Consider the following 96922-nt stretch of genomic DNA (forward strand, 5'->3'; position numbering starts at 1 on the left):
CCAGCGCCCGCACCCGCTCGTCGAATTCGGCGTAGGTGAGCGCGCTGTCGCCGTCGATGAGCGCGGTCGCGTTGGGGGTGCGGGCGAGCTGGTCGGCGAACAGCATCGGCAGCGTGGCGTCGTCGAGCAGTTCGGGGACGTCGGTGGCGTTGCCCGCGGCCAGCGCGGTGCGCTCCTCGGCCAGCAGCACGTCGATCTCGCGGACGGGCGCGCTCGCGTCGGCGGCGAAGCGCGCCAGCAGCATCGACAGCCGCTGGCCGAGCGCGGTGGCGGTGGCGGCGTCGAAGACGTCGCGCAGGTACTTCACCGACACCTGCAGGCGCTCGCCCGCCACGACCTGCACGGTCAGCGGGTAGTGCGTGCCGTTGGCGGCGTCGAGTCCGGTGACCGCGGCGGCGCCGGTCGCCGCGGCGGCCAGGCCCTCCCGGTCGACCGGGAAGGACTCGAAGACCACCAGCGAGTCGAACAGGCCCTCGGTGCCGACGATCTCCTGGATCTCGCCGAGCCCGAGGTAGTGGTAGTCCAGCAGCGCGGCCTGGTCGTCCTGGAGCCTGCGCAGCAGCTGGGCGACGGTGTCGCCGGGCAGCAGCCGCACCCGCACCGGGATGGCGTTGAGGAACAGGCCGACCATCTGCTCGACGCCGTCGAGGGCGGCCGGCCGGCCGGAGACGGTCGCGCCGAACACGACGTCGTCGCGGTCGACCAGCCGCGCGATGAGCACGCCCCACGCGGCCTGCACGACCGTGTTGACCGTGACGCCGAGCTGGGCGGCCGTGGCCTCCAGCGCGGCGGTGTCGGCCTCGCCGAGGGCGAAACCCGTCTCCGCGGCGCCCGCCGAGATGACCCGGCCGGGGTCGGCGGGCGCGAGCGGGGTCGGCTCGGCCAGGCCGGTGAGCGCGGTGCGCCAGGCCTGGCGGGCCGCGTCGAGATCCTGTTCGGACAGCCAGCGCAGGTACTCGCGGTAGGGCGCGGGCCGGGGCAGCCGCCTGCCGCGACCGCCGACGGCGTAGGCGGTGAGCAGGTCCTGCAGCAGCAGCGGGGTGGACCAGCCGTCGATGAGGATGTGGTGGCTGGTCACCAGCAGGTGCGCGGTGGCCGCGGTGCGGATCAGGGTGAAGCGCAGCAGCGGCGCGGTGGCCATCGCGAAGTGGGTGGCCAGGTCGGCCTCGCGCAGCCGCGCGTATTCGGCCTCGGCGTCGGCGCGGTCGGTCAGGTCGACGACCTGCCACGGCACGGCGACCGGGTCCTGCACGACCTGGATCGGTGTGCCCGCGGCGTCGCTGGTGAACGCGACCCGCAGGTTGTCGTGGCGGTCGAGCACGGTCTGGGCGGCCCGGCGCAGCCGTTCGTCGTCGAGCGCGGGGTCCAGGTCGAGGACGAACTGGGTGATGTACGGGTCGACGGAGTTCTCGGCGAGCAGGGCGTGGAACAGCATGCCCGACTGCAGCGGGGTGACCGGCCAGACGTCGGCCAGGCCGGGGAACTCGCGGGTGAGCCGGACGATGTCGGCCTGGTGCAGCGAGACCAGCGGGAAGTCCGAGGGCGTGAAACCGCCCGCGCCGGGCTGCAATCCGTGCTCGGCGAGCCCGCCGAGCGCGCGGATCCAGTGCTCGGCGAAGGTCTTGACCGCCTCGCTGGTCAGCTGGCTCGCGGCGAAGTCGAAGCGGGCGAGCATGCCGCCCTCGGTGACCTCGACGGTGAGCACGAGCGACAGGTCGCCCGCCGGGGCGTCGGTGTGCACGCGCGCCGGGAGCAGGTCGCGGAAGCGCAGCGCGAACCGGCCGCGATCAAGGGCGCGGACGCCGTCGGTCGCGTCGGGGTCGAGGTAGCGCAGCACCGCGAAACCGGCGCCGAGGGCCGGGGTCGACCGGCGCAGTTCCTTGATCTGGGCCAGCGCCGCGCCCGCGGCGGCGCCCCCGACGAGGGCCTCGGGCAGGTCGATGTTGTCCAGCCGCAGCGCCAGCGGGAATTCGCCGGTGAAGCCGCCGACGACCTCGTCGGCGCCCGCGCGGCCGAGCGTCCGCTGGTCGGCGCGCAGCCGCACCACCGGTCCGGCGACCCGCACGGCGGCCTCGCCCGCGGCGGTCTGCATCGCCAGCGCGACGGCGGTGAGCAGGACCTCCTCGACGGTGGCGCGGTAGGCCTCGGCGACCGCGGCGACGGCCGCGGTGCCCTCGGCGGTGATGGCCAGCGAGACCCGGTTGCGCACGCGCAGATCCGCGGAGGTCTCCGCGGGCGACAGCGCGCGGGTGCGGATGGCGCGATGCCAGTACTCGCGGTCGGCCGCGGCCTTCGGGCTCTGCGGGTAGGCCGCCAGGGTGCGCACCAGGTCGCCGAGGCCGGCGTCGGGCCCGCCCGGGGCGGCGTGCCTGCCCCGGCTCCACGCCGAGGAGAGCTGATCGATGACCGCGCGCCAGGACAGGTCGTCCAGGACGAGCGCGTTGGCGACGACGACGAGCGTGCCCGCCTCGCCCTCGGCCCCGGTGAGCACGAAGTGGATGTTGCGTCCCTCGACCGGGTCGAGGGCGGCGATGGCGGCGGCGACCACGTCGTCGACGGCGAGCCCCGCCGCGCCGTCCTCGGCGTCGAGGCGGCGGAAGGCGCGCCCGATGCGTTCGGCGGTGGGCGGGATCAGCAGGGCGGCCCCGCGTTCGGTGCGTTCCAGCCGCACCCACAGCAGCGGGTGCTGGCGCATGACGGTGGCGACCGCGTCGGCGACGGCGTCGTCGAGGCAGCTCGCCGGGACCTCGAGCAGGACCGCGCGCGGCTCGACCGCGCTCTCGCCCGCCTCCAGCAGCTGGGCGGCCAGCGGGGTCAGCGGCAGCTCGACGGGTTCGTCGGACGGATCGATGCTGACCTCGGCGCGTTCGGCGAGGGCGGCGACGGTGCGGGCGTCGAACAGGTCGCGCGGGCGCAGCCGTACGCCGGCGTCGGCGGCCCGCGAGACCACCTGGATGGCGGTGATGCTGTCGCCGCCGAGCGCGAAGAAGTCGTCGTCGATGCCGAGACCGTCGCGGCCGAGGACCTCCGAGATCACCCTGGCCAGCACGCGTTCGGCGGTGCTGCGTGGGGCCCGGTGTTCGGCGCGGGTGGTCAGCGGGTCGGGCAGGGCCTTGCGGTCGAGCTTTCCGACCGGGGTGAGCGGCAGCTCGTCGAGGACGACGACGGCCGCGGGCACCATGTACTCCGGCAGGACCTGGGCGGCCAGCGCGGTGAGTTCGCCGGTGTCGATGCGCTCGCCGGGTTCGGCGAGCACGTAGGACACGAGCATGGTCGCCCCGGTGCCGGATTCGCGGCCGAGGGTGGTGGCGAAGGCTACGCCGGGCGCCGCGGCCAGGACGGCGTCGATCTCGCCGAGCTCGATCCGGAACCCGCGCACCTTGACCTGGAAGTCGTTGCGGCCCACGTATTCCAGGCGATCGCCGCGGCGGCGGACCAGGTCGCCGGTGCGGTAGACGCGGGCGCCCTCGGCGCCGTAGGGGTCGGCCACGAAGCGGGCGGCGCTGAGCGAGGGCCGGTCGTGGTAGCCGCGGGCGAGCTGGACACCGCCGAGGTAGAGCTCGCCGGTGACGCCCTCGGGCACGGGCCGCAGCCGCGCGTCGAGGACGTAGGCGTGCACGCCCGGGATCGGCGAGCCGATGCCGAGCGGGTCGCCCGGCCGCAGGACCGGGGTGATCGTGGTGACGATGGTCGTCTCGGTGGGGCCGTAGCCGATGTGGAACCGACGCTGCGGCAGGGTGTTCCAGCGCCGGACGAGCTCGGCCGGGACCGCCTCGCCGCCCACGCTGAGGACCTTCAGGTCCGGCACGGCCTCGGGGTCGAGCGTCGCGACGACGGCCGGGGTGAGGAAGGTGTGGGTCACCCCCGCCGACCGGATCAGGTCGGTCAGCTCGGTGCCGCCGACGGTGCCGGGCGGGGTGATGACCAGGGTGCCGCCCGCGCCGATGGCCATGAGCAGTTCCATCATGGAGGCGTCGAACGACGGGGAGGCGAAGGCCAGCGCGCGGGTGCTCGCCGAGATGCGGTAGGCCGCGATCTGGGCGGCGCTGTAGTTGGCGATGCCGGAGTTGCTGACGACCACGCCCTTGGGCAGGCCGGTCGAGCCGGAGGTGTAGATCACCCAGGCGGCGTTGGTGGTGCGGATCGGGGCGCGGAGTTCGTTCTCGGCCAGCGGCTTCGCCGCGCAGGTGCCGACCTCGGCGGCGAACTCGGGGTCGTCGAGCGCGACCCAGGCGCGGTCGCCCGCGAGTTCGGGCAGCGCGGCGAGGTCGGCCGACAGGGCGAGGCCGAACGCGGCCCCGGAGTCGGTGACCATGTGCGCGATGCGCTCGGCCGGGTAGTCGGGGTCGACCGGCACGATGACCGCGCCGGTCCGCGCGACCGCCCACAGAGCGAGCACGGATTCGGCCGAGCGGCGGATGGCGATGGCGACCGGCACCTCGGGCCCTGCGCCGCGGGCGAGCAGCGCGCGGGCCAGCTGGTTGGCGGCGGCGTCCAGCTCGGTGTAGCCGAAGCTGCGGTCGCCGTCGCGCAGCGCCTCACCGGCCGGGTTGGCGCGGACGGCGGCGTCCATGAGCTGGGCCAGGGTGCGCGGCGCGGCGGCGGGCCCGCCGTCGAAACCGAGCAGCGCCGCCCGTTCGGCGTCGTCGAGCAGTTCCAGGTCGCCGACGGCGGTCGCGGGTGCGGCGACCGCGGCGGCGAGCACGCGGATCAGGCGCCGCCCGAAGCCGGCGACGGTGTCGGCGTCGAACAGGTCGGTGGCGTAGGTGAATTCGGCCTGCATGCCGCCGTCGCCGGGCAGTTCGCGCAGCGTGAGCAGCAGGTCGAACTTGGCGTCGGCCGGGCGGGCGTCCAGGGCGCCGATCTCGAGCCCGGGCAGCGCGAAGGAGACCGGGGCGAGGTTCTCGAACGACAGCGCCACCTGGAACAGCGGGTGGCGGCCGGTCGAGCGGACCGGCGCGACCGCGTCGACCACCCGCTCGAACGGGATGTCGGCATGGGCGAAGGCCCGCAGGTCGGTGTCGCGAGTGGCGGCGACCAGGTCGCGGAAGGAGGTGTCCGCGCGGACCTCGGTGCGCAGCACCAGCGTGTTGACGAACATGCCGACGAGATCGTCGAGTTCGCGCTCGCCGCGGCCCGCGATGGGGGTGCCGATGGCCACGTCGGTGGTGTCGGCGAGGCGGGCGAGCAGGACCGCGAGCGCGGCCTGCACCACCATGAACAGGGTGGCGCCCTCGGCGCGCGCGAACCCGGTGAGGGCGGCGTGCAGGCCGGGTTCGACGGCGAACGCGGAGGTGGCGCCCGCGAAGGACTGCGCCGCCGGGCGCGGCCGGTCGGTGGGCAGCGCGATCTCCTCCGGGAGATCGGCCAGCTCGCGGGTCCAGTAGGCCAGCTGCCGGGCGGCCACGGATTCGGGGTCGTCCTCGGCGCCGAGGGCCGCCTGCTGCCACAGCGCGTAGTCGGCGTACTGCACGGGCAGCGGCTGCCACGCGGGCGGCTCGCCCGCGGTGCGGGCGGTGTAGGCCAGCACGAGGTCGCGGGTCAGCGGGCCCATGGACCAGCCGTCGGCGCTGATGTGGTGCACGACGAACACCAGCACGTGATCGGCGGCCTCGGCCGGGGCCGCCTGGGCCGCAGCGGAATTGGCGACGGCGAGCAGCCGGACCCGCACCGGCGGCGCGGCGGTGACGTCGAAGCCCTCCCCCGCGATGCGGGCGACGACGGCGGGCAGCTCTGCCTCGGTGACCGGTTCGGCGTCCAGGTCGACCGGGCCGGGCGGGGCGATCTCCTGCACCGGGCCGCGGGAGGTGTCGGGGTACCAGGTGCGCAGGATCTCGTGCCGGGCCAGCAGGTCGCCGACGGCGGCGCGCAGCGCGGGCACGTCCAGGTCGCCGGTTAGGCGGATGGCGGCCGGGATGTTGTAGACCGCGGCGTCGGTGTCGAGCTGGTTGAGCAGCCACATGCGCTGCTGCGCGGGCGAGAGCGGCAGGTCGCCGGACCGGTCGCCCGCGGTGAGCGGCGGCCGGGCGCCGCCCTCGGCGCGGCCGACGAGCAGCGCCAGCTCGCCGACCGTCGGCGCCTCGAACAGCAGGCGGACGCCGACCGAGCGGTGCAGCGCGGCGCCGATCCGGGCGGCGGCGCGGGTGGCGAGCAGGGAGTTGCCGCCGAGGGCGAAGAAGTCGTCGTCGACGCCGAGCCGGTCCACGCCGAGCAGGTCGGCGAAGACCCCGGCGACCAGCTGTTCGGTCGGGGTGACCGGGGCACGGTAGGCGGTGGCCTCGAACTCCGGCTCGGGCAGGGCCGCGCGGTCCAGCTTGCCGTTGACGGTGAGCGGCAGCGCGTCGAGGACGACGAACGCCTCGGGCACCAGATAGCCCGGCAGGGTGCCGCGCAGCGCCGACCTGACCCGCGCCACGTCGACGTCGCCGGGCGGCTCGGCGGGCACCAGGTACGCGACGAGCCGGTCGCCGAAGCGGGCGTCGTGCCGGGCCAGCACGGCCGCCCGGCCCACCTCGGGCAGCGCGACGAGCGCGGCCTCGACCTCGCCGGGTTCGACGCGGAAGCCGCGGATCTTGACCTGGAAGTCGCTGCGGCCCTGGTAGATCAGCTCGCCCTCGGCCGTGCGCGACACCAGGTCGCCGGTGCGGTACATGCGCGCGCCGGGCCGGAACGGGTCGGCGAGGAACCGCTCGGCGGTCAGCGCGGGACGGCCGAGGTAGCCGCGGGCCAGCTGTACCCCGGCCAGGTAGAGCTCACCGCGCACGCCGGGCGGCACCGGGCGCAGCCGGGTGTCCAGAACGTAGACGCGGCAGTTCCATTCGGGCGCGCCGATGGGCACGGTCGCGACGTCGGCCTCGGTGACCCGGTGGTCGGTGACGGAGACCGCGGCCTCGGTCGGGCCGTAGAGGTTGTCGATCCGCGCGCCGGGCAGCACGCGGAGCAGGCGCTGGGCCACCGCGCCGGGCAGGGCCTCGCCGATGCTCAGGATCCGTTGCGGCACCGAGGTGTCCGGGGTCAGCTCCCACTGCGCGGCGAGGGCCTCGAGCAGCGAGGGCACCGCCATGAGGGTGGTGACCTTGGTGAAGGCCATGAGGGTCGCCAGGTAGACCGGGTCGCGGTGGCCGTCGGGCACCGCGATCACCAGGCGGCCGCCGCAGGCGAGGGCGGACCAGAACTCCCACACCGACAGGTCGAAGGTGGCCGGGGTCTTCAGCAGGACGGTGTCGGTGGCGTCCATGCCGAATTCGCCCTGCAGCCACTGCAACTGGTTGACCACGGCGGCGTGCGGCACGGCGACGCCCTTGGGCTTGCCGGTGGAACCGGAGGTGAAGATGACGTAGGCGGTGTTGTCCGGGCGCAGCGGGGCGACCCGGTCGGCGTCGGTGACGGGTGCGCCGTCGTAGCCGTCGAGTTCGGGCGCGTCCACCCGGACCAGCGGCGCGATCGCGGTGGTGAAGCCGCCGTCGGTCAGCACGCAGACCGGTGCCGCGGTGTCGAGGATGTAGTCGGTGCGCTCGGTGGCCTGGTCGGGATCGATGGGCACGTAGGCGCCGCCGGACAGGGTCACCGCGTACATGGCGACGACGAGGTCGATCGAGCGGGGCAGCGCGAGCGCGACCCGGTCCTCGGGCCCGACGCCGAGCGCGACGAGGTGGCGGGCGAGCCGGTTGACCCGGGCGGTGAGCTCGGCGTAGGTCAGCGCGGTGCGACCGCCGCCGGGCAGGTCGGCGACCAGCGCGACCGCCTCGGCCTCGCCGCGGCCGAACAGATCGGCCAGGGTGAGCCCCGGCGCCGCGAGATCGGCCGCGCCGCTGACGATCTCGGCGGCGCGTTCGGTGGGGGTGCGCAGGTCGATGTCGCCGACCGGGACCGCCGGGTCGGCGACCACGGCGGCCAGCAGCAGCGCGAGCCGGTCGGCGAACCCGGCGACGGTGGCGGCGTCGAAGAGGTCGGCGGCGTAGGTGAGGAAACCCTCGATGCCCGCGGGCGCGCCGTCGGCGTCGTACCCGTCGCCGACGATGAGGTGCAGGTCGAACTGGGACACGGCCAGGTCGGCGGCGACCGGCGCGATGCTCAGGCCCGGCAGTTCCAGGGCTGCGCGATCCACGTTCTGGAAGGACAGGCCGACCTGGAACAACGGGTGCCGGGCGGTGGAACGCGGCGGGTCGAGCACCTCGACGAGCTGCTCGAACGGGATGTCGGCGGCGGCGAAGGCGGCCAGGTCGCGCTCGCGCTGGGCGGCGAGCAGGCCGGTGAACCCCGAGTCGGGGTCGATCGCCGACCGCAGCACGACGGTGTTGACGAACATGCCGATGAGGTCGTCCAGGGACCGTTCGCCGCGGCCCGCGATCGGGGTGCCGACGGCGATGTCGCCGGTGCCCGACAGCCGCGCCAGCAGCACGGCGAGCGCGGTGTGCAGGGCCATGAAGACCGTGGCGCCGTTGGCGCGCGCGAGGTCGGCCAGCCCGGCGTGGGTGGCGGCGTCGATGCGCACGGGCACCCGGTCGCCGACGAGCGAGGCCACCGCGGGGCGGGGCCGGTCGGTGGGCAGTTCGAGCAGGTCGGGCAGGCCCGCGAGCGTGTCGCGCCAGTAGGCGAGCTGGCGGGCGCCGAGCGAGTCCGGGTCGTCCTCCGCGCCGAGCCGGTCGAGCTGCCACAGCGCGTAGTCGGCGTACTGCACCGGCAGCGGCTCCCAGCGGGGAGCGTAGCCCGCGGCACGGGCCAGGTAGGCGGTGGTGACGTCGCGGACCAACGGCGCCATGGACGAGGCGTCGGCGGCGATGTGGTGCACGACGACCGCGAGCACGTGTTCGGTCGGCGCGTCCGGCTCCGGCCCGGTGACGTCGAGCAGGCGGACCCGCAGCGGCACCTCGGTGGTGACGTCGAAGGCGGTGCCCGCCAGGGTGAGCACCTGGGCGGCCAGTTCGTCCGGGGCGGCGCGGCGCACGGCCAGATCCAGCTCGACGCTGTCGGGGGGCAGGATCAGCTGGCGCGGCCCGTCGCCGCCGTCGGGGTAGACCGTGCGCAGCACCTCGTGCCGTGCCACGACGTCGCCGAGGGCGGCGGCGAGCGCGGCGACGTCGAGGGCGCCGGTCAGCCGGAGCGCGAAGGGCAGGTTGTAGGCGGCGGCGCCGTCGCCCGCGGTCGCCGCGGCGCCCTGGTCGAACCGGTTGAGGAACCACATGCGCCGCTGGGCGGGCGAGAGCGGCAGCACCTCGGGGCGGGGGATGCCGCCGGGGCCGCTCGTGTCCTCGGCGTCGTCGGTGCCGAGCGCGGCGGCCAGGGCCGCGACGGTCGGCGACTCGAACAGCGTGCGCACCGCGACCCGCGTGCCGGTGGCCGCGCCGAGGCGGGCGGCCAGGCGGGTGGCGACCAGCGAGTTGCCGCCGAGGGCGAAGAAGTCGTCGTCGGCGCCGATGTCGGCGCGGCCGAGCACCTCCGCGAAGAGCCCGGCGACCAGCCGTTCGGCGTCGGTGGCGGGCGCGCGGAAGGCGCGGGTGGCGAAGCGCGGCGCGGGCAGGGCCTTGCGGTCGAGCTTGCCGGAGGCGTTGAGCGGCAGCGCGTCGAGCACGGTGATCGCGGCCGGGATCATGTACGCGGGCAGCGTCTTCGACACCGCCGCGGCGAGCCGCGCGGGATCCGCGTCGCGGCCCGGCGCCGGGACCACGTAGGCGACCAGCTGGTCGCCGAGGTCCGACGGCACGACCAGCGCGACCGCCTGGCTCACCGTCTCGTTGGCCAGCAGCGCGGTCTCGATCTCGCCGAGTTCGATGCGCTGGCCGCGGAACTTGACCTGGAAGTCGATGCGGCCCAGGTAGTCCAGGTGCTGCGGGGCCCCGCCGGAACCCTGCCGCCACACCACCAGGTCGCCGGTGCGGTACATCCGCTCCCCCGGCGCGAACGGGTCGGCGACGAACCGGTCCGCGGTCAGCGCGGGCCGGGCGACGTACCCGCGGGCCAGCTGCACGCCGGCCAGGTACAGCTCGCCCGCGACGCCGGGCGCGACCGGTCGCAGCCGCGAATCCAGCACGTAGACACGGGTGTTCCACTCGGGCAGGCCGATGGGCACGGTGCGTTCGCCGGGGCGGGCGGGCCAGTAGGTCACCGACACCGCGGCCTCGGTCGGGCCGTAGAGGTTGTGCAGGCGGGCCGGGCCGATGGCGGCCATGGCGTCGACGGTCTCCGGCGGCAGCGCCTCGCCGATGACGAACACGTCGCGCAGGCTGTCGAGCGCGCCGGGCGGGGTCTGGGCGGCGAAGACCGTCAGCATGGACGGGACGAAGTCGGTGACGGTGACCCGCTCCCGCCGCACGAGGTCGGCCAGGTAGGCCGGGTCCCGGTGGCCGTCGGGGGTGGCGAGCAGCAGTTTCGCGCCGACCCGCAGCGGCAGGAAGTAGCCCCACAGCGAGACGTCGAAGGTGGTGGCGGTCTTCTGCAGGTAGACGTCACCCAGGACGAGCGGGTAGCGCGCCAGCATCCACACCAGCTGGTTGTGGATCGCGGCGTGCGAGACGGCGACGCCCTTGGGCCTGCCGGTGGAGCCGGAGGTGAAGATGACGTAGGCCGGGTGCTGGGGACGCAACGGGCGCAGCAGTTCCCGCGCCAGCACCGGGTCGGCGGGCACGCCGCGCGTGTCGAGGTCGTCGAGCAGCAGCAGCGCGGTGCCCGCGGGCACCGGCACCTGATCCGCCGTGGTGCTCAGCACGCAGGCGGGCGCGGCGGTCTCCAGGATGTAGGCGATGCGCTCGGCCGGATGGTCGGGGTCGAGCGGCACGTAGGCGCCGCCCGCGGTGATCACCGCGTACATGCCGACGACCAGGTCGACCGACCGGCGCACGGCGAGGCCGACCAGCGATTCCGGGCCGACGCCCGCGCCGATGAGCAGCCGGGCCACGATGTTGACGCGCTCGTCGAACTCCCGGTAGGTCAGCTCCTCGCCCTCGTAGGACAGCGCGACCGCATCCGGATGCGACTGCACCGCACGGCGATACGCCTCCAGCATGGTCTCGTCGGCCACCTCGTGCGCGGTGTCGTTCCAGTCGACGAGCATCTCGGCGCGCTCGGCGTCGGTCAGCAGGTCGATGTCGCCCACCGGGGCCGCCGGATCGGCCGAGACCGCGGCCAGGATGCGGGTGAGGCGGGTCGCCATGGCCGCGATCGACGCCGGGGCGAACAGGTCGGTGGCGTAGGTGAACGAGGCCGCCATCGGACGGTCGGCCGCGCTGCCGGGCACCACGGTCAGCTGCAGGTCGAAACGCGCGACGGTGCCGTCGAACTCGACCGCCTCCGCGTCGAGTCCCGGTAGTCGCAGGCTGGGCAGGTCCAGGTTCTGGAAGAACAGCGCCACCTGGAACAGGGGGTGGTGCGCCTGGGAACGGACCGGGTCGAGCAGCTCGACCAGCCGCTCGAACGGCAGGTCGGCGTTGGCGAAGGCGGCCAGGTCGGCGCGCCGGGTGTCGGCGAGGAGTTCGGCGAAGCTCGCGGCGGGGTCCACCCGGGTGCGCAGCACCAGGGTGTTGACGAACATGCCGATGAGATCGTCGAGTTCGGCGGCGCCGCGGCCGGCCACGGGGGTGCCGATGGCGACGTCGTCGGTGTGGGCGAGCCCGGCGAGCAACACGGCGAAGGCCGCGTGGACCACCATGAACTCCGAGACACCCTGGCGCTTGGCCAGTTCCGCGACCGCGACGTGCACCTCGGCCGGGATCTCGAAGGCCAGCTCGGCACCGCGGCCGGTGAAGACGGCGGGGCGGGGCAGGTCGGTGGGCAGGTCGAGCCGGTCGGGCAGCCCCGCCAGGGTCTCGCGCCAGTGGGCGATCTGCGCGGCGGCCAGCGAGTCCGGGTCGTCCTCGGCGCCGAGCAGTTCGCGGTGCCAGAGGGTGTAGTCGGCGTACTGCACGGGCAGCGGCGGCCAGGTCGGCCGCGACCGGTTGCGCCGGGCCAGGTACGCGCCGAGCAGGTCGCGCAGCAGCGGCGCGATGGAGGCGCCGTCGGCGGTGATGTGGTGCAGGGCCACCGCGAGCACGTGTTCGCGCTCGCCGAGCTCCGCGACCGCCACCCGCAGCGGGACGGCGGCGGCGACATCGAAACCGGTGGCGGCGAATTCGGCCAGCCACATGGGCAGCTCGTCCTCGGTGAGGGTGTCGAAGAGCAGGTCGGGCACCGCGTCGGCGACCGGGAGGATCACCTGGTGACCCACCCCGTCGGCGGCCGGGTACCAGGTGCGCAGCGACTCGTGCCGGGTCACCAGGTCGGCCAGGGCCTTGTGCAGGGCGCGGATGTCGAACGGGCCGCGCAGCCGCAGCGCGAACGGGATGGTCTCGGCCGCGGAGGCGGGATCGAACTGGTTGAGGAACCACATCCGTTGCTGGGCGGGCGAGAGCGGGATGCGCTCCGGGCGCGGCCGGGCGGTGGGCGCGCTGTGGTCGCCGCGCCCGCGCAGCGGGGCCAGCCGCTGGGCCAGCCCGGCGACGGTCGGCGATTCGAAGACGTGACCGGCGGGCACGCGGGCCGAGAGTTCGGCGCCGAGGCGCGCGGCGGCCTGGGTGGCCAGCAGCGAGTTGCCGCCGAGGGCGAAGAAGTCGTCGTCGGCGCCGATCGGGTCGGCGGGCGACAGCAGCTCGGTGAAGATCTTGGCGACGAGTTCCTCGTCGGTGCCGCGCGGCGGGCGGAACTCCCTGGTGCGCAGGACCGGCGCGGGCAGCGCGGCCCGGTCCAGCTTGCCGACCGGGGTCAGCGGGATCTCGTCGAGCACGGTCAGCGCGGTCGGCACCATGTGCGAGGGCAGCCCGGCGCGGGCGTGGTCGAGCAGCGCGTCGACGTCGATCGTCGCGCCGTCGGCGGCGTGCACGTAGGCGGCCAGGATGGTGGCGCCGTCGGCCTGTTCGTGGCCGACGGTGACGGCGAAGTCGACGGTGTCGTGCGCGGCGAGCAGGGCGTCGATCTCGCCGAGCTCGATGCGGAAACCGCGGATCTTGACCTGGAAGTCGTTGCGGCCCAGGTACTCCACCACGCCGTCGGGCAACCGGCGGACCAGGTCGCCGGTGCGGTACATGCGCCCGCCCTCGGCGTCGGCCGGGTCCGCGACGAAGCGGCTCGCGGTGAGCCCGGACCGGGCGTGATAGCCGCGGGCCAGCGGCGGGCCCGCGATGTAGAGCTCGCCGGGCAGCCCGTCGGGCACCGGCTTGAGCCGTTCGTCGAGCACGTACTCGGTGACCCCGCGCAGCGCGGCGCCGATGGTGACGGGCTCACCGGGACGCAGCGGCGCGCTGATGTTGGTCATGATGGTGGTCTCGGTCGGCCCGTAGCCGTTGAAGAACTCGCGGCCGGAACCTGGTGTGGCCCAGCGCCGGACGAGTTCGGGCGGACACGCCTCGCCACCGGCGACCACGACGCGCAGCGTGTCGAGCCCGGCCGGATCGATCGAGGCGAGCGCGGCCGGGGTGATGAAGGCATGGGTGACCTGCTCGCGGCGCAGCAGCGCCGCCAGGTCGGCGCCGCCGTAGACGGAGGTGGCGACCACGACCATGGTCGAGCCCGCGCCGACGGCGAGCAGCAGCTCGAGCACCGCGGCGTCGAAGGACGGGGAGGCGAAGTGCAGGGTGCGGTCGCCGGGCGCGAGGTCGTAGCGGGCACGCTGCTCGGCGCTGAAGCCGGCGATGCCGCTGTGGGTGACCACCACGCCCTTGGGCAGGCCGGTGGACCCGGAGGTGTAGATGACGTAGGCCGGGTGGGTGGGGCGCAGCGGGCGGACGCGCTCGGCGAAGGAGACCGGCTCGCCCGGCTGCACCGCCAGCTCGGCCGCGAGCTCGGGGCCGTCGAGCGCCAGCCACGCGAAGTCGCCGGGCAGGTCGCCCTGGCTCGCGGTGACCGACAGGCCGCACACCGCGCCGGAATCGGCCAGCATGTGCGCGATCCGGGCGGCCGGGTAGCGCGGGTCGACGGGCAGGAACGCGGCGCCGGTCTTGGCGACGGCCCACACCGCGAGCACCGATTCCGGCGAGCGGGCGATACCGATCGCCACCACGTCCTCGGGGCCGACGCCGCGGGCGATGAGCGCCCGGGCCAGCCGGTTGGCGCGGGCGTCGAGCTCGCTGTAGGTCAGCTGCGCGAGCCGCTCGTTCGCGTCCGCGTAGATCAGCGCGATGCCGTCCGGGTTGGCCTCGGCGGCCACCGCGAGCAGCTGCGGCAGGGTCTTGCTGCGCTGGCGTCCCCGCGTCGCGGCCGCCCGTCCCCCCCGGGTCACGGCCGCCCCATCCGATCGATGGTCGCACCCCGCCGCTGCCCGGTCCTCAACACCTCGTACGCCACCTATCCGTTGGAACCCACTACCACGTGCCGCGCCTGCGGCGACGCTGCGCTGCCGATCATCTCACCCAGCGCCACAATCGTCGCGCCCGTACCCGCGCCGGGATCGGCGACCGCGACCGCCGACTCGGTGAACACGTGCGAGACGTCCAGTTCGGCGTGGCTCGCGCCGTCCTGGTCGGCGCCGAGCACCATCGTCGCGCCCGCGATGCCCGCGGCCACGATCTCCAGGACCCCGACCGCCGAGTCCGGCCTGCCCGCCGCCGAGGTCCGCGACTCGAAGGTCAGGCCCGTGCGTTCGGCGACCCGCTCGGCGGCGCCCGCCAGCGCGTCGTAGCTGAGCAGCCGCCCGGCGCCCGCGAAGGCCGGATCGTCACCACGCAGGGCGCGGGTGCGGTGCGCGTACCCGATGGGCCGGGGCGATGCGGCGGCGACCTCGGCCCGCAGGTCCGGGTCGTCCAGGTCGAGCCACTCGATCTCGTCGTGCCTGCCGGACCAGCCGAGGGTCAGGCCGATCGCGACCGGGATCGCCTCGGCCGCCGGCGCGGCCACGGTCGTCACCGGCAGCACCGCGGCGCCCGCCTTGAGCACCGCCCAGGTCGCGATCGCCGCCTCGGGTCCGCGGTCCAGCCGCAGGGCGACCCCACCGCCGGGTCCGACGCCGCGGGCGATCAGCGCCCGCGCCAGCCGCGACGAGCGGGCGTCGTAGTCGTGATACGGCAGGTCGTCGTCGCCGAGGTCGAGGGCCGGGGCCTCCGGGTCCTCCTCGACCGCGGCGGCCAGCTCCTGCGCCAGCGCAGCCCCGTTGGCCGACGGCACCGAGACGAAACCGGCTGCCGCGGGCTGCCGTTCGCGTTCGCGGGCGTCGCGCAGGTCGATGTCGCCGACGCGGACCGACGGGTCGGCGGCGACGGTCGTGAGGATCTCGGTCAGCCCGCGCGCGAAGGCCGACACCGTCGGCTCCTCGAACAGGTCTGTCGCGTAGGTGAACACGGCGTCGATCGGTCCGGGCTCTCCCGATTCCCCGTGCTGGGGAACGATGTTGAGCTGCAGGTCGAACTTGGCCGGGCGGGCCGCCAGGTCGAGCGCCTCGAGCGTGAGGCCGGGCAGGCGCAGCACCGGGGTCTCGTTGTTGTGGAACGAGAGGACCACCTGGAACAGCGGGTTGTGCGAGACGGTGCCGGTCGGGGCGACTTCCTCCACGATCCGCTCGAACGGCAGGTCCGCGTGGGCGAACGCGGCGAGATCGGTCTCGCGGGCGGCGGCGACGAGGTCGGCGAAGCTGCGGTCGCCGGGCACCGCCGTGCGCAGGGTCAGCGTGTTGACGAACATGCCGACCAGATCGTCGAGTTCGGCCTCGCCGCGCCCGGCGATCGGGGTGCCGACGGCGATGTCGTCGCTGCCGGACACCCGCGCCAGCAGCACGGCGAGCGCGGCGTGCACGACCATGAACAGCGAGGCGTTGTGCGCGCGGGCGATCTCGATCAGGCCCGCGTGCACCTCGGCGGGCAGGCCGAAGGTGACGTCCGCGCCGCGCAGGGACGCCTGCGCGGGCCTCGGGTGATCGTGCGGCAGCGCCAGCGCGCCGGACAGGCCGTGCAGGGTGTTCCGCCAGAACGCGAGCTGCCGTGCGGCGGTGGAGTTCTCGTCGGACTCGTCGCCGAGCAGCTCGCGCTGCCACAGCGCGTAGTCGGCGTACTGCACCGGCAGCGGCGCCCAGTTGGGCGAACGCCCCTCGACCCGGGCATGGTAGGCGGTCACCAGGTCGCGGGCCAGCGGGGCCAGCGAGGCGCCGTCGGCGACGATGTGCTGGACGACCACGGCGAGCAGGTGCTCCTCCTCGGCCAGCGGGTCGTCGACGCCGGTGGTGGTGAACAGCCCGACCCGCAGCGGGGCGCGCTCGGTCACGTCGAAACCGCCCGCCAGCAGCCGCCCGACCCGCTCGCGGGGGTCGTCGCACTCCTGGATCGGCAGGCCGGCGGGCAGCACCGCGCTGACGGGCAGGATCTCCTGGTAGGGCAGATCGTCCGGCCCCGCGGGGAAGCGGGTGCGCAGCGCCTCGTGCCGTTCGAGCACGTCGGCCACGGCGTAGCGCAGGGCCGAGGTGTCCAGGGCGCCGGTCAGGCGCAGCACCAGCGGGATGTTGTAGGCCGGGGAGTCCGGGTCGATCCGGTTGAGCAGCCACATCCGCTGCTGCGCCGGCGAGAGCGGGATGACGCCGCGCTCGGCCGCCGGGGTCAGCGGCGGACGGGCCGCGGTCACCGCGCCGGGCCGCACCCGGGCGGCAAGGGCCGCCACCGTCGGCGCCTCGAACAGGTCGCGGACCACCAGGTCGGTGGCCAGCGCGGCGTCGATGCGGGCGATGGCGCGGGTGGCGAGCAGCGAGTTGCCGCCGCGATCGAAGAAGTCGTCGTCCAGGCCCACATCGACGGTGCCGAGCAGGGTTTCGAAGATGCTTGCGATGCTCTGCTCGATCGGCGTCGTCGGCGCGCGGTACGCCGTGGCCGCGGTGAACTCCGGGGCGGGCAGCGCGGCGCGGTCGAGCTTGCCGTTGGCGGTCAGCGGCAGCTCGGGCAGCACGACGATCGCGTCGGGGACCATGTAGCCGGTCAGGAAACCGGCGACCTCGGCGCGCAGGGCGACCGGGTCGAGCGCCACGTCCGCAGCCTCCGTGCCCACCGCGGCGGGGACGACGTACCCGATGAGCCGGTCGCCGGTGGCCTCCTCGGTGCGGACCACGACCGCGGCCTGGCCGACGCCGTCGATCGCGAGCAGCGCGGCCTCGATCTCGCCGGGCTCGATGCGGAAGCCGCGCAGCTGGACCTGTTGATCCCCGCGGCCGCCGTATTCCAGGGTCGGGGTGCCGCCGAAGCCGATCCAGCGGCCCAGGTCGCCGGATCGGTAGCGGCGGGCGCCGGGCGGGCCGAACGGGTCGGCGACGAATCGCGTCGCGGTGAGCCCCGGCTTGCCCAGATAGCCACGGCTGAGCTGGTTTCCGGCGATGTAGAACTCGCCGAGCACGCCGAAGGGCACCGGGCGAAGGCGGTCGTCGAGCACCGCGACGGCCAGCCCGGGCAACGCGCGCCCGACGATGCTCGCGGGCAGGTCGGCGGCGTGCGCGTCCAGGCCGAGGTAGGACACGTGCACCGTGGTCTCGGTGATGCCGTACATGTTCACCAGGCGCGGCGCGCCGGGACCGCTGCCGTAGCGGCCGTACCAGCGCTGGAGCTTGCGCGGATCGAGCGCCTCGCCACCGAAGACCACGTAGCGCAGGCCGAGCGGCGCGGCGCCCGCGGCCTGCGCGGTGCGGTCGGCCTCGTCGAGCTGGGCGAAGGCGCTGGGGGTCTGGCTGAGCACGGTGACCCGCTCCCGCGCAAGCAGCTCGCGGAACAGCTCCGGCGAGCGCGAGGTCGCGTGGTCGACGATGACCACCGAGCTGCCGCCCGCGAGCGCGCACCACAGCTCCCAGACCGAGAAGTCGAAGGCGAAGGAGTGGAACAGCGTCCACACGTCGGCCTCGTCGAAGTCGAACCGCACCTGGGTGTTGGCGAAGAGCTCCAGCACGTTGCGGTGCGTGACGGCCACGCCCTTGGGGAGCCCGGTCGAGCCCGAGGTGTAGATGACGTAGGCGAGGTGGTCGGGGCGCAACGGCGACACCCGCTCGGCGTCGGTGACCGGCCCCGCCGGGTACCCGGCCGGGTAGTCGACGTAGACCACCGGCAGGTTGCGCGCGGGCACGGCGGCGCGGTCCGCGGTCGTGGTGACCAGCACGGCGGGTCGCGCGTCGGCGAGCACGTACTCCAGGCGCTGGGTCGGGTAGCCGGTGTCGATCGGCAGGTAGCCCGCGCCGGTCAGCAGGACCGCCAGCAGGGCGACCGGCAGGTCGACCGTGCGCGGAACGGCAACGGCGACCAGCGATTCCGGCCCGACGCCCTCGGCGATCAGCGCACGGGCCAGCTTGCTCGACCGGCCGAGCAACTCCGCGAAGGTCAGCGCGTCCCGCTCGTCGCGCACCGCGACGGCGTCGGGGCGCAGCCGGGCCTGCGCTTGGATCAGGTCGGCCAGGGTGACCGGCGGCACCGGCGCGCCGGGCGAGGTGCCCTCGCGCAGGACGAGATCGCGCTCGCCCGGCGCGAAGAGGTCGATGTCGCCGACGGCCTGCGACGGATCGGCGACCACGCCGGCCAGCACGCGCAGCCAGCGGTCGGCGATGTCGGCGACGGTGGCGCGGTCGAACAGGTCGGTGGCGTAGACGAACGCGGCCGTCATGCCCTCGGGCGAGCCGTCGGGGCCGATGCGCTCGCCGAGTTCGACCTGGAGATCGAACTTGGCCAGCGGGACCGCGAAGTCGGCGGCCGACACCGAGAGGCCGGGCAGCGCGAGGTCGGTGCGGGCCAGGTTCTGGAAGGTCAGCATCACCTGGAACAGCGGGTGGCGCGCGGTGGAGCGCACCGGTTCCAGGATCTCGACGAGCCGCTCGAACGGCACGTCGGCGTGGGCGAAGGCGGCGAGGTCTCCCGCGCGGACCTGATCGAGCAGCCCGATGAACGGCGTCGCCGGGTGGACCTCGGTGCGCAGCACCAGGGTGTTGACGAACATGCCGACGAGCTCGTCGAGCGCCTGCTCGCCTCGCCCCGCGACCGGGGTGCCGACGGCGATGTCGCGGGTACCCGAGAGCCGGGCGAGCAGGACGGTCAGCGCGGCGTGCACGACCATGAACAGGGTCGCGTTGTGGTCGCGGGCCAGGACCGCCAGCGCCTCGTGCAGCGGCGCGGGCACCTCGACGGTGAGGGTGTCACCGGCCCGGGTGGCGACCGCGGGGCGCGGGCGATCGGCGGGCAGGTCGAGCTGTTCGGGCAGGCCCGACAGGGTGGCGCGCCAGAACTCGACCTGCGCGGTCAGCAGCGAGGCCGGATCGTCCTCGGCGCCGAGCAGTTCGCGCTGCCACAGGGTGTAGTCGGCGTACTGCACCGGCAGCGGCGCCCACTGCGGCGCGTCACCGGCGTGCCGCTCGGCGTAGGCGGTGAGCAGGTCGCGGGTCAGCGGGGCGAAGGAGAACCCGTCGAAGGCGATGTGGTGGACCACGCACACCAGCACGTGGTCTTCCTCGTCGAGGGCGAACACCCGCACCCGCACCGGCGGGGCGGCGGTGACGTCGAAGCCGGTCAGCGCGGTCGCGGCGATGGCGGCGGGCAGGTCATCGGGCGTGGTCGCCACGACCTCGAACTCGGGCAGCGCCCGGGGATCGCCGACGGGCAGGATCAGCTGGTGGCCGTCGCCGTCGGCGACGAGGTCGCCGCCGCCGTCGGACACCGGGTACACCGTGCGCAGCACCTCGTGCCGGGTCACCAGGTCGGCGACCGCCGCGCGCAGGGCGGGCAGGTCGAGCCGGCCGGTGAGCCGCACCGCGACGGGGATGTTGTCCACCGCCGAGGACGGATCGAAGCGGTTGAGGAACCACATGCGCTGCTGCGCGTAGGACAGCGGGATCCGCGCGGGCCGCGGCCGGGCCGACAGCGCGGTGCCCGGCACGCCGGTGCGGTGGGTCTCGGCGCGGGCGGCCAGGGCCGCCACGGTCGGCGCCTCGAACACCGCGGTCACCGGGACCCGGACCTCGAGCGCGGCCCCGATCCGCGCGACGGCCTGCGCGGCCAGCAGCGAATCGCCGCCGAGGGCGAAGAAGTCGTCGTCGGCGCCGATGCGGCCCGAGCCGTCGGTGAGGAGCGCCGCGAACACCTCGGCCACGACCTGCTCGGCGGGGGTCGCGGGCGCCCGGTAACCGCGGGCGGTGAACACCGGGGTCGGCAGCGCGGCGCGATCGAGCTTGCCGACCGGGGTCAGCGGCAGCGCGTCGAGCACCATGATCGACGCGGGGACCATGTACGCGGGCAGCGTCGCCGCGACGAAGTCGGCCAGCTCGCCGGTGTCGACGCCGCGCCCGACGCGCGGCAGCACGTACGACACGAGCGCGGTCGCGCCCGAGGGCAGCGACGTGCCGAGCGTGGCCGCGAAGTCGACGTCCGGGTGCGCGGTGAGCGCGTTGTCGATCTCGCCCAGCTCGATCCGGAACCCGCGCACCTTGACCTGGAAGTCGCTGCGGCCCAGGTACTCCAGGCTGTCGGCCGTGCCCGGCTGCGACTCCCGGCCGCCCTGCGGCGCCGCGCTGACCTTGCGGACCAGGTCACCGGTGCGGTAGATCCGCTCCCCCTCCGCGAAGGGGGAGGCGACGAATCGTTCCGCGGTCAGTCCCGGCCTGCCCAGATAGCCCTGCGCGAGCGCCGGGCCCGCGAGGTACAGCTCGCCGACCACGCCCGCGGGGACCGGGCGCAGCCGGGCGTCGAGCACGTACAGCCCGACGCCGGGGATGGCGGTGCCGAGCGTGATCGGGCCGCCGGGAATCAGCGGTGCGGTGCTGGTGGCGAGGATGGTGGCCTCGGTCGGGCCGTAGCCGTTGTGGAAGGCGCGGCCGGGCGCGGCCCAGCGGGCCACCAGTTCCGGGCCGAACTTGTCACCGGCGACGACGACCACGCGCAGATCCGGCAGCCCGGCCGGATCCACCGATTCCAGCGCGCCCGGGGTGATCAGCACATGGCTGACCCGCTCGCGGCGCAGCAGGTCCGACAGCTCGTAGCCGCCGAACACCGTCGGCGGCGAGATGACCAGCGTGGCGCCCGAGGCGAAGGCGAGCAGCAGTTCCAGGACCGAGACGTCGAAGTTGGGCGAGCAGACGTGCAGCACCCGCGAGTCGGGCCCGACGCCGTAGTGCTCGCGCTCGGCGGCGACCAGCCCGGCCAGGCCCGCGTGCGTGACGACGACGCCCTTGGGGCGGCCGGTCGAGCCCGAGGTGTAGATGACGTAGGCGGGGTGACGGTGCTCGACCTGGCGGATGCGGTCGGCGTAGCTGACCGCGTGCGCGGGCCGCGCGGCGACCCGCTCGGCCACCACCGGGTCGTTCAGCTCGATCCAGTACAGCCCCGTCCCGAGCGCGGCCCGGTGCGCCGCGGTGGTGAGGCCGAGGACCGCGCCGGAATCGCCGACGATGTGGGCGATGCGATCCGGCGGATAGGACGGGTCGACGGGCACATAGGCCGCGCCGGTCTTGGCCACCGCCCAGACGGCCAGCACGGACTCGATCGAGCGCGCGATGGCGATCGCGACCACGTCACCCGCGCCGATCCCCCGGTCGATCAGTTCCCGCGCCAGCCGGGACGACGCCTCGTCCAGCTCCCGGTAGGTGAGTTCGCGCAGCGCCCCGGACTCGGGATCACGGAAACTCACCGCGGTCGCCTCCGCCGAGGATTCGACTGCGGCAGTCAGCAATTGACCGAACAGCGCTCCACCGGCGGAGCGTCGTCGACCGGCACGCCCGGCCCGACGGGGGGATTCCATGGAACATTCACCTCTCGCATCCGGCGGGGCCGGCCTGTGGTGCAGCATATCCGCACCTCTGCGATCACGGGGGTGATACGCCTGCCCGATGACCGCCCCCGCGCGCGGTGATGCAACACGCAGAATGCAGGACTCGCGCGCGGGCGCGAAGCGGCGCCGCGCGTGTCACCCGACACACCGTCATGCCTCCGTCGGCCGTATCGAAACCGGTTGGTCTGTTGTTACCGGCCCGTCTCCAGCAGGCCGGCCAGCACCGGGCCGATCACCGCCAGCGCCTCCGGGGACGTCATGCCCTGGTGCGCCACCGCGACGGGATAGTCGGCGATCAACCCGCCCGCGTACGCCCGCCACGCCGAAGCCCCGCCGTGCGGCGCGGAGCCCGGGGTGGCGACGGTGGCGGTGAAGTAGGTCAGCGGGCCGTCGTAGACCCCCGGGGTGAGCCGGGCGGTGAGTTCCACCGTCCGCAGCGCGCCCCGGTAGATCCCGGCGAACCGTTCCGGGGTGAGCGGCGAGTCGCCCGCCAGGGCCCCGTGCAGGGCGCGCAGTTCGTCCGCGCCGAGGTCGTCGAGGTCCTCGGGCAGGCGGTCCGCGGGAATCCCCAGGTCCTGGAAGGCCTGGCGCAGCTCGGTGCGGAAGGCGGCGGGGTCGGCGCCGGGCACGCTGTCGAGCAGCACCAGCGCGCGCACCTGCTCCCCCGCCGCGCGCAGGCGGGTGGCCACCGCGTGGGCGAGCACGCCGCCCAGCGACCAGCCGAGCAGGTGGTACGGCCCGTGCGGCTGCACCGCGCGGATTTCGGCCACGTACCGGTCGACGAGTTCCTCCGGCGACGCGGGCGCGAAGTCCGGCTCGGTGAGCGCGGGCGACTGGATGCCCACGATGGGCCGCCCGGCCGGGACGTGCTCGGCCAGGCCCGCGTACACCCAGGCAAGGCCGGACATGGGATGCAGGCACAGCAGCGGTGCCTGCTCGCCCGCGGCGCGCAGCGGCAGCGCGACGCCGAGCGCGGCGTCGAGCTCACCGGCCGAGGTCCGGGTGCCCGCCTCGTCGAGGCGGCGGGCCAGCCCGGCGACGGTGGGGTCGCCGAAGAACGCCGCGACGGTGAATTCCGCCCCGGTCCGCGCCCGCAGCACGGAGACCACCTGAGTGGCCAGCAGCGAGTTGCCGCCCAGGGCGAAGAAGTCGTCGTCCAGGCCCGCCTGCTCGATACCGAGCGCCTCGGTGAACGCGGCGGCGACCGCGATCTCCGCCTCGGTCCGCGGCGCGCGGAAGGGCGCCTGCTCGAACACCGGCGCGGGCAGCGCCTTGCGGTCGAGCTTGCCGACCGGGGTGAGCGGCACCTCGTCGAGGACGACCACGGCCGCGGGCACCATGTGCGCGGGCAGGGAGCGCGCCCCGAACTCCGTGAGCGCGGCGGGCGTGACGGCGCGGCCCGGCACCGGAAGCACGTAGGACACCAGCGCGGTCGCCCCCGGCGCGGTCTCCGCGCCGACGGTGAGCACGAACTCCACGTCCGGGTGCTTGCCCAGCACCGCGTCGATCTCGCCGAGTTCGATGCGGAAGCCGCGGATCTTGACCTGGAAGTCGCTGCGGCCCACGTAGTCCAGCTGCCAGCGCGCGGTCGCCGCGGCGGCGTCGTTGCCCGCCCGGTGTTCGGGCGCGGCGAACCAGCGCACCACGTCGCCGGTGCGGTACATCCGCGAGCCCGGCGCGCCCCACGGGTCGGCGACGAAACGCTCCGCCGACAGGCCGGGCCGGTTGCGGTAGCCGCGGGCCAGGCCGCCGCCGGTGAGGTAGAGCTCGCCCGCCACGCCAGGCGGCACCGGCTGGAGGCGCTCGTCGAGCACCAGCGCCGACATGCCGTGCACCGGCGCGCCGATGGTGATCTGACGGCCGGGCAGCAGCTGGGCGAAGGTGCTGATGATGGTGGTCTCGGTCGGGCCGTAGGCGTTGAAGTAGCGCCTGCCCGGCGCCCACTTGGCCAGCAGCTCGGGGGTGGTCACGTCGCCGCCGACGGAGACCACCTCGATGTGGTCGAGCCCGGCCGGGTCGACCGTGCCGAGGACGGCCGGGGTGATGATCGTGTGGGTGACCCGTTCCTCGCGCAGCAGCGCGGCCAGGTCCTCGCCGCCGATGATCTCGGCGGGGACGATGACCAGCGTGGCCCCCGTGTAGAGGGCGACCACCCACTCCAGCACCGAGGGATCGAAGCTCGGCGAGCAGATGTGGGAGAACCGGTGGTGCGGTTGCAGGCCGTACAGGAACGAGGCGCAGTCGGCGAGCCCGACCACGCCCTGATGCGTCACTGTGACGCCCTTGGGCATGCCGGTCGACCCGGAGGTGTAGATGACGTAGGCCGGATGGTGCCGCCGCAACGGGCTGATCCGGTCGGCGTCGGTCACCGGGTCGGTGCCGTGCGCGCCGAGGAGCACGTCGGTCACCGGGTCGTCGAGGATCAGCCACTGCGCCTCGGCCGGAAGCTGTTCGGCGAAGGCGGCGCCGGTGATCCCGAGGACCGCGGCGGAGTCGGTGAGCATGTGGCGCACCCGGTCGGCCGGGTAGGACGGGTCGATCGGCACGTGCGCGCCGCCCGCCTTGGCCACCGCGAGGACCGCGAGCAGCATCTCGAACGAGCGCGGGAAGGCGATGGCCACCAGCTGCTCCGGGCCGACACCGCGGGCGATGAGCAGCCGGGCCAGCTGGTTGGCGCGGTCGTCGAGTTCGCCGTAGCTGATCGAGCGGCCCCGGTAGCGCACCGCGGTCCGGTCGCGGCCGAAGCGCAGGCCGCCCGCGAACAATTCGGGCAGCAGGCCGCCCGCCATGACGTCGTCGCCCAGCACGTGGGTGAGCCCGGCGTACTCGGCGCGCGAGAGCAGGGCCAGGTCCCCGACCGGGGTCTGCGGCGCGGCGACGATCCCGCGCAGCAGACGCAGGAAGCGCCGGCTGAACACCTCGACCGTGGCGTCGTCGAACAGGTCACGGGCGAAACCGAATTCGGCGTACATGCCGTCCGCGCCGAGTTCGCGCAGGGTCAGCGAGAGATCGAACTTGGCGGTGTCGATGTCGAATTCGACGCCGGAGACCCGGAGGCCGGGCAGCTCGAAGGAACTCTCGGGCAGGTTCTGCAGGGCGAGCGCGACCTGGAACAGCGGATTGCGCGCCGTGGAGCGCGCGGGCGCCACGATCTCGACCAGCCGCTCGAAGGGCACGTCGGCGTTGGCGAAGGCCGCCAGGTCGGTCTGCTTGATCCCGGCGAGGAGGTCGGTGAAGGTCGCGGCGCGGTCCACCTCGGTCCGCAGGACCAGGGTGTTGACGAACATGCCGACCAGGTCGTCGAGTTCGGCCTCGCCGCGCCCGGCGATGGGGGTGCCGACGGCGATGTCGGTGGTGCCCGAGAGGCGGGCCAGCAGCACCGCGAGGGCGGAGTGCATCACCATGAACAGCGTCGCGTTCTGCTCGCGCGCGAGCCGGCGCAGGTCCTCGGTGAGGCCCGCGTCGATCCGGAACTCGATCCGGCCGCCGCGGAAGGACTGGGTGGCCGGACGCGGCCGGTCGGCGGGCAGGTTGAGCTCGTCGGGCAGCCCGGCCAGGGTGCGCTTCCAGTAGGCGGTCTGGGCGGCGAGCACGCTGTCGGCGTCGTCCTCGGCGCCGAGCACCGCGCGCTGCCAGATGCTGAAGTCGGCGTACTGCACGGGCAGCGGCGCCCAGCCGGGGGCCTGCCCCGCCGTGCGCGCGGCGTAGGCGAGCACGACGTCGCGGGTGAGCGGGCCCATGGACCAGCCGTCGGCGGCGATGTGATGGGCCACGAACACGAGCACGTGCTCGACCGCCGGACTGTCGGTGACGCGCAGCAGCGCGGCCCGCACCGGCACGGCGGCGGTGACGTCGAAGCCCGCGCCGACCACGGCCCCGATGGCGGCGGGCAGCGCGGCGGCGACGACCGGCTGCGGGACCAGCCCGAGCGCGACCCGATCCGCCGGGACCACGACCTGGGCGGCGCCGCCGGGCACCGCCGGGTAGACGGTGCGCAGCACCTCGTGCCGCTCGATGACATCGCGCAGCGCCTGCCGCAACGCGGCCACGTCGAGGTCGCCGGTGAGCCGCACCGCGACCGGGATGTTGTAGGCGGCCAGCGAGGTGTCGAACTGGTTGACGAACCACATGCGCTGCTGGGCGGGCGAGAGCGGGATCCGCTCGGGCCGCGCCTGCGGGGTGAGCGGCACCCGGCCGCCCGCGCCCGCGTACTGCTCGACCTTCAGCGCCAGCGTCGCCACGGTGCTCGCCTCGAACAGCGCGCGCACCGGCACCCGGGTGTCGAAGGCCGCGCCGAGGCGGGCGGCGACCTGGGTGGCCAGCAGCGAGTTGCCGCCGAGGGCGAAGAAGTCGTCCTCGGCGCCGACGCGCTCCGCGCCGAGCACGTCGGTGAACACCCCGGCGACGATCTCCTCGATCGGGGTCGACGGCGCCCGGAAGGCCGTGGTCTCGAACTCCGGCTCCGGCAGGGCCTTGCGGTCCAGCTTGCCGTTGACGTTCAGCGGAAGGGCGTCGAGCACCACGAACGCGCCGGGCACCATGTAGGACGGCAACCCGGCCGACAGCGCCGACTTCACCCGCGCCACCTCGACATCCGCGCCGACCAGGTAGGCGACCAGGCGGTCACCGGTACGCGGGTCCGACTTGGCCAGCACCGCGGCCTGCGCGATCTCCGGCAGCGCCAGCAGCGCGGCCTCGATCTCGCCCAGCTCGATGCGGAAACCACGGATCTTGACCTGGAAGTCGGTGCGTCCGCGGTACTCCAGCTCGCCCGCGGCCGTCCAGGCGGCCAGGTCGCCCGTGCGGTACATGCGGGTGCCCGCCGGGCCGAACGGGTCGGCCACGAAGCGGTCGGCGGTGAGGTCCGCGCGGCCGAAGTAGCCGCGCGCGAGCTGGGCGCCCGCCAGGTACAGCTCGCCGGAGACGCCGTCGGGCACCGGGTGCAGGCGCGAATCCAGCACGTAGACCCGGCTGTTCCACTCGGGCGCGCCGATCGGCACGGAGCCGGTGTCGGCCGCGGTCACCGCGTGGTCGGTGATCGACACGGCGGCCTCGGTGGGGCCGTACAGGTTGTGCAGCGCGACCTCCGGGCAGCGGGCGCGCAGGCGCTGCGCCGTCCCGGCGGGCAGCGCCTCGCCGATGGCCAGGATCCGGCGCAGCCCGGCCAGGCCGGTCGCGGCGGTGGTCAGCAGCGCGTCGAGCATCGAGGGCACCGCGTGCAGCGTGGTGACGCCCTCGCGGGCCATGAGGTCGTCGAGGTAGGCGGGGTCGCGGTGGCCGTCGGCCGCGGCCACGACCAGGCGGCCGCCGCAGACCGCCGCCGACCAGAACTCCCACACCGACAGGTCGAAGGTCGCCGCGGTCTTGAGCAGCACCGCGTCGGCGGGGTCGAGGCCGAAAGCCGCGGTCTTCCAGAGCAACTGGTTGACCACCGCGCCGTGCGGCACCGCCACGCCCTTGGGGCGGCCGGTCGAGCCGGAGGTGAAGATGACGTAGGCGGTGTTGCCCGGCCGCAACGGCGCGACCCGCTCGCCCTCGGCGATCGGGCCGGCCGGGTACGCCGCCAGGTCGAGTTCCCCGAGCGGGATCACCGGCGCCGCGGCGGTTCCGAATCCGGTGGCGGCGTCGGTGAGCACGCAGACCGGTGCCGCGGTGCCGAGGATGTAGTCGGTGCGTTCGGCGGGCTGGTCGGGGTCGACGGGCACGTAGGCGCCGCCCGCCGCCGCGACCGCGTACATGGCGACGACCAGGTCCGTGGACCGGGGCAGGGCCAGCGCGACCCGGCTCTCCGGGCCGACGCCGAGCGAGATCAGGTGCCGGGCGAGGCGGTTCACCCGGGCGTCGAGCTCGCCGTAGGTGAGGGTGCCGTCCGGGGCGACGAGCGCGGTGCCCGTGGGGTGCGCGGCGGCCGAGGCGGCCAGCAGGGACGGCAGCGTCGCGGCCGGGTCGACCGGGTGCGCGGTGGCGTTGCGGCGGTCGAGCGCGGCGCGTTCCGGCGCGGCGAGCAGGTCGAGGTCGCCCACGATCGCGGTGGCGTCGGCGGCGACCGCGGCGAGCAGCCGCTCGAGCCGGGCGATGAACCCGGCGACGGTGTCGCGGTCGAACAGGTCGGTGGCGTAGGTGAGGAAGCCGCCGATGCCCGCGGGCGCGCCCGCGTCGTCGTAGCCGTCGGCGACGATCAGGTGCAGATCGAACTGGGAGACATCGGTTTCCGCGTCGACCCCGGCCACGGTGAGGCCCGGCAGCTCCAGGGCGCTGCGCGCCATGTTCTGGAACGACAGGCCGACCTGGAACAGCGGGTGGTGCGCGGTCGTGCGCGGTGGGCTCAGCACCTCGACGAGCCGTTCGAACGGGACGTCGGCGTGCGAGAACGCGGCCAGGTCGACCTCGCGCTGCCGCGCCAGCAGGTCGGCGAAGCGCTCCCCGCCGTCGAGGCGGGTGCGGAAGACGACGGTGTTGACGAACATGCCGATGAGGTCGTCGAGTTCGCGCTCGCCGCGCCCGGCCACGGGGGTGCCGATCGCGATGTCCCCGGCGCCCGAGAGCCGGGCGAGCAGGGCGGCGAAGGCGGTGTGCACCACCATGAACAGCGTGGCGTTGTGCTCGCGGGCCAGCTTCACCAGGCCCGCGTGGGTCGCGGCGTCGATCTCGACATCGATGCGCGCGCCCGCCAGCGAGGCGACGGCGGGCCGGGGGCGGTCGGTGGGCAGCTCGAGCAGGTCGGGCAGGTCGGCGAGGGCCTCGCGCCAGTAGCCGATCTGCTTGGCGGCCACCGATTCCGGGTCCGCCTCGTCGCCGAGGACCGCGCGCTGCCACAGGGCGTAGTCGGCGTACTGGATCCGCAGCGGCGCCCAGCCGGGTTCGCCGCCGGTGGAGCGGGCGGCGTAGGCGGTCATGATGTCGCGCACCAGCGGCCCCATGGAGGACCCGTCGGCGGCGATGTGGTGGGCGACGACGGCGAGCACGTGGTCGCGGCCGCCGTTCACGGCGAGCAGCCGGACCCGGATGGGCACGTCGCGGGTGACGTCGAACGGCGTCATGGCCAGCGCGTACACCGCGCCGGCGACCCCGTCCTCGGCGATCGGCTCGGCGCGCAGCCGGACGGGTTCGCCGACGGGCAGCACGACCTGGCTCGGCCCGTCCGCGGTCTCGGGGTAGATCGTGCGCAGGACCTCGTGGCGGGCCACCACGTCGTCGAACGCGGCGCTCAGCGCGGCCACGTCGAGGTCGCCGGTGAGCCGCAGCGCGAAGGGCAGGTTGTAGGCGGCCGACCCGGCGCTCGCGGCGCCGTCCCCGCTGTCCTCGAAGCGGTTGAGGAACCACATGCGCTGCTGGGCCAGCGACAGCGGAAGCCGCTGCGGCCGTTCGATGCTGCCCAGCTCGATGCCGCGGCCGTCGCGGATCCGCGACTCGATGGCCACGGCGAGCGCGGCGACGGTCGGGGTCTCGAACAGCACCCGCACGGGCACCCGGTCGCCGATCGCGGCGCCGAGCCGGGCCACGACCTGGGTGGCGACCAGCGAGTTGCCGCCGAGGGCGAAGAAGTCGTCGTCGGCGCCGACCCGGTCGATGCCGAGCACCTCCGCGAACACCCCCGCGACGATCTCCTCGACCGGGGTCGAGGGCGCGCGGAAGGTCCCGGTGCCGAACACCGGCTCCGGCAGGGCCTTGCGGTCGAGCTTGCCGCTGGGGTTCAGCGGGAACGCCGCCAGCGGCACGATCACCGAGGGGATCATGTAGGCGGGCAGCACGTCGGTGATCGCGGCGCGCAGCGCCTCGGGCGCGATCTCCGCGCCGGGGGTCGGCACGGCGTAGGCGACCAGCTGATCGCCCAGCGCGGAACCGGCCACGAGGGCGACGACCTGGCTGACCGACGGCTGGGCGAGCAGCGCGGTCTCGATCTCGCCGAGTTCGATGCGCTGGCCGCGGAACTTCACCTGGAAGTCGGTGCGGCCGATGTAGTCGAGGCGCGCGGGCAGCTCGTCCGCGCCGTCGCGCCACAGCACCAGGTCGCCGGTGCGGTACATGCGGGCGCCGTCACCGAAGGGGCTGGCCACGAAGCGATCCGCGGTCAGGTCGGGGCGGCGCACGTAGCCGCGGGCCAGCTGGTCTCCGGCCAGGTACAGCTCGCCGGGCACCCCGGCGGGCACGGGCCGCAGCCGCGCGTCGAGGACGTAGACCTCGACGTTCCACTGCGGCAGGCCGATCGGCACCGAGCCGCGTTCGTCGCCGCGGGCCTGCCAGTAGGTGACCGAGACCGCGGCCTCGGTCGGCCCGTAGAGGTTGTGCACGTTCGCCGAGGACACCCGGGCGAAGGCGGCCACCGTCTCCGGCGGCAGGGCCTCGCCGATGACGAACACCTCGCGCAGGCTGTCGAGCAGGCCGGGGGCCGCGTGCGCGGCGAAGACCGTCAGCATGGACGGCACGAAGTCGGTGACCGTGACCCGGTGCCGGGCGACGGCCTCGGCCACGTAGACCGGGTCGCGATGGCCGTCGTGGGTGGCCACGACCAGCTTCGCGCCGGTACGCAGCGGCATGAAATAGCCCCACAGCGAGACGTCGAAGGTGGTCGCGGTCTTCTGCAGGTAGACGTCGTCCGGCCCGAGCGGGTATTCGGCCAGCATCCAGGTGGTCTGGTTGTGGATGGCGCCGTGGGAGACCGCGACGCCCTTCGGCTTGCCGGTGGAGCCCGAGGTGAAGATGACGTAGGCCGGGTTCTCCGGGCGGACGGGCCGCAGCAGTTCGGTCGCCCGGACCGGGGTCTCGTCGTGCGCGCTCAGGTCGACCGTGTCGAGGAAGACCACGTCGATGCCCGCGGGCACCTCGACCGCGTCGGCCGTGGTGGTCAGCACGCAGGCGGGTCGGGCGGTGTCGAGGATGTGCGCGATGCGCTCGGCCGGGTGGTCGGGGTCGAGCGGCACGTAGGCGCCGCCGGCGGTGATCACCGCGTACATGCCGACGACGAGATCGAGCGAACGCCGGACGGCGAGGCCGACCAGCGATTCCGCGCCGACGCCGCGGGCGATGAGCAGCCGGGCCAGCCGGTTGACCCGCTGGTCGAACTCGCGGTAGGTGAGTTCGGCGCCCTCGTAGTGCACGGCCACGGCGTCGGGATGGTCGGCGACGGCGCGTCGGTAGGCGTCGAGCAGCAGCTCGGGGGCGAGCGGCTGGCGGGTGTCGTTCCAGCCGCGCAGGATGCGCGCGCGCTCCGTCTCCCCCAGCAGCTCGGCGGACCCGATCGCGGCCTGCGGCTCGGCCGCGACCGTCTCCAGCAGCCGGACCAGCCGCTCGGCGAACACGGCGACGGTGGCCTCGTCGAACAGCTCGGTCGCGTAGGTGAACATGGCGGTCAGGCCGTCGGTGCCGGGACCCTTGGGCGTGATCGAGAGCTGGAGGTCGAATTTGGCGAACGCGCCGTCGAGTTCGACGGTCTCGGCGGCCAGGCCGGGCAGCTCGACGCGCGGGGTGTCGAAGTTGTTGAAGAACAGCGCGACCTGGAACAGCGGGTGGTGCGCCTGGGTGCGGACCGGGTCGAGCACCTCGACGAGCCGTTCGAAGGGCAGCTCGCTGTGCGAGAAGGCGGCCAGGTCGGTTTCGCGCACCTGCTCGAGCAGGTCGGCGAACGAGGCCGCCGGGTCGATCTCGGTGCGCAGCACGAGGGTGTTGACGAACATGCCGACCAGGTCGTCGAGCGCGGCCTCGCCGCGCCCGGCCACCGGGGTGCCGATGACGATGTCGGCGGTGCCGGAGAGGCGGGCGAGCAGGGCGGCGAACGCGGCGTGCACCACCATGAACGGCGACGCGCCGCCCGCCTGGGCGAGGGCGTCTACGCGCGCGTGCAGCGCGGGGTCGAGGTCGAAGGTGAACACCGCGCCGCGACCCGAGGCGACGGTCGGGCGTGGCCGGTCGGCGGGCAGGTCGAGGCGGTCCGGGAGGCCGGCGAGGGTGTCGCGCCAGTAGCGGATCTGCGCGGCGGCCAGCGATTCCGGGTCGTGCTCGTCGCCGAGCAGCGCCCGCTGCCACAGCGTGTAGTCGGCGTACTGCACCGCCAGCGGCGGGTACTGCGGCGCGGCGCCCTCGCGCCGGGCGAGGTAGGCGGTGAGCAGGTCGCGCACGAACGGGGCGATGGAGGCGCCGTCGGCGGCGATGTGGTGGGCGACCACCGCGAGCACGTGCTCGTCGGGTCCCAGCTCGGCCAGCGCCACGCGCAGCGGAACCTGTTCGGCCACATCGAATCCGGCCGAGGCCAGGCCGGTGAGCCAGCCGGGGACGTCGTCCTCGCGCAGGGGCTGCGGCGCCAGGTCCGGCACCGCCCGCTCGGCGGGCAGGACCACCTGGTGGCCGGTGCCGTCGACCGCCGGGTACACCGTGCGCAGGGTCTCGTGGCGCTCGATGAGGTCGGCGAAGGCCGCGCGCAGGACCGCCGGGTCGAGCGGGCCGGTGAGCCGCAGCGCGAAGGGGATGTTGTTGGCCGCCGAGGCGGTGTCGAACTGGGAGAGGAACCACATGCGCTGCTGGGCAGGCGACAGCGGGACGCGCTCGGGCCGCGCCACCGCGGTCAGCGCGGGCCGGCCCGCGTCCTGCCCGGCCAGCGGGGCGAGCCCGGCGGCGAGTTCGGCGACGGTGGCGGCGGTGAACAGCAACCGCGCGGGCACCCGGGCGCCGATCTCGGCGCCGAGGCGGGCCGCGACGCGGGTGGCGATCAGCGAGTTGCCGCCGAGTTCGAAGAAGTCGTCGTCGGCGCCGATCGGCGCGTCGGGCTCGAGGAGTTCGGCGTAGACCGCGGCGACCAGTTCCTCGAAACGGCCCGCCGGGGCGCGGAATTCCTTGACCCGCAGCTGTGGCTTCGGCAGTGCGGCGCGGTCCAGCTTGCCGACGGGGGTGAGCGGAATGGTGTCGAGCACGGTGATCGACGGCGGCACCATGTGGGCGGGCAGGCTCTGCTCGGCGAACGCGGTCAGGGCGTCGACGTCGACCCGCGCGCCCGGCGCGGCGTGCACGTAGGCGGCCAGCATCGTCGCGCCCGTGTCGAGCCGGTGCCCGATCGTGACGGCGAAGTCGACGCTGTCGTGCGCGGCCAGCACGGCGTCGATCTCCCCGAGCTCGATCCGGAAACCACGGATCTTGACCTGGAAGTCGTTGCGGCCCAGGTACTCCATCTCGCCGGTGGCGAGGCGGCGGACCAGGTCGCCGGTCCGGTAGAGCCGGGACCCGTCCCCGGCGACGGGATCGGCGACGAACCGGGCGGCGGTCAGGGCGGGCCGGTCGTGGTAGCCGCGCGCCACCTGGGCGCCGCTGATGTACAGCTCACCGACCACCCCGTCGGGCACGACCGAAAGCCGTTCGTCCAGGACGTATTCGGTGATGCCCCGGGTCGGGGCGCCGATGGTCACCGGTTCGCCGGGCACCAGCGGATCGCTGATGTTGGTCATGATGGTGGTCTCGGTCGGCCCGTAGCCGTTGAAGAACTCGCGGCCGCCGACGGCCCAGCGCCGCACCAGTTCCGGCGGGCACGCCTCGCCGCCGGCGACGACGACGCGGAAGTCGTCGAGGCCTGCCGGGTCGACGGAGGCCAGCGCGGCGGGGGTGACGAAACCGTGGGTCACCCGTTCGCGCCGCAGGACCGCGGCCAGTTCGTCGCCGCCGAGCACCTCCGGCGAGACGATGACCATGGTGGCGCCGCCGCCGAGGGCGAGCAGCAGTTCCAGCACCGAGGCGTCGAAGGAGGGCGAGGCGAAGTGCAGGGTGCGCGACCGGGCGGTCACCCGGTAGCGCTCGCGCTGCTCGTCGCAGAACCCGGACAGGCCCGCCTGGGTCACCACGACGCCCTTGGGCTTGCCGGTCGAGCCGGAGGTGTAGATGACGTAGGCCGGGTGCTCGGCGCGCAGCGGCGCGGTCCGCTCGGCGCCGGTGACGGGCTCGACCGGGTACTCCTCGAGCTGCGCGGCGAACTCCGCGTCGTCGAGGACCAGCCACTGGACCCGGCCGGGCAGCTCGCCCGCGACCTCGGCGACGGTCAGGCCGAGGACCGCGCCCGAGTCGGCCACCATGTGCGCGACCCGGTCCGCCGGGTAGTTCGGGTCGACCGGCACGAAGCCCGCGCCGGTCTTGGCGACCGCCCACACCGCAAGCACCGACGCGATCGAGCGCGGGATGCCGACCGCGACCAGGTTCTCCGGGCCGACGCCGAGGTCGATGAGCAGCCGGGCCAGCCGGGTGGACTGCTCGTCCAGCTCGGCGTAGCCGAGGGTGGCGACGGTGCCGGTGCCGTCGGCGAAGACGAGCGCGGTGCCGCTCGGGTTGGCCTCCACGGCGGTGGCCATGAGCTGCGGCAGCGTGATCACCCGTGGGCGCCGGGTGCGGGTGGGCCGCTGGCGGACCGGGCGGGTCATGCCCGCGCTCCCGTGGTGCTCGCCGGCTTGCGCTGTTCCCCGACCACCCGAACCATGACCTCGTCTCGTCCTTCGCCTCGTAGCCGTGCACGCGGGCGGCGCACACGTTGTCGTTCATCGGCCCCGACCGGCCGGGCTGTTACTCCCCGGCCGCCGCGGCGGCGGTCATCGCAGGTCGTCGAGCGCGATGACCTCGGGCACCCAGCCGGGCGCCCCTGTCGCCGCGTCGTCCACGATCACCGCACGCAGATCCTCCAGTGGTTCGCCGCCGAGGTCCGCCAGGTTCGCGGCGGTGGCGAACAGGTGGGTCACCCAGTCCTCGGCGAGCCGGTCCGCCAAGGACAGGTTCGCGTCGGCCAGCACCACCGAGGCACCGGCCGCGCCCGCCACGAGCAGCTCGACCAGCGCGGCCCGTGACTCGGGCGCGCCCTCGTGCAGGGTGCGCGACTCGAAGGCCACCTCGGTCGCCGCGCCGACGGCGCTCACCAGCGCCGCGAGCTCGTCGTAGCCGAGGGTGACCGCGCCCGCGAAGGCGATGTCGCCGCCCTGCAGCGCGCTGGTGCGGTTGGCGTAGGTGACCGGCCGCGGTGACTGTTCGGCCACCTCGGCGGCGACCGCCGGGTCGTCGAGGACCAGCCAGTCGATGCCGGGCCCGGCGGCGGGCGCCGCGGCGAGGCCGACCTTGATGTCGAGCCCGGCGGGCAGCGCCGCGCCCGGCTCGGCCAGCGGGACGACGGCCGCGCCCGCCTTGAGCACCGCCCACGTCGCCACCGCCGCGTCGACCCCGCGATCCAGCCGCAGGGCGACGCCGGTGCGCGGGCCGCAGCCACGGCCGATCAGCACCCGGGCCAGCCGGGAGGACCGCGCGTCGAGCTCGGCGTAGGTCAGCGCCTCCTCGCCCCACACCAGGGCGGGGCCGTCGGGGTCGTCGTCGACGGCGGCGGTGAGCAGCTGCGGCAGCGCGGTGCCGCGCAGCGCGGACGAGGCGTTCGCCGCCGGAGCCGCCGTGGCCCGTTCGCGTTCGGCCGCGTCGAGGATGTCCACCGCGCCGACCGCGACCAGCGGATCGGCGGCGACGGCGGCCAGCACCCGCTGCAACCGGCGGCCGAAGGCGGCCATGGTCGCCTCGTCGAACACGTCGGTGGCGTAGGTGAGCACCGCGCCGAGGCCGGCGGGCGCGCCGTCGGCGCCCTCGCGCGGCTCGACCGTCACCTGCAGGTCGAACTTGGCGGTGACCAAGGCGTTGTCCATCCCGGACACGGTCAGGCCGGGGAGTTCCAGCGACGGCCGCTCGGTGTTCTGGAACGACAGCACCACCGAGAGCAGCGACTCGGCGTCGGTGCCCGCGGCCTCGACGACCTGCTCGAACGGGAGGTCGGCGTTGGCGAAGGCGGCCAGGTCGGTGTCGCGCGCCCGGTCGACGAGCACGTCGAAACTGGCCGCGGTGTCGACCTGGGTGCGCAGCGCGAGGGTGTTGACGAACATGCCGACCAGGTCGTCGAGCACGCGTTCGCCGCGGCCTGCGACGGGGGTGCCGACGGTGATGTCGCCGGTGCCGGTCAGGCGGCTCAGCAGCGCGGCGAGCGCGGCGTGCACCACCATGAACAGCGAGGCGTTGTGCCCCTTGGCGATCCGCAGCAGCCCGGCGTGGACGTCGGCGGGGACGACGAAACCGGTCTCCGCGCCCGCCCCGGTGCGGGTCGCCGGGCGCGGCCGGTCCACCGGCAGCGCCGCGGTGCCCGCCCCGGCGAGCCGCTCGCGCCAGAACGCCAGCTGGGCGGCCGCGGCCGACCCCGGATCGGTGACCTCGCCGAGCACCTCGCGCTGCCAGAGCGCGAAGTCGGAGTACTGCACCGGCAGCGGGGTCCACGCCGGCGCTGCGCCGTGGCAGCGGGCCGCGTAGGCGGTGATGAGGTCGCGGGCCAGCGGCGCCATGGAGACGCCGTCGGCGGAGATGTGGTGCACCACGACCACCAGATAGTGCTCGTCGCCGCCGTCGGTGAACAGCGTCGCCCGCACGGGAACCTGCGCGGTGGCGTCGAATCCGGCCGCCATGAGCTCGGCGGCCCGGTCGAGCGCGCCGTCGAGCGGCCGCACGGTCAGCCCGCCGGGCAGCGCCTCGGCGGCGGAGCCGACGCGCTGATACGGCAGGCCGCCGGGCCCGTCCACCGGGTAGCTGGTGCGCAGCGCCTCGTGGCGGTCGAGCACGTCGGTGACGGCCCGGCCGAGCGCCTCGACGTCGAGGGTGCCCTCGAGCCGCAGCGCGAGCGGGATGTTGTACGCCGGGGACTCCGGGTCGAGCTGGTTGAGCACCCACATGCGCTGCTGGGCCAGCGACAGCGGGATCCGCTCCGGCCGCGGCGCGGGCGCCAGCGGCGGGCGGCCCGCGGCCGCGCCGGTGACCACGGTGGCGGCCAGCGCCGCGACCGAGGACTGCTCGAACAGGTCACGCACGGTCAGCGACGCCGCCAGCGCCTCGTTGATCCGCGACACCGCGCGGGTGGCCAGCAGCGAGTTGCCGCCGAGGGTGAAGAAGTCGTCGTCGAGCCCGACCTCGGCGGCGCCGAGCAGACCCGAGAAGACCTCGGCGACAACGCGTTCGGCCTCGGTGACCGGGGCGCGGTACTCCCCCGCGCCGACCACGGCGGGCGCGGGCAGCGCCTTGCGGTCCAGCTTGCCGTTCGGGGTGAGCGGCAGCGCGTCGAGGACGACGAGCGCGTCGGGAACCATGTAGCCGGTGAGGAATTCGCCGACCTCGGTGCGCAGCGCGGCAGGGTCGAGGGCGGCGCCCGTCTCGGGCACCACGTAACCGAGCAGGCGGTCGACGCCGTCGTCGGTGCGCACCAGCACGACCGCCTGGCCGACGCCCGCGCAGCGCAGCAGCGCCGACTCGATCTCGCCGAGTTCGATGCGGAACCCGCGCAGCTGCACCTGCTGGTCGCTGCGGCCCGCGTACTCGAGGTTCGCGGTGCCGGAGCCGCGCGACCAGCGGCCGACGTCGCCGGAGCGGTACATGCGCGAGCCCGGCGCGCCGTACGGGTTCGCCACGAAGCGGGTCGCGGTGAGGCCCGGGCGGCCGAGGTAGCCGCGCGTGAGCTGGTCACCGTCGACGTAGATCTCCCCGGCCACGCCGACCGGGGTCGGCCGCAGGCGCTCGTCGAGCACCCGGGCGCCGAGGCCGGGCAGCGCCCGGCCGATGACCGAGGCGGGCTGGGCGGCCAGCCGCTCGTCCAGGGCGAGGAAGGACACGTGCACGGTGGTCTCGGTGATGCCGTACATGTTCACCAGGCGCGGGGCGTCGGCCGGGTGCCGGTCGTACCAGCGCCGCAGCTGCCGCAGGTCGAGCGCCTCGCCGCCGAAGACGACGTGCCGCAGCGCCAGTTCCGCGCCGTCGGCCGCCGCGCGGTCGGCCTCGGCGAGCTGGTAGAACGCCGACGGGGTCTGGTTGAGCACCGTGACGCCGTCGCGGATCAGCAAGGCGCGGAACAGCTCCGGCGACCGCGAGGTGAGGTGGTCGACGACCACGACCTCGCCGCCGGTCACCAGGGCGCACCACAGTTCCCACACCGAGAAGTCGAACGCGAAGGAGTGGAACAGCGTCCACACGTCGGATTCGCCGAAACCGAACAGCGGGGCGCTGTTGGCGAACAGCTCGGCCACCGTGCGGTGGGGCACGCCGACGCCCTTGGGGACGCCGGTGGAGCCGGAGGTGTAGATGACGTAGGCCAGGTGATCCGGGCGCAGCGGCGCGCGGCGGTCCGCGTCGGTGACGGGGGCGTCGTCGCCGGGACCGATCTCGTCGAGCAGCACCACCGGGATCTCCCCGGCGGGCACCGCGGCCAGCTCGCCGCCGGTGGTCAGCACCGCGGTCGGCGCGGCGTCGGCGAGCATGAACTCGAGCCGCTGCGCCGGGTAGGCGGTGTCGATCGGCAGGTACGCCGCGCCCGACAGCAGCACACCGAGCAGCGCGACCGGCAGCCGTTCGTCGCGCGGGACGGCCACGGCCACCAGGGATTCCGGGCCCGCGCCGTGGGCGATGAGGGCACGCGCGACGCCCGAGGCGCGCCGCAGCAGTTCGGCGTAGCTCAGGCGCGTGTCCCCGAACCGGACGGCGGGGGCGTGCGGGTGCCGCAGGACGCGGTCGGTGATCAGGTCGGGCAGGGTCGCCGAAGGCACGTCGGCGCCCGGTGTGGTCCAGGCCGCGAGGACCTCGGCGCGTTCGGCGGGGGCGAGCAGGTCGATGTCGCCGGTGACCACGTCCGGATCGGCGGCGATGGCGGCCAGGATCCGGCCGAAGCGCTCGCCGAAGCCGGACACCGTCGCCGCGTCGAACAGCGCGCCGTCGTAGCCGAAGGCCAGCGACAGCCCGGCCAGGGCACCGCTCCCGTCGAGGCGTTCGACGGCGCCGAGGGTGAGGTCGACCGGTGCCCGGTGCTGGGAGCCGTCGCCCAGCGCGAGGGCCGCGCGGAAGGGCGGCACGCCCGCGCTGACCCGGATGAGGTCGCGCACGTGCGCCAGCGGTCGCGCGCCGGTGTCGGCCGCGACGAAGCCCGCCGCGTCGGCGCGGTGCAGGCGCTCGAGGACGGCGGCGAAGGTGTCGCCGGGGGCCGACTCGGCGGTCACGACCACCGGTTCGGCCACGGCGGACTCCGGCGGGTACACCCCGACGGTGACCTCCCCGGTACCGGCCAGCCGGGCCAGCAGCGTGACGTAGGCGGCGTGCAGCACGGTGAACAGCGAGACGCCGCGCCGGGCCGCGAGACGATTGAGCGCGGCGTGGACGTCAGCGGGCACCTCGGTCCGCACCTCGGCGGGCACGTAGCTGTCCCCCGCGACGCGCGGCCGGTCGGTGGGCAGCTCCAGCTGATCCTGGGCGGCCACCGGCGCGCGCCACCACTCGGCGGGCGCCGCGGGAAGCTCCGCGTCGTCGGCGCCGGTGAAGCGGTCGATCAGCAGGCGCAGGATGTCGCTCAGCGCGCGGGCGGCGGTGTCGGAGACGGTGTCGCGGCGGTTCCACACCTTGACCCGCAGCCGCGCGCCGGATTCGACGACCACGGCCACCGGGTAGTGGGTGAAGGTCACCGAACGCACGCCGGCCACTTCCAGCCCGTCGATCGAGGAACCGGCCTCCTTCAGGCCCTCCTCGTCGATCGGGTAGGACTCGTAGGCCACCAGCGAGTCGAACAGGCCGCCGGTGCCCGCGGCGCTCTGGATCTCGGCCAGGCCCAGGTAGTGGTGGTCCATCAGCGCGGCCTGCTCGGACTGCAGGGTGCGCAGCAGGTCCCGCACCGAGGCGTGCGCGTCGAGGCGCACCCGCACCGGCAGGGTGTTGACGAACAGGCCGATGATGTCGTCGACGCCGTCCAGCTGCGGCGGGCGGCCTGCCACCACGGCGCCGAACACCACGTCGTCGCGGTCGGTCAGGGCCGCCACGATCAGGGCCCACGCCGCCTGGATCACCGTGTTGACGGTGACCTCGGACTCGGCGGCGAAGCCGGTCAGGGCCGCGGACTGCTCGGCGGAGAGCTCGAATTCGATCTCGCCGACCCCGGCCTCCGGCGCGGCCGGAGCCGCGAGCACCTCGGCGACCGCGGTCGGGCGGGCGCCGTCGAGGGCGGCCCGCCAGCGCTCCAGCGTGGCGTCGCGGTCCTGGCGATCCAGCCAGGCCAGGTAGTCACGGTAGGGGCGCACCCGCGGCAGCAGGGAGTCGTCGCCGTGCATGGCGTAGAGGACCAGCAGGTCCTTCATCAGCAGCGGCAGCGACCAGCCGTCGAAGAGCAGGTGGTGCGAGGTCAGCACGAGGCGGACGCCGCCGGAGACGGTGCGGTACACCGTGAATCGCACCAGCGGGGCCACCGCCGGATCGAAGCGGGTGCGCTGGTCCTCGGCGAGGAGCGCGGGCAGATCCGCCTCCGCCACGCCGTCGACGACCCGCCACGGCGCGGTGACGCCGTCGACGACGACCTGCACCGGGGTGCCGTCCGCGGCGGTGACGAAGGCCGAACGGATGCTCGAATTGCGTTCCAGCACACCCTGTGCCGCGCGGTGCAGCCGGTCGAGATCGACGTCGCCGCCGAGTTCGAGGGCGAACTGGGTGACGTAGTCGTCGGCGCCGCCCGCGGTCAGCTGGGTGTGGAACAGCAGGCCCGCCTGCAGCGGCGACAGCGGCAGCACGTCCGACAGCCCGGGGTACGCGGCCCGCCAGCGATCCAGCTCCGGCTGCGACACCCGCACCAGCGCGACGTCGGACGGGGTGAGGCCGCCGGCCGCCGGATCCGCCGTGTGCCGGGCGACGGCGGCCAGCGCCGCGACCCAGCCGTCGGCCAGTTCGCGCACCGCGTCCTCGCCGATGACGCCGGCGGCGTACTGGAACGACACCGACATGCGGGGTCCCGCCTCGCCGTCGGTGACGATCGCGTTGATGTCGACCACCATGCCCGCGGGCATGGCCGGGTCCTGTTCGGCGGTGATGTCGCCGAGCGCGTCCGTCGGCAGGAAGCCCGCGCCCGCGAAACCCTCGGCCTCGGCGTCCATGCTGACCCGGCCGAGGTAGTTGAAGCCGATCTGGGCGACCGGGCCGGTCAGCCCGCCCGCGGTGGCCGGGTTCAGGTGCCGCAGCAGGCCGAAGCCGATGCCCCGGTCCGGCACCGCGAGCAGCTGTTCCTTGACCGCCCGCAGCGCGGCGGCGGTCTCCGCGCCGCCGTCGAGCGCGGCGGCGGTGTCGACGGCGCCGAGGTCGAGCGCGATCGGGTACACGCTGGTGAACCAGCCGACCGTGCGGGTGAGGTCGGCGCCGGGCACCGTCGCCTCCTCGCGGCCGTGGCCCTCCATCCGGACGCGGGTGACCGGCGCGTCGACGCCGCGGCCCGCGCGCCAGGCCCGCACGGCCAGCGCCAGCGCGGCCAGCAGGCCGTCGTTCACGCCCGTGCGGTACAGCGCGGGCACCTCGGTGAGCAGGGCCTCGGTGACCGGGGCCGGCACCTCGACGCTGAACCGGCGCACCGTCGCGTAGGTGTCGAGCGCGGGATCGAGGGCGCGGCTGCCGAGCAGCGGGTCCTCGGTGCCGAGAACCGAACGCCAGTAACCGGTTTCGGCGGAACGCTCGGCCGCCGCCTCGGCCAGGCCGTGCGCCCAGCGGCGGAACGAGGTGCCCACCGGCGCCGGCTGCGGCCGCTGGCCGGCGGCCAGCTGCGCCCAGGCGGTGACCAGATCCGGGATGACGATGCGCCACGAGACGCCGTCGATCACCAGGTGATGCGCGGCGACGATCAGCACGTCGGCGGCGTCGGGCCTGCGCAGCCAGGTGAAGGCGAGCATCCGCCCGGCCGCGGGGTCGAGCCGGTCGAGCGCGGAATCCAGTGCGGCGCTGCCGATCCGGGTCAGCTCGGCGTCGTCCACGCCGGCCGGGACGGCGGTCTCGGCGAGCAGCGCCGCCACGTCGTAGCCCTCGGCGGGCGGGATGTCGAGCCGCCAGCCGCCCTCGGCCCGGACCACCCGCGAGCGCAGCACGTCGTGGTGGGTCAGCACAGCGGTGAGGGTGCCCAGGAGACCGTCGCGGTCGATGCCCTCGGGCAGGGCGAGGGTCATGTTCTGGGAGAAGCGGCCGAAGACGCCCTCGTCCAGGTACTGGGCGAGCACCGGGGTCGCGGGCGCGTCACCGACGCCGCCGCCGGGCAGCTCCTCGAGCCGCACGATCTCGGTCTCGTCGCCGACCACCGCGACCTTGGCCAGCGCGGCCACGGTGCGGTGCTCGAACACGTCCTGCGGGGTGAACGCGATGCCCGCGGCCCTGGCGCGCGCCACCAGCTGCATGGACAGGATGCTGTCGCCGCCGATGGCGAAGAAGGAGTCGTCGGCGCCGACCTCGGACAGCCCGAGCAGTCCGGCGAACAGCTCCGCCAGCGCGGTCTCCACGGGGCCCTGCGGCGCGCGCGAGGTGCCCGCGTCGAACACCGGCTCCGGCAGCGCCTTGCGGTCCAGCTTGCCGACCGGGGTCAGCGGGATCTTGTCCAGCACCATGATCGAGGCGGGGATCATGTACGCGGGCAGGGACTCCCGGAGGTGATCGGCCAGCGCGCCGACCTCGACGGTCGCGCCGGGCCGGGGCAGCACGTAGGCGACCAGGGCGGTCGCGCCCGAGGGCAGCGTCTTGCCGAGGGTCGCGGCGTAGTCGATGTCGGGATGCGCGGTGAGCGCGTTGTCGATCTCGCCCAGCTCGATCCGGAAGCCGCGGATCTTCACCTGGAAGTCCGAGCGGCCCATGTACTCGATGGCGCCGTCCCCGGATTCGCTGCGCCGCACCAGGTCTCCGGTGCGGTAGAGCCGCGCGTTCGGGTCACCGGCCTCGGCGCCGAACGGGCTGGCGACGAAGCGCTCGGCGGTCAGCCCGGGCCGGTTCAGGTACCCCTGCGCCAGCGCGGGGCCGGACAGGTACAGCTCGCCGATCACCCCGGCGGGCACCGGCCGCAGGCGCGAGTCGAGCACGAACGCGCCGACACCCGCGATGGCCGAACCGATGGTGATGGTGGCGGCCGGGTCCATGGGCGGGGTGCTGGTGGCGAGGATCGTCGCCTCGGTCGGGCCGTAGCCGTTGTAGAACCTGCGGTCGCCGGTCGCCCAGCGGCCGACGAGTTCGGGACCGAACTTGTCGCCGGCGACCACCACCGCGCCCAGCTCGTCGAGGCCGGCGGGGTCGACCGACTCGAGCGCGCCCGGGGTGATGAGCATGTGGGTGACCCGCTCGCGGCGCAGCAGCTCGGCCAGGTCGTCGCCGCCGAACACCGTCGGCGGCGAGACGACCAGCGTGGCGCCCGCGGAGAAGGCCAGCAGCAGCTCCAGCACCGACACGTCGAAGTTCGGCGAACAGACGTGCAGGACCCGCGAGCCCTCGGTGACCCCGTAGTGCTCGCGCTCGGCGGCCACGAGCCCGGCCAGGCCGGTGTGGGTGACCACGACGCCCTTGGGCTTGCCGGTGGAGCCGGAGGTGTAGATGACGTAGGCCGGGTGGCGCTCGTCCAGGGTGCGGACGCGGTCGGCGTAGGACACGGTGTGCGCGGGCTGCGCGGCGATCCGGTCCGCCTGCGCGGGGTCGTCGAGGACCAGCCAGGCGATCTCGGCGCCGAGGACGGGGCGGTGCGCCTCGAGGGTGAGGCCGAGGACCGCGCCGGAGTCGGTGACGATGTGGGCGATGCGGTCGGCCGGGTAGTTCGGGTCGACGGGCACGTAGGCCGCGCCGGTCTTGGCGACGGCCCAGACCGCGAGCACCGATTCGAGGCCGCGCGCGATGCCGATGGCGACGACGTCGCCGGGGCCGATGCCGCGGCCGATGAGCTCGCGGGCCAGCTGGGCCGAACGCTGATCCAGCTCCGAGTAGGTCAGCTGGCGCTGATCGGCGGGATCGCCGGTGGGGTTGAACCGGAGGGCGACCGCGTCGGCGGAGGACTCGACGGCGGCGGTCAGTAACTGCCCGAATGTGGGACTGCTCGACCGGCGACGGCGGGTACCGCGGGCAGAACGGCGGGCAGTTTCCATTGCGGTTTCATTCACCTCTCGTCGAGCCGAGGTACACCGGACATCCGGGTACAGGCAATCGAGTCATCATATCGAGCGCCGATGGCCCTCGATCCGGCCGTACAAGGGCCCGAGAGGTGTATCGGCTGGATAACGGTCCGTGTTGCCGATTCGGAACCGTCAGGTGACGGGGCTCACAGCCGAACGAGCCCCGTGGCGGGAGCGTCCCGCCTGCGCGCGATCAGTGCGCGCTCGGGCCCCACTCCATGGGCACCCCGCGGGAGGCCAGGTAGGGCAGGGGATCGATCTTGCCGCCACCCTGGTCCCAGATCTCCAGGTGCAGGTGGGGGCCGGTGGACTGGCCGCGGTTGCCGACCGAGGCGATGACGTCGCCCGCGTTCACGCGCTGGCCCGCCGAGACGTACATGTCGTTGACGTGGCCGTAGACGGCGGTGGTGCCGTCGTCCTGCAGCACGCGGACCCACAGCCCGAAGCCGGAGGCCGGGCCGGCCTCGACGACGGTGCCGGAGGCGACGGAGTGGATCGGGGCGCCGAGGGCGTCGGCGAAGTCGAGGCCGTAGTGCATGGCGCCCCAGCGGCTGCCGAAGCCCGAGCTGATGGCGCCCGCGACGGGGCGCACGGCCTGGGTGGGCGCGACCTGGTGCTGGATGCCCTCGATGAAGTCCTCGACCTGCGAGAGCGGGTTGGACAGCTCCGGCGGCAGGCCGCCGATACCGAACGGCGCGGCGACGGGAGCGGCGACCGGCGCGGCCACGGCGACCGTGTCGGCGGCGGGCGCGGCCTGCTCGGCAGGGGCCGAGATCTGCTTGGCGGCAGCCAGCGCGATGTCGACGGCCTCCTTCGCGGACTCCGGCGCGACCGATTCCTCGGTGGAGTCGTCGTGCGAGGGCAGCAGCGGCGAGGCGTAGGCGATGGCCGGGACGACCTGCGAACCGATGCCGACCAGGCCCGCGGTGGCGACCGCGGCGCTGGCGGCGACCTTCACGCGGTCGGTGCGGGACGGCTCGGCACGGTGCCGGTTCCGGCTTCCGATGCCACCGTCACCGAGGAGATCGGCGACGGAGATGGACTCGGGGCCTACACGGTGCTGCGACAAGGTTCGTCCTAGCGTCCGACAACAGGGAAAACGGAGGTCAGGGCCGCCAGGCGATCCTGTGAACCGATCCGCAGATAACGGTTCGGCATCCGTTGTGACGTGAACTCTACTCCGTCGTGACCATTTCGCAACCATTCGCGAAGATTCCCCGGTCAGGGCGCGGGTTCCAGTGTTACAGAAGACAGACTGGACCTCATGATTCTCGACGATCTGCGCGTACCGATCGTGGCCGCCCCGATGGCGGGCGGCCCCACCACCCCGGAACTCGTCGCCGCCGTCACCGGCGCGGGCGGATTCGGCCAGCTCGCCGCCGGCTACCTGGGCACCGACGCCCTCGCCGAGCGGATCACCGCGACCCGCGCCCTCACCCCGGGCCCGTTCGGGGTGAATCTCTTCGCCCCCGGCGCGCCCGCCGACCGCGCGGACTACGCCGACTACCTGGCCACCCTCGGCGCCCGCTTCCCTCTCGGCGAACCACGGCACGACACCGACGAGTGGGCGGAGAAGTTCGATCTGCTGGTGGCCGACCCCGTCGCGGTGGTCAGCGTCACCTTCGGCTGCCCGGACGCCGCGGAGGTCGCGCGACTGCACGCGGTCGGCACCGAGGTCTGGGTGACCGTGACCTCCCCCGCCGAGGCCGCGCTCGCCGTCGCCGCGGGCGCGGACGCCCTCATCGCCCAGGGCGCCGAGGCGGGCGGCCACCGGGCCGACTTCCGCGACGACCCGGCGAACGACCCGGTCGACCCGCTCGGCCTGCTGAGCCTGCTCCAGCTCCTGCCCGCGACGACCGACCGCCCCGTCGTCGCCGCGGGCGGGCTGATCACCGGCGCGGGCGTCGCCGCGGCGCTGGCCGCGGGCGCGGCCGCCGCCCAGCTCGGCACCGCCTTCCTGCGCTGCCCCGAGGCGGGCACCAACGCCGTGCACCGCGACGCCGTCGGCTCCGCCGAACCCACGATGCTCACGCGCGCGTTCACCGGACGCCGCGCCCGCGGAATCCGCAACCCCTTCCTCACCGACTTCACATCGCTCGCCCCGGCCGCCTACCCCGAGATCCACTACGCCACCGCGCCGTTGCGGGCCGCCGCGCGCGCGGACGGCAACTCCGCGGCAGTGAATCTGTGGGCGGGCCAGACGCACGCGCTGTCCACCGGGCAACCGGCGGGCGAACTGGTGGCGACCCTGTACGCGGAAGCGAAAGCCGCTCTCGGAAAAGCACTTTCATGAGAATTCAGGGTCGTTGACAAGGCCGCACGCCCTAGAATGAAAAGGGCATCGCATCCGCCGACCATCCACCGCAGGAGGAGAGCGCCATGTCCCTCGATGTTCCCGCCGCATTGCTCGAGCGCGCCGAACAGGGCGATATCGACGACGCCGAATTCGTCGAATGCGTCCGTACGTCACTCCCCTACGCCTGGGAGGTCGTGAGCCGCGTGGCCGGTGAACTGCGTTCGGGCGATGCGGAATTCGCCGACAACGTCGTGCCCCCGCCGGACGAGAAGGCCCGCGGCCAGCTGCTGCGCGCCCTCGCCTCCGACGCCATCCGCGGCGGACTCGAGCGGCACTTCGGCGTCAAGCTCGCCTTCCAGAACTGCCACCGCGTCGCGGCCTTCCCGCTCTCCGCGGTCGGCGGCGAGACCTACACCCGCTACATCAGCCCGCGCGCCCAGCTGCTCAACCAGAGCCCCGAGCTGCGCAACTGCTGAAATTCTGGCGGCCGGCGCCGCGGGGTTCGGCCTCGTGACCTCGCCGCCGAGGCGTGATACCGCGCCTTCGGCGTGACGTCTCACGCCTCGGCGGCGAGGCGGCCGAAACCGTGGTGGTACCGGAGCCTGTGTCGGACAACTGAATACACAATTGAATAGCGACAACTGCATATCGGACAACTGAATACACAACTGAACAACAACTGAATACGGCGGGCGTGGGGAATTCTCCCCACGCCCGCCGAAGTATCGACACCGGTCGAGGCCGACTTCACGCACCGCCCCGGGTTTCGGCCGCCTCGCCGCCGAGGACCGAGACGTCACGCCGAAGGCGAAGTATCGGTCCTCGGCGGCGAGGTCACGAGGCCGAAACCCCGCGGCGCCAGCCGCCGAAACTACAGCGTCGTGACGTCCAGCTCACCTTCGGCGAACTGCGCGCGCAGGCGCTTCTTGTCGAACTTGCCGACCGAGGTCTTGGGGACCTCGGGGATGAAGGTCCAGTGCTCGGGCAGCTGCCACTTGGCGAACTTGTCGGCGAGGAAGTCGCGCAGCTCGGTCGCTTCGGCGGTCGCGCCTTCGGCCAGCACGATGGCGACCAGGGGCCGCTCGTCCCACTTCTCGTCCGGCACACCGATGACCGCGGCCTCGGCGACGGCCGGGTGGCCCATGACCGCGTTCTCGAGGTCGACCGAGGAGATCCACTCGCCGCCGGACTTGATGACGTCCTTGGAGCGGTCGACCAGGGTCAGGTAACCGTTGGGGCTGATCTTGCCGACGTCGCCGGTGCGCAGCCAGCCGTCGTCGAACTTGTCCGGGTCGACGACGCCGCCCTCGGGCGAGTAGTAGGAGCCGGTGATCCAGGCGCCGCGCACCTCGAGCTCGCCCAGGGATTCGCCGTCGTTCGGCACGACCTTGCCCTGGTCGTCGACCAGGCGGGCCTCGACGTTGGCGGGGAAGCGGCCCTGGGTGTAGCGGTAGGCCCAGGCTTCCTCGCCTTCGGCGCCGTGCGGCGGGTGCGCGACCGACCCGAGCGGGGAGGTCTCGGTCATGCCCCACGCGTGCAGGATCCGCACGCCGTGCTTCTCCTCGAAGGCGCGCATCATCGACGGCGGCACCGCCGAGCCGCCGACGACGGCGGTGCGCAGGTAGGAGATGTCCTGCGGCGCGGCGGCCAGCGCGGCCAGCACGCCGCCCCAGATGGTGGGGACGGCGGCGGCGAAGGTCGGCTTGACCGCGGCCATCATCTCCAGCAGCGGGCCGGGCTGCAGGAAGCGGTCGGGCATCAGCACGTTCGCGCCCGACATCAGCGCCGCGTACGGCATGCCCCAGGCGTTGGCATGGAAGAGCGGCACGATGGCGAGCACGGTGTCGGACCCGTTGAAGCCCATGCCGTTCGGCGAACAGACCTGCATGGCGTGCAGCCAGTTCGAGCGGTGCGAGTACACGACGCCCTTCGGGTCGCCGGTGGTGCCGGAGGTGTAGCACATGGCGGCCGCGGAGCGCTCGTCCACGATCGGGAAGTCGTATTCGGCGGGCTGGGCGTCGAGCAGCTCGCGGTAGGAGTGGACCTGGACGCCCTCGGGCGCGGTCAGCGCGGCGGCGTCGCCGTTGGCGACGATGACGTGGCGCACCGTCTTCAGGTTGGGCAGGTACTGGGCGAACAGCGGCAGCAGCGTGCCGTCGACGATGACGACCTGGTCCTCGGCGTGGTTGGCCACGAAGACCAGCTGCTCCGGGAACAGCCGGATGTTCAGCGCGTGCAGCACCGCGCCCATCGCGGGCACCGCGATGTAGGCGACCATGTGCTCGTTGTTGTTCCACATGAAGGTGCCGACCCGGTCGCCCTCGCCGATCCCGAGCGCGCGCAGAGCGTTGGCGAGGCGGGCCGCGTCCTCGCCCACCTCGCGGAAGGTCATCGTCCGCAGGCCGTCGCCGGTCCAGGTGGACACGGTGGATTCACCCTGGAAACTCGCCGCGTACTTGAGCAGTGTGGCCAGCGACAGCTGATCGTCCTGCATGGTGCTCTGCATCGATGCTCCTTCGTTCGACCGCGGCGGGAGAGAGCCACGTCACAGCGGATGCTACCGAAAGGTAGGGGTGTGGTGGTGGCGTGTTCCGGCAAGATTCCGGTCGGTCGGCTCCGCCCCCGGCAGACTTCTGGAACAGGTGTCAGGACGGCGCGCGGCGCAGGGCGATCTCGGCCAGTTCGGTCCAGTCGGCCAGCACCTGCCTGCGCCGGGCGCGGTCGCGGCCGACCATCTCGTCGAGGGTGGCGCCGCGCACCAGGTTGACCGTCAGCCAGAAGGCGCGGTCCAGGTTCTCCCGGGTGATCGACGAATCCATCAGCGCCGCGCAGGTGTCGAGCAGCTCGTGGGTCAGCTCGTGCTGCACGCGCAGCATCTCGCGGCGCAGCGGGCGGTCGTTGGCGATGCCGACGTAGAGCTCCACCGAGGCGGTGCCGAGCTTGCCCGCGAAGGTCGCCGTCACCAGCTCGACCAGGATCGCGCCCGCCGCGTCGGCCGGGCTCAGCCCGCGCGCGCGGCGCTGCATGGACTCGCGCTGACGCTGGGTGAGGTGGCCGATGGTCTGCGCGAACAGCTCCTGCCGGGTGTGGAAGTGGTGCAGCTGGGCGCCGCGGGTCACGCCGGCGCGGGCGGTGATGTCGGCGATGGAGGCGCTGCCGTATCCGACCTCCGAGAGGCTGTCGATCGCGGCGTCCAGGAGCAGCGCCCGCGTCCGCAGACTCTTCTCCTGATGCTTGTTGGGTGGCAGCGCGGAAACCATCCGGCCAGTGTAGAGGGTGAAAATTACGTGCTGCCTTGCATGCAATTGGATGTCGGACGTACTGTGAAACGACCGAGCCCCCGACCCCGGAGTTGATCTCATGGCTGTGGACCGCATGCTGCCGAGTACCGAGGCACGCGACCTGATCGAGTTGACCCGGGAGATCGCCGACAAGGTCCTGGAACCGAAGGTTGCCGAGAGCGAGCACACCGGCGACTATCCCGAGGGGGTGTTCGCCGCGCTCGGCGCCGCCGGGCTGCTCAGCCTGCCCTACCCCGAGGAATTCGGTGGCGGCGGCCAGCCCTACGAGGTCTACCTGCAGGTGCTCGAGGAACTGGCGGCGCGCTGGTCCGCGGTCGCGGTGGCGGTCAGCGTCCACGGGCTGTCGTGCCATCCCCTGTTCACCTACGGCACCGACGAGCAGAAGCGGCGGTGGCTGGCCGACATGCTCTCGGGCGAGACCATCGGCGCCTACAGCCTTTCCGAGGCGCACGCCGGGTCCGACGCCGCCGCGCTGCGCTGCCGCGCCGTGCCCGTCGACGGCGGCTACCGGATCACCGGCACCAAGGCCTGGATCACCCACGGCGGCCGCGCCGACTTCTACACCCTGTTCGCGCGCACCGGCGAGGGCTCGCGCGGCATCTCCTGCTTCCTCGTCCCCGCAGGCACCGAGGGCCTCAGCTTCGGCAAGCCCGAGGAGAAGATGGGCCTGCGCGGCATCCCCACCACCACCGCCGCCTACGACGACGCCTTCCTGCCCGCCGAACGCCGCGTCGGCGACGAGGGCCAGGGCCTGTCCATCGCCTTCAGCGCGCTGGACGCGGGCCGCCTCGGCATCGCCGCCGTCGCCACCGGCCTCGCCCAGCGCGCGCTCGACGAGGCCGTCGCCTACGCCAAGGAGCGAGAGGCGTTCGGCCGCCGCATCATCGACCACCAGGGCCTCGGCTTCGTCCTGGCCGACATGGCCGCCGCCGTCGACTCCGCCCGCGCCACCTACCTCGACGCCGCCCGCCGCCGCGACGCCGGCCTGCCCTACTCGCGCCAGGCCAGCGTCGCCAAGCTGATCGCCACCGACGCGGCCATGAAGGTCACCACCGACGCCGTCCAGGTCTTCGGCGGCTACGGCTACACCCAGGACTTCCCCGTCGAGCGCTACATGCGCGAGGCCAAGGTCATGCAGATCTTCGAAGGCACCAACCAGATCCAGCGCCTGGTGATCTCCCGCCACCTCGCGGGCTGATCCCGCTACCCGGCAACGCGCAGGTCCCCCGCCTGGTCAGGATTCGGGCAATCGGCCAGTAAACTGGCGTCGACGTCCGGCCGACCTCGCGAGGAGGCGCGCGATGCTGTGGATTCTGATCCTGGTCCTTGTGGTCTGTGTCGGCGCCCTCCTGTACCTGCGGTGGGCGCAGAACAAGCGCACCGCCCAGGAACTGGCCGACGCGCAGGCCGCCGCGAGGCAGGTCATCGAACGGCTCGGCGGCCAGGTCTACTCCCTGTCCGCCACCGGCCCCGCCTCCCGCCAGGCCCTGGCCGACGCCAGCGAACGCTACAACGCCGCGGGCGGCCAGATCGACCGCGCCGCCACCCCCACCCAGGCGAACCTCGCCGAACAGACCGCCCTCGAGGGCCTCTACTACATCCGCGCCGCCCGCACCGCCATGAACATGGACCCCGGCCCCGACATCCCGCCCCTGTCCGGCCAGGACATCGCGGGCAAGGTCGAGGCCACCCGCGCCGTCGACTTCAACGGCCGCCGCCTCACCGCCTCCCCCGCCCCCTCCTCGGTCACCCCCAACTACTACCCCGGCGGCCGCGTCGCGGGCCGCCCCGTCCCCGCCGGCTGGTACTCCGAGCCCTGGTGGCGCCCCGCCCTCGTCGCCGGCGCCTGGGGCGTCGGCTCCGCCCTCCTGTTCACCAGCCTCTTCCAGGGCATGCCCGGCGTCGGCTACGACGCCGCGGGCTTCGAATCCGGCGCAGGCGAGGCCTACACCGACCCCGGCCCCCTCGACACCCCCGGCCTCGACCCCGGCACCGGCCTCGACCAGGGCTACGAGACCGGCACCGAAGGCGACTGGTCCGCCGACCCCGGCGGCTTCGACGGCTTCTGAACACTGTTGCGTGCCGCCACCCCCGACCCGGTAGACTCCCAACGTCCCACCACGGGACCCCCGCCTTCGTAGCTCAGGGGATAGAGCACCGCTCTCCTAAAGCGGGTGTCGCAGGTTCGAATCCTGCCGAGGGCACGTACAGCATCTACAACAGCCGCGCCCGGTCGATGACCGGGCGTTTCTGTTGTCGTGGTGATCGCGTCGCCGACAATCGTGGCCGCATGGGCGATAGCGGGAACGTGGTCGGCGGGCAGCGTGATGGTGATGGTGGCGCGGGCGGCGTTGTCGTGCAGCCGAATTGAGAGCTGGGTGATCTCGAACAGGCGCTGCAGCAACTTCTCGGGGGCAACGCTGAGGTTGAGCCGGAGATAGGGCAGGGCGTCCAGCAATGCGATGTCCGCGTCGGCGGGGCGGCAGGGCTCAGCCTGGTTGGCCGCGTTGAGTTGGTCGATGTCGCTGACGGCGGCCGTTTTCTCGGTCTCCAGTTCGTTGTAGGTGTTGCGGAGGGCCTTTGTGAACGGGTCATCGGGATCGCCGTCCTGTGCTTGGCGCAGAACGGAGTCCTGGCGACGCGTCAGGTTCTCCACGGTCCGTTGGAGCCGTTCGCGGTCGGTTTGTCGCTGCCTGGCGGCTCGGTCGTCGATCCCGGCGATGTCGGCGGCAAGCAGCTCGTGGCGGAGAATGCCGAAGACACGGTCTGCGTAGAACTGCGATACCGCATCGAGTACGGCGTCTTCGCGGATGTAGATCGTCTTGGGGTGACCGGCGTACTTGTCGGGTCGTCCCCGATTGTTCCCGCGCGGCCAGCATTGGTAGTAGAGATGCCCACGGCGCTCGGCACCGTTCATGCGCCGCGAGCATTCGCATTGAAGTCGGCCTCGGAATGCGTAGCTGTGAAGTGTCAGTGGGTGTGAATTCTTGCCGCTGCCGTCACGGGATCCCCGTCGGGCTTGGCGGCGGCCGATCAGTTCGTCGTACATCCACTTCGGGATCAGAGGTTCATGGACGGGTTCGGTCGACCACACCCATTTCATCGGATCGTTGACCTTGCCATGACGGGAGCGGGACGCGCGGCGATTGAACACCTGGAATCCGGTGTACTTCGGATTCGACAAGATCTCATACACGGCGGTCTTGCCCCACGCGCGACGTGCGCGACTCGCGACAGTCGGCTCCGGGGGCGGGTATTTGGTCGGGTCGGCATTGAGTCGTTCCGCGATGGTGTCGTAGCCCAGGCCCTCGTAGTAGCGCCACATCGCGATCTGGGTCACGGTCTCACCGCGAGCGCCATCCGGTTCGATTCGCGACTTGGTTTGTGCGCGAGCAGCTTTCGTTGGGTTGGGATGCCGAAAGATCTTCGCCTTGTACCCATAGGGTGGTTTGCCAATGTTCCATCCCTCTCGCACATGGGTGCACAGTCCGCCCCAGGACTGCTCGAGGGTGTTGAGGACTTCGTACTCGGCTACCGACTGATTGATGCGGCGCTGCAAGATCCGTTGCGCGCGACTGCCGCTGATCGTGATCGGCTCGTTGGACGCGAACAGCGGCACATCGACCCTCTCCAATTCCCGCTCGATCGACAGACCTTCGTAAGTGCGGCGAGCGACACGTGCGACGGATTCGCAGATTACGACGTCGAACCTGCGGTTGGGGTGCTTGGCTTCATCCAGTAGATCAGCGATGCCACCGTCGCGGGCAATCGGGATGTTGAACCGCTCGTAATCGGTTCCGTGTCCACGCTCCTCCAACTCCATTCGGCCGGACTCGACATCGTAGTAGTGCGCCACGATCACCCAGGATTCCGGGAGTGGGGTCTTGGAGTTGCCGAGCTGGCGAAGCATCGATTGCCGCGGGTCTTGCTGATCCTCGGTCGAGGTTCGGCCGAGGAAGGCTACTCGTACCTCATCCCGCAACAGCGCCACCGGCATGCCGAGCGGGGATACCGCATAGTCTGATAGCCCTGACGGCCCTGTAGCCGGTGCCGTTCCGGAGGGGAACGTTCGACGCGCCAGAGCCGGAGCGGGTGGATTGACCGTGATGTCATCCTCGTTCATGCGGCTTCTCCGTCCTCCAAGAATTGTTCACCAGCTTTTTCTCTGGTGGCCCATTCAAGTAATTCACGGATAATCTCGGCGAGTTCATCACGCAAACGGTTTGCTTCGGACCCTTGAATAGTGACAACCTGACCAGAAAATTGGCAGTGATGCCTATGTTTTTTCAATTTCTGATCATATATCCATGTCGAACCGGAATTCGATATTTGCGAAATGGGTCCGGGGTTATCGCCGTAATCACTGTCCGAGCAAGCTGAATTTCTGGCACGTTCCAATTCCTCGCCATAGTTAGCGCTGCGAAGATAGGTGTGGCGTGGCTTCGGCGCTTCGCCTAAGGGATGTCCCGTAAGTCGTTGAGCAGCAACAGATATCGTGTCGCAGGTGGTGATCTCAGCGTCTGACCCGGTGATGGTGGAGTTGTTCTCCGGGCTGCGGCCGGCCACGTTCGCTCGCCTGATCACCCGGTTGCGGCGCGAGGGTGCCGACCGGCCGTTGCGGGGCCGGCCGTGGGGGTTGTGTTTCGAGGACCGGGTGTTGCTGGTGGCCACGTATTGGCGGACGAATCTGACGATGCGGCAGCTCGCGGCGGTGTTCGGGGTGTCGAAGTCGGCCGCGGCCAGGGTGATCGAGGACCTGGGACCTGCGTTGGCGCTACGACCCCGCGCCCGCTTCGGTCGTGATGCGGTGTTGATCGTGGACGGCACCCTGGTCCCGACCCGTGATCACAAGGTCGCTGCCCAGAGTAAGAACTACCGGTACTCGACCAATCACCAGGTCGTGATCGACGCCGACACCGAACTCGTCGTCGCGCTCGGACGACCCCTGCCGGGGAACCGCAACGACTGCCGAGCCTGGACCGAGTCCGGTGCCGCTCATGCCTGCCGCAACGCAGTGGTGATCGCGGATGGCGGCTACCAGGGCACCGGTCTGATCATCCCGCACCGTCGGTCACCCGGTGTCGAGCTGCCGGAATGGAAACAGGCACACAACAAGTCACACCGCAAGGTCCGTGCTCGCGTCGAGCATGCCTTCGCCCGGATGAAGACCTGGAAGATCCTGCGGGACTGCCGGTTGCGCGGCGAGGGAGTTGCCGTCGCGATGGCCGGGGTAGCGACTCTTGCCAACCTCACCCACGCTCGCTGATTCCAGGCCGGTGGACCGAACACCGTCACCGCGTCAGACTTACGGGACATCCCTTAAAGAGACGGCCGCTCCTGCAAAACCGAGCATGACCGAGGCGGCGACCAGCAGAAGTGCCCCGCACGTTGCCGGACCGGTGACGGAACTGGTGGGTGGCGCGGGTCTGGTCGCCGCTGCGAGGGCAGTGGTTTGGGAACTCGCGGGCCTAGCCGACCCGATGACCGGGATCACAGTGCCTGACAGGCCGATCCCCACGCCCGCGTAAGTGCTTGAACCTTGCACGGTGGATATACCGGTCGCCGCGATCGCTGGCATGCTCTGCACCGCGTCGATTTGCCTGCAGTTCGGACACGAGTTGTCGTTGTTCATGTGCGTTCCCCACTATCCGGCTGTGTTTTCCTCTGGCACTGAACCGATTTCCGTCCAGCGGTGTCGCTGGACACGTTGGTGAAGCTCGCAGAATCCGGTCCGCGCGGAAACGCACCGGGCCGACCGTCGCACACATCATTGACGGCCACCCCGGGGTTGGTGTCAAGATTCCTCATCCTCGACGTACATCGAGGATGAGGAACTGTCTCGACCTCGGTGAATCGGCTGTAGGGCTGAAACGGCTTAGAGCGCCTGGGACGACCAGCGTTAGGACAACGGACGCGTGAATGGGCTGTGTGCGTCAGCGGAATTATCTGCTGTTGTGTCGCAAAGAGGGGGTCCGTCTGCAGTACGCAAAGTGTCCGGATCCTCAGTGACCACCGGCCGTCCTCGGACACGACGGCGAGATTGGACCGGGGTCCAGAACACCGAAGGGATGCTGTCAACGCCAAGTTATCCACAGGTAGCGCTCTCGCCGGACCTGCCGCGCAGTCGCCGAATCACCGGGACTTCTGCCGAAATCCGCAGCTCACCACGAATGCGGTTTGTTGTAGATGCTGTTCGAATCGCCTCGGGGGCACAACCGACAGCACCCCCTGCGCAAGTTGCTTGGCGAGGGGTGGTTTTCGACATTCGACAGGATCACAGTTTCGTGTCAGCCCGCGACCTCGAGAGATCGAGGGGCAGTTGACCTGGGTGGATGGATCTGTCACAGGCCGGGATTCGGGCGGTGTAATGCACGCAGGGCGGCTCCGAGTTCGAGGACTGCTTGGGGGTCGGTGAGGGAACGGCCGGTGACTTCCTCGATGCGGCGCAGGCGGTAGCGGACGGAGTTCGGGTGCAGGAAGAGTTTGCGGCCGGTGTCGGCGGCGGAGCCGTTTTCGGCATACCAGGTGCGGAGAGTTTGCAGTAGTCGTTCGCGTTCTTCATAGGGCAGGGCCAGAAGGGGACCGAGCGAAACTCGGGTCATCCGTTCGGCTTCGATCGGTGCTGCCGCGATCAGCATGGCGAGGGGGTCGTCGTCGAAGCGGGCCACGCCTCGGGGGCGGTCACGTAGACCGGTGAGGGCGAGCCGGGCGAAGTGCAGTGCCTGCGGTGTCTCGGGCAGGGCGTCGTAGGGCGGGCTGATGCCCACGCGGGCGTGATGGGCGCGAAACGCCTTCAGCGCCGATGGTTCTCGGGACTCGGGCAAGGCGATTACACCGATCTGTTGGTCGGGCAGCAATCGCCAAGCGGAGATGATTTGTGCTGCGCGTAAGGCTATTTCGATACCGGGTAGGGCCTCACGGCCGGTGGCGGGTGCTTCCGCGGCGACGACCACGTAGCGGCCGGCGGGTGGCAGGCCGAGGATCCGGGTTGCTTCGCCGAGGGTGGTCGGGTCGGCGATCATGCCGGTGAACAGGGCCTCGACCAGTACGGAGCGTTCGTGTTCGCGTTGCAGTACCAGTTCGGTGGTGGTTTCTCGGTAGGCGGCCGCGACCGCGACAGCGTATTCACCCGATAGTGCCCAGACCTCTGCGGCGAGGGCGACAAGCATCGCGTCGGTGACTTCGGGGTGGCGTCGTGAGGCGGAAACCAGTTCGGACCACAGGAATTCGAATCCGATGCGGAAGGCGTGCAAGGTTTCGGCCAGGGGCACACCTTGCTGTGCACGTAGTCGCCCGGTGTCCTTGGGCGGTTCCGGGTCCACCGGTGCGGTGGTGGTGAAGTGTCGCAGCATCAGAGTGAGATTGCGCGTGCAGGAGGTGCGAATGGTGTCGAAGGGCACCTGCGCCTCGTTGCGGTAGGTGTCGAGTTCGGCGAGGAAGCGCCGGGCCAACCGCAGTCCGAGGTCGTCGATGGTCTCGAGTAGGAGCGCGGCTACTTCGACGATTGCTTCCGGTGGCGTGGTGCGGGGCATTTCCGCAGGTTACCGGTTCGTGGTTGTTGCGGCGAACAGTTGGCGGACCGGTGATGTTGTCCCTGCATCCATGGGAGCGCGATCACATCGATGCGACGATTTCGGCGATGTTTTCGGCACTACCGGGAAGTTGACGATGCGCTCCTTGACCGTGAATCTGCTGCAGTCGGCCCTGCGCGTCCCGGACCGGGTCGCAGTGCGATCGGACGATACGGTCCTGACCTACGCGCAGCTCGAGGAGCGGACCGGGCGGGTCGCCACGATGCTGTGTGCCGAGGGCGTGACTCCAGGGTCTCGGGTGGCTCTGATGCTGCCCAACGTGCCGGAGTTCGTGGTTCTCTACTACGGGATCCTGCGCGCGGGATGCGTTGTGGTGCCGATGAACCCGTTGCTGAAGGCCCGTGAGGTCGCCTACTACCTGTCCGATTGCGGTGCACGAGTGCTGTTCGATTGGAGAGGCGGTCCAGGGGAGGGTCCGCAAGGGGCGGCGGCGAGCGGGACCATCGTTCGGACGATCGATCCGACGTCGTTTGCCGCCCTGCTAGCGCGGCACGCGCCACGCCATGACAGTCCAGAGGTGGAGCTGGATCAGGTGGCGGTGATCCTCTACACCTCGGGGACGACCGGCCAACCCAAGGGTGCGGCGTTGACGCTCGCCGGGCTCGCGCACAACGCCGAGGTGTATGCCTCGACCGTGCAGGAGCTCCACCACGATGATGTGATCCTGGGCTGTCTGCCGCTGTTCCACACCTTCGGGCAGACCTGCGCACTCAATGCCGCGATCTATAGCGGGGCCGCGCTGACGCTGGTTCCGCGCTTCGAGCCGGCCGCGGTATTCGAGGCGATCGCCCGCGACCGGGTCACTGTCTTCGCTGGTGTGCCGACCATGTACTCCGCGCTGCTGCGCGACGCGGGTGCGACGACAGCGGACGTCAGGTCGTTGCGGCGCTGTGTATCCGGTGGTGCGTCGCTTCCGGTGGAACTGCTCACCGCCTTCGAGAAGACCTTCGGCTGCGAGATCCTGGAGGGCTACGGTCTGTCGGAGACCAGCCCGGTGGTCACGTTCAACCACGCCGGGCGGCCGCGCAAACCCGGCTCGATCGGTGTGCCGATCCGTGACGTCGAGGTCGAGTTGGTCGATGTGATCGACGGGATCGGCGAGATCGCGGTCCGCGGCCCGAATGTCATGTCCGGCTACTGGAATCGGCCCGAGGCGACCGAGGCCGCGATTCCCGACGGCTGGTTCCGCACCGGCGACCTCGCCCGGCGCGACGACGACGGCTACTACTACATCGTCGACCGCAAGAAGGACATGATCATTCGCGGCGGGTACAACATCTACCCGCGCGAAATCGAGGAGCTGCTCTACGAACACCCCGATGTCGTGCAGGCCGCCGTCTTCGGCATCGCCGACGATCACTTGGGGGAGGAGATCGTCGCCGCCATCGTTCTGAGCGCGGAAGCGAACACCACCGCGGAGGAACTGCAGCGCTTCGTGCGCGAACGCATCGCTGCCTACAAATACCCCCGCCACGTGTGGCTGCTCGACGAACTGCCCACCGGCCCCAGCGGCAAGATCCTCAAACGCGCCATCACTCGGCCATGAAACACGCCGCCACTCTTCATATTTCATCCCTCGAAGTCGCAGGAGCATCTCCCATGTCCACCTTCACCAGCAGCGACGGCACCGTCATCCATGTCCGGGAATGGCTGCCGGCCGACCGGCAGCCGGTCGGGATCGTGCAGATCGCGCACGGGATGGGCGAATACGCCGCCCGCTACAGTCATCTCGCCGAGCGCCTCGCCGACGCCGGATACGCCGTCTACGCCCCGGACCATCGCGGGCACGGCCACAGCATCGCGGGCACGCCCGGTGACCTCGGCGAGAACGGATGGAACCTACTGGTCGAGGACCTTGTGACACTCACCAGGCTGCTGCGCGCCAAGCACACCGGGATTCCCGTCGTCCTGTTCGGACACAGCCTCGGATCCTTCGCGGTCCAGCAGTACATTCTCGAACACTCGGGCCTCGTCGACGATGTCGTGCTGTGCGGTACCACAGCGGTCGACCAGCTGTTCGCCATGATCGCCGAGGCAGATGGAGATCTGCTTGGGCTGTTCAATGCCCGCTTCCAGCCCACGCGCACGACTGCGGACTGGATCAGTCGTGACGAGGCGCAGGTCGATGCGTATGTGGCGCATCCGTGGTGCGGGTTCGATCTCGACCCGGCCAACATGACGCTATTGGCAACGGTTGCCGCCGAACGGCTTTCGAGGCCGACAACCGTTCCCGATGATCTGCCCGTCTACGTGATGGTGGGCGATCAGGACCCGCTCAACGACAATCTGCGGTTGAGCGACCTGCTGATCGACCGATATCGCGAGGCCGGGCTGACCGACATCACCTACCGTGTCTACCCGGGGGCTCGGCACGAGATCCTCAACGAGATCAACCGCGACGAGGTGGAAGCCGACCTGATCGCCTGGATCACCCGCGTACCGAGTTCGTAATCCTCAGTCGTCCTGAGTATTTCGGCGCGGTGTGGGCGGAAGCGGCTGGGCGAGGCGACTGTTCATCGCACTCGTCAGCTCGGTCAGGAAGTTCTCGAACTGCCGGAGCTGCTCGGGGGAGTGCCGGGCCATGACGTCGGCGACCTGCGCGCCGAGCGGGCGGAAGAACTCGTCGGCAAGCTCGTGCACCTCCGAACTGCCGCGCAAGGTGATGACGCGCCGGTCGTTGTGCTCGCGCGTGCGCATCACATGGCCGGCCTGTTCGAGCCGGTTCAACAGCGCGGTCGTGGCGGGCTGGGACAACGAGATGCGTTCGCTCAGGCGGGCGGGCGACAAGGCCGCGCCACGTTCTTCGGCACTGAGGATCTCGATGAGCGCTTCGGCATCGGTGGAATGCAGACCCAGCCACGCCGCGAACCGTCGGCTGAATTCCCGATAGTTCGCGCCGTAGGCGCGCAGACCCTCGGTCAGCTGATCCTGCTGAGCCCGCGCAACCGGGTGGTTCATCTGCCCCTGCCCACCTTTCTCGCACCGGAGCGACACCGGTGACACCGTTTGACAACCTACTCCGCTCGTATGTACTTTCACCATGGAATTATTCCATGATGGAAGTAGGTGCCAGTGGACGAGATGGAAACAGGGGAGCCGCAGCCGACGGCGAAGACACCACTGCTGCGCTGGCTCGGTTTGCTCGCCATCGCCCTTGGTGTCGCGCTGATCGTGGTCGACACGACGATCGTGAACGTGATCATCCCGTCGATCATCGAGGACCTGAACACGAGTTCCACTGAGGCGCAATGGATTCAGGAGTCCTACGCGATCGTTTTCGCGGCGCTGCTGCTGGTGGTCGGCCGCGTCGCCGACATCATCGGCGCGAGACGGGTATTCGTGGCCGGTGTGGTTGTCTTCGGCGTGACCAGCATCCTGGCGGGGCTCGCACCCGGTGGTGGACTGCTGGTCGTCGCGCGGTTCCTGCAGGGCTCGGGTGCGGCGATGATCCTGCCGACCTCGTTGGCGCTGCTCAATGTCACATTCACCGGTAAAGCCCGTGGTCAGGCGTTCGCCGTCTGGGGTTCAACGATCGGTGCGGCCGCCGCGCTGGGCCCGCTGCTGGGCGGCTGGCTCGCCGAGCATGTGTCGTGGCGCTGGGCTTTCGGCATCAATGTCCCGCTCGCCGTGGTGATCGTGATCGGTGTGATGGCGTGCATCGAGCGTTCGCCCCGGATGCCGGGACGGCTCGACGTCCTCGGTTCGGTGTTGTCGGTGCTGGGCCTGGGCCTGCTGGCCTTCGGTTTGGTCGAGGGCCGTGTCTACGGCTGGATCACCACCAATCACACGCTGGAGATCGGTGGCTTCACCTGGGACAGCGGCCCGTCGCCGGTGCTGGTCGCGCTCGTTCTGAGCGTGGTCGCGCTCGCCGGATTCCTCGGGCGGCAGGTGGCCCTGCGCCGGGCCGGCGACGCCGATAAGGCGCTGATGGATCTGAGCCTGTTCCGGCTGGCGTCGTTCCGCAACGGCAATATCGCCACACTGATCATTGGACTCGGCGAGTTCGGCATCGTCGCGGTGCTGCCGCTGTGGCTACAGTTCACCCTCGGCTACAGCGCGGTCCAGGCGGGTCTGGCGCTGGTGCCGATCGCCATCGGAAGCTTCATCGCCAGCGGAGCCAGCTTCGGCCTGGCCGACAAGAATGTCTCGCCGGTCAACCTGGTTCGCCTCGGCCTGGCGTTCGAGGTCATCGGCCTGGGTGCGCTGGCACTGTTCGCCTCACCGGACACCTCATGGTGGTCGCTGGCGCTGATCCTGTGCCTGTACGGCATCGGTGTCGGTTTCGCGACCGCTCAGGTCACCAATGTGGTGCTGGCCGATATCCCGGACAGCGACAACGGCCAGGCATCCGGCATCCAGAGCACGTTCCGCCAACTCGGCTCCGCGCTTGGGATCGCGGTCCTGACCACGGTCTTCTTCACCACGCTCGGATCTCAGGTCACCGGCCATCTCACTGCGGACGGCATACCTACCGTCCAAGCTGAACAGCACGCGCACGCGATCACCAACAGCGCGGGCGCGGCAATCGAAGGGTATGCGGCCCAACCGCAGACCGAGCCGATTGCGGCGGCGGGCCGTACCGCAATGACCGACGGTATCGAGCTGGGTGGCTATCTCGCAGCAGGATTCGTCCTGCTCGGCTTGATCGCTACCGCCCTGATCCCGAAATCGGCAGCGCGCGATAGACAGCCGAGTCAGGTATCAGCCGCGCAGATCTGACCGAAAACGATCTCCGGCCCGCCCAGCCACCGGGTGCGCCGGAGATCGTGAAGTCGCTGATTCTCTCAAGGGGCAGCTGGAGCCAGCAGCTACAACGACCGGCGATGAACCCGCCGAACAATCGGCATATCGGCGGAAATCCGCAGCTCACGGCGGGTTCGCGATGTTGTAGATGCTGTACGTGCCCCGCCGAGGGCACCACGTAGGCCCGGCTCATTCGCTGTTCGAAATTCTCGCCCACGCGGCTCGGACCGCAGACAGCGCGGTCTCAGCGCTGATCGTCAGCCGCGTCTGCCCGGCCAGTTGCGCGTTCCAGTCGTCCTCGTCCGGCGCTCGATCGAACAACTGTGGGGCAGGTAGCCGGTTGGTCGGGCCGTATCTCCGGTACAACGCGCCCGCACTGTCGTCGATCGCGCCGATGCGGTCCAGCGCCCACAGGTCCCATAGATCGCGCGAGGCGCGCCGGTCGTGCCATGTCACGGTCTTGCCCGCGACAAAAGCCGGCAGCGTGGGTACGAGAAGCTCGACCGGTGGCACGTCGGTGTAGCGCTGCTCGAGCTTGCGGAGCTCGGTCGGCCACACTGGTCTGCCACGTGCGGACAGCAACTGGATCTTGACCGAAACACCGGATGCGGAGCGTAGGTGGGCGGCACCGGTATCCGGGACGGCGCTCAACGACGGTGCCCATTCCAGCCGACCGTAGCTTCGCGCGACCGATCGTGGCAGAGCAGCGTCGAGTTCGGCTGCCAATACTGTCCGGTTGTCCAAGGCAACCAGATCGATATCTTCGCTGAGTCTGCCGCTTACCAGATGCGTACGGGCAAGGGCGGTTCCGCCGATGAAGTGCAGCCGTTCGCCGAACCTTCCACCGATTGCCGCCAGCAGATGGGAGATCAGATGGTCGCGATCGACCTGCTCCGGCGAAACACCGAATTGGACTGCGACACTGTCGTGTTCGTCGATTCTCATGCTGCCACCCAGCTCTGCACGAGCCGAAGGGACGCGCCCAGTCGCTGATCAGTAGCGAGCTGCGCGAGCCTCGCCGGATCACTCCGACGGTAGAGCGTCTCGATCGCCGGGCGGACCTCTGCCTCCGCATTTCCCAGCTCCGGACGCCGGGCCAGATCGAGCACGGTCTGCTCCGGGGTCGTTACCAGCGCAGGACCCAGCGACGTTTCGACACGCTCGGCGTCGAGCGTGTCGGTATCGCGGCGAACGAACCGGACTCGAGCCGAGCGATCGGTCAGTGCAATCGGCCGATGCTGGCGCGGAACGGCGACAATCGCGGTCGCCAGCGCACGCGGCACGGCTCCGAGGACTCGAGCCGCGCTGATTCCCATGACAATGGCGTGATCCGGCCCGTAAATCGATGCCGCGATACCTGCGGCGACGGCCTCCAGGGCAGGCAGCCAGGTCCGGCCGACCTGGTCCGGCGCGACGATCACGTAGTAGCCGTGAGCAACGCGATGCAGTACGCCCCGATCGACGAGCCGCGCGATCTCGGGACGCGGTTGCGCGTAAATGTCGGCCAAATCCTGCGGTCGAAGGGTTCGAAGTGGCGCTCGCCAGAGTTCGCCGGGCAGCACGGTGCTGCGATACTCCGCCATCAGCACCACACCTCCTGGTGAGAGTATGCATTTAGTTGGCTGTTACCCAACTGAATGCATACTATCGGATGAGCGACAGCCGTCACCCATGCCACCAACTGGGGCTTGTCTCCTGCCCCACACCGGTGGGTGCGTTGGGGTCGGGGCCACCAGGTGCTCGCCGAGCCGGTGTGCGAATGCGTAGCGGCGTTCGCGCCACAGGCGGGCCGCGGCGGACGAGTCGGTGAGGGCGTGCAGGCCCGCCCGCCACTGCCGGAAGGCCAGGTCGGCGTCGTCCTCGGACACCACGTCACGATGTTCGTCCGGGGCGGAATCCGTTCGGGGTGAACGGCTTTCGGTCTCGGTCACACGCCCGTCGTTCCGTCTATGCGCTCGCGGAGGAGGTCGGCGTGGCCGCAGTGGCGGGCGTATTCGGCGATCATGTGGGTGTAGATCCAGCGGAGGGTGACCTCGCCGTTCCGGAACGGGCTGGTGGCGTCGAGGGCTCGGGTGGCGCAGTTGCGGCGGGCGTGGGCGATCTCGTTCTGCCAGGTCGTGTGGGCCGATGCGTAGGTGGCGTCGGGGGTGAGGTCGAAGCCGCCGTCGTGGTCGGGGGTGCTGGTCGGCGAGGGGTGGATGGCGGGGGCGGGTTCGCCGGTGAGGACTCGGCGGAACCAGTTGCGTTCGACTTCGGCCATGTGCCGGAGCAGGCCGAGGAGGGTGAGGGACGAGGGCGGGACGGCGGGGGTGCGCAGCTGGGTGTCGTCGAGGCCCTCGCATTTGCGGGCGAGGGTGGCGCGGTAGAAGTCGAGCCAGGACTCGAGGGTGGTGCGCTCGTCGGCGTCGAGCGGGGGCATGGGGCGGTCGGTCGTCGTCACGGGCTCGATGGTGCCAAGAGGGTCGGACACGTCGGTGGCGGGATCGGGTCGTGCCGGGGTGGCCGGCACGACCCGGACCTCGCGTGCGGTCACGCGTCCGCGGCGGCGGGCTGCGCGACGGTGACGTGGCGGCGGCGGGTGGGCATCATGACGGTGGGGTGGGCGATGCTCCAGGCGGCGCTGCGGCAGATGAACTCCTTCAGGCGGACGGCGGCGCGGCCGGTCAGGGCGGAGGACTTGGGTTCGTCGGCGGGGGTGACCCACTGGATGACGGCGTCGCGGCGGCCGAGGCTGACGCACTGGGCGGTGTAGCCGATGGTGTTGCGGGGCAGGTCGCGGCCGGTGAGGCGGGCGGCGATCGCGTCGGCGGCCTGGTGGGCGGTGGGGACGCCGGAGGCGCAGGACATGCGCAGGGTCTCCCCGTCGGCGCCGGGGGCCTGGGCGGCGTCGCCGACGGCGTAGACGTCGGGGTGCGAGACCGAGCGCATGGTGTCGTCGACGACGATGCGGCCGGTCGCCGACACCTCGAGGGTGGTGGCGGCGGCGATCGGGTGCACCGCGAAACCCGCCGTCCACACGGTCAGCTGGGCGGCGATGGTGCGGCCGTCGGCGGTGTCGGCGCCGGTCGCGTCCACGCGGGCGATGTCGGTGTGCTCGTGGACGATGATGCCGAGCCGGTCGAAGGCGGCCCGCAGGTGGGTTCGCGCCTTCTCGCTCAGCCAGTCGCCGAGGCCGCCGCGCGCGGCGAGCGCGACGGTGAGATCGGGGCGGGCCTCGGCGATCTCGGTGACGGCCTCGATGCCGGTGAGCCCGCCGCCGACGACGAGGACGGTCGCGCCCGCGCCGAGGGCGGCCAGGTCGTCGCGCACGCGCAGCGCGGACTGCTTGCCCGCGATGAAGCGCGCGTGTTCGGCGACGCCGGGCACGCCGCTGTCGGCGGCGGTGCTGCCGAGCGCGTAGACCAGGGTGTCGTAGGCGATGTCGCGCGCGTCGTCGAGGTGGACGGTCTTGCGCTCGGCGTCGACGGAGCGCACCCGCGCGATCTCGACCCGCACGCCGGTGCCGGCGAACACGTCGGCCAGGAGGCGGGTCGGCAGGGTCTGGCCGACGGCCAGCTGATGCATACGGACGCGTTCGACGAAGGCGGGGTCGGCGTTGACGAGGGTGATGTCGACGTCGGCGGGATGCAGCTTCTTCGCCAGGCGGCCCGCGGCATTGGCTCCGGCGTAACCGGCGCCGAGGACGACGATGCGGTGCTTCATGGTCTCACTCCTGTCTGGGTGGTGTTCGCTCCCTGAACCGGGCAGCGGACGGAAACCTGACAGGTCCGTGGTGTGATCCGGGTCACCAACCGGCGAAGGCGGGGTCCGGGTGTTCGGCGGCGGCCCAGCGGCCGGTCGCGCGGGCCAGCTTGGCGGGGTTGGCCTGGGTGTGGACGGCGGCGATGCCGTCGGTGGTGATCTCGAGGGTGATGATGCCGACGATCCGCTCCCCGACCACGATCACCACGGCGGGGACGCCGTTGACCACCTCGGCGAACAGGTCGGCGCGGCCGCCGATGTCGGCCCACTTGCTCTCGCTCGGCTCGAACAGGCGGCGCAGGAATCGCGCCACGCGCAGCCTGCCGGTGATCGGCTCGGGCAGCGAGAACACCACGCCGCCGCCGTCGCCCGCGCTGACGACGTCGTCGGCGAGCAGCCGGACCAGCGAGTCGGTGTTGCCGCTCAGGGCGGCGGCCAGGAACTCCTCGACGACCTTGCGCGCGGCGGCCTCGTCGACCTCCACGCGGGTGCGGCCGTCGGCCAGGTGCTGCTTGGCGCGCCGGTAGATCTGGGCGGAGTTCGCCTCGGTCAGGTCGAGCAGGTCGGCGATCTCGGTGTGCGCGTAGCCGAACGCCTCGCGCAACACGTAGACGACGCGTTCCCGGGCGGTGAGCCGCTCCATCAGGGTGAGCATCGCGATCGAGACCGATTCGCGCTGCTCGACGGTGTCGGCGGGGCCGGCCATGCGGTCGCCGGCCAGGAGCGGCTCGGGCAGCCACTGGCCGACGTAGGTCTCGCGGCGGGCGCGCGCCGAGGTGAGCTGGTTGAGGCAGATGTTGGTCAGGACCTTCGTCAGCCATGCCTCGGGCGTCTCGACATAGCCGCGGTCGGCCGCGTGCCAGCGCACGAACGTGTCCTGGACGGCGTCCTCGGCGTCGCCGGCCGAACCGAGCAGGCGATACGCGATCGCCTCCAGCCGGGGCCGCGCGTCCTCGAACACCTGGACCTCGCGCACACCCGCCGACATGGGTCCGAAGTTATCGGCCCGCGCCCGCTTCCGCCAGGGCGCCGGGCTACTCCGCGCCCGGGGCGCGCTCGCCGATCTCCTCGGCGGCGCGCTGGAAGGCGTCGGCGGCGCGGGCGAAGTAGTCGAACAACAGCTCGCGTTGCGCGGGCGTGTAGCCGGCGATGATCTCGCCGATGCCGCGCCGGGCGGGCGCGAGGACCTCGTCGAGGTCGGCGGGCCGCGCGACCGGTTCGACGATGACCTTGCGCCGGTCGCCCGGGTCGGGCACGCGGCGGACGTAGCCGGCCCGCTCGAGACGGTCGACCAGCCGCGTGGCCGGGCCGGTGGTGAGTCCGGTGCGCGCGCCGAGCTCGCCGGGTGTCATCGGCCCGCCGAGTTCGAGGATGTTGAGCGCGTACAGGTCGGTGGCGCCGAGGCCAACGGCCTTAGCGCCCGCCTGGGCATGCAGCACCACCGAACTCAGGTACCGGCGGAAGGTCTCGCCAGGGTCGGTTCCATGCCGGCCCGTTGACACGGGGTCCATCTCGCTCATTATCTCTTCCTCAACGCAGCAACTTTTTCAACGCAGTGACTTCCTAAACGCAGACACATCGTGTGCGCAGAGAATAACACGAACGGGGAATCAGCAATGGACACCGACGCGAACGCCATCCGCGACCTCATCGACCGCAGCGCCGACGCGTGGGCCCGCGGCGACGGCACCGCCTACGGCGACTGCTTCACCGCCGACGCCTCCGACGTCACCTACGCGGGATCGCTCTACCGCGGCCGGGCGGAGATCGGGCGGGCGCACCAGGCGCTGTTCGACAGTTTCCTGAAGGGGACCCGCCTCACCGTCGAGATCGTGGAGATCCGCCGGTACGGCGATGCCGCGGTCGTGGTGACGCGGGGCGAGTCCGCCAAGGGGACGCCGCGCCGGCTGGGAAAGGTGGTCACCTACACGGTGATTCGCGAGGCCGACGGTCACTGGCGGATCGCGGCCGTGCAGAAGACGCGGCGCAACCGGCTGCTGGAGGCGGTCACGTTCGGTCTGCAGCCGGGGACCCGGCCCGCCGCGCGGTGACGGGAACCTCGTTGCGCCACCGCGGCCGGTGGCCGATCGTCACCCAGCGCAGCAGCCATTCGGCCGGGCCGTAGCGGAAGCGACGCAGCCAGAGCGCGCTGGCCGCGAGTTGCAGCAGGTAGACCACAAGGGCGAGCAGCAGCGTCTCCGGCGGGGACAGACGACCCGCCGCGCCGAGCCCGACGCCGGTGAAGATCAGCAGACCGATGGCGGACTGGCCGAGATAGTTGGTCAGCGCGATCCGCCCCGCAGGCGCCAGGGCCGAGCGGATCCAGGCCGTGCGGGGGTGATGCATGAGGCGCAGCAGCGTGGCGACGTAGGCGGCGGCGAGGGCGGGCGCGGTGGCGACGCTCACGGCGACGGTGAGGGTGTGCCCGTTGCCGCCGCCGAGGGTGTAGATCAGGCCGCCGGCGAGCCCGATCGGGAAGCCGATCCACTGGACGCGCCGCAGGATCGGTTCGTCGCCGCGGACCCGCGCGAGCAGCTGCCTGCGGCCTGCCACCATGCCGAGCAGGAACATGGCCAGCGCGGTCGGGCCCTGGAGCGAGACCGCCTGCAGGATCAGCAGCGGGAGCCCGTCGAGGTGTCCGGCGACGACGTCACCCCAGCCGCCGAGCATCGCCGCCGTCGACCGCCGGGCCTCGCGCAGCGCCTCGTCCGTCGAGGGCAGGACCGCGGACGGGTCGACGAACAGCCCGGCGAGCAGCATGCTCGCCAGGACGACGCCGTAGAGCGCGCCTGCCACCCGCAGCGCGGTGCTGTCCCGGCACCGGCGCATCCAGAACAGCACGAGGCAGGCCACGGCGTAGGTGGTCAGCACGTCGCCGCCGTAGAGGAACACGATGTGGGCGACGCCGAGCGCGAACAGTCCGGCGATCCGGCGCAGCATGCGCGGTTCGAAGGCGGCGCCCGCGGCCGCGGCGGATTCCATCTGGAGGGTGAAGCTGTAGCCGAACAGGAACGAGAACAGCACGTAGAACTTCATGTCGACGAAGACCGACGACAGGTCGCGCACGAGGTCGTCGAGCGGCGTGGCGTAGGCGGGGTCGGTCACCAGGTTGCCCGGATAGGCCGAGGCCATGAACGTGATGTTGACCAGGAAGATGCCGAGCAGGGCGAAGCCGCGCAGGGCGTCGACGTCGTGCACCCGCGCGCGGGGCCGGGCGTGGTGATCGGTCATGGGGCGCCTCTTCGTCGTCGTTAGTATCCCTGGGATAGTATCTCGAGGAAACCAATTCGGGCGATAGGATTCCGGACGCCCCAGCGACCGAGGAGGAACCCGCCGTGACCGCCGCCGAGCCGCCGCCCGCCGAGCTGAGCAGACTCTGGCGCCTGCCGGTCACGCCCCGGGTCGGCAGACCGGCGGAACTCGACGTCGACACGGTGGTCCGCGCCGCGGTCGACCTGGCCGACCGGCGCGGGCTCGGCGCGGTCACGCTGGCCGAGGTCGCCGCGACGCTCGGCTTCACGAAGATGGCGCTGTATCGCCACGTCGGCTCGAAGGGCGAGCTGTTCGAGCTCATGGCCGACCTCGCCCTCGGGCGCCCGCCCGCCGTCGACCGCGCGGACTGGCGGGCGGGCCTGCGCGCCTGGGCGCAGGCGCTGTGGACCGTCCACCGCGAGCACCCCTGGCTGCCGCAGCTCCCGGTCTCCGGCCCGCCCCGGGGACCGCACGCGATCGGCTGGATGGACGCCGGGCTGCGCGCGCTGGCGGGCACGGACCTGGACTGGGCCACCAAGGTCGGCGTCATCATGCTGCTGAACATGCATGTGCGGCAATCGAGTCTGCTCACCCAGCAGCTCGCCGACGCCAGGACGGGCACCGGGCTGGACGAGGCGGCGGTCAACCGGGACTACGCGATCGCCCTCGCCCGGCTCGTCGACCCGGCGACCTACCCGGAGGCGGCGGCCCTCTTCGCCGGCCCCCTGTTCCGCGACCCCGCCGACCCCGCCGACCTCCCGGATGACAGCGACTTCGCCTTCGGCCTCGAACTCCTGCTCAACGGCGTCGCCGCGGAGATCACCCGCTGACCGTCGCCGATATCCGGTTGCCCGGGGTCGGGTGCCGTGGCAGCATGCTAATGCGAAACTTGTCGCATTAACGGCTTACGACTTCGAGGAGTCCGCTTGCCCGAAACCCCCGCGCCCGCACCCACCGCCCCCTCCGTGCTGCACCCGATGCCGGGCCAGCCCCGCGTCGTGCTGCTGAAACCGCTGGTCACCTCGCCGCTCATCGAGGTCGGCGACTTCAGCTACTACGACGATCCCGACGACGCGACCGCGTTCGAGACGCGGAACGTGCTGTACCACTACGGCCCGGAGAAGCTGATCATCGGGAAGTTCTGCGCGCTGGCCACCGGCGTGCGGTTCATCATGAACGGCGCCAACCACCGCATGGACGGCCCCTCGACCTTCCCCTTCCCCTCCATGGGCGGCGCGTGGTCGGCGCACCTCGACCTGCTGATGGACCTGCCGAATCGCGGGGACACCGTGGTGGGCAACGACGTGTGGATCGGCAACGGCGCGACCGTGCTGCCGGGCGTCCGGATCGGGCACGGCGCCATCGTCGGCGCGGGCGCCGTGGTCACCGGGGACGTGCCCGACTACGGCATCGTCGGCGGCAACCCGGCGCGGCTCCTGCGCCGCCGCTACTCCGACGACGACGTCGCCCGCCTGCTGGCGATCGCCTGGTGGGACTGGCCGCTCGACCACCTCACCGCGCACGTGCGCACCATCATGAGCGGCGACCTCGCCGCGCTCGCCGCCGCGGCGCCGAACGCCCTGTGACGCAGGGGGTGCGGGCCACGGGCACCGGTCACTAGCATCGCGGGAGTGGGACTGGTCTTCGGGACGCGGGGGTCGGATTCGGCGTGGGTCGAGTCCGTGTGGACGTGCCGGAGCGAGCGGGTCTCGGAGATGACGTCGGTCGCGACGGAGTCGTGGGGGCTGGTGTTCTGGGAGGAGCGCGGCGTCGCGTGCGCCGCGATCACCGGGCCCGAACGCGGAACGAGTACCGCGCCGGTGCCGGAGGGCGCCGATTTCGTCGGGATCCAGTTCGCGGTCGGTACCTCGCTGCGGAGGGTCGCCGCGCCGACCCTCGTCGACGGCGGACTCGTGCTGCCGGACGTGACCGGGCGCGGCTTCTGGCTCGACGGCGCGCGGCGGGAGACCCCGGGGGCGGACGACGCCGAGGCGCTGGTCGAGCGGCTGGTGCGGGAGGGCGTCGTCGTGCGGGACGAGCTGGTCACCGAGGTGCTGCGCGGCGCCGAGCCCACGGTCACCGAGCGGACGCTCGAGCGGCGGTTCCGGTCCGCGACGGGACTCACCCAGGGCGCCGTCCGCCAGATCGGGCGGGCCCGCACCGCCGCGATCCTGCTGACGACGGGCGAGGCGCCCGCCGACGTCATCGACAAGCTCGGCTACTACGACGAGCCCCATCTGGCCCGCGCGCTGCGCCGGTTCGTCGGGCGGACGGCCGGGCAGCTGCGCGAGGGCACCGGCGGGGCGATCGCGCTCGACCCGGGTCAGCGCACGACGTCGTAGACCAGCTTGGTCACGCCGTTGCTGTAGGAGGCCGAATCCCGCAGGCGCAGCTGCTGCTTGTCGCGATCGGAGCGCGCGAACAGACTCTTGCCCGCGCCGAGCAGGACCGGGAAGACCAGCAGGTTGTACCGGTCGATCAGGTCGGCGTCGCCGAGGCCGCGCGCCAGTTCGGCGCTGCCGTGGATGTAGATCGCGCCGCCGTCGGCCCGCTTGAGCGCGGCCACGTCGTCGGCCGAGCGCAGCACGGTGATCGGGCCCCAGCCGTCGATCAGCTCGTCGTCCTTCAGGCTCGTGGACACCACGTACTTGGGCAGGTCCCGGTAGGCGAGGTGGTCCTCGGAGTCGCGCCAGATCGGGGCGAACGCCTCGTAACTGCGGCGGCCGAACATGAGCGCCGAGGTGTCGGCCAGCTCCTCGCCCTTGAGCGCGAACGCCTCGGGGACGAATTCGGTCTCCATCACCCAGCCGCCACTGCGGTGGCCCTCGACCTTGCCGCCGGGCGAGTCGACCACGCCGTCGAGGGACATGAAACCTGTGTAGACGAGTTCGCGTGCCACGGAAATCCTCCTGAGTTCGGGTGTCTGCGATCAGGCTAGGCGGGCGGGCCCGCCGCCGTCTTGGACGAAACCGACACCGCGTTCAGACCGCGATCACCGGCGGGTCGTCCGCGCGGCGGCGGTAGCGACCCGGGGCGATGCCGTACTCGCGCTTGAACGCCTTCGCGAACGCGAATTCCGAGGTGTAGCCGACCTTTCCGGCGATCACGTGCAACGGCGCGTCGGAGTCGCGGAGCAGGCGGGCGGCGGTGAGCAGGCGCCAGCGGGTCAGGTAGGCCAGCGGCGATTCGCCGATGGTGCCCGCGAAGCGCCGGGACAGCGTGGCGCGGGAGACCCCGGCCCGGCCCGCGAGATCGGGGACGGTCCACGGGTGGGCCGGGTCCTCGTGGACGGCGCGCAGCGCGGTGGCCACGGCCGGGTCGGCCAACGCCGCCGCCCAGCCCGTGCCGCGCGGGGACTGCCCGGCGAACCACGAACGCAGCAGGAACAGCAGCAGCGTATCGAGGAGGGCGGGGATGGCGGCATCGCTGCCCAGCTGCGGCGAACCCACCTCCGCGCTCAGCAGGTCGACCGCGCCGCGCAGCGAGGGACAGCCGCCGAGCCGGGCCGGGAGATGGACGAAGTCGGGCAGGTCGGCGAGGAGCGGATGGCTGCGCCGACGGCCGATCTCGTAGGCCCCGCAGAGCAGGACGCAGCGGACCCCGGGACCGGTGACCTCGCGCGGCTCGCCGGGCCGGGCGACCTCGGTGACCGGGGTGCCGAGGGCGTCGACCAGGTCGTGGTCGGCGCCGCGCGGCATGAACACGACGTCGCCGGCGGCCAGGGCGATCGGTTCGCCCTGCGGTGGCAGCAACCAGCACGAACCCTCCAGCACGACGTGGAAACCCGCGCCCGGCACGACCGGATAGCGGCGCCCCCACGGCGCGTGCCGGATGAACATCCCGGAGGTGGGGCTGCCGGTCCGGATCGCGGCGACGGTCTCGCTGAGCAGGTCCACACGCACAGCGTAGCGCGTCCCGGATGAGCGATTCGGATATCGAACTGCGCGATACAGCCATTCAACGGCTCACGTCCGCACCATAGCGTCGAAGACATGACCGCGCACGGCACACCGCTCGCCCTCGGCGTCCTCTCGGCCGCCACCCTCATGACCATCCTGGACGGCAGCATCGTCACCGTCGCGATGCCCGCCATCCAGCGCGACCTCGGGTTCTCCCCCACCGGCCTCAGCTGGACGGTGAACGCCTACCTCATCGCCTTCGGCGGCCTGCTCCTGCTGGCCGGACGCCTCGGCGACCTCATCGGCCGCCGGACCGTCTTCCTCACGGGCACCGCGGTGTTCACCGCCGCCTCGCTGCTCGCCGGGGCCGCGGCCACCCCGGCCCTTCTCGTCGCCGCCCGCTTCCTGCAGGGCGTGGGCAGCGCGCTGGCCTCGGCGGTGGTGCTCGGCATCCTCGTCACGCTGTTCACCGGGGCGCGGGAACGAGCCTTCGCCATCGGCGTCTTCAGCTTCACCGGCGCGGCGGGCGCCTCGCTCGGCCAGGTGCTGGGCGGCGTGCTGACCGACGCGCTGAACTGGCACTGGATCTTCCTGATCAACGTCCCCATCGGGCTGGCCACCCTCGCCCTCGCCCGCCGGGCACTGCCCCGCGACGAGGGCGTCGGGCTCGGCGCGGGCGCCGACGCGCTGGGCGCCGTGCTCGTGACCGGCGGACTGATGATCGGCATCTACACCGTGGTCGGCATCGAGCGGCACCACTGGTCGTCGGCGCACACCCTCGGCTTCGGCCTGCTCGCGGCGCTGCTGCTCGGCGCGTTCCTGCTGCGCCAGCGCACCGCGGCGACCCCGCTGCTGCCGCTGCGGATCTTCCACTCCCGCACCGTCTCCGGCGCCAACGCGGTCCAGATGCTCACCCTCGCCGCCATGTTCGCCTTCCAGATCCTGGTCGCGCTCTACACCCAGCAGGTCCTCGGCTACAGCGCCCTGCAGACCGGGCTGGCCATGCTGCCCGCGGCCGTATCGATCGGTGCGGTCTCGCTCTTCGCCTCCGCGCCGCTCAGCACGCGGTTCGGGGCGCGGGCGGTCCTGATCGCGGGGCTCGTCCTGCTGCTGGCGGGGATGCTGTGGCTCACCCGCCTGCCGACGCAGGCCGCCTACGTCACCGATCTGCTGCCGATGATGGTGCTGGTCGCCGGCGGCGGGCTGGTGTTGCCCTCGCTCACCACGCTCGGCATGTCCGGCGCGCGGGCCGAGGACGCCGGGCTCGCGTCCGGGCTGTTCAACACCACGCAGCAGGTGGGCATGGCGCTCGGCGTCGCGGTGCTGTCGACGCTGGCGGTCACCCGCACCGGCGCCCTGCTCGGCGCGGGCGTCACCCGCGCCGAGGCGGTGACCAGCGGGTACCGGCTGGCCTTCGGCGTCGCCGCCGGGCTGCTCGTGGCGGCGCTGACGGTCGCCGTCGTCGTCCTCGGCGGGCGCGGCACCGAGACCTCCGAGCCACCGGCCGTACCCGCGGCGGCCTGAACCGCGGCCCGGCGGCTCAGTCCCCGTGCCTGCGCTCGTACCGGGCGCGGGCACGGGAGTGCGCCTCGCGCAACAACTCCCGCACCGCCTGCTCGGTACGTGGTCCCGGATCGACCACGGCCAGCCAGGCGGCCGCGGCGTAGACGGGATGCGGCAGCACGACGTCCCGGGCCGACGGGTCGTCCGTGGCGTCGGCGCTCCACGCGGCGAAGGCATCCCGGCCCGCGGCGATGTTGACCCGGAAGGCGCCGGGGCGGTCGAGGCCGGAGGAGGGCTCGCCCGGATAGTCCTTGGTCACGACGGTGGCGAAGGGCTGCCCGGACGGCACGACGCCGTCCGGGGCGAAATAGAAGAAATGGTCGCCCCAGGCGATCTCGGGCGCCGCGCTGCCCGGCCCGGGCGCCAGGTGCAGCACGCCGGGCAGGCCGGTCAGGTACTCGAGGAGGTCGTCTACTGTCATGGTTCGAGCGTGACATCGAAGTGCTTATGTGGACTCGGGACGCGACGACGAGGGCATATGACGTGGTGAACCTACATTCCGGTCCGCTGCGGACGGCCGACGTCGCCCGGCGATCCGGGTACTCGGTGCAGCAGATCCGGAACCTGGAACGCGCGGGCGTGCTCCCACCCGCGACCCGGAGCCCGGGCGGTCACCGGGTCTACGGCGAGGTCCACGCGCACGCGGCCCTGGCCTATCGCGGGCTGGCGGCGGGGACGGGTCCGGCCGAGGCGCGGGCGATCCTGCGCGCCGTCCTGGAGGGTGACCTCGCCGGGGCCCTGTCCCGACTCGACGCCGCCCACGCGCACCTGCACGGCGAACGGGCCGACCTGGACCGCGCCGTGCGCGCGGCGTCCGCCATCACGGCCGAGCCGATCGGCGACGTGCGCGCCGACGATCTCCTGACCATCTCCGAACTCGCCGGCGCGCTCGGCGTCCGCGCCTCCACCCTGCGCCACTGGGACGCCACCGCTCTCGTCGTGCCCGACCGCGCGTCCGACGGCTCCCGCCGGTACACCCCCGCCCAGGTGCGGGACGCCCGCGTCGTCCACCAGCTCCGCCGCGCCGGCTACGGCATCGACCAGCTCCACCCCGTCCTCGCCGACCTGCGCGCCGCCGCCCGCACGGGCGACCTGCGCGCCGCCCTCGCCGCCCGCGCCGCGACCCTGACCGACCGCTCCCGCGCGCTGCTCGACGCCGCCGCGGCCCTGCACGCCGTGATCCGTTCCGGGTGACGCCGACCCCGCGCACGACGGTGCCCGGCCCGTCACGGGGCCGGGCGCCGGTCGCGGGTCAGGGGGTGACGATCGGGAAGTTCGGGTCGGGGGTGTCGAGGAGGGCGAGCAGGCGCTGGAGGACCGCCGGGTCGCCGGTGTGGTCGATGCCGTCGAGGCCCTCGCCTGCCAGCAGCCCGAGGAGCTGGAGCTTGGTCAAAGTGACGGTGAGGTCGACATCGGCGGGGCGGCGCGGGTTCTCGGTGCGGATGAGGGCGCCGTTGGACAGGGTCAGGCGCATCGTGGTGTCGAGGTCGGTGAAGCGCCAGTCGATGCGGAAGGAGTCGCCGGCCGCGCGCGGCCCGTTCACGCGGATCGCGACGGTGTCGAAGAGCTGGCCGATGGTGAGCTGGGTGGCCAGGCCGGTGGCGGTGTTGACCGGCGTCGGCACGATGCCGTTGCGCAGTTCGACGGCACCGGTGAGGTAGAAGCCGCGCCAGGTGGCGTTCTCGCTGCCGAAACCGAGCCGGGTGTAGACCTCGGCGAGGGCGTCCTTGGCGGTGGCGTTGTCGGGGTCGGCGAAGACGGCGTGCTTGAGCAGCTCGGCCGCGAAGCGCAGGTCGCCGTCGCGGCTGTAGGCGGCGGCCTTCTCGATGACGGCGTCGGCGCCGCCGATGGTCTCGACGTAGCGCGCGGCCAGTTCCTGGGGCGGATGCTGCCACAGCGAGCTCGGGTGACCGTCGAACCAGCCGAGATACCGCTGGTAGATCGCCTTCACGTTGTGGCTCACCGAGCCGTAGTAGCCGCGGGCGCTCCACGCGTCGGCGAGCCCGGGCACGAGCTCGATCTGCTCGGCGATCTCCGGGCCGGTCAGGCCCTGGTTGAGCAGGCGGAGGGTCTGGTCGTGCAGGTACATGTAGAGGTCGCGCTGGACCGACAGGAAGTCGGTGAGGTTCTCGGTCCCCCAGGTCGGCCAGTGGTGGGAGGCGAAGGCGACGTCGGAGTCGGCGGCGAAGAGCTCGATGGCCTCGTCGAGGTAGTGCGACCACGCCCGCGAATCGCGGACCACCGCGCCGCGCAGGGTCAGCAGGTTGTGCAGGTTGTGGGTGGCGTTCTCGGCCATGCACAGCGCCCGGTGCCGGGGGAAGTGGAAGTTCATCTCCGCGGGCGCCTCGGTGCCGGGCGTGACCTGGAAGACGATCGGCACGCCGTCCACGGTCTCGCGCTGACCGGTGTGGGTGATGTCGACCGTCGGGGCGATCAGGCCGATCGAACCCGCCGAGCCACGGATGCCGAGCCCGGTGCTGACCTGCCCCTCGGCGGAGATCGGCAGGGCGTAGCCGTACATGTAGGTGGCGCGCCGGGTCATCGCGTTGCCCGCGTAGACGTTCTCCGAGACCGCCTCGGCCAGAAAACCTTCCGGCGCCAGGATCGGGACGTCGCCGCGGCCGTCGGGCAGCACGCCCTCCACGCCGCCGAAGTGGTCGACGTGGGAATGGGTGTAGATGACCGCGGTCACCGGGCGGTCGCCGCGGTGCGCGCGGTACAGCGCCAGCCCGGCCGCGGCGGTCTCGGCCGAGATCAGCGGGTCGATGACGATGACGCCGGTGTCGCCCTCGACCAGCGTCATGTTGGACAGGTCGAAGCCGCGGATCTGGTAGATGCCCTCGGTGACCTCGAACAGGCCGTTGGTCAGACACAGCTGGGCCTGCCGGAACAGGCTCGGGTGCACGGTGTCGGGGCAGTCGCCGGACAGGTAGGTGTAGCCGGAGGTGTCGAAGACCGACTTGCCGTTCGCGTCCTTGATGACCAGCGGTTCCAGCGTCGCGATGAACCCGCGCGACGCGTTCTCGAAATCGGTTCGGTCGCCGTAATCCAGTGCCATGGTCGGAATCAGCTCCTCCGCTCGGATGCCTGCCCTTGCGGCCTCGATGCTCGGCGCGGGCGCCCGGCGGCGCCTCACCCGCTACGGGTGAATTCGGCCGGTGGGCACACCGGCGGGGCACGGTCGGGTCAGTGGCGGCCCGGCGGCTCGGGCAGGTCGGCGGTGGCCTCGGCGATCGTCGGGTAGACGCCGATCGGGGTGTCGCCGCTCTCGGCCGAGCCGAGCATCTCGGCGAACTGGGCGACCGAGCGGGCGATGCGGAAGTCGATCCGCCTGCGCGCCAGCTCGTTGCGCAGGTCGAGCAACGCCTCCGCGGCGGAGACGTCGATGGACGGTGAGGTCTCGGCGTCCAGGACGACCAGTCGGGTGGTGTCGGTGCACAGCTCGGCGATGCGGCTCTTCACGTAGTCGGCGTTGGCGAAGTACAGGCCGGACTCGACCCGCACGACCAGCAGGTCCGGCCTGCCCGACAGTTCCGGGTGCCGGGCCAGGTCGACCCAGAGCCGCCCCTGGCCGGCCAGCGCCGCCACGTGCGGCTGCGAGGACCGGTACACCAGCAGCACGATCGAGATGCCGACGCCGATGAGCAGCCCCGGCAGGGTGTCGAAGACCAGCACGCCCAGCATCGCGCTGACAGCGGCGATGAAGTCGACCCGCGCGGCGTGGCCGTAGATGCTGCCCAGCAGCTGGGTCCAGACCCGGTAGAGCCTGCGCAGGGCCGCGATGTCGACCAGTTCGACGACCGCGGCGATGACCACCGCGGCCAGCGTCGCCTCGGGCAGGTTCTCGAACAGGCCGGTCAGGAACAGCAGGGTCAGCACCGTGAGGACAGCGACCACCAGGCCGCTGACCTGGGTCTTCGCTCCCGCGCCGCCGTTGACCGCGGTCTTGGAGAGGCTGCCGTTGACCACCATGCCCGACGCGAGGCCCGACCCCAGGTTGGCCGCGCCGAGCCCCATCAGCTCGCGGTTGGCGTCGATGGAATACCCGGCCCGCGCCGCATAGGTCTTCGCCGCGCCGAGGCCCTCGGCGAACCCGATGAGCAGTACGCCCACCGCCGGGCCCGCCAGGTCGAGATAGTCGCCGAGGCCGACGCCGGAGGGCGGACCGAGGTGCGGCAGCCCGGCGTCGATATGCCCGACGATGGCGACGCCCTTGTCGTCGAGGGAGAAGACCTGCACCGCGACGATGCCGAACAGCACGGCCACCAGCGACCCCGGCACCACCGGCAGCCACCGCCGGAGCGCCAGCACGAGCGCGAGGCTGATCAGGCCGACGGCGAGCGTGCGGCCCTGGATGTCACCGAGTTTCGTGAGCACGCCCCACGCCTGCTCGAAGAAGTTGCCCGAGTCCTTGTGTACGCCGAGCAGTTTGGGCACCTGGCCGATGATGATCGTCAGCGCCAGACCGACGATGAAACCCTTGAGCACCGGCTCGGAGATGAACGAGGCGACGAAGCCCAGGCGCACGAGTCCCGCGACGAGGCCGACGACGCCCGTGCAGATCGCCAGGGCGGTCGACAGGGCCAGGTAGCGGGTCGGGTCGGCCCCGGCCAGCGGCGTGACGATGGCCGCCGACAGCGCCGCCGTCGCCGACATCGGGCCGACCACCAGGTGCCGCGAACTGCCCGCGAGCGCGTAGAGCACCAGCGAGGGCACCGCCGCGTACAGCCCGACCACCGGCGGCACCCCGGCGATCGAGGCATAGGCCAGCGCCTCGGGCACCAGCACCGCCCACACCGTCAGCCCGGCGATGACGTCCGGACGGAGCCAGGATCGCTGGTAGCCCTGCAGGGAGGGGAAGACCGGCCAGGACGCCATCACAGCCCGCCGATGCCCTTGCCGACCACGACGGCACCCATGATGAGCAGCACGATCGCCATGACGATGTGGTTGTCGGCCTGGAGCCAGGCGCGGGCCGTGTCGAGGGCGGGCGCGAGCCGCTGCGCGGCCACGCTGTAGCCGATCACCACCGCGAGGACCACCGAGGACGCCAGCAGGGTGAAGATCAGCACGGCCGCCACGTCGGCGCCGCCGGACAGGCCCGCGCCGCCGATGGCGACACCGGCCGACACGCACAGCAGCAGGTTCTTGGGGTTCACCGCCGACAGGAGCGCGCCGAGGCCGATCGCCTTGACCGTGGTGACGGTGTCGAGGGCCTGCATCCAGCCCGGGACCGAGTCGTCGTCGCGGTCCCGCCACTGCTTGACCGCGAGCACGATCAGCAGCGCGCCGAGCACGATCTTGATCCACGACACCGTGGCCGACGGCCCGCCCGCATCGGTGTCGCCGAGGGACCCCGACAGCAGCGTCAGCACCGCCGTCACCACCAGGATCCCGGCGACCCAGCCGAGCGCGAAGCCCTTGGCCGCGCCGCCCGCGTTCTCCGACAGGATCAGCAGGATCACCGCGACGATCGGGATCGGCGAGATCGCCACACCGACGGCCAGCGGTAACAGATCACCAATGACAGCGCCCATGTCCGGCACGTTAGGGGCGCCGCGGGCGATCGCGCGTCACACGTTCCGGGTGAGATCGGGGCCCGGGGGAACAGCGCGGGGACGCCGCGGTGGTGAGTCTCCCCAACCGGGCGGCAAGCCTGGTTGCGCACCGGTGCCGGGCCGTAGGGTGCCTGTCATGAGCGATGCGGACCGCGTGGTGCAGCGGATGAGCGAGGACTATCTGCTGGGCGGGCCGCGCGTCTACACCCGCGAACAGGTGGCCGAGCAGTCCGGCGTGGCGGCGGCGGACACCGGGCGCCTGTGGACGGCACTGGGTTTCCCCGCCAACCCCGACGACGAGATCGACTACACCGAGGCCGACGTCGACGCCGTGCGCAACTTCCGCGGTATGAACGAGGTGGCGCGCTCCGACATCCGGCAGCAGGCCGCGGCGGCGAGGACCAACGGCCAGGCGCTGGCCCGGCTGGCCGAGTGGCAGGCCGACCTGGTGCTGGCCGAGATCCGCGCCCGGGTGGCCGCGGGCGACCCGGCGCTGTCGGAGGACGAGCTGATCAGGGCCGCCACCGAATCCACGCTCGCCGGGATCGAGCAGTTGCAGACCTACGTCTGGCGGCGGCACCTGGCGGCCGCGCTGGCCAGGGCCATCGACTCGCCGCCCGACAGCGAGGACTCCACCCGGGTGCTCGCCGTCGGCTTCGCCGACATGGTCGGGTTCACCCGGCTGACCCGGCACCTGCATCCCGACGAACTCGCCACCCTGCTCGAGGCCTTCGAGTCGACGACCACCGCGGCCATCACCGAGAACGGCGGCTGGGTCATCAAGAACGTCGGCGACGAGGTGATGTTCGCGGCCGAGACGGCCACCGCCGCGGCGCGGATCGCGCTCGCCATCCAGGAGTCGACGATGCTGGTCGGCGGCACGCCGGAGCTGCGGGTCGGGGTGGCCTACGGCGAGGTGCTCAAGCGCTTCGGCGACCTGTACGGGTCGGTGGTCAACATCGCCGCCCGGCTCACCGGCGTCGCCCGGCCGGGCAACGTCCTCATCGACGACGAGGCCGCCGACGCCCTGGCGGGCGACCCGGCCTTCGCCATCCGGCACCTGCGCAGCGTGCGGGTGCGCGGCTTCAACCGGTTGCGGCCGCACCGCCTGCGGCGCGGCGCGGGTCACGGGCCGGACTAGGGTGTCCCGGGTGCAGAAGGACTGGTCACAGGTGCGCGCGGAGTGCACCGTCTACGCAGACGATGCCGTGCTGGCGTTGAACAAGCCCGCCGGGATCTCGGTGACCGGGGAGCGTCACGACACCGACCTGGTCGAGCTGGCCGCCGCGGCGGGCACCCGGCTCTACCCGGTGCACCGCATCGACAAGGTCACCTCCGGGCTGGTGCTGCTGGCCACCGACCTGGCCGCGCACGGGCCGCTGACCCGCCAGTTCACCAAGCAGACCGCCGCCAAGACCTACCTGGCCGTCGTGCACGGCGACGGACTGCCCGACACCGGCGTCGTCGAACTGCCGCTGAGTGTCGGCCGCAAGAACCGGGTCCGCATCGCCGCCCCGCGCGAGGCGATCCGCCGGGACGGGGATCGGTGGTTCGCCGACGAGGCCGACCTGCTGCCGACCAAGAACTATCCGTCGCGTACCGAGTTCGCCACGCTGGCCCGGTTCGGCGACCGCGCGGTGCTCGCCCTTCGCCCGGTCACGGGGCGGCGCCACCAGCTCCGCGTCCACCTGGCCTGGATCGGGCACGCGATCCTGGGCGATCCGCTGTTCGACCGCACCGGCGGTTTCGCGCGCACGCACCTGCACTCGTGGCGGCTGCGGCTCGACGCAGGCTGGCGCACCCCGCCGGAGCTGGCCCTCGCCGCCGAGCCCGGCGCGGACTTCTGGACGCCGCTGCCCGAGGACGCCGACCCCGCCGCCCTGCTGGCCGCGGCGGGACGCGCGTTCCCCGACCGCTGACCGGCGCCCGCCCGACGGCGCCGGATCCGGTGGCGCGCGACACAGACCGGTGATCGGGTTTCGCGGCGTGGCACGCCTCATGAAGACACGAAAGTGCAGGTCATCTAGCCTTGGAGGGTGCCTGGGAGTCATACCGGCACACTCTGACGCAACGGAGCGATCCCAGAGAAGAAAGCGACTGCCGATGATCCTGGCGGCTCAGCTCAGCGACACCCACTTCGACGGCAAACCCCGCAACATCGAACGCGTCGAGCGCGTCATGGCGTTCCTCGCCGACCTGCCGCGCAGGCCCGACGTCATCCTGGTCACCGGCGACGTCACCGACTCGGGCAGGCCCGAGCAGTACGCCGAGGCCCGCCTCGCGCTGGCCGCCGACCTGCCCGTGTGCGTCCTGCCCGGCAACCACGACGACCGCGGCGCGTTCCGCTCCGTGCTGTTGGGGGAGCCGGCCTCGACCGCCCCGATCAACAGCGTCCACCGGACCGGCACGCTGACCCTGATCCTGCTCGACTCGAGCGTCCCCGGCGAGCCCGGCGGCCTGCTCACCGACGACACCTACGCCTGGCTCGACGCCACCCTCGCCGAGACGCCCGCCGATCACTCCGTTCTGCTCGCCCTGCACCATCCGCCGTCGCTGCTGCACAGCCCGATCGTGGACGGCATCGCCCTGGCCGACCCGGATCGCCTGGCGGGCATCGTCGCGGGCGACGACCGCATCCTCGCGGTCCTCACCGGGCACGCGCACTCCCCCGCCGTCACCCTGTTCGCAGGCAAACCCCAGCTGACCGGGCCGAGCACCGCCTCGGTCCTCGGCCCGGCCTGGGAACTGGCCGCGCCGCACCGCGTCATGGACTACGCGCCGGATCCGGCCCTCGCCCTGCACGTCATCGACGGGGGCAGGCTGACGACCCATTTCCGCAGCGTCGCGATGGGCGGGTGGCTGGCGCAGAGTCCGGTTTAGACTCGGTGCAGTGAGACATCAGCCCGCGGCGGTGCGCGGACCCCTGCGACCGATCGAACTGGCCACCGGGGCGGTGCTGGGCGGGCTGACCGTCGGCCTGATCACCATCGGATCGCTGGTGCCGTTCGCCGCCGCGCTGCAACTGGTCGCCGCGGTGCCGCTCGGTCTGCTCGCCACCCGGCACCGCCCGCGCGCCCTGGTCACCGCCACCGTCGCGGCCGCGCTGGTCACCTTCGTCGCCGCGGGCCTCATGCCCGCGCTCGGTGTGCTCAGCGCGGCGACCCTCGGCGGCATCATCGGCACGGTGAAGCGGCGCGGCGGCGGCCTCGGGTCGGTGATGGCGCTGGCGGTTCCGGCGGCGCTGCTGTGGGCGGCCTACTCGATCGGCATGCTGCTCGCCTTCGCGCGGACGAGGGAACTGTTCTTCCGCGCCATCCGCAACACCGCCGACGGCATCCAGAGCCTGGCCGGACGGGTCTCCGCGCTCGCGCCGCTCGGCCGGTTCGCCGCCGACGCCACCGACGTCGTCCTGCGCTGGTGGTGGGTCTATCTCGGCACCGGCGTCGCGCTCGGCGTCCTGGTCAGCACGTTCGCCTCGTGGTACGTCCTCGGCGCGGTGCTCGACCGGCTGGCCTGGCTGCCCGGCAGCGACCGGCTCGACGCCCCCGACGACGACCGGCCGGTCGACCCGCTGCCGGTCACCCTGTCCGGCGTCGGCTACCGCTACCCGGGCGCGTCCGCCGACGCGCTCGACGGCATCGACCTGACCGTGCGCGCCGGGGAGTTCGTGGCGATCGTCGGCCACAACGGCTCGGGAAAGTCGACGCTGACCCGGGTCCTGGCAGGCCGGCCGCCCACCGCGGGCACGGTGAGCAGGCCGGGGTCGGCGGGACTCGGCCGGGTCGGCGGCACCGCGCTGGTGCTGCAGCGACCCGAGAGCCAGACCCTGGGCGTCTCCGCGGCCGACGACGTGGTCTGGGGCCTGTCGGCCGAGCACGCCGCCGAGGTCGACGTCGACGACCTGCTGCGCGAGGTCGGCCTCGCGGGCATGGGCCACGTCGAGACCTCGACCCTGTCGGGCGGCCAGCAGCAACGGCTCGCCGTGGCGGCCGCGCTGGCCCGCAGGCCCGCCCTGCTCATCGCCGACGAGGCGACCTCCATGATCGACCCGGACGGCCGCCGGGAACTGGTCGCGCTGCTGGCCGCGCTGCCGCGCCGCCACGGCACCGCGGTCGTGCTGGTGACCCATCACGAGGCCGACGCCGTGGCCGCCGACCGCGTCGTCCACCTGGACCGCGGCCGCACCGTGACCCGGCTGCCGAGCTGGCCGCTGCCCCGCCGCGACGACCGCACCCGGCCCATGGGCGCGCCGATCCTCGAGCTGCGCGGGGTCCGCCACACCTACAACCGCGGCACCCCCTGGGAGGCCGCCGCGCTGCACGGGGTCGACCTGTCGGTCCGGCAGGGCGAGGCGCTGCTGATCGTCGGCGGCAACGGGTCGGGCAAGTCGACGCTGGCCTGGATCATCGCCGGCCTGACCGTGCCGAGCGGTGGCCGGTGCGAACTGCGCGGCACCCCGGTCGACCGGCAGATCGGCCGGGTCGCGCTGGCCTTCCAGCACTCGCGGCTGCAGTTGCAGAAGGAGACCGTCGGCGCGGAGATCGCGGACTGGGGCGGGCGGGCCACCGGCTCGGGCGCGGTGGGCCGGGCCCTGGACGCGGTCGGGCTCGATCGTGGCTTCGCCGCGCGCTCGATCGAGGAGCTCAGCGGCGGCCAGGCCAAGCGGGTGGTGCTCGCGGCCATCGTGGCCAGCAGGCCGCAGGTCGTCGTGCTGGACGAGCCGCTGGCCGGGCTGGACCCGCACGGCCGCGCCGAGATCGTGGAACTGCTCGCCCGCCTGCGTGATTCGGGCCTGACTCTGATCATCATCTCGCACGACGTGGCCGACATGGCCGCGGTCTGCGACCGCACCGTGCACCTGAACGCCGGGCTGATCACCGAGACCGCGGCGGTGCCCGCCGCCGCGACCGCGCGCACCGAACCGATCGTGCGTCATCTACCGGAGCCGCGCAGGCTGCTCGACCACGGCCGCCGCGCCGAACCGGGAAGCGAGGCCACCTCATGAGCACCGTGCTGCTGCGCGAAGTCCCGGTCGACAGCCCCGTGCACCGGCTGTGGGCGGGCACGAAGATGATCGCCGCGCTGGCGTTGAGCCTGCTGCTGATGTTCCTGCCGACCTGGCCGGTACTCGGCATCGCGATCGGGTTCCTCGTGCTGGTGTGGGTGGCCGCCCGGCTGCCGCTGTCCGTGCTGCCCCGGCCGCCGTGGTGGTTCTGGGCGGCGGTCGGCGCGGGCGCCCTGCTCAACGCGCCGACCGGCCTTGCGGCGGTGCTCGTCTACGCCCAGGTGTTCGTCTTCGGCGTCGTGCTGGTCGTCGCGGCCTTCCTGATCGCGTGGACCACGCCGATGGGCGAGGTCGCCCCGGCCCTGGCCACCCTGGCGGGCCCGCTGCGCCGGTTCCGGGTGCCGGTCGACGAGTGGGCGGTCGTCGTGGCGCTGACCCTGCGCGGGTTGCCCCTGCTGCTGGAGGAGATCCGCGTCCTGCGCGCGGCCCGCAAGCTGCGCCCCAAGGACAACCTCGTGCAGCGCGCCGCCGACAACCCGTGGATCGACATCCTCACCGCGTGCATGGCCGTGTCGACGCGCCGCGCGGGCGAGCTGGGCGAGGCCATCACCGCCCGTGGCGGCACCGGCATGCTCACGGCGCATCCGAGCAGGCCGGGGCGCCCGGACGCGCTGGCTTTGTTACTCGTGCTCACGGTCTGCGCGGGCGCGGTCACGGTCAGCGCCCTGTTCTGAGATGTAGTGCCGAATTCACCTACCGGACACTCGAGCCGAGGGCTAGAGTGCGATAGGCACCACTGATCGGATCCGCATTCACGCCGTTCGTGCTCTCGGGGGAATACACGCACACGGCGACTTCGTTCGGGAATCACACCTGATGAATTAGATGGGAATGTTCAGATGATCATCCGTAAGATCGCCGCGTTCGCAGTGCCCCTGCTCGCGGCGAGCCTCGTCGGCGCAGGCGTCGTACACGCCGAGCCGGTCACTCCAGATGTGGAGTACCGCGCCGAACTCTCCGGAAACACAGTTGTGACGACGCTCACACACGGCACCTTCCAGGTGTCCGGGAACGCCGTCGAAGTGAAGGACGAGGGAGGCGCCACCCTGCTCTCCCTGCCGCTCTCGGTCCGTGACGGGACGCTGGAATACTCGCTGCCGCACGCGGTGCGCGACGAGGGCCGGGTCCTCGAGATCACCGCGGTCAAGGACGTCGCCCGGTCCGTCCCCAACCTCACCCCCGTGGCCTCCCCGGCCGAAAACTACGCCGCCCAGGCCAATTTCGCGTCCACCTTCGGGCTGGCCACCGCGATCGGCAGCTTCGTCGGCATGGCGATCGGCGCGGGCATCGGCCTGGTGCTCGGTGCCGCGGCAGGCGGCATCGGCGCCCTGCCCGGTTTCGCGCTCGGCGCCTCGGTCGGCGGCATCATCGGCAGCATCGTGGTCGGTGGCCCGACGCTGGTCATCGCCGCCGTCGACCTGATCAACACCCTGGCCGCGCCGCCCGGCACCACCCAGTGGGCCCAGCAGAAATAGCGCGCCGGCGGGTGGGCCGGAAGCCACCGGCCCACCCGAGGGCTCACGCCTGGTCGCGCACAGCCTTTTTCGCGGCGTCCTGAGCCGCGTCGACCTGCCCGGCAAACTTCCCGCCGGTACGCTCGTCGACCAGGTCGCCCGCCTTGTCGATGACGCCGTCGACCTTGTCGGCATGCTTTCCGGCCAGGTCCATCGCCTTGCCGGCCAGGTTCTTGAAATCCACCGTGCACTCCTCGTTCCGCTGATCCGGGTACAACGGAACGAACGATAGCAACCCGCGAGCGTGCCCGCCGGGTCTAGGACTCGATTGTGCCCGCCCACACGGGATGCCAGAGCCGCCCGGTGTCGGTCCAGGCCTGGAAGCGGACCGTGCCCGCGATGGACGGGGTGACCCACTCGGCGTCCTTGCGCTCCTGCGGGGTGAGCTCGTTGGCGAACGGGGAGGTCTTGCGCGACAGCCGGTTCAGCCGCCGCGCCAGCTCCCGCTGCTCGGCCTCGGAGCCGAAGCCCGTGCCGACCCGGCCGACGTAGATCAGCCCCTCGTCGTGCGGAATCCCGAGCAGCAGCGACTTGAACGCCCGCGCCGCGCTGGTCCGCCAGCCGCCGATGACGACTTCCCTACTGCGCCAGTTGCGTTCCTTGAGCCAGGTGTGCGCCCGCTTGCCCGGCTGGTACACCGAGTCGAGGCGCTTGGCCACCACGCCCTCCTGCTCCTGTTCCCTGGACACCTCCAGCGCCGAGGCGCCCGGCCCGTCGAGGCGGTCGGGGACGTGCAGCGACGGCGCCAGGCTGCCCAGCGCCTCGAGCACCCGGCGGCGATCGGTGTACTTCTTGCGCAGCAGCGAGGTCCCGTCCAGGAACAGGACGTCGAACGCGACGAACTCCGCGCGCGCCGGATTCGCCTGCAGCAGCGAGATATCGGAGCGGCCGTGCTCGTCGAGGACGACGGCCTCCCCGTCGAGCACCACGCGATGCCCGGACAGCTCGCGGCCGAGCGCGGCCAGGCGCGGGTAGTCGCGGGTGACGGTGTTGCCCGAGCGGCTGCGCACGACGACCTCGCCGTCGGCGATCTCCACGATCACCCGGAAGCCGTCCCATTTGGTCTCGAAGGCCCATTCGTCGCCGGTCAGCGGACCGACCTCGGCGGCCGTCGCGAGCATGGGCGCCAGGCCGCGTGGCAGCGCGGCGCCGCCCGTGGCGGGCGCCTCCGGGACGGGTTCGCCCTGGTCGCGCATGTAGTGCATCAGCCACTGGTCGCCCTTGGTGCGGATCAGCGCGTAGCGGCCGTCGAGGCGGTCGCCGCGCAGGCCGACGATGACCTCGTCCTCGCGCCACTTCTCGGTCACGTAGATGCCCTGATCCCAGATGGTCATCTCGCCCGCGCCGTACTCGCCCTTCGGGATGACCCCGTGGAAGTGCAGGTACTCGAGGGGATGATCCTCGGTCCGCACGGCGAGGCGGTTGTGCGTGGCGTCGGTCGGCGGTCCCTTGGGCACGGCCCAGGAGGCCAGCACGCCGTCGCGTTCCAGCCGGACGTCCCAGTGCAGCCTGCGCGCGTGGTGTTCCTGCACCACGAAGCGGTTGCCCGCGCTCGGGCCCGGCGCGGCGTCGGGCACCGGCTCCGGCGTCTTCGCCGGGTCGCGCATGCTGCGGTACTTCGCCAGGGGGTCGGGCGCGGCGGCGAAGCACGGCGGGTCGAGTTCGGCGAGCAGGTCACCGTCGTCGTGCAGCCGGACCAGCACCTCGTCGAACCGCAGCTGGCGCAGCGACGCGCCGTCCTCGATCTCCGCCCAGGTCCGCGGCGCCGCGGCGTGCGGCTGCTCGCGCCCGCGCAGCGAATAGGGGGCGATGGTGGTCTTGGCGGCGTTGTTCTGGCTCCAGTCCAGGAAGATCTTGTTCGTGCGCGCGGCCTTGGCCATCGTGGCCGTCACCAGATCCGGGTACAGCGCTTCGAGATTCGTGGCCACCTGCTTGGCCACGGTCGACGCCCCCGACGAGCTCAGCTGCCGGTCGAGGGGAACGTAGAGGTGGATGCCCTTGCTGCCGCTGGTGACCGGGTAGGCGCGCAGGCCGATGTCGGCGACCATCTCGCGCACCGCCAGCGCCACCCGCGCGCACTCGGCCAGCCCGGCGCCGGGCCCAGGATCGAGATCGAAGACGATGCGGGTCGCCGGGCCGCGCGCGTCGCCGTCGAAACGCCATTGCGGCACATGGATTTCCAGCGCCGCCTGCTGCCCGAGCCAGGCCATGCCCGCCTCGGAGTCGATGACCGGATAGACCACCGGTCCGCCGGAATGGGCGATGGTGCGGCGCTCGATCCACGCGGGCGCGTGCTCGGGCAGGTTCTTCTCGAAGAAGTCGGGCTGCCCCACGCCGTTGGGCCAGCGCTTCCTGGTGACCGCCCGGCCGGCGATGTGCGGCAGGATCGCCGGGGCGACGGCCGCGTAATAGGCGATGACCTCGCCCTTGGTCGTCCCCGTCGCCGGGTACAGCACCTTGTCGAGGTTGCTCAGGTCAACCTCGATGTCGGGTGCGCCCGGCGGACCCCGGAACTCCCGGCGGACCATGCGAGACGGCTCCGGCCGCGGGGGCCCCGGAGGGGAGCCCCCGCCCCGGGATCAGGCCTGCGGTTTCGGATCGGTCGGGGCCGGACCGCCCGCCGCCGTGCCACCGGCACCCGGCTCGGCGGGCGGGACGACCTTGCGGGCCGCCTCCTTGCCCTTCTCGATCTTGTCGCTGTACTTGCCGCCGGTCTTCTCGTCGATGAAGCTGCCGGCCTTGTCGATGCTCTCGTTGATCTTGCCCGCGTTCTGCGAGGCCGCTTCCTTACCCTTGCCGAGCAAGCCCTTCAAGGTGTCCACAAGACTCATTGCCTGTCACGATCCTTTCTGCGTTGCCAACGACTAATCGATATCCTCCCACCACGAAACGCGTGGTGGGAGGTCATTCGGAACCACCCGCTGGCCCGGTTTGGGCACCGCGACCGCGGTTCCGGCCGCCTCGGCCGCCGCCACCATCCGGCGGACCGGCTCGGACCAGCCGTGGAAGGCCAGGTTGAAGGTCGCCCAGTGGATCGGCACCAGCAGGCCGTGCCCGGGATCGCCGAGCTGGAGGTCGGCGTGCGCGCGCACCGCCTCCTCCGGGTTCATGTGCACATCGGTCCAGCGGTGGTCGTAGGCGCCGATGGGCAGCAGCGTCAGATCGAACGGGCCGTGCACGGCGCCCGCCTGTGCGAACGCCTTGGTGTAGCCGGTGTCGCCGCCGAAGTACACCCGGTGCCGGGGACCGGAGAGCGCCCACGACGCCCAGAGGGTCGTGTTGCGGGTCAGGCCGCGACCGGAGAAGTGCCGCGCCTCGGTACAGGTGATCCGCAACGGGCCACCCGGGCGGTCGTCGCCCAGGGAGAACGAAGCGCCCCAATCGAGTTCGGCGATCCGCTCCTCCAGCACGCCCCAACCGCGCAGATGCGCGCCGATCCCGGTCGGCACGACGAACACCGCCCGCTGGTCGCGGGTCAGCGCCTCCACCGTCGCCTTGTCGAGATGGTCGTAGTGGTCGTGGGAGATGATCACCGCGTCGACCTCGGGCAGCGCCGACAGCGCGGCGGGCACCGGATGCAGCCGCGACGGCCCGACCAGCTGCGAGGGCGACACCCGCTCGCTCCACACCGGATCGGCCAGCACCCGGAATCCGTCGATCTCCACCAGCGCCGACGCGTGGCCGTACCAGGTCACCGCCAGCGGCGCCGCCTGCTCGGGCACCACCGGGGTGGCCAGCGGCACCGGCCTGCCCGGCGTGCCGACCCGGCCCTGGGTGATCCCCGACCACAGCAGCGACAGCCCCGAGACCGCGCCCAGCATCGCACTGGGCTCGGTGTTGTGGAAGCGGCCGTCGCGGAAGCTCGACGCCCCGGTCGCCACCGCCGCGATCTCCGCCGAGGACGCGCCGAGCGCCGCGGGGATCTCCCGCGCCGCGCGCACCGCCCACGCCAGACCGAACACTCCTGCTACTCCCGCCGCGATCCTGGTGAGCCGCATCAGCGGCCCACGAACTTCGCCGGGCGTTTCTCCTGTCGTGCCAACCTGCCCTCCTCGGCATCCGCACTGGACCAGGCCGCCTCCAGCGCCGCCCGCTGCTGGGCGCTGTCGGGACCCCGGGTGTTGTCGTCGTTGAGCACCAGCTTCATGTGTTGCAGCGACAGCGGCGCCAGCTCGGCGATGGACTTGGCCCACGCCTGCGCGTCGGCCAGCGAACCGAGCTTGTTGGCGAAGCCGTAGCTGTAGGCATCGGCCGCCGAAATCGGCTCCGCGCCCAGCAGAATCGTGCGCGCGGGCCCGCCGCCGATCAGCGAGACCAGCCTGCGCACCGTCCACCGGTCCACCGAGATCCCCAGCTTGGCCGCGGGCACCGCGATGAACGCGTCGGGCTCGATGACGCGCAGGTCCGAGGCCAGCGCCAGCTGCACCCCGGCGCCGAGCGCGCCGCCGTTGATCGCCGAGATCACGGGCACCGGCGCCGATTCGATGGTGTGGAGCATGTCGAGCAGACCCGACAGGAACGCCTCGGAGTAGACACCGGACAGGTCGGCGCCCGCGCTGAAGATCGGGCCGTCCCCGGTCAGCACGATCGCCCGCGCGCCCGTCGCCACCGCGTCGAGCACCGCGGCCCGCAGCAGGCCGACCAGCTCGTCGTTCAGGGCGTTCCGTCGTTCCGCGCGTCGCATCTCGATGGTGACCACGTCACCGTCCCGGCTGACTTCGAGCATGTGTACTCCTGTGTCTGTGGAGCGCTGGCGCGCTCGAGGTCGCGGCCCTGTGTGCCCCGTCGAACAGCGACGCGAGACTCGCGCCTGCGGCGCTTTGTCTCGCGTCGCTGTTCGACGGGGCGGCCGCGACCGCTCGCTGCGCTCGCTGGGCCTCCTCGAGGTCGGCCCGTTGATGGTGCCTGAGCGGGGCTATCCGGGTCTTCCCACGATGACCCGTCGCCTCGCTCGCCGGCCTCGTCGAGGTCGACCCCGTGTTGTCGCGTCGAGGGCACCTGGCTCCCCCGTTGTCCGGTATCGAGTCTAGGGGGTGGGACCGCCGCGGGGCGTTCCGCGACACCCCGTGCGTAGCATCGGGGGGTGGCGACCGACTACGACATTCTGGTTATCGGGGCCGGTCAGGCCGGGTTGTCCGCGGGGTATGACCTGCGGAGGCTCGGCCTCGAACCCGAGCGGGACTTCCTCATCGTCGACCACGCGCCGGGTCCGGGCGGCGCCTGGCAGTTCCGGTGGCCGTCGCTGACGCTCACCACCGTCAACCGGGTGCACGATCTGCCCGGGATGTCGTTCGCCGACACCCTGCCCGCCGGGTCGGAGTCCGCGCAGGCGGCGACGGCGGTCCCGCACTACTACGCGCTCTACGAGAAGCGGTTCGACCTGCGGGTCCGGCGGCAGGTCACCGTGCGGGTGGTGTGCGACCGCACGGCCGACGGGCAGGCCTGCGACGGGCGCGGCGAGGTCCTGCACGTCGAGACCGACAGCGCGGGCACCCTGCGGGTGCGCGGCCTGGTCAACGGGACCGGCACCTGGGAGCGGCCGTTCATCCCGCGCTACCCGGGCGCCGAGACCTTCGCGGGACGGCAGGTGCACACCCGCGACTACCGCGCGGCCGCCGACTTCGCCGGCGAGCACGTGGTCGTCGTCGGCGGCGGCATCTCGGCGGTGCAGCTGCTCGACGAGATCTCCCAGGTCACCACGACCACCTGGGTGACGCGGCGGGAACCGGTCTTCCGGGAGACCCCGTTCGGCGAGAACGACGGCCGCGCCGCCGTCGCGGCGGTCGAGGACCGGGTGCGGCGCGGGCTGCCGCCCGGCTCGGTCGTCTCGGTCACCGGCCTGCCGCTGGACGCGCGGTTGCGCGCGGCGCGCGACCGCGGCGTCCTGCGGCGGCGGCCCATGTTCGACCGCATCGAACCCGAGGGCGTGCGCTGGGACGACGGCGGATTCCAGCGCGCCGACGTCATCCTCTGGGCGACCGGGTTCCGCAGCTCGCTGGACCACCTCGCGCCGCTGCGGCTGCGCGGTCCCGGCGGGGGGATCACCATGACCGGACGGCTCGCGACCCAGGTCGCCGTCGACCCGCGCGTGCATCTCATCGGCTACGGCCCCTCGGCCAGCACGATCGGCGCCAACCGGGCGGGCCGGGCCGCCGCGGCCGAACTGACCGCCTACCTCGGCATGACGACTAGCCGAGACCGGCGCTGAACACCGCCGGGTCGGGACCGACCCGGGTGCCCGCGTCGAGGCGGCTGATCGCCTCGACCTGATCGGCGGACAGCTCGAACCCGAACACGTCGAAGTTCTCCGCGATACGCGAGGGCGTCACCGACTTGGGGATCACGATGTTGCCCAGCTGCAGATGCCAGCGGATGACCACCTGCGCGGGCGTGCGATCGAGTTCCTTGGCGATCGTGACGACCGTGGCGTTGTCCAGCGCGGCGCCCTGGCCGAGCGGGCTCCACGCCTCGGTGGCGATGGCGTGCGCGGCGTCGTAGTCGCGCAGCCGCTGCTGGGTGAGGGTCGGGTGCAGCTCGATCTGGTTCACCGTCGGGATCTCCCCCGCCTGCGAGATGAGCAGCTCGAGATCCTCGACCCGGAAGTTCGAGACGCCGAGCGAACGGATCCGGCCCTGCTCCTTCAGCCGCTGGAACGCCCGGTAGGTGTCGACGAAACGCCCGGCCGACGGCACCGGCCAGTGGATCAGGTACAGGTCGAGGTAGTCCAGGCCCAGCTTGCGCATGCTCTCGTCGAAGGCGCGCAGGGTGCTGTCGTAGCCCTGGTCGGCGTTCCATAGCTTGGTGGTCACGAAGACCTCGTCCCGGGGGATCCCCGACTCGCGCAGGGCCCGCCCGACCCCCTCCTCGTTGCCGTAGACGGCGGCGGTGTCGATGCTGCGGTAGCCGACGCGCAGCGCCTCGGCGACCACGGCCGTCACCTCCGCCTCCGGCACCTGGAAGACACCGAAGCCGAGCTGCGGGATCACGTGACCGTCGTTGAGCACGATCGTGGGGACAGGGCTGCCCTGGCTGCGGAAGGTCGTCACAGACTCGACGGTAGGAGCGGTTTTCCCACCCGTCAACGACAGGCGCTGGTGTGTTGGGGGGCGGCCGCGCGGGCCCGGCGGCGGGCGGGGGTCAGTTCGGGAGGCCGAGCCGCCGGTACCGCCGGTGCCTGGCGGCGCGGAGGTCCGCCGCGGGGAGCCCGCGCAGGTGACGCAGCTCGGCGGCCACCGCGAGGACGACGCGGCGGGCGAAGGCGACGGGTTCGTCGGCGGCGTCGGGGTATTCGCCGACGATCGCGTCGACGATGCCGTCGGCGAGCAGGTCGGCGGCCCGGATGCCCTGGGCGGCGGCGATTTCCGCCGCGTGGCGGGTGTCGCGGTACACGATGGCGCTCGCGCCCTCGGGCGGGAGCGGCGCCAGCCAGCCGTGACGGGCGGCCAGCACGCGGTCGGCCGGGAGCAGGGCCAGCGCGCCGCCGCCGGTCCCCTGACCGAGCAGCACCGAGACGGTCGGCGTGTCGAGGGTGACGAGATCGGCCAGGCAGCGGGCGATCTCGGGCGCGAGCCCGCGCTCCTCGGCCTCCTTCGACAGCGCCGCACCGACGGTGTCGATGACGAGCACGAGGGGCAGGCGCAGCTCTTCGGCCAGCGCCATGGCCCGGCGGGCCTCGCGCAGCGCGGCGGGGCCGAGGGTGTTCTCGCCCTCCTGGCCCGAACGGTCGTGCCCGAACACCACACACGGCTCCCCGGCGAGCCGGGCGAGGGCGTGCACCACCGTGCGGTCGGCCTCGCCCTGGCCGGTGCCCGAGAGCGGAACCCGTTGCGTCGCATGGCGGAGCAGGTCGCGGATGCCGGGCCTGCCCGGCCTGCGCGAACTCAGCACCGCGTCCCACGCCTGCGCCGACGACGGCTCCGCGCCCGGATTGCGCACGGGCGCGGCCCAACCGGGCTCGGCGGACAACGCGCGGACCTCCCCCGAAGCGACGCTGAGGGCGCGGTGGGCGATGCGGCGGAAGATCTCGATCCCGACGACGCCGTCGATCACGCCGTTGCGATACAGGTTCTCCGCGGTCTGCACGCCGGGCGGGAACTCGCGGCCGTAGAGCGCCTCGTACACGCGCGGGCCGAGGAACCCGATCAGCGCGCCGGGCGCGGCGAAGGTGATGTGTCCCAGCGAACCCCAGGACGCGAAGACGCCACCCATCGTGGGATCGCGCAGGTAGACCAGGTACGGATGACCGGCCGCCTTGTGCGCGGCGACCGCGCCTGCGATCTTGACCATCTGCACGAAGGCGAGCGTGCCCTCCTGCATCCGGGTGCCGCCGGAGGTCGGCGAGGCGATCAGCGGAAGCCCCTCGGCGGTGGCGCGTTCCACCGCGGCGACGATCCGCTCGGCGGCGGCGACGCCGATCGAGCCGGCCAGGAAGGCGAATTCGCACGCGATGACGGCCACCGGCCGCCCGCGCAGCAGTCCCCCACCGGTGAGCACCGACTCGTCGGTGCCCGACTGCTGCGCGGCGGCGCGTAGCTCTCGGCGGTAGCCCGGAGACACGGTCGTCGTCTCGATCGGCGGCCGATCCCAGCTCACGAAGGAGCCCGGATCCAGCAAGCCGTCGAGAAATTCCCGTGCCGAGTACCTCATCGGGTCAGCCGAGCGCCGGAGCGCCCGAGACGCGGACCCTGGTGTCGAGGTCGGCCATGTGTCAGTAGCCCTGCATGACCTTGCGCAGGGCGTACTCGGTCAGCGACACCAGCGCCTGCTTGGCGGGCTCGCGGCGCCGCGCGTCGATCGACATGATCGGCACGTCGGCCGGCACCGCGAGTGCCTGGCGGATGTCTTCCAGTGGGTACTTCGGCGCGTCGTCGAACTCGTTGAGCGCCACCAGGAACGGCAGGCCACGAGCCTCGAAGTAGTCGACCGCCGCGAAGCTGTCCTCCAGCCTGCGGGTGTCGACCAGCACCACGGCGCCGATGGCGCCGCGGATGAGGTCGTCCCACATGAACCAGAACCGGTACTGGCCCGGTGTACCGAACAGGTACAGGACGAGGTCGTCGGCGAGGCTGATCCGGCCGAAGTCCATGGCCACGGTGGTCGTGGACTTCATCGGAATGCCGGTCAGGTTGTCGATGCCGGCACTCGCGTTGGTGACCAGCGCCTCGGTGCGCAGCGGAACGATCTCCGACACTGCACCGACCAACGTGGTCTTACCGACACCGAAGCCACCGGCGACAACGATCTTCGCCGAAGTCGGCTTGCTCGTGCGGGTGTCGACCTGCGCCGTCGAATCAAATACGCCGGAGTCCACTGAGAACCCTTTCGATCAGCTCGCGACGTTCATCGTCGCTGGAATCGTCTTTCAAAGTCGCCGAAACCCGGACATGGCCGGCTTCGATCAGGTCTGCCACGAGTACCCGCGCCACTCCGATCGGAATGGTCAACCGCGCGGCGACTTCGGCGACGGACGGCGATTCTCTGCACAACTCCACGATGGACGTTTCGAGGTTGGTCAGTTCCGACTGCCGCTCATTGGCGACCGGATGCGATGCGACGAGCGCCTCCAACGCCAACTCGACCGCCGGCCTGGTGCGGCCGGCAGTCAAGGAGTACGGGCGGACGAGACTGGGCTCGGCGCTCCCCATGCGGTGATCGTCTATGTCCATCCCACCATCAGGAACCCATCGTGACGCGTGGCGTGGCCTGCACCGTCTGGCCCACCCGCTCGACCAACAAAGCCATCTCGTAGCCGACCTGACCGATATCACACGAGGTGTTGGTCAGCACCGCCAGATACGAGCCGTCACCGACTGCCATGAGCAGTAGGTAACCGTGTTCCATCTCCACGACGGACTGCAGGACGGTGCCACCCTCGAAGAGGTTCGAGACACCGACCGACAGACTCGCCAGACCCGCCGTGACGGCCGAGAGCTGCTCGGCGCGGTCGACGGGAAGCTGGGCACTCGCGGCCATCAACAGGCCGTCAGCCGAGACAAGGACGGCATGGGCTACGCCAGGAACCTCGTTGGCGAAGTTCGAAACCAGCCAATCCAGCTGACGGTTCGTACCACCTAGATCGGGGTTCATCGGTCTCCTTTATCTCCGGTTAGGTTCATGTCCTTCATTGCGCGGCCATCCCGGACGCCCTGCTGGTGACGGCTCAGGGACTTCCTGATCGTCTCCGGATCACGCGCAGCCGAGGGTCGCTCGGCGGCGGCGTTCACCGCACCAGGCACGAGCCTCCCGCCTGGATTGCGCTGAGGCAAGCCCGCGGCGGTACGAACCTCCGGCTTGGCCTCGCTCGCCCGGCGAGCCGCCTGCCATCCTTCGTCGCCGGGGGCTTCGAAGGCCGCGGCTGTCTGAGACCGATCGGAGTTCGGATCCGACAGCCACGCCGACATCATCTCCGCGAAGATGGGCGTGCCGCCGATCACCGAATCACCTTCGGGCGCAGGCTGCAACCTGGTCTGGAAGAACGACGCCGCCTTGGCCGGGTTGGACCGGTAGCTGTGGCGCCCCGGATCGCGTCCGGCCGGAGTGGCGTTGTCCGGCCCCGCAGGGCCCCGATCCCGTTGCGGCAGAGCGACTCCGGGCCCGGCTTGCGCCTGCGGTACCACACTAGCGCCGGGATCGCGTTGCGGCAGGCCATTCGGGCCGACCGGGCGCGGGGGCTCGCCGCCCGGCAGCGGACGGCCGGGGGCGGCGGGGCGCTGCGGCAGGCC

54 protein-coding genes, 1 tRNA gene and 4 pseudogenes are annotated in these 96922 nt (G+C 72.3%); 24 read left to right on the forward strand and 35 right to left on the reverse strand.

Translation table 11 applies throughout. The annotated features are described in order from the left end of the window. From ON36_RS24260 to ON36_RS24285, 5 genes and pseudogenes are all read right to left on the reverse strand, one after another. Positions 1-14215 (reverse strand): annotated as a pseudogene (locus ON36_RS24260) (amino acid adenylation domain-containing protein); the annotation flags it as partial. Positions 14216-14310: 95 nt separating this feature from the next. After that, positions 14311-21696, reverse strand: a complete 7386-nt coding sequence (locus ON36_RS24265) for a non-ribosomal peptide synthetase (RefSeq protein WP_083885362.1) — start codon at positions 21694-21696, stop codon at positions 14311-14313. A 221-nt stretch (positions 21697-21917) separates the two neighbouring features. Continuing rightward, positions 21918-34064, reverse strand: a pseudogene (locus ON36_RS24270) (non-ribosomal peptide synthetase); the annotation flags it as partial. Positions 34065-34283: 219 nt separating this feature from the next. Continuing rightward, positions 34284-43649: a non-ribosomal peptide synthetase gene (locus ON36_RS35000; protein ID WP_052314311.1), complete on the reverse strand. Its 9366-nt coding sequence runs from the start codon at positions 43647-43649 to the stop codon at positions 34284-34286. A gap of 220 nt (positions 43650-43869) precedes the next feature. After that, positions 43870-44745, reverse strand: coding sequence for a M23 family metallopeptidase (locus tag ON36_RS24285; protein WP_043658124.1), 876 nt, complete (start codon positions 44743-44745; stop codon positions 43870-43872). A gap of 195 nt (positions 44746-44940) precedes the next feature. On the opposite strand from ON36_RS24285, the gene ON36_RS24290 reads away from it, so the two are divergent. Further along, on the forward strand, positions 44941-45969 hold the full coding sequence (locus tag ON36_RS24290) for a nitronate monooxygenase (protein ID WP_083885368.1): 1029 nt from the start codon (positions 44941-44943) through the stop codon (positions 45967-45969). Between the two features lie 86 nt (positions 45970-46055). Beyond that, a complete protein-coding gene (locus ON36_RS24295) occupies positions 46056-46448 on the forward strand; it encodes an SCO5389 family protein (protein WP_043658126.1) in 393 nt (130 codons plus the stop codon). A gap of 395 nt (positions 46449-46843) precedes the next feature. Here the strand turns inward: ON36_RS24295 and ON36_RS24300 are convergent, their stop codons facing one another. Together ON36_RS24300 and ON36_RS24305 are read right to left on the reverse strand one after the other, a co-directional pair. Continuing rightward, complete coding sequence (locus ON36_RS24300; RefSeq protein ID WP_043658128.1) at positions 46844-48478, reverse strand: long-chain fatty acid--CoA ligase; 1635 nt, start codon at positions 48476-48478, stop codon at positions 46844-46846. 139 nt (positions 48479-48617) lie between these two features. Beyond that, positions 48618-49232 (reverse strand): TetR/AcrR family transcriptional regulator, encoded by a 615-nt coding sequence (locus ON36_RS24305; RefSeq protein ID WP_043658130.1) that lies wholly within the window; start codon positions 49230-49232, stop codon positions 48618-48620. A 100-nt stretch (positions 49233-49332) separates the two neighbouring features. Between ON36_RS24305 and ON36_RS24310 the strand changes: the two genes are divergently transcribed. The 4 genes from ON36_RS24310 to ON36_RS35005 all read left to right on the forward strand — a co-directional run bounded on the left by ON36_RS24310 (position 49333) and on the right by ON36_RS35005 (position 52257). After that, on the forward strand, positions 49333-50472 hold the full coding sequence (locus tag ON36_RS24310) for an acyl-CoA dehydrogenase family protein (protein ID WP_043658132.1): 1140 nt from the start codon (positions 49333-49335) through the stop codon (positions 50470-50472). A 103-nt stretch (positions 50473-50575) separates the two neighbouring features. Next, positions 50576-51343 carry a hypothetical protein gene (locus ON36_RS24315; protein ID WP_043658134.1) on the forward strand — a complete coding sequence of 256 codons (768 nt, stop codon included), beginning with the start codon at positions 50576-50578 and terminating at the stop codon, positions 51341-51343. A gap of 62 nt (positions 51344-51405) precedes the next feature. Further along, positions 51406-51478 (forward strand) — tRNA-Arg (locus ON36_RS24320). A 308-nt stretch (positions 51479-51786) separates the two neighbouring features. Then, a complete protein-coding gene (locus ON36_RS35005; RefSeq protein WP_157224993.1) occupies positions 51787-52257 on the forward strand; it encodes a hypothetical protein in 471 nt (156 codons plus the stop codon). A gap of 51 nt (positions 52258-52308) precedes the next feature. Here the strand turns inward: ON36_RS35005 and ON36_RS37115 are convergent. Further along, a pseudogene (locus ON36_RS37115) lies at positions 52309-52749 on the reverse strand (recombinase family protein); the annotation flags it as partial. Between ON36_RS37115 and ON36_RS37120 the strand changes: the two are divergent. Then, positions 52750-53016, forward strand: a complete 267-nt coding sequence (locus tag ON36_RS37120; RefSeq protein ID WP_245558188.1) for a hypothetical protein — start codon at positions 52750-52752, stop codon at positions 53014-53016. 377 nt (positions 53017-53393) lie between these two features. Here the strand turns inward: ON36_RS37120 and ON36_RS35560 are convergent, their stop codons facing one another. Further along, positions 53394-53840: a hypothetical protein gene (locus tag ON36_RS35560; RefSeq protein WP_169334733.1), complete on the reverse strand. Its 447-nt coding sequence runs from the start codon at positions 53838-53840 to the stop codon at positions 53394-53396. Between ON36_RS35560 and ON36_RS24330 the strand changes: the two genes are divergently transcribed. Then, positions 53806-54540, forward strand: a complete 735-nt coding sequence (locus ON36_RS24330; protein ID WP_157224995.1) for a transposase — start codon at positions 53806-53808, stop codon at positions 54538-54540. The genes ON36_RS35560 and ON36_RS24330 overlap by 35 nt on opposite strands. Before the next feature lie 1075 nt (positions 54541-55615). On the opposite strand, the gene ON36_RS24335 is transcribed toward ON36_RS24330, so the two are convergent. Then, entirely contained in the window at positions 55616-56806 is a 1191-nt protein-coding gene (locus ON36_RS24335; protein WP_083885370.1) for a PucR family transcriptional regulator, read from the reverse strand. A 136-nt stretch (positions 56807-56942) separates the two neighbouring features. On the opposite strand from ON36_RS24335, the gene ON36_RS24340 reads away from it, so the two are divergent. Further along, positions 56943-58412 (forward strand): long-chain-fatty-acid--CoA ligase, encoded by a 1470-nt coding sequence (locus tag ON36_RS24340; protein ID WP_043658140.1) that lies wholly within the window; start codon positions 56943-56945, stop codon positions 58410-58412. A 53-nt stretch (positions 58413-58465) separates the two neighbouring features. Further along, positions 58466-59317: an alpha/beta fold hydrolase gene (locus tag ON36_RS24345; RefSeq protein WP_043658142.1), complete on the forward strand. Its 852-nt coding sequence runs from the start codon at positions 58466-58468 to the stop codon at positions 59315-59317. A gap of 3 nt (positions 59318-59320) precedes the next feature. Here ON36_RS24345 and ON36_RS24350 read toward each other — a convergent pair whose 3' ends face one another. Then, on the reverse strand, positions 59321-59824 hold the full coding sequence (locus ON36_RS24350) for a MarR family winged helix-turn-helix transcriptional regulator (RefSeq protein WP_043658145.1): 504 nt from the start codon (positions 59822-59824) through the stop codon (positions 59321-59323). Positions 59825-59947: 123 nt separating this feature from the next. On the opposite strand from ON36_RS24350, the gene ON36_RS24355 reads away from it, so the two are divergent. Then, on the forward strand, positions 59948-61585 hold the full coding sequence (locus tag ON36_RS24355; protein WP_052314315.1) for an MFS transporter: 1638 nt from the start codon (positions 59948-59950) through the stop codon (positions 61583-61585). Positions 61586-61798: 213 nt separating this feature from the next. On the opposite strand, the gene ON36_RS24360 is transcribed toward ON36_RS24355, so the two are convergent. The 6 genes from ON36_RS24360 to ON36_RS24385 form a co-directional block, all read right to left on the reverse strand. Next, positions 61799-62554: a nucleotidyl transferase AbiEii/AbiGii toxin family protein gene (locus ON36_RS24360; RefSeq protein ID WP_043658147.1), complete on the reverse strand. Its 756-nt coding sequence runs from the start codon at positions 62552-62554 to the stop codon at positions 61799-61801. Further along, positions 62551-63192 (reverse strand): type IV toxin-antitoxin system AbiEi family antitoxin domain-containing protein, encoded by a 642-nt coding sequence (locus ON36_RS24365; protein WP_043658232.1) that lies wholly within the window; start codon positions 63190-63192, stop codon positions 62551-62553. The genes ON36_RS24360 and ON36_RS24365 overlap by 4 nt, the downstream gene beginning before the upstream one ends. A 344-nt stretch (positions 63193-63536) precedes the next feature. Further along, the gene (locus ON36_RS24370; RefSeq protein WP_043658235.1) at positions 63537-64049 is read right to left on the reverse strand and encodes a DinB family protein; all 513 of its coding nucleotides are present in this window, start codon (positions 64047-64049) and stop codon (positions 63537-63539) included. Between the two features lie 89 nt (positions 64050-64138). Further along, the gene (locus tag ON36_RS24375) at positions 64139-65311 is read right to left on the reverse strand and encodes an NAD(P)/FAD-dependent oxidoreductase (protein ID WP_043658150.1); all 1173 of its coding nucleotides are present in this window, start codon (positions 65309-65311) and stop codon (positions 64139-64141) included. Positions 65312-65393: 82 nt separating this feature from the next. Next, positions 65394-66338 carry an RNA polymerase sigma factor SigJ gene (gene sigJ, locus ON36_RS24380; protein WP_043658153.1) on the reverse strand — a complete coding sequence of 315 codons (945 nt, stop codon included), beginning with the start codon at positions 66336-66338 and terminating at the stop codon, positions 65394-65396. Positions 66339-66384: 46 nt separating this feature from the next. Continuing rightward, positions 66385-66870, reverse strand: coding sequence for a MarR family winged helix-turn-helix transcriptional regulator (locus ON36_RS24385; RefSeq protein WP_245558189.1), 486 nt, complete (start codon positions 66868-66870; stop codon positions 66385-66387). A gap of 96 nt (positions 66871-66966) precedes the next feature. On the opposite strand from ON36_RS24385, the gene ON36_RS24390 reads away from it, so the two are divergent. Further along, the gene (locus ON36_RS24390) at positions 66967-67401 is read left to right on the forward strand and encodes an SgcJ/EcaC family oxidoreductase (RefSeq protein WP_043658156.1); all 435 of its coding nucleotides are present in this window, start codon (positions 66967-66969) and stop codon (positions 67399-67401) included. Here ON36_RS24390 and ON36_RS24395 read toward each other — a convergent pair. Continuing rightward, positions 67358-68581, reverse strand: coding sequence for a DUF418 domain-containing protein (locus tag ON36_RS24395; RefSeq protein WP_052314312.1), 1224 nt, complete (start codon positions 68579-68581; stop codon positions 67358-67360). The genes ON36_RS24390 and ON36_RS24395 overlap by 44 nt on opposite strands. Before the next feature lie 104 nt (positions 68582-68685). Here ON36_RS24395 and ON36_RS24400 point away from each other — a divergent pair, with 104 nt between their 5' ends. The 3 genes from ON36_RS24400 to ON36_RS24410 all read left to right on the forward strand — a co-directional run bounded on the left by ON36_RS24400 (position 68686) and on the right by ON36_RS24410 (position 70944). Then, positions 68686-69432: a TetR/AcrR family transcriptional regulator gene (locus tag ON36_RS24400; protein ID WP_043658159.1), complete on the forward strand. Its 747-nt coding sequence runs from the start codon at positions 68686-68688 to the stop codon at positions 69430-69432. 96 nt (positions 69433-69528) lie between these two features. Then, positions 69529-70188: a CatB-related O-acetyltransferase gene (locus tag ON36_RS24405; protein WP_043658162.1), complete on the forward strand. Its 660-nt coding sequence runs from the start codon at positions 69529-69531 to the stop codon at positions 70186-70188. 129 nt (positions 70189-70317) lie between these two features. After that, positions 70318-70944, forward strand: a complete 627-nt coding sequence (locus ON36_RS24410) for a helix-turn-helix domain-containing protein (protein ID WP_218001231.1) — start codon at positions 70318-70320, stop codon at positions 70942-70944. Here the strand turns inward: ON36_RS24410 and ON36_RS24415 are convergent. Both ON36_RS24415 and ON36_RS24420 read right to left on the reverse strand, forming a co-directional pair. Then, positions 70926-71501, reverse strand: a complete 576-nt coding sequence (locus tag ON36_RS24415) for a dihydrofolate reductase family protein (RefSeq protein ID WP_043658166.1) — start codon at positions 71499-71501, stop codon at positions 70926-70928. The two genes, ON36_RS24410 and ON36_RS24415, sit on opposite strands and share 19 nt — an antisense overlap. 82 nt (positions 71502-71583) lie before the next feature. Next, positions 71584-72498 (reverse strand): AraC family transcriptional regulator, encoded by a 915-nt coding sequence (locus ON36_RS24420; protein WP_043658169.1) that lies wholly within the window; start codon positions 72496-72498, stop codon positions 71584-71586. 96 nt (positions 72499-72594) lie between these two features. Here ON36_RS24420 and ON36_RS24425 point away from each other — a divergent pair, with 96 nt between their 5' ends. Continuing rightward, a complete protein-coding gene (locus tag ON36_RS24425) occupies positions 72595-74025 on the forward strand; it encodes an MFS transporter (protein WP_043658172.1) in 1431 nt (476 codons plus the stop codon). Between the two features lie 16 nt (positions 74026-74041). Here the strand turns inward: ON36_RS24425 and ON36_RS24430 are convergent, their stop codons facing one another. Beyond that, a complete protein-coding gene (locus ON36_RS24430) occupies positions 74042-74485 on the reverse strand; it encodes a DUF6194 family protein (RefSeq protein ID WP_043658175.1) in 444 nt (147 codons plus the stop codon). Between the two features lie 62 nt (positions 74486-74547). On the opposite strand from ON36_RS24430, the gene ON36_RS24435 reads away from it, so the two are divergent. Next, positions 74548-75258, forward strand: a complete 711-nt coding sequence (locus ON36_RS24435; RefSeq protein WP_043658178.1) for a MerR family transcriptional regulator — start codon at positions 74548-74550, stop codon at positions 75256-75258. Positions 75259-75316: 58 nt separating this feature from the next. Here ON36_RS24435 and ON36_RS24440 read toward each other — a convergent pair whose 3' ends face one another. The 3 genes from ON36_RS24440 to ON36_RS24450 form a co-directional block, all read right to left on the reverse strand. Next, complete coding sequence (locus ON36_RS24440) at positions 75317-77122, reverse strand: alkyl/aryl-sulfatase (protein ID WP_043658180.1); 1806 nt, start codon at positions 77120-77122, stop codon at positions 75317-75319. 128 nt (positions 77123-77250) lie between these two features. Next, the gene (locus ON36_RS24445; RefSeq protein ID WP_043658182.1) at positions 77251-78942 is read right to left on the reverse strand and encodes a SulP family inorganic anion transporter; all 1692 of its coding nucleotides are present in this window, start codon (positions 78940-78942) and stop codon (positions 77251-77253) included. Continuing rightward, positions 78942-79601: a GAP family protein gene (locus tag ON36_RS24450; RefSeq protein WP_043658185.1), complete on the reverse strand. Its 660-nt coding sequence runs from the start codon at positions 79599-79601 to the stop codon at positions 78942-78944. Before ON36_RS24450 ends, ON36_RS24445 begins: the two co-directional genes overlap by 1 nt. A 148-nt stretch (positions 79602-79749) precedes the next feature. On the opposite strand from ON36_RS24450, the gene ON36_RS24455 reads away from it, so the two are divergent. The 6 genes from ON36_RS24455 to ON36_RS24480 all read left to right on the forward strand — a co-directional run bounded on the left by ON36_RS24455 (position 79750) and on the right by ON36_RS24480 (position 86162). Then, positions 79750-80763 (forward strand): adenylate/guanylate cyclase domain-containing protein, encoded by a 1014-nt coding sequence (locus ON36_RS24455; protein ID WP_373281840.1) that lies wholly within the window; start codon positions 79750-79752, stop codon positions 80761-80763. Between the two features lie 10 nt (positions 80764-80773). Further along, the gene (locus ON36_RS24460; RefSeq protein ID WP_043658243.1) at positions 80774-81541 is read left to right on the forward strand and encodes an RluA family pseudouridine synthase; all 768 of its coding nucleotides are present in this window, start codon (positions 80774-80776) and stop codon (positions 81539-81541) included. Positions 81542-81725: 184 nt separating this feature from the next. After that, positions 81726-82502 carry a metallophosphoesterase gene (locus ON36_RS24465; RefSeq protein WP_043658189.1) on the forward strand — a complete coding sequence of 259 codons (777 nt, stop codon included), beginning with the start codon at positions 81726-81728 and terminating at the stop codon, positions 82500-82502. A 10-nt stretch (positions 82503-82512) separates the two neighbouring features. After that, positions 82513-84627, forward strand: a complete 2115-nt coding sequence (locus tag ON36_RS24470; protein ID WP_083885374.1) for an ABC transporter ATP-binding protein — start codon at positions 82513-82515, stop codon at positions 84625-84627. After that, on the forward strand, positions 84624-85361 hold the full coding sequence (locus ON36_RS24475) for a CbiQ family ECF transporter T component (protein WP_043658190.1): 738 nt from the start codon (positions 84624-84626) through the stop codon (positions 85359-85361). The genes ON36_RS24470 and ON36_RS24475 overlap by 4 nt, the downstream gene beginning before the upstream one ends. 165 nt (positions 85362-85526) lie before the next feature. Continuing rightward, entirely contained in the window at positions 85527-86162 is a 636-nt protein-coding gene (locus tag ON36_RS24480) for a DUF8020 domain-containing protein (RefSeq protein ID WP_043658193.1), read from the forward strand. Positions 86163-86205: 43 nt separating this feature from the next. On the opposite strand, the gene ON36_RS24485 is transcribed toward ON36_RS24480, so the two are convergent. The 5 genes from ON36_RS24485 to ON36_RS24505 all read right to left on the reverse strand — a co-directional run bounded on the left by ON36_RS24485 (position 86206) and on the right by ON36_RS24505 (position 90927). Further along, positions 86206-86385, reverse strand: a complete 180-nt coding sequence (locus ON36_RS24485) for an antitoxin (protein WP_043658248.1) — start codon at positions 86383-86385, stop codon at positions 86206-86208. Between the two features lie 73 nt (positions 86386-86458). Next, positions 86459-88729, reverse strand: coding sequence for an ATP-dependent DNA ligase (locus ON36_RS24490; RefSeq protein WP_052314313.1), 2271 nt, complete (start codon positions 88727-88729; stop codon positions 86459-86461). Between the two features lie 51 nt (positions 88730-88780). After that, a complete protein-coding gene (locus ON36_RS24495; protein ID WP_043658196.1) occupies positions 88781-89032 on the reverse strand; it encodes an antitoxin in 252 nt (83 codons plus the stop codon). Positions 89033-89065: 33 nt separating this feature from the next. Continuing rightward, the gene (locus tag ON36_RS24500) at positions 89066-90199 is read right to left on the reverse strand and encodes an MBL fold metallo-hydrolase (protein WP_052314314.1); all 1134 of its coding nucleotides are present in this window, start codon (positions 90197-90199) and stop codon (positions 89066-89068) included. Beyond that, positions 90199-90927 (reverse strand): enoyl-CoA hydratase, encoded by a 729-nt coding sequence (locus tag ON36_RS24505; protein ID WP_043658199.1) that lies wholly within the window; start codon positions 90925-90927, stop codon positions 90199-90201. The genes ON36_RS24500 and ON36_RS24505 overlap by 1 nt, the downstream gene beginning before the upstream one ends. Before the next feature lie 357 nt (positions 90928-91284). Between ON36_RS24505 and ON36_RS24510 the strand changes: the two genes are divergently transcribed. Then, a complete protein-coding gene (locus ON36_RS24510; protein WP_043658201.1) occupies positions 91285-92409 on the forward strand; it encodes a flavin-containing monooxygenase in 1125 nt (374 codons plus the stop codon). Here the strand turns inward: ON36_RS24510 and ON36_RS24515 are convergent. From ON36_RS24515 to ON36_RS33795, 6 genes and pseudogenes are all read right to left on the reverse strand, one after another. Continuing rightward, complete coding sequence (locus ON36_RS24515; RefSeq protein WP_043658203.1) at positions 92390-93247, reverse strand: aldo/keto reductase; 858 nt, start codon at positions 93245-93247, stop codon at positions 92390-92392. The genes ON36_RS24510 and ON36_RS24515 overlap by 20 nt on opposite strands. A gap of 91 nt (positions 93248-93338) precedes the next feature. Then, positions 93339-94847 (reverse strand): carboxyl transferase domain-containing protein, encoded by a 1509-nt coding sequence (locus ON36_RS24520; protein WP_043658205.1) that lies wholly within the window; start codon positions 94845-94847, stop codon positions 93339-93341. A 61-nt stretch (positions 94848-94908) separates the two neighbouring features. Continuing rightward, on the reverse strand, positions 94909-95511 hold the full coding sequence (locus tag ON36_RS24525; protein ID WP_174377605.1) for a GTP-binding protein: 603 nt from the start codon (positions 95509-95511) through the stop codon (positions 94909-94911). Then, positions 95492-95866, reverse strand: a complete 375-nt coding sequence (locus tag ON36_RS24530) for a DUF742 domain-containing protein (protein ID WP_043658208.1) — start codon at positions 95864-95866, stop codon at positions 95492-95494. Before ON36_RS24530 ends, ON36_RS24525 begins: the two co-directional genes overlap by 20 nt. 7 nt (positions 95867-95873) lie before the next feature. Further along, the gene (locus ON36_RS24535; RefSeq protein ID WP_011207200.1) at positions 95874-96287 is read right to left on the reverse strand and encodes a roadblock/LC7 domain-containing protein; all 414 of its coding nucleotides are present in this window, start codon (positions 96285-96287) and stop codon (positions 95874-95876) included. Then, positions 96284-96922, reverse strand: a pseudogene (locus ON36_RS33795) (sensor histidine kinase); the annotation flags it as partial. The gene ON36_RS24535 and the pseudogene ON36_RS33795, both read right to left, overlap by 4 nt.

Source organism: Nocardia thailandica NBRC 100428, assembly GCF_000308795.1.
Taxonomy (GTDB): Bacteria; Actinomycetota; Actinomycetes; order Mycobacteriales; family Mycobacteriaceae; genus Nocardia; species Nocardia thailandica.

Excerpts from the sequence above, each read along its gene's own strand:
- ON36_RS24445 (WP_043658182.1), bottom strand. The coding sequence starts at position 78,942 with ATGGCGTCCTGGCCGGTCTTCCCCTCCCTGCAGGGCTACCAGCGATCC.
- ON36_RS24335 (WP_083885370.1), bottom strand. The coding sequence starts at position 56,806 with ATGCCCCGCACCACGCCACCGGAAGCAATCGTCGAAGTAGCCGCGCTC.
- ON36_RS24390 (WP_043658156.1), top strand. The coding sequence starts at position 66,967 with ATGGACACCGACGCGAACGCCATCCGCGACCTCATCGACCGCAGCGCC.
- ON36_RS24375 (WP_043658150.1), bottom strand. The coding sequence starts at position 65,311 with ATGAAGCACCGCATCGTCGTCCTCGGCGCCGGTTACGCCGGAGCCAAT.
- ON36_RS24480 (WP_043658193.1), top strand. The coding sequence starts at position 85,527 with ATGATCATCCGTAAGATCGCCGCGTTCGCAGTGCCCCTGCTCGCGGCG.
- ON36_RS24340 (WP_043658140.1), top strand. The coding sequence starts at position 56,943 with ATGCGCTCCTTGACCGTGAATCTGCTGCAGTCGGCCCTGCGCGTCCCG.
- ON36_RS24505 (WP_043658199.1), bottom strand. The coding sequence starts at position 90,927 with ATGCTCGAAGTCAGCCGGGACGGTGACGTGGTCACCATCGAGATGCGA.
- ON36_RS24265 (WP_083885362.1), bottom strand. The coding sequence starts at position 21,696 with ATGGAATCCCCCCGTCGGGCCGGGCGTGCCGGTCGACGACGCTCCGCC.
- ON36_RS24425 (WP_043658172.1), top strand. The coding sequence starts at position 72,595 with ATGACCGCGCACGGCACACCGCTCGCCCTCGGCGTCCTCTCGGCCGCC.
- ON36_RS24410 (WP_218001231.1), top strand. The coding sequence starts at position 70,318 with ATGACGTCGGTCGCGACGGAGTCGTGGGGGCTGGTGTTCTGGGAGGAG.
- ON36_RS24530 (WP_043658208.1), bottom strand. The coding sequence starts at position 95,866 with ATGGACATAGACGATCACCGCATGGGGAGCGCCGAGCCCAGTCTCGTC.
- ON36_RS24300 (WP_043658128.1), bottom strand. The coding sequence starts at position 48,478 with ATGCAGAGCACCATGCAGGACGATCAGCTGTCGCTGGCCACACTGCTC.
- sigJ (WP_043658153.1), bottom strand. The coding sequence starts at position 66,338 with ATGTCGGCGGGTGTGCGCGAGGTCCAGGTGTTCGAGGACGCGCGGCCC.
- ON36_RS24290 (WP_083885368.1), top strand. The coding sequence starts at position 44,941 with ATGATTCTCGACGATCTGCGCGTACCGATCGTGGCCGCCCCGATGGCG.
- ON36_RS24395 (WP_052314312.1), bottom strand. The coding sequence starts at position 68,581 with ATGACCGATCACCACGCCCGGCCCCGCGCGCGGGTGCACGACGTCGAC.
- ON36_RS24430 (WP_043658175.1), bottom strand. The coding sequence starts at position 74,485 with ATGACAGTAGACGACCTCCTCGAGTACCTGACCGGCCTGCCCGGCGTG.
- ON36_RS24315 (WP_043658134.1), top strand. The coding sequence starts at position 50,576 with ATGCTGTGGATTCTGATCCTGGTCCTTGTGGTCTGTGTCGGCGCCCTC.
- ON36_RS35000 (WP_052314311.1), bottom strand. The coding sequence starts at position 43,649 with ATGGAAACTGCCCGCCGTTCTGCCCGCGGTACCCGCCGTCGCCGGTCG.
- ON36_RS24305 (WP_043658130.1), bottom strand. The coding sequence starts at position 49,232 with ATGGTTTCCGCGCTGCCACCCAACAAGCATCAGGAGAAGAGTCTGCGG.
- ON36_RS24520 (WP_043658205.1), bottom strand. The coding sequence starts at position 94,847 with ATGAGGTACTCGGCACGGGAATTTCTCGACGGCTTGCTGGATCCGGGC.
- ON36_RS24385 (WP_245558189.1), bottom strand. The coding sequence starts at position 66,870 with ATGAGCGAGATGGACCCCGTGTCAACGGGCCGGCATGGAACCGACCCT.
- ON36_RS24310 (WP_043658132.1), top strand. The coding sequence starts at position 49,333 with ATGGCTGTGGACCGCATGCTGCCGAGTACCGAGGCACGCGACCTGATC.
- ON36_RS24465 (WP_043658189.1), top strand. The coding sequence starts at position 81,726 with ATGATCCTGGCGGCTCAGCTCAGCGACACCCACTTCGACGGCAAACCC.
- ON36_RS24360 (WP_043658147.1), bottom strand. The coding sequence starts at position 62,554 with ATGAGAATCGACGAACACGACAGTGTCGCAGTCCAATTCGGTGTTTCG.
- ON36_RS37120 (WP_245558188.1), top strand. The coding sequence starts at position 52,750 with ATGGGTGCACAGTCCGCCCCAGGACTGCTCGAGGGTGTTGAGGACTTC.
- ON36_RS24295 (WP_043658126.1), top strand. The coding sequence starts at position 46,056 with ATGTCCCTCGATGTTCCCGCCGCATTGCTCGAGCGCGCCGAACAGGGC.
- ON36_RS24365 (WP_043658232.1), bottom strand. The coding sequence starts at position 63,192 with ATGGCGGAGTATCGCAGCACCGTGCTGCCCGGCGAACTCTGGCGAGCG.
- ON36_RS24350 (WP_043658145.1), bottom strand. The coding sequence starts at position 59,824 with ATGAACCACCCGGTTGCGCGGGCTCAGCAGGATCAGCTGACCGAGGGT.
- ON36_RS24440 (WP_043658180.1), bottom strand. The coding sequence starts at position 77,122 with ATGGCACTGGATTACGGCGACCGAACCGATTTCGAGAACGCGTCGCGC.
- ON36_RS24345 (WP_043658142.1), top strand. The coding sequence starts at position 58,466 with ATGTCCACCTTCACCAGCAGCGACGGCACCGTCATCCATGTCCGGGAA.
- ON36_RS24330 (WP_157224995.1), top strand. The coding sequence starts at position 53,806 with ATGGTGGAGTTGTTCTCCGGGCTGCGGCCGGCCACGTTCGCTCGCCTG.
- ON36_RS24535 (WP_011207200.1), bottom strand. The coding sequence starts at position 96,287 with ATGAACCCCGATCTAGGTGGTACGAACCGTCAGCTGGATTGGCTGGTT.
- ON36_RS24500 (WP_052314314.1), bottom strand. The coding sequence starts at position 90,199 with ATGCGGCTCACCAGGATCGCGGCGGGAGTAGCAGGAGTGTTCGGTCTG.
- ON36_RS24495 (WP_043658196.1), bottom strand. The coding sequence starts at position 89,032 with ATGAGTCTTGTGGACACCTTGAAGGGCTTGCTCGGCAAGGGTAAGGAA.
- ON36_RS24490 (WP_052314313.1), bottom strand. The coding sequence starts at position 88,729 with ATGGTCCGCCGGGAGTTCCGGGGTCCGCCGGGCGCACCCGACATCGAG.
- ON36_RS24450 (WP_043658185.1), bottom strand. The coding sequence starts at position 79,601 with ATGGGCGCTGTCATTGGTGATCTGTTACCGCTGGCCGTCGGTGTGGCG.
- ON36_RS24355 (WP_052314315.1), top strand. The coding sequence starts at position 59,948 with ATGGAAACAGGGGAGCCGCAGCCGACGGCGAAGACACCACTGCTGCGC.
- ON36_RS24475 (WP_043658190.1), top strand. The coding sequence starts at position 84,624 with ATGAGCACCGTGCTGCTGCGCGAAGTCCCGGTCGACAGCCCCGTGCAC.